Origin of the sequence: Streptomyces viridosporus T7A, assembly GCF_008704515.1 — a bacterium.
Lineage (GTDB): Bacteria > Actinomycetota > Actinomycetes > Streptomycetales > Streptomycetaceae > Streptomyces > Streptomyces viridosporus.
Map to the genome: position 1 here is coordinate 3,883,383 of NZ_CP023700.1, position 111,315 is coordinate 3,994,697.

At 72.9% G+C, this 111,315-nt stretch carries 109 protein-coding genes, 1 tRNA gene, 2 pseudogenes and 1 riboswitch (2 of these 113 running past the window's edge); of the genes and pseudogenes, 55 read left to right on the forward strand and 57 right to left on the reverse strand.

The genetic code is table 11. The features are described from left to right. Positions 1–572: the 5' portion of a hypothetical protein gene (locus tag CP969_RS17845; RefSeq protein ID WP_016825742.1), read on the reverse strand. Its footprint begins 415 nt before the window's first position; only the first 572 of its 987 coding nucleotides appear in the window; its start codon is at positions 570–572; its stop codon lies beyond the left edge, outside the window. An 88-nt stretch (positions 573–660) separates the two neighbouring features. On the opposite strand from CP969_RS17845, the gene CP969_RS17850 reads away from it, so the two are divergent. Both CP969_RS17850 and CP969_RS17855 read left to right on the forward strand, forming a co-directional pair. Continuing rightward, positions 661–1,338, forward strand: a complete 678-nt coding sequence (locus tag CP969_RS17850) for a GDSL-type esterase/lipase family protein (RefSeq protein ID WP_016825741.1) — start codon at positions 661–663, stop codon at positions 1,336–1,338. A 184-nt stretch (positions 1,339–1,522) separates the two neighbouring features. Beyond that, the gene (locus CP969_RS17855) at positions 1,523–2,515 is read left to right on the forward strand and encodes an aldo/keto reductase (protein ID WP_004986653.1); all 993 of its coding nucleotides are present in this window, start codon (positions 1,523–1,525) and stop codon (positions 2,513–2,515) included. Between the two features lie 131 nt (positions 2,516–2,646). Here CP969_RS17855 and thpR read toward each other — a convergent pair whose 3' ends face one another. The 3 genes from thpR to CP969_RS17870 all read right to left on the reverse strand — a co-directional run bounded on the left by thpR (position 2,647) and on the right by CP969_RS17870 (position 5,197). After that, positions 2,647–3,219 carry an RNA 2',3'-cyclic phosphodiesterase gene (gene thpR / locus CP969_RS17860; protein WP_016825739.1) on the reverse strand — a complete coding sequence of 191 codons (573 nt, stop codon included), beginning with the start codon at positions 3,217–3,219 and terminating at the stop codon, positions 2,647–2,649. 136 nt (positions 3,220–3,355) lie between these two features. After that, positions 3,356–4,720: an MFS transporter gene (locus CP969_RS17865; protein WP_004986646.1), complete on the reverse strand. Its 1,365-nt coding sequence runs from the start codon at positions 4,718–4,720 to the stop codon at positions 3,356–3,358. A gap of 39 nt (positions 4,721–4,759) precedes the next feature. Continuing rightward, complete coding sequence (locus CP969_RS17870) at positions 4,760–5,197, reverse strand: MarR family winged helix-turn-helix transcriptional regulator (protein ID WP_004986645.1); 438 nt, start codon at positions 5,195–5,197, stop codon at positions 4,760–4,762. A gap of 195 nt (positions 5,198–5,392) precedes the next feature. Between CP969_RS17870 and CP969_RS17875 the strand changes: the two genes are divergently transcribed. After that, positions 5,393–5,575, forward strand: a complete 183-nt coding sequence (locus CP969_RS17875; protein WP_004986644.1) for a ribbon-helix-helix protein, CopG family — start codon at positions 5,393–5,395, stop codon at positions 5,573–5,575. A gap of 71 nt (positions 5,576–5,646) precedes the next feature. Here the strand turns inward: CP969_RS17875 and CP969_RS17880 are convergent, their stop codons facing one another. Next, positions 5,647–7,098 (reverse strand): NCS2 family permease, encoded by a 1,452-nt coding sequence (locus CP969_RS17880; protein ID WP_016825736.1) that lies wholly within the window; start codon positions 7,096–7,098, stop codon positions 5,647–5,649. A gap of 180 nt (positions 7,099–7,278) precedes the next feature. Here CP969_RS17880 and CP969_RS17885 point away from each other — a divergent pair, with 180 nt between their 5' ends. Further along, complete coding sequence (locus CP969_RS17885; RefSeq protein WP_063744518.1) at positions 7,279–7,581, forward strand: DUF2530 domain-containing protein; 303 nt, start codon at positions 7,279–7,281, stop codon at positions 7,579–7,581. Positions 7,582–7,766: 185 nt separating this feature from the next. Next, complete coding sequence (locus tag CP969_RS17890; protein WP_016825735.1) at positions 7,767–10,160, forward strand: HAD-IC family P-type ATPase; 2,394 nt, start codon at positions 7,767–7,769, stop codon at positions 10,158–10,160. Positions 10,161–10,208: 48 nt separating this feature from the next. Here the strand turns inward: CP969_RS17890 and CP969_RS17895 are convergent, their stop codons facing one another. Then, complete coding sequence (locus tag CP969_RS17895) at positions 10,209–10,886, reverse strand: macro domain-containing protein (protein ID WP_016825734.1); 678 nt, start codon at positions 10,884–10,886, stop codon at positions 10,209–10,211. Positions 10,887–11,074: 188 nt separating this feature from the next. Here CP969_RS17895 and CP969_RS17900 point away from each other — a divergent pair, with 188 nt between their 5' ends. Further along, the gene (locus CP969_RS17900) at positions 11,075–12,688 is read left to right on the forward strand and encodes an ADP-ribosyltransferase domain-containing protein (RefSeq protein ID WP_016825733.1); all 1,614 of its coding nucleotides are present in this window, start codon (positions 11,075–11,077) and stop codon (positions 12,686–12,688) included. 90 nt (positions 12,689–12,778) lie between these two features. Here the strand turns inward: CP969_RS17900 and CP969_RS17905 are convergent, their stop codons facing one another. From CP969_RS17905 to CP969_RS17915, 3 genes are all read right to left on the reverse strand, one after another. Further along, positions 12,779–13,537 carry a hypothetical protein gene (locus CP969_RS17905; protein ID WP_026085087.1) on the reverse strand — a complete coding sequence of 253 codons (759 nt, stop codon included), beginning with the start codon at positions 13,535–13,537 and terminating at the stop codon, positions 12,779–12,781. A gap of 166 nt (positions 13,538–13,703) precedes the next feature. Then, entirely contained in the window at positions 13,704–16,835 is a 3,132-nt protein-coding gene (locus tag CP969_RS17910; protein ID WP_016825731.1) for a sacsin N-terminal ATP-binding-like domain-containing protein, read from the reverse strand. A 350-nt stretch (positions 16,836–17,185) separates the two neighbouring features. Further along, on the reverse strand, positions 17,186–17,965 hold the full coding sequence (locus tag CP969_RS17915; protein WP_016825729.1) for a hypothetical protein: 780 nt from the start codon (positions 17,963–17,965) through the stop codon (positions 17,186–17,188). A 590-nt stretch (positions 17,966–18,555) separates the two neighbouring features. Here CP969_RS17915 and CP969_RS17925 point away from each other — a divergent pair. Both CP969_RS17925 and CP969_RS17930 read left to right on the forward strand, forming a co-directional pair. Next, entirely contained in the window at positions 18,556–19,815 is a 1,260-nt protein-coding gene (locus tag CP969_RS17925; protein WP_171817494.1) for an SLC13 family permease, read from the forward strand. A gap of 451 nt (positions 19,816–20,266) precedes the next feature. After that, positions 20,267–20,872 carry a M23 family metallopeptidase gene (locus CP969_RS17930; protein WP_016825727.1) on the forward strand — a complete coding sequence of 202 codons (606 nt, stop codon included), beginning with the start codon at positions 20,267–20,269 and terminating at the stop codon, positions 20,870–20,872. 112 nt (positions 20,873–20,984) lie between these two features. Here the strand turns inward: CP969_RS17930 and CP969_RS17935 are convergent, their stop codons facing one another. Further along, complete coding sequence (locus CP969_RS17935) at positions 20,985–21,194, reverse strand: DUF397 domain-containing protein (RefSeq protein WP_004986631.1); 210 nt, start codon at positions 21,192–21,194, stop codon at positions 20,985–20,987. Next, the gene (locus tag CP969_RS17940; protein WP_026085085.1) at positions 21,191–22,066 is read right to left on the reverse strand and encodes a helix-turn-helix domain-containing protein; all 876 of its coding nucleotides are present in this window, start codon (positions 22,064–22,066) and stop codon (positions 21,191–21,193) included. Before CP969_RS17940 ends, CP969_RS17935 begins: the two co-directional genes overlap by 4 nt. Positions 22,067–22,614: 548 nt before the next feature. Here CP969_RS17940 and CP969_RS17945 point away from each other — a divergent pair. The 3 genes from CP969_RS17945 (at position 22,615) to CP969_RS17955 (ending at position 24,594) form a co-directional block, all read left to right on the forward strand. Further along, positions 22,615–23,247: a hypothetical protein gene (locus tag CP969_RS17945; RefSeq protein WP_016825725.1), complete on the forward strand. Its 633-nt coding sequence runs from the start codon at positions 22,615–22,617 to the stop codon at positions 23,245–23,247. A gap of 158 nt (positions 23,248–23,405) precedes the next feature. Next, a complete protein-coding gene (locus CP969_RS17950; protein ID WP_016825724.1) occupies positions 23,406–23,834 on the forward strand; it encodes a DUF4440 domain-containing protein in 429 nt (142 codons plus the stop codon). A gap of 91 nt (positions 23,835–23,925) precedes the next feature. Next, positions 23,926–24,594, forward strand: a complete 669-nt coding sequence (locus tag CP969_RS17955) for a histidine phosphatase family protein (RefSeq protein ID WP_004986627.1) — start codon at positions 23,926–23,928, stop codon at positions 24,592–24,594. Positions 24,595–24,706: 112 nt separating this feature from the next. On the opposite strand, the gene CP969_RS17960 is transcribed toward CP969_RS17955, so the two are convergent. Continuing rightward, a complete protein-coding gene (locus CP969_RS17960) occupies positions 24,707–25,633 on the reverse strand; it encodes a DUF3027 domain-containing protein (protein WP_004986626.1) in 927 nt (308 codons plus the stop codon). Between the two features lie 350 nt (positions 25,634–25,983). Here CP969_RS17960 and CP969_RS17965 point away from each other — a divergent pair, with 350 nt between their 5' ends. The 4 genes from CP969_RS17965 to CP969_RS17980 all read left to right on the forward strand — a co-directional run bounded on the left by CP969_RS17965 (position 25,984) and on the right by CP969_RS17980 (position 29,557). Continuing rightward, the gene (locus CP969_RS17965) at positions 25,984–27,426 is read left to right on the forward strand and encodes an MFS transporter (protein ID WP_026085084.1); all 1,443 of its coding nucleotides are present in this window, start codon (positions 25,984–25,986) and stop codon (positions 27,424–27,426) included. A gap of 64 nt (positions 27,427–27,490) precedes the next feature. Next, on the forward strand, positions 27,491–27,994 hold the full coding sequence (locus tag CP969_RS17970) for a hypothetical protein (protein ID WP_016825721.1): 504 nt from the start codon (positions 27,491–27,493) through the stop codon (positions 27,992–27,994). Then, positions 27,958–28,713, forward strand: a complete 756-nt coding sequence (locus CP969_RS17975) for a futalosine hydrolase (protein WP_016825720.1) — start codon at positions 27,958–27,960, stop codon at positions 28,711–28,713. Before CP969_RS17970 ends, CP969_RS17975 begins: the two co-directional genes overlap by 37 nt. Then, the gene (locus tag CP969_RS17980; protein WP_004986622.1) at positions 28,703–29,557 is read left to right on the forward strand and encodes a 1,4-dihydroxy-6-naphthoate synthase; all 855 of its coding nucleotides are present in this window, start codon (positions 28,703–28,705) and stop codon (positions 29,555–29,557) included. The genes CP969_RS17975 and CP969_RS17980 overlap by 11 nt, the downstream gene beginning before the upstream one ends. A 29-nt stretch (positions 29,558–29,586) precedes the next feature. Here the strand turns inward: CP969_RS17980 and CP969_RS34450 are convergent, their stop codons facing one another. Next, positions 29,587–29,970 (reverse strand): cold-shock protein, encoded by a 384-nt coding sequence (locus CP969_RS34450; protein ID WP_004986619.1) that lies wholly within the window; start codon positions 29,968–29,970, stop codon positions 29,587–29,589. A 165-nt stretch (positions 29,971–30,135) separates the two neighbouring features. Between CP969_RS34450 and CP969_RS17990 the strand changes: the two genes are divergently transcribed. Beyond that, positions 30,136–30,384 carry a hypothetical protein gene (locus tag CP969_RS17990; protein ID WP_016825719.1) on the forward strand — a complete coding sequence of 83 codons (249 nt, stop codon included), beginning with the start codon at positions 30,136–30,138 and terminating at the stop codon, positions 30,382–30,384. Here CP969_RS17990 and CP969_RS17995 read toward each other — a convergent pair. Continuing rightward, on the reverse strand, positions 30,363–31,085 hold the full coding sequence (locus CP969_RS17995; RefSeq protein ID WP_016825718.1) for an HAD family hydrolase: 723 nt from the start codon (positions 31,083–31,085) through the stop codon (positions 30,363–30,365). The two genes, CP969_RS17990 and CP969_RS17995, sit on opposite strands and share 22 nt — an antisense overlap. 281 nt (positions 31,086–31,366) lie before the next feature. Beyond that, positions 31,367–32,395 carry a hypothetical protein gene (locus tag CP969_RS18000; protein WP_016825717.1) on the reverse strand — a complete coding sequence of 343 codons (1,029 nt, stop codon included), beginning with the start codon at positions 32,393–32,395 and terminating at the stop codon, positions 31,367–31,369. 131 nt (positions 32,396–32,526) lie between these two features. On the opposite strand from CP969_RS18000, the gene CP969_RS18005 reads away from it, so the two are divergent. Then, a complete protein-coding gene (locus CP969_RS18005; protein ID WP_016825716.1) occupies positions 32,527–35,127 on the forward strand; it encodes a helicase C-terminal domain-containing protein in 2,601 nt (866 codons plus the stop codon). A gap of 617 nt (positions 35,128–35,744) precedes the next feature. Further along, positions 35,745–37,388: a DNA repair helicase XPB gene (locus CP969_RS18015; RefSeq protein WP_016825715.1), complete on the forward strand. Its 1,644-nt coding sequence runs from the start codon at positions 35,745–35,747 to the stop codon at positions 37,386–37,388. Between the two features lie 47 nt (positions 37,389–37,435). On the opposite strand, the gene CP969_RS18020 is transcribed toward CP969_RS18015, so the two are convergent. The 3 genes from CP969_RS18020 to CP969_RS18030 form a co-directional block, all read right to left on the reverse strand. Continuing rightward, entirely contained in the window at positions 37,436–37,804 is a 369-nt protein-coding gene (locus CP969_RS18020) for a hypothetical protein (protein ID WP_016825714.1), read from the reverse strand. Positions 37,805–37,938: 134 nt separating this feature from the next. Further along, positions 37,939–38,127, reverse strand: coding sequence for a hypothetical protein (locus tag CP969_RS18025; protein WP_016825713.1), 189 nt, complete (start codon positions 38,125–38,127; stop codon positions 37,939–37,941). A 172-nt stretch (positions 38,128–38,299) separates the two neighbouring features. Continuing rightward, a complete protein-coding gene (locus tag CP969_RS18030; RefSeq protein ID WP_016825712.1) occupies positions 38,300–39,184 on the reverse strand; it encodes an aldo/keto reductase family oxidoreductase in 885 nt (294 codons plus the stop codon). A 93-nt stretch (positions 39,185–39,277) separates the two neighbouring features. Between CP969_RS18030 and CP969_RS18035 the strand changes: the two genes are divergently transcribed. Beyond that, positions 39,278–40,168: a helix-turn-helix domain-containing protein gene (locus tag CP969_RS18035; RefSeq protein ID WP_016825711.1), complete on the forward strand. Its 891-nt coding sequence runs from the start codon at positions 39,278–39,280 to the stop codon at positions 40,166–40,168. A 230-nt stretch (positions 40,169–40,398) separates the two neighbouring features. Then, on the forward strand, positions 40,399–42,489 hold the full coding sequence (locus CP969_RS18040) for a HelD family protein (RefSeq protein ID WP_016825710.1): 2,091 nt from the start codon (positions 40,399–40,401) through the stop codon (positions 42,487–42,489). Between the two features lie 108 nt (positions 42,490–42,597). Here CP969_RS18040 and CP969_RS18045 read toward each other — a convergent pair whose 3' ends face one another. Both CP969_RS18045 and CP969_RS18050 read right to left on the reverse strand, forming a co-directional pair. Further along, positions 42,598–43,305: a copper homeostasis protein CutC gene (locus CP969_RS18045; RefSeq protein WP_016825709.1), complete on the reverse strand. Its 708-nt coding sequence runs from the start codon at positions 43,303–43,305 to the stop codon at positions 42,598–42,600. Positions 43,306–43,451: 146 nt separating this feature from the next. Continuing rightward, positions 43,452–44,132, reverse strand: coding sequence for a maleylpyruvate isomerase family mycothiol-dependent enzyme (locus CP969_RS18050; protein WP_026085081.1), 681 nt, complete (start codon positions 44,130–44,132; stop codon positions 43,452–43,454). Between the two features lie 87 nt (positions 44,133–44,219). On the opposite strand from CP969_RS18050, the gene CP969_RS18055 reads away from it, so the two are divergent. Continuing rightward, entirely contained in the window at positions 44,220–45,128 is a 909-nt protein-coding gene (locus tag CP969_RS18055; protein WP_026085080.1) for an alpha/beta fold hydrolase, read from the forward strand. 27 nt (positions 45,129–45,155) lie between these two features. Further along, positions 45,156–46,079 carry a Vgb family protein gene (locus CP969_RS18060; RefSeq protein WP_016825706.1) on the forward strand — a complete coding sequence of 308 codons (924 nt, stop codon included), beginning with the start codon at positions 45,156–45,158 and terminating at the stop codon, positions 46,077–46,079. Positions 46,080–46,111: 32 nt separating this feature from the next. On the opposite strand, the gene CP969_RS18065 is transcribed toward CP969_RS18060, so the two are convergent. The 3 genes from CP969_RS18065 to CP969_RS18075 form a co-directional block, all read right to left on the reverse strand. After that, complete coding sequence (locus CP969_RS18065; protein WP_016825705.1) at positions 46,112–46,993, reverse strand: alpha/beta hydrolase; 882 nt, start codon at positions 46,991–46,993, stop codon at positions 46,112–46,114. A gap of 300 nt (positions 46,994–47,293) precedes the next feature. After that, positions 47,294–47,497 carry a DUF397 domain-containing protein gene (locus tag CP969_RS18070; RefSeq protein ID WP_016825704.1) on the reverse strand — a complete coding sequence of 68 codons (204 nt, stop codon included), beginning with the start codon at positions 47,495–47,497 and terminating at the stop codon, positions 47,294–47,296. After that, entirely contained in the window at positions 47,494–48,339 is an 846-nt protein-coding gene (locus CP969_RS18075; RefSeq protein WP_016825703.1) for a helix-turn-helix domain-containing protein, read from the reverse strand. Before CP969_RS18075 ends, CP969_RS18070 begins: the two co-directional genes overlap by 4 nt. A 109-nt stretch (positions 48,340–48,448) precedes the next feature. Between CP969_RS18075 and CP969_RS18080 the strand changes: the two genes are divergently transcribed. Together CP969_RS18080 and CP969_RS18085 are read left to right on the forward strand one after the other, a co-directional pair. Continuing rightward, positions 48,449–48,913, forward strand: a complete 465-nt coding sequence (locus CP969_RS18080; RefSeq protein WP_016825702.1) for an ATP-binding protein — start codon at positions 48,449–48,451, stop codon at positions 48,911–48,913. 33 nt (positions 48,914–48,946) lie between these two features. Beyond that, positions 48,947–49,612 (forward strand): HD domain-containing protein, encoded by a 666-nt coding sequence (locus tag CP969_RS18085; protein ID WP_016825701.1) that lies wholly within the window; start codon positions 48,947–48,949, stop codon positions 49,610–49,612. A 93-nt stretch (positions 49,613–49,705) separates the two neighbouring features. Here CP969_RS18085 and CP969_RS18090 read toward each other — a convergent pair whose 3' ends face one another. Together CP969_RS18090 and CP969_RS18095 are read right to left on the reverse strand one after the other, a co-directional pair. Next, positions 49,706–50,464, reverse strand: coding sequence for an SDR family NAD(P)-dependent oxidoreductase (locus tag CP969_RS18090; RefSeq protein WP_016825700.1), 759 nt, complete (start codon positions 50,462–50,464; stop codon positions 49,706–49,708). 281 nt (positions 50,465–50,745) lie between these two features. Continuing rightward, on the reverse strand, positions 50,746–51,330 hold the full coding sequence (locus CP969_RS18095) for a TetR/AcrR family transcriptional regulator (RefSeq protein ID WP_016825699.1): 585 nt from the start codon (positions 51,328–51,330) through the stop codon (positions 50,746–50,748). Positions 51,331–51,516: 186 nt separating this feature from the next. Here CP969_RS18095 and CP969_RS18100 point away from each other — a divergent pair, with 186 nt between their 5' ends. Then, positions 51,517–52,578, forward strand: a complete 1,062-nt coding sequence (locus tag CP969_RS18100) for a GNAT family N-acetyltransferase (RefSeq protein WP_016825698.1) — start codon at positions 51,517–51,519, stop codon at positions 52,576–52,578. Here the strand turns inward: CP969_RS18100 and CP969_RS18105 are convergent. Both CP969_RS18105 and CP969_RS18110 read right to left on the reverse strand, forming a co-directional pair. Beyond that, positions 52,560–52,838, reverse strand: a complete 279-nt coding sequence (locus CP969_RS18105; protein WP_004986589.1) for a DUF4031 domain-containing protein — start codon at positions 52,836–52,838, stop codon at positions 52,560–52,562. The genes CP969_RS18100 and CP969_RS18105 overlap by 19 nt on opposite strands. After that, positions 52,835–53,242: a hypothetical protein gene (locus tag CP969_RS18110; protein WP_004986588.1), complete on the reverse strand. Its 408-nt coding sequence runs from the start codon at positions 53,240–53,242 to the stop codon at positions 52,835–52,837. Before CP969_RS18110 ends, CP969_RS18105 begins: the two co-directional genes overlap by 4 nt. Before the next feature lie 56 nt (positions 53,243–53,298). On the opposite strand from CP969_RS18110, the gene CP969_RS18115 reads away from it, so the two are divergent. Together CP969_RS18115 and murQ are read left to right on the forward strand one after the other, a co-directional pair. Continuing rightward, a complete protein-coding gene (locus CP969_RS18115; protein ID WP_004986587.1) occupies positions 53,299–54,240 on the forward strand; it encodes a MurR/RpiR family transcriptional regulator in 942 nt (313 codons plus the stop codon). 146 nt (positions 54,241–54,386) lie between these two features. Beyond that, positions 54,387–55,328: an N-acetylmuramic acid 6-phosphate etherase gene (murQ, locus tag CP969_RS18120; protein WP_004986586.1), complete on the forward strand. Its 942-nt coding sequence runs from the start codon at positions 54,387–54,389 to the stop codon at positions 55,326–55,328. Here the strand turns inward: murQ and CP969_RS18125 are convergent. Beyond that, complete coding sequence (locus CP969_RS18125; RefSeq protein ID WP_016825696.1) at positions 55,325–55,864, reverse strand: hypothetical protein; 540 nt, start codon at positions 55,862–55,864, stop codon at positions 55,325–55,327. The two genes, murQ and CP969_RS18125, sit on opposite strands and share 4 nt — an antisense overlap. A gap of 308 nt (positions 55,865–56,172) precedes the next feature. On the opposite strand from CP969_RS18125, the gene CP969_RS18130 reads away from it, so the two are divergent. Continuing rightward, positions 56,173–56,742, forward strand: coding sequence for a hypothetical protein (locus tag CP969_RS18130; RefSeq protein WP_004986583.1), 570 nt, complete (start codon positions 56,173–56,175; stop codon positions 56,740–56,742). Between the two features lie 87 nt (positions 56,743–56,829). Here the strand turns inward: CP969_RS18130 and CP969_RS18135 are convergent, their stop codons facing one another. Both CP969_RS18135 and CP969_RS18140 read right to left on the reverse strand, forming a co-directional pair. After that, the gene (locus CP969_RS18135; RefSeq protein ID WP_016825695.1) at positions 56,830–58,314 is read right to left on the reverse strand and encodes an MFS transporter; all 1,485 of its coding nucleotides are present in this window, start codon (positions 58,312–58,314) and stop codon (positions 56,830–56,832) included. A gap of 124 nt (positions 58,315–58,438) precedes the next feature. After that, a complete protein-coding gene (locus tag CP969_RS18140; protein ID WP_016825694.1) occupies positions 58,439–59,569 on the reverse strand; it encodes an NADH:flavin oxidoreductase in 1,131 nt (376 codons plus the stop codon). Positions 59,570–59,735: 166 nt separating this feature from the next. Between CP969_RS18140 and CP969_RS18145 the strand changes: the two genes are divergently transcribed. Next, positions 59,736–60,179 carry a hypothetical protein gene (locus CP969_RS18145; protein WP_016825693.1) on the forward strand — a complete coding sequence of 148 codons (444 nt, stop codon included), beginning with the start codon at positions 59,736–59,738 and terminating at the stop codon, positions 60,177–60,179. Positions 60,180–60,275: 96 nt separating this feature from the next. Here the strand turns inward: CP969_RS18145 and groL are convergent, their stop codons facing one another. The 4 genes from groL to thrC form a co-directional block, all read right to left on the reverse strand. Next, on the reverse strand, positions 60,276–61,898 hold the full coding sequence (gene groL / locus CP969_RS18150) for a chaperonin GroEL (protein WP_004986575.1): 1,623 nt from the start codon (positions 61,896–61,898) through the stop codon (positions 60,276–60,278). Between the two features lie 335 nt (positions 61,899–62,233). Beyond that, positions 62,234–62,437: a cold-shock protein gene (locus CP969_RS18155; protein WP_004986573.1), complete on the reverse strand. Its 204-nt coding sequence runs from the start codon at positions 62,435–62,437 to the stop codon at positions 62,234–62,236. A gap of 430 nt (positions 62,438–62,867) precedes the next feature. Then, a complete protein-coding gene (locus tag CP969_RS18160; protein WP_004986571.1) occupies positions 62,868–63,143 on the reverse strand; it encodes a MoaD/ThiS family protein in 276 nt (91 codons plus the stop codon). Continuing rightward, positions 63,140–64,447: a threonine synthase gene (gene thrC, locus CP969_RS18165; RefSeq protein ID WP_016825690.1), complete on the reverse strand. Its 1,308-nt coding sequence runs from the start codon at positions 64,445–64,447 to the stop codon at positions 63,140–63,142. The genes CP969_RS18160 and thrC overlap by 4 nt, the downstream gene beginning before the upstream one ends. Before the next feature lie 18 nt (positions 64,448–64,465). Continuing rightward, positions 64,466–64,635, reverse strand: a riboswitch (SAM riboswitch). A gap of 136 nt (positions 64,636–64,771) precedes the next feature. Between thrC and CP969_RS18170 the strand changes: the two genes are divergently transcribed. Further along, the gene (locus CP969_RS18170) at positions 64,772–65,716 is read left to right on the forward strand and encodes a glucosyl-3-phosphoglycerate synthase (RefSeq protein ID WP_016825688.1); all 945 of its coding nucleotides are present in this window, start codon (positions 64,772–64,774) and stop codon (positions 65,714–65,716) included. 70 nt (positions 65,717–65,786) lie between these two features. Here CP969_RS18170 and CP969_RS18175 read toward each other — a convergent pair whose 3' ends face one another. Further along, entirely contained in the window at positions 65,787–66,473 is a 687-nt protein-coding gene (locus tag CP969_RS18175; protein ID WP_026085078.1) for a hypothetical protein, read from the reverse strand. Between the two features lie 146 nt (positions 66,474–66,619). Between CP969_RS18175 and CP969_RS18180 the strand changes: the two genes are divergently transcribed. Together CP969_RS18180 and otsB are read left to right on the forward strand one after the other, a co-directional pair. Beyond that, positions 66,620–68,044 (forward strand): alpha,alpha-trehalose-phosphate synthase (UDP-forming), encoded by a 1,425-nt coding sequence (locus CP969_RS18180; protein ID WP_171817493.1) that lies wholly within the window; start codon positions 66,620–66,622, stop codon positions 68,042–68,044. A 65-nt stretch (positions 68,045–68,109) separates the two neighbouring features. Continuing rightward, on the forward strand, positions 68,110–69,024 hold the full coding sequence (otsB, locus tag CP969_RS18185) for a trehalose-phosphatase (protein WP_016825685.1): 915 nt from the start codon (positions 68,110–68,112) through the stop codon (positions 69,022–69,024). Between the two features lie 294 nt (positions 69,025–69,318). On the opposite strand, the gene CP969_RS18190 is transcribed toward otsB, so the two are convergent. Together CP969_RS18190 and CP969_RS18195 are read right to left on the reverse strand one after the other, a co-directional pair. Then, positions 69,319–69,552, reverse strand: coding sequence for a DUF3263 domain-containing protein (locus tag CP969_RS18190; protein WP_016825684.1), 234 nt, complete (start codon positions 69,550–69,552; stop codon positions 69,319–69,321). Between the two features lie 46 nt (positions 69,553–69,598). Next, positions 69,599–70,906 (reverse strand): extracellular solute-binding protein, encoded by a 1,308-nt coding sequence (locus CP969_RS18195; protein WP_099156160.1) that lies wholly within the window; start codon positions 70,904–70,906, stop codon positions 69,599–69,601. A gap of 114 nt (positions 70,907–71,020) precedes the next feature. Here CP969_RS18195 and CP969_RS18200 point away from each other — a divergent pair, with 114 nt between their 5' ends. The 3 genes from CP969_RS18200 (at position 71,021) to CP969_RS18210 (ending at position 74,137) form a co-directional block, all read left to right on the forward strand. Further along, positions 71,021–71,941: an ROK family protein gene (locus CP969_RS18200; protein WP_051044521.1), complete on the forward strand. Its 921-nt coding sequence runs from the start codon at positions 71,021–71,023 to the stop codon at positions 71,939–71,941. Further along, on the forward strand, positions 71,941–73,089 hold the full coding sequence (gene nagA / locus CP969_RS18205; RefSeq protein ID WP_004986551.1) for an N-acetylglucosamine-6-phosphate deacetylase: 1,149 nt from the start codon (positions 71,941–71,943) through the stop codon (positions 73,087–73,089). Before CP969_RS18200 ends, nagA begins: the two co-directional genes overlap by 1 nt. Positions 73,090–73,207: 118 nt before the next feature. Further along, entirely contained in the window at positions 73,208–74,137 is a 930-nt protein-coding gene (locus tag CP969_RS18210; RefSeq protein WP_004986549.1) for a 1-phosphofructokinase family hexose kinase, read from the forward strand. 19 nt (positions 74,138–74,156) lie between these two features. Here CP969_RS18210 and CP969_RS18215 read toward each other — a convergent pair whose 3' ends face one another. Then, the gene (locus CP969_RS18215) at positions 74,157–75,095 is read right to left on the reverse strand and encodes a carbohydrate-binding protein (RefSeq protein ID WP_016825681.1); all 939 of its coding nucleotides are present in this window, start codon (positions 75,093–75,095) and stop codon (positions 74,157–74,159) included. 175 nt (positions 75,096–75,270) lie between these two features. Then, complete coding sequence (gene cdgB, locus CP969_RS18220) at positions 75,271–76,965, reverse strand: diguanylate cyclase CdgB (protein ID WP_016825680.1); 1,695 nt, start codon at positions 76,963–76,965, stop codon at positions 75,271–75,273. Between the two features lie 324 nt (positions 76,966–77,289). Between cdgB and CP969_RS18225 the strand changes: the two genes are divergently transcribed. Together CP969_RS18225 and CP969_RS18230 are read left to right on the forward strand one after the other, a co-directional pair. Next, positions 77,290–77,874 (forward strand): flavin reductase family protein, encoded by a 585-nt coding sequence (locus CP969_RS18225; RefSeq protein ID WP_004986543.1) that lies wholly within the window; start codon positions 77,290–77,292, stop codon positions 77,872–77,874. A gap of 78 nt (positions 77,875–77,952) precedes the next feature. Beyond that, positions 77,953–78,423 carry a GNAT family N-acetyltransferase gene (locus tag CP969_RS18230; protein ID WP_016825678.1) on the forward strand — a complete coding sequence of 157 codons (471 nt, stop codon included), beginning with the start codon at positions 77,953–77,955 and terminating at the stop codon, positions 78,421–78,423. A gap of 60 nt (positions 78,424–78,483) precedes the next feature. Here the strand turns inward: CP969_RS18230 and arfB are convergent, their stop codons facing one another. Further along, positions 78,484–78,921, reverse strand: a complete 438-nt coding sequence (arfB, locus tag CP969_RS18235) for an alternative ribosome rescue aminoacyl-tRNA hydrolase ArfB (protein ID WP_026085076.1) — start codon at positions 78,919–78,921, stop codon at positions 78,484–78,486. Positions 78,922–79,072: 151 nt separating this feature from the next. On the opposite strand from arfB, the gene CP969_RS18240 reads away from it, so the two are divergent. Beyond that, the gene (locus CP969_RS18240; RefSeq protein WP_004986538.1) at positions 79,073–79,648 is read left to right on the forward strand and encodes a TerD family protein; all 576 of its coding nucleotides are present in this window, start codon (positions 79,073–79,075) and stop codon (positions 79,646–79,648) included. A gap of 141 nt (positions 79,649–79,789) precedes the next feature. Here CP969_RS18240 and CP969_RS18245 read toward each other — a convergent pair whose 3' ends face one another. Beyond that, positions 79,790–81,181 carry a M1 family metallopeptidase gene (locus CP969_RS18245; RefSeq protein WP_051044519.1) on the reverse strand — a complete coding sequence of 464 codons (1,392 nt, stop codon included), beginning with the start codon at positions 81,179–81,181 and terminating at the stop codon, positions 79,790–79,792. 221 nt (positions 81,182–81,402) lie between these two features. Between CP969_RS18245 and CP969_RS18255 the strand changes: the two genes are divergently transcribed. Then, on the forward strand, positions 81,403–81,903 hold the full coding sequence (locus CP969_RS18255) for a hypothetical protein (RefSeq protein WP_004986532.1): 501 nt from the start codon (positions 81,403–81,405) through the stop codon (positions 81,901–81,903). Between the two features lie 149 nt (positions 81,904–82,052). Here CP969_RS18255 and CP969_RS18260 read toward each other — a convergent pair whose 3' ends face one another. Beyond that, positions 82,053–82,730, reverse strand: coding sequence for a pentapeptide repeat-containing protein (locus tag CP969_RS18260; RefSeq protein ID WP_016825676.1), 678 nt, complete (start codon positions 82,728–82,730; stop codon positions 82,053–82,055). Between the two features lie 7 nt (positions 82,731–82,737). On the opposite strand from CP969_RS18260, the gene CP969_RS18265 reads away from it, so the two are divergent. The 3 genes from CP969_RS18265 to CP969_RS18275 all read left to right on the forward strand — a co-directional run bounded on the left by CP969_RS18265 (position 82,738) and on the right by CP969_RS18275 (position 85,999). Further along, a complete protein-coding gene (locus CP969_RS18265; RefSeq protein ID WP_354000976.1) occupies positions 82,738–84,033 on the forward strand; it encodes an FAD-dependent oxidoreductase in 1,296 nt (431 codons plus the stop codon). Between the two features lie 61 nt (positions 84,034–84,094). Next, complete coding sequence (locus CP969_RS18270) at positions 84,095–85,069, forward strand: zinc-binding dehydrogenase (protein WP_004986527.1); 975 nt, start codon at positions 84,095–84,097, stop codon at positions 85,067–85,069. A 33-nt stretch (positions 85,070–85,102) separates the two neighbouring features. Beyond that, on the forward strand, positions 85,103–85,999 hold the full coding sequence (locus CP969_RS18275; RefSeq protein ID WP_016825675.1) for an aminoglycoside phosphotransferase family protein: 897 nt from the start codon (positions 85,103–85,105) through the stop codon (positions 85,997–85,999). A 54-nt stretch (positions 86,000–86,053) separates the two neighbouring features. Here the strand turns inward: CP969_RS18275 and CP969_RS18280 are convergent. After that, positions 86,054–86,127 (reverse strand) — tRNA-Thr (locus CP969_RS18280). Between the two features lie 85 nt (positions 86,128–86,212). Beyond that, entirely contained in the window at positions 86,213–86,626 is a 414-nt protein-coding gene (locus tag CP969_RS18285; protein WP_016825674.1) for a DUF3224 domain-containing protein, read from the reverse strand. A 93-nt stretch (positions 86,627–86,719) separates the two neighbouring features. Here CP969_RS18285 and CP969_RS18290 point away from each other — a divergent pair, with 93 nt between their 5' ends. The 4 genes from CP969_RS18290 to CP969_RS18305 all read left to right on the forward strand — a co-directional run bounded on the left by CP969_RS18290 (position 86,720) and on the right by CP969_RS18305 (position 90,582). After that, on the forward strand, positions 86,720–87,691 hold the full coding sequence (locus tag CP969_RS18290; RefSeq protein ID WP_026085074.1) for a helix-turn-helix transcriptional regulator: 972 nt from the start codon (positions 86,720–86,722) through the stop codon (positions 87,689–87,691). 231 nt (positions 87,692–87,922) lie between these two features. Further along, complete coding sequence (locus tag CP969_RS18295; RefSeq protein WP_004986521.1) at positions 87,923–89,011, forward strand: ABC transporter ATP-binding protein; 1,089 nt, start codon at positions 87,923–87,925, stop codon at positions 89,009–89,011. Positions 89,012–89,231: 220 nt separating this feature from the next. Continuing rightward, on the forward strand, positions 89,232–89,687 hold the full coding sequence (locus tag CP969_RS18300; protein ID WP_004986519.1) for a hypothetical protein: 456 nt from the start codon (positions 89,232–89,234) through the stop codon (positions 89,685–89,687). A gap of 163 nt (positions 89,688–89,850) precedes the next feature. After that, positions 89,851–90,582, forward strand: coding sequence for a nucleotidyltransferase family protein (locus CP969_RS18305; RefSeq protein WP_004986517.1), 732 nt, complete (start codon positions 89,851–89,853; stop codon positions 90,580–90,582). Between the two features lie 103 nt (positions 90,583–90,685). Here the strand turns inward: CP969_RS18305 and CP969_RS18310 are convergent, their stop codons facing one another. The 6 genes from CP969_RS18310 to CP969_RS18340 all read right to left on the reverse strand — a co-directional run bounded on the left by CP969_RS18310 (position 90,686) and on the right by CP969_RS18340 (position 97,328). After that, the gene (locus tag CP969_RS18310; protein ID WP_078495389.1) at positions 90,686–92,392 is read right to left on the reverse strand and encodes a DoxX family membrane protein; all 1,707 of its coding nucleotides are present in this window, start codon (positions 92,390–92,392) and stop codon (positions 90,686–90,688) included. A 146-nt stretch (positions 92,393–92,538) separates the two neighbouring features. Further along, on the reverse strand, positions 92,539–93,480 hold the full coding sequence (gene rlmB, locus CP969_RS18315; protein WP_004986515.1) for a 23S rRNA (guanosine(2251)-2'-O)-methyltransferase RlmB: 942 nt from the start codon (positions 93,478–93,480) through the stop codon (positions 92,539–92,541). 127 nt (positions 93,481–93,607) lie between these two features. Beyond that, positions 93,608–95,008, reverse strand: coding sequence for a cysteine--tRNA ligase (gene cysS, locus CP969_RS18320; RefSeq protein ID WP_016825671.1), 1,401 nt, complete (start codon positions 95,006–95,008; stop codon positions 93,608–93,610). A 234-nt stretch (positions 95,009–95,242) separates the two neighbouring features. Then, positions 95,243–95,740, reverse strand: a complete 498-nt coding sequence (gene ispF / locus CP969_RS18325) for a 2-C-methyl-D-erythritol 2,4-cyclodiphosphate synthase (protein WP_004986513.1) — start codon at positions 95,738–95,740, stop codon at positions 95,243–95,245. Next, on the reverse strand, positions 95,730–96,506 hold the full coding sequence (ispD, locus tag CP969_RS18330; protein WP_026085073.1) for a 2-C-methyl-D-erythritol 4-phosphate cytidylyltransferase: 777 nt from the start codon (positions 96,504–96,506) through the stop codon (positions 95,730–95,732). Before ispD ends, ispF begins: the two co-directional genes overlap by 11 nt. A 339-nt stretch (positions 96,507–96,845) precedes the next feature. Further along, positions 96,846–97,328: a CarD family transcriptional regulator gene (locus CP969_RS18340; protein WP_003953493.1), complete on the reverse strand. Its 483-nt coding sequence runs from the start codon at positions 97,326–97,328 to the stop codon at positions 96,846–96,848. 838 nt (positions 97,329–98,166) lie between these two features. Here CP969_RS18340 and CP969_RS18350 point away from each other — a divergent pair. Next, on the forward strand, positions 98,167–98,823 hold the full coding sequence (locus tag CP969_RS18350; RefSeq protein WP_016825668.1) for a copper chaperone PCu(A)C domain-containing protein: 657 nt from the start codon (positions 98,167–98,169) through the stop codon (positions 98,821–98,823). Positions 98,824–98,997: 174 nt separating this feature from the next. Here the strand turns inward: CP969_RS18350 and CP969_RS18355 are convergent, their stop codons facing one another. Further along, the gene (locus CP969_RS18355; protein WP_016825667.1) at positions 98,998–99,678 is read right to left on the reverse strand and encodes a two-component system response regulator PhoP; all 681 of its coding nucleotides are present in this window, start codon (positions 99,676–99,678) and stop codon (positions 98,998–99,000) included. Beyond that, complete coding sequence (locus tag CP969_RS18360; protein ID WP_016825666.1) at positions 99,675–100,979, reverse strand: two-component system sensor histidine kinase PhoR; 1,305 nt, start codon at positions 100,977–100,979, stop codon at positions 99,675–99,677. The genes CP969_RS18355 and CP969_RS18360 overlap by 4 nt, the downstream gene beginning before the upstream one ends. A 269-nt stretch (positions 100,980–101,248) precedes the next feature. On the opposite strand from CP969_RS18360, the gene phoU reads away from it, so the two are divergent. After that, positions 101,249–101,950, forward strand: coding sequence for a phosphate signaling complex protein PhoU (gene phoU / locus CP969_RS18365; protein WP_004986507.1), 702 nt, complete (start codon positions 101,249–101,251; stop codon positions 101,948–101,950). A 118-nt stretch (positions 101,951–102,068) separates the two neighbouring features. Next, a complete protein-coding gene (locus CP969_RS33260) occupies positions 102,069–102,224 on the forward strand; it encodes a hypothetical protein (RefSeq protein WP_016825665.1) in 156 nt (51 codons plus the stop codon). A gap of 163 nt (positions 102,225–102,387) precedes the next feature. Here CP969_RS33260 and CP969_RS18370 read toward each other — a convergent pair whose 3' ends face one another. Further along, positions 102,388–103,779 carry an MDR family MFS transporter gene (locus tag CP969_RS18370; protein ID WP_016825664.1) on the reverse strand — a complete coding sequence of 464 codons (1,392 nt, stop codon included), beginning with the start codon at positions 103,777–103,779 and terminating at the stop codon, positions 102,388–102,390. 149 nt (positions 103,780–103,928) lie between these two features. On the opposite strand from CP969_RS18370, the gene CP969_RS18375 reads away from it, so the two are divergent. Continuing rightward, positions 103,929–104,690, forward strand: a complete 762-nt coding sequence (locus CP969_RS18375) for a phosphoglyceromutase (protein ID WP_004986504.1) — start codon at positions 103,929–103,931, stop codon at positions 104,688–104,690. 756 nt (positions 104,691–105,446) lie between these two features. Here CP969_RS18375 and CP969_RS18385 read toward each other — a convergent pair. Continuing rightward, positions 105,447–106,164 (reverse strand): annotated as a pseudogene (locus CP969_RS18385) (hypothetical protein). 18 nt (positions 106,165–106,182) lie between these two features. Beyond that, a pseudogene (locus CP969_RS33875) lies at positions 106,183–106,284 on the reverse strand (helix-turn-helix transcriptional regulator); the annotation flags it as partial. Between the two features lie 237 nt (positions 106,285–106,521). On the opposite strand from CP969_RS33875, the gene CP969_RS18395 reads away from it, so the two are divergent. The 4 genes from CP969_RS18395 (at position 106,522) to CP969_RS18410 (ending at position 108,952) form a co-directional block, all read left to right on the forward strand. Then, the gene (locus CP969_RS18395; protein WP_026085072.1) at positions 106,522–107,115 is read left to right on the forward strand and encodes a DUF4291 domain-containing protein; all 594 of its coding nucleotides are present in this window, start codon (positions 106,522–106,524) and stop codon (positions 107,113–107,115) included. A 199-nt stretch (positions 107,116–107,314) separates the two neighbouring features. Further along, a complete protein-coding gene (locus CP969_RS18400; protein WP_223887084.1) occupies positions 107,315–107,506 on the forward strand; it encodes a hypothetical protein in 192 nt (63 codons plus the stop codon). Between the two features lie 246 nt (positions 107,507–107,752). Next, positions 107,753–108,031, forward strand: a complete 279-nt coding sequence (locus tag CP969_RS18405; RefSeq protein ID WP_039831068.1) for a ScoMcrA-related endonuclease — start codon at positions 107,753–107,755, stop codon at positions 108,029–108,031. Positions 108,032–108,601: 570 nt separating this feature from the next. Further along, a complete protein-coding gene (locus CP969_RS18410; RefSeq protein WP_016825659.1) occupies positions 108,602–108,952 on the forward strand; it encodes an Imm10 family immunity protein in 351 nt (116 codons plus the stop codon). 336 nt (positions 108,953–109,288) lie between these two features. Here the strand turns inward: CP969_RS18410 and CP969_RS18415 are convergent, their stop codons facing one another. Beyond that, complete coding sequence (locus tag CP969_RS18415; RefSeq protein WP_050793895.1) at positions 109,289–109,765, reverse strand: SLATT domain-containing protein; 477 nt, start codon at positions 109,763–109,765, stop codon at positions 109,289–109,291. Between the two features lie 200 nt (positions 109,766–109,965). Here CP969_RS18415 and CP969_RS18420 point away from each other — a divergent pair, with 200 nt between their 5' ends. Continuing rightward, a complete protein-coding gene (locus tag CP969_RS18420) occupies positions 109,966–110,394 on the forward strand; it encodes a VOC family protein (RefSeq protein ID WP_026085070.1) in 429 nt (142 codons plus the stop codon). Between the two features lie 126 nt (positions 110,395–110,520). Here CP969_RS18420 and CP969_RS18425 read toward each other — a convergent pair whose 3' ends face one another. After that, positions 110,521–111,315: the 3' portion of an FG-GAP and VCBS repeat-containing protein gene (locus CP969_RS18425; protein WP_016825656.1), read on the reverse strand. Its footprint extends 663 nt past the window's final position; the window shows 795 of its 1,458 coding nt (coding positions 664–1,458); the start codon falls outside the window, past its right edge — the gene reads right to left on this strand; it ends in the stop codon at positions 110,521–110,523.

Genomic DNA, 111,315 nt, shown 5'->3' on the forward strand with positions numbered 1-111,315 from the left:
AAGACGTTGCGCCCCGAGGCGGAGAGCTCGGCGGGCCCCTCGTACAGGTGCCCGCCCTCCTCCTTCTTGTCGATGATGTAGACCCGCCCGGTCTTCGGGTGGACCACGAGCGACTCGGCGTCCCGCGCCCCGTCGGAGTACGTCACGACGTACTGCGTGGCCCGCACGGTCTGGTCCCGGAGCTCCTTCGGCTCGGGCAGCTCGTAGATCCACACGTACGGCCAGGTGCCCCCGAGGTTGTCCCCGATGTCCCCGACGAAGATCCTGTTCCCGGGCCCGACGGAGACGGCCTCGACGTCCCGGGGCGCGCCGATGCCGGTGAGGGTGAGACGGGCCACGGTCTCGCCGGTCGCGCCGTCGACGGCGTAGAGGTGGGGGCCGTCGTCGCTGTCGTTGTGGGTCCAGTAGACGCCGGGGTGGAGGCGGGAGGCGGCGAGTCCGCTGGACTCGGTGATGCGCGGGTCCTCGATCGTGAACCCGTCGTTGCCGGCGTCGCCGTCGGCCGCCGAGGCGGGTGCGGCGAACGCACCCACGAGAAGGGCCGCGGCGAGGAGGGCGAAGGGTCGGCGCATGCCCCAAGACTGCCATCCCCCGGGGCACTTCACGGCGGGTGTCCGGTCTCACATCGCGGCGGCCGGACCGATCGTCCATGATGATCGGGTGCTCAGGTTCATGCCCGTCGGTGACTCGATGACGATCGGGAGCGCGGGTGAACACACCTGGCGCTACCGGCTGTGGCGGCACCTGTGCACGGCGTACGGCGGCCCGTTCACGTTCGTCGGCCCGCGCGAGACCCTGCACGACCCGGCGGCGGACGCCCCCACCTCGTACGCCTACGCCGACCCCGACTTCCCCCGCGCCCACCTGGCCGGCTGGGGCGAGGGCTGGCACCACATGGTCCCGCTCATCGGCGAGGCGGTCCGCACGCACCGGGCGGACGTGCTGCTGGTGTCGCTGGGCCTGATCGACCTGGGCTTCTACACCAACGCGGAGCAGACCGCGGACAACGTCCGGGCCTTCGTCGCCGAGGCGAGGGCGGCCGATCCCCGCGTGCGGGCGGTCCTGCTGCCGGTGATCCCCAACATCCGGGCGGAGGCGGAACCGGCGTTCGCCGCGCAGGTCACCCGCTTCAACGACCTGCTGGCCAAGACGGTCGTGGACCTGGACGAACCGTCCTCCTCCCTCCTGCTGGCCACCCCCTCCCCCTCGTACGACATCCACACCGACACCTACGACGGCACCCACCCCAACGCGAGCGGCGAACACAAGATCGCGGCGGCCTTCGCGCAGGCGCTGTGGCGGGGATGGGACCTGGGCGGACCGTACGAGGCGGCGTAGTCGCCGGGAGGTCCGGCACATGCGCCCCGCCCCGTGCCCTGCTCGCCGTGCCCTGCTCCCCGTGCGGATCGTTCCGACCCCGCCCTCACGCCGTTTCGGCCTCGCCCCCACGACGGACGACTTCCCCGCGACCGATCATCGCCCCCTTGCCTGGAGCGCACTCCACGTCGTTGGCTTGACCGATATGAAGTACACGCAGCTCGGACGCACAGGACTCAAGGTCAGCCGGCTCGTCCTCGGCACGATGAACTTCGGTCCGCAGACCGACGAGGCCGACAGCCACACCATCATGGACGCGGCGCTGGACGCCGGCATCAACTTCTTCGACACCGCCAACGTCTACGGGTGGGGTGAGAACAAGGGCCGCACCGAGAAAATCATCGGAAGCTGGTTCGCGAAGGGCGGCGACCGCCGGGACAAGGTCGTGCTCGCCACCAAGGTGTACGGGAACATGGGCCTGGACGGCGAGCCGTGGCCCAACCACGACAAGCTCTCCGCGGTCAACATCCGGCGGGCGGTGGAGGCCAGCCTGAAGCGCCTCAGGACCGACTACATCGACCTCTACCAGTTCCACCACGTCGACCGGAACACTCCCTTCGAGGAGATCTGGCAGGCCATCGACGTGCTCGTGCAGCAGGGCAAGATCCTCTACGTCGGGTCCAGCAACTTCCCCGGCTACAAGATCGCCCAGGCCAACGAGATCGCGGCCCGGCGCGGCGGCACCATCGGGCTGGTCAGCGAGCAGTGCCTCTACAACCTCGCCGAGCGCCGCGCCGAGATGGAGGTCATCCCGGCCGCTCAGGAGTACGGCCTCGGGGTCATCCCCTGGTCGCCGCTGCACGGCGGACTGCTCGGCGGCGTTCTCAAGAAGGAGGTCCAGGGCGGGCGCCGCGCCTCCGGGCGGGCCGCCGACACGCTCGCCGACCCCGCCGGCCGCGCGCAGATCCAGGCGTACGAGGACCTGCTCGACAAGCACGGCGTCGAACCCGGCGAGGCGGCCCTGGCCTGGCTGCTCACCCGGCCCGGAGTGACCGGCCCGATCGTCGGCCCGCGCACCGCGCAGCAGCTCCACAGCGCGCTGCGGGCGGTCGAGCTGGAGCTGAGCGAGGAGCTGCTGACCTCGCTGGACGAGATCTTCCCGGGCCCGGGACCGTCACCGGAGGCCTTCGCCTGGTGAGCCGGGCACAGTGAGGGGGGCGGCGGCGGCGCTACCTGCCGAGCGCCGCCGCCAGCGCCACCACCGCGAACATCAGCACGAGCACACCGGCCATGATCCGGTTACGGGTCTTCGGGTCCACGCCCCCGAGCCTAACCGGCCGCCCCGAGCGGTCTGCGCGCGACCGCCTCGTAGCGGGGCTGCTCGCCCGGCACACCCGACCTCGGCAGGTTGCTGCGCACCAGCGCCAGCTCGCCCACGGTCCAGGTACGGCCGCGGAACCCGTGCAGGGCGTCCAGGTACGGCCGCGTGTCGACGCCGTCCCGGCTGCGGGCCAGCGTCAGGTGGGCCTTGTAGCGCCGGTGCTCCCCCATCGGCACGCCCGCCCTGCGCGCCGCCGCCTCGGCGCGGTCGGCCAGCAGGCGCAGGGTGCGCAGGTCACCGTCCGCGCCGGTCCACAGGGCCCTGCCGTGCCCGAACTGACCGCCCCCGCACAACGCCAGCCCGAACGGCTCGGTGTGGGAGGCGGCCCACTCCAGGCGGGCGGTCAGCTCGGGCACGAGCGCGTCGTCGACCTCGCCGTAGAAGGCGAGCGTGAGGTGCCAGCCGGGGCGGCCGGTCCAGCGCAGGCCGTCCGCGCCGGGCAGCTCCTTCAGCCGGGCGACCTCGGCGGCGAGCTCGCGGATGACGTCCTCGGGCGGCAGCACGGCGGCGAAGAGTCTCATGCGTCCAGTCTGACCGGGACACCCGTCGGTCTCGTGCTCGAGACCGACGGGTTCCCCCGCGACTGGACCGGGACCGGACCGGGACCGGACCGGGAGCGGACCGGGACCGAACCGCGGCTGAACCGCCCGGCGCCCGCTACACCGCCGGGACCAGCGCCTTCTGCCGCTCCCGGGGCACGAACCGCACCTGCGGGTGGCCGTTGCGCCAGCCGACCGAGAGGCGGAGCCCGCCGACCCTGGCCAGGATCAGGCCGATCACGGCCGCGGCGGCCATCGCGATCGCGCCGCCCACCGCCAGGCCGACCCGGGCGCCGTAGGTGTCGGTGACCCAGCCGACGATGGGGGCGCCGACGGGCGCGCCGCCGAGGAAGACCATCATGTACAGGGCCATCACACGGCCCCGCACGGCCGGGTCGGTGGACATCTGGATGCTGGTGTTGGTGGTGACGTTGACCGTCATGGCGAACAGGCCGATGGGCACCATGAGCAGGGCGAACATCCACAGGGTCGGTGCCCCGGCGGCCACGATCTCCAGTGCGCCGAAGGCCAGCGCGGCCAGGACGAGCAGCCGCAGCCGCGCCGTGCCGCGCCGGGCGGCGAGCAGCGCGCCGATCAGGGAGCCGACCGCCATCAGGGTGTTGAACATGCTGTAGGCGCCCGCGCCCCCGTGGAAGACGTCGTCGGCGAAGGCCGAGAGGTAGACGGGGAAGTTGAAGGCGAAGGTGCCGATGAAGCCGATCAGGACGATCGGCCAGAGCAGGTCGGGGCGCCCGGCGACGTAGCGCAGGCCCTCCCGAAGCTGGCCCTTGCCGCGCGGGGCGCGCTCGACGGTGTGCAGTTCCCGGGCCCGCATCATCAGCAGGCCGGTGAGCGGCGCGACGAAGGACAGGCCGTTGAGCAGGAACGCCCAGCCCGTGCCGACGCCGGTGATCAGCAGGCCCGCGACGGCGGGGCCGACCAGGCGGGCGGACTGGAAGTTCGCGGAGTTCAGGCTGACCGCGTTCTGCAGGTGGCCGGGGCCGACCAGCTCGGAGACGAAGGACTGGCGGGCCGGGTTGTCGACGACGGTCGCGAGACCGAGGGCGAAGGCGGCGACGTAGATGTGCCAGACCTCGACCCGGTCGGTCAGGGTGAGGGCGGCGAGCGCCAGGGAGGTGAGCGCCATCGCGGTCTGGGTGACGAGCAGCGTGGGCCGCTTGCGCAGACGGTCGACGAGGACGCCGCCGTACAGGCCGAACAGCAGCATCGGCAGGAACTGCAGGGCGGTGGTGATGCCGACGGCGGCGGCGGAGCCGGTGAGGCTGAGCACCAGCCAGTCCTGGGCGATGCGCTGCATCCAGGTGCCGATGTTGGAGACCACCTGGCCGAGGAAGAACAGGCGGTAGTTCCTGACCCTCAGCGAGGAGAACATCGAGGACGTGCGACGGGGGGTGTCGGGAGCGGTCGGGGTGTCGTGGGGATTAGGTGCGGGGGCGGAAGCTGCTCCGGATCCCGTACTCAAAGGGTTTCGCCTCCTGTTGCTGCTACTGCTTTCGCTTGCTCAGACGTGCGCGAGCTTCTCCAGTACGGGGGCGGCGGCGCGGAGCTTCGCCCACTCGTCCTCGTCGAGTCCCTCGGCCAGCGAGGCCAGGAACGCGTTCCGCTTGCGACGGCTCTCCTCGAGCATGGCCTCGGCCTGCTCGGTCTGCGTCACGACCTTCTGTCGTCGGTCGTCGGGGTGCGGCTCCAGCCTGACCAGCCCCTTGGACTCCAGCAGGGCCACGATGCGGGTCATCGAGGGCGGCTGGACGTGCTCCTTGCGGGCGAGCTCACCCGGGGTGGCCCGACCGCAGCGGGCCAAGGTGCCGAGCACCGACATCTCGGTGGGGCTGAGCGACTCGTCGACGCGCTGGTGCTTGAGCCGACGGGACAGCCGCATCACGGCGGATCGAAGGGCGTTCACGGCGACCGCGTCGTCGCCCTGGCTGAAGTCCGGCATGTTCGTTAGCGTAACTCATTACTCTCGCTAAAGAGCACTCGGAACGGGCCGCGCGTCCGTGAGTCCGGCCACTCCCCCCGGGATCACCCGGACGAGGCCACTCGGGCGGGATTACTCAGGCGGGATCACCCATACGAGTGATCATTCCGCGGAATGTGTTCCATCGCACCGAAGGATGCGGCAACGCTCGTGGTCATGGGGACCGAGGTGCTCAGCCTGCGCATGGACCACGAGCTGCTGGAGCGGCTCCGCCACCATGCCGCCAAACGCGGCATGAGCGTCCAGGACTACGTCGTCCGGACGCTCATGCGCGATGACTTCGACCAGCGGTTCCAGGCCGCCGTCGAGGAGACGGAGAAGTTCTACGGCGTCACCTGAACCGGCTCGACCCGGCACCGAGCGGGTCGGGCCGGGTCGGGTCGGGTCGGGTCCGGGGACGCCGGGGCGGCTCAGGTCAGGCCCAGCGCCGGCATCAGGTAGTAGAAGGCGAAGACCGCCGACACCGCGTACATCGCCGCCGGGACCTCCCGGCCGCGCCCGGCCGCCAGGCGCAGCACCACGAAGGTGATGAAGCCCATGCCGATGCCGTTGGTGATCGAGTAGGTGAACGGCATCATCACCATCGTCACGAAGGCCGGGACGGCGATCGTGTAGTCCGCCCAGTCGATCTCCTTGATCGAGCCCGCCAGGATCAGGAAGCCCACCGCGAGCAGCGCCGGGGTGGCCGCCTGGGACGGGACCATCGTGGCGACGGGCGTGAGGAACAGCGCCAGCGCGAACAGCGCGCCGGTGACGACGTTGGCGAAGCCGGTGCGCGCGCCCTCACCGACGCCGGCCGTGGACTCCACGAAGGCGGTGGTGGCCGAGGCGGAGCTGGCACCGCCCGCCGCGACCGCGACGCCGTCGATGAACAGGACCTTGTTGACGCCGGGCATCTGGCCCTCGCCGTCGGTCAGCTTCGCCTCGTCCGAGACGCCCATGATCGTGCCCATCGCGTCGAAGAAGCACGACAGCAGCACGGTGAAGACGAACAGGAGGCCGGTCAGCACACCGACCTTGGCGAAGCCGCCGAACAGGCTCGCCTCGCCGATCAGGCCGAAGTCGGGGGTGGAGACCGGGTTGCCGGGCCACTTCGGGGTCGTCAGGCCCCAGGAGGGGATGTCCGCCACGGCTTCGATGATCATCGCGACGACCGTCATGGTGACGATCGAGATGAGGATCGCGCCGGGCACCTTGCGCACGATCAGCGCCAGCGTGAGCAGCGCGCCGAGGATGAAGACCAGGACCGGCCAGCCGGTGAGGTGGCCGCCCACGCCGAGCTGGATCGGGACGGTGGTCTGGGCGACGTCCGGCATGCGGGTGACGAAACCGGAGTCGACCAGGCCGATCAGCATGATGAACAGGCCGATACCGATGGCGATGGCCTTGCGCAGGCCGTACGGGACGGCGTTCATCACGCGCTCGCGCAGACCGGTGGCGACCAGGAGCATGACCACGAAGCCGGCCAGCACCACCATGCCCATGGCGTCCGGCCACGACATGCGCGGCGCGAGCTGGAGGGCGACGACCGAGTTCACCCCCAGGCCCGCGGCCAGGGCGATCGGGACGTTGCCGATGACCCCCATGAGCAGCGTGGTGAACGCCGCCGTCAGGGCGGTCGCGGTGACCAGCTGACCGTTGTCGAGCTGGTTGCCGTACATGTCCTTCGCGCTGCCCAGGATGATCGGGTTCAGCACGATGATGTAGGCCATCGCGAAGAAGGTGGCGAAACCGCCGCGGATCTCGCGGGCCAGCGTGCTGCCGCGCTCGGAGATCTTGAAGTAGCGGTCGAGGGCGCCGAGCGCGGGCCCGGATCCCGGCTGCTCGGGAGTGGGGGCCTTGGCGGGGGCCGACGTGGACATGCGAGACCTCATCACCGGCGGGCTTTCCCCGAAGCCCTCTGGCGTTTCCTACGAATGAAAGCGGTCAGAAACAAACGGTTTCAGTATGAACATATGACGACCGTTGCGCTATCTCCGCGCGTAGATTCGCGTGCCCCATGCGATGCACCTCACTTGGGCCGCTCCTCGTAAGCTGTCCGTATGGCCGGGCTTTTTTCGGGATCCCCCAAGCACGAGGCGCCGGAGCCCCTGGAGGGCCCCGTGGTCGCCACCATCGTCGGCGGCACGATCGCCTGGTTCGTCCTCTTCCTGGTGCAGCTGCCGTTCTACGGCTGGTTCGACGACCACGGCCACACCTGGTGGCTGTGGACGTGCCTGGCCGGCGGCGGGCTCGGATTCATCGGCATCTGGTACGTCCGCAGGCGGGACGCCGCGATCAAGCGCGCGCAGGCCGAACGGGACGGGCGGCCGGCCGACCACGCCCCCGCGCCGACGGCCGACTGACGCGCACCGCCGAGCGGCTCACCGCCGGGGACGGGCCGCCCGGACACGAACCCCCGAGGACGGCCGCCGAGGGGATGCGACCGCGTACGACCGCGTACGACCGGGGCACCACGGCCGTCCTCCCCAGGTCGGATCTTCCGTGCGGGTGCGGGTGATCCGGCGGAACCGCACGTACCGTCGGAGGCATGACGCATCTCGACGCGGGCGCCCGGATCGATGCCGCGCGCCCGGCCACGCTCACCTCACCGGCGACCGGGCTGACCTCGGCGGAGGTCGCCGAACGGGTGGCGCGCGGGCAGGTCAACGACGTGCCGGTGCGCAGCAGCCGGTCCCTGCTCGAGATCGTCCGCGCGAACGTCTTCACCCGGTTCAACGCGATCATCGGCGTGCTCTGGGTGATCATGTTGGTCGTCGCGCCCATCCAGGACAGCCTGTTCGGCTTCGTGATCCTCGCCAACACCGGCATCGGCATCATCCAGGAGTGGCGGGCGAAGAAGACCCTCGACTCCCTCGCGCTGATCGGCGAGGTGCGGCCCACGGTGCGGCGGGACGGGGTGGCCGCGGAGATCGGCACCTCCGAGATCGTGCTGGACGACCTGATCGAGATCGGACCGGGCGACAAGGTCGTCGTCGACGGGCTGTGCGTCGAGGCGGACGGGATGGAGATCGACGAGTCGCTGCTCACCGGTGAGGCCGATCCCGTGGTGAAGCAGTCGGGGGACCCGCTCCTGTCCGGCAGCTTCGTGGTCGCGGGCGGCGGTTCGTTCCAGGCGACCAAGGTGGGGCGCGAGGCGTACGCCGCCCAGCTCGCCGAGGAGGCGTCCCGTTTCACGCTGGTCCACTCCGAACTGCGCTCCGGCATCTCCACGATCCTCAAGTACGTGACGTGGATGATGGTCCCGACCGCGATCGGGCTGGTCATCAGCCAGCTGGTCGTCAAGGAGAACGAGCTGAAGGGCTCCGTCGCCCGCACGGTCGGCGGCATCGTGCCGATGGTCCCCGAAGGGCTGGTGCTGCTCACCTCGGTCGCCTTCGCGATCGGCGTGATCCGGCTGGGGCGCAAGCAGTGCCTGGTGCAGGAGCTGCCCGCCATCGAGGGGCTGGCCCGCGTCGACACGGTCTGCCTGGACAAGACCGGCACCCTCACCGAGGGCGGCATGGACGTCACCGAGCTGCGGGTGCTCGGCGACGGCGACGGGACCTACGTCCGCACGGTGCTCGGCGCGCTCGGCGCGTCCGACCCGCGGCCGAACGCCTCCCTCCAGGCGGTCGTCGACGCCTGTCCCGCCCCCGGGGACTGGCGCTGCACCGAGTCCCTGCCCTTCTCCTCGGCCCGCAAGTACAGCGGCGCCACCCTCACCGAGGGCGACGGGCGGAGCGGCACCTGGCTGCTCGGGGCGCCCGACGTGCTCCTGGCCGACGACGACCCGGCGCTGGACGAGACCGTCCGGCTGAACGAGCAGGGGCTGCGGGTGCTGCTGCTGGCCCGCGCCGAGCGCGAGCTGGACGACCCCGAGGTCGCCCGGGGCGTCCGGCCGGCCGCGCTGGTGGTGCTGGAGCAGCGGCTGCGGCCGGACGCGGCCGACACCCTGCGCTACTTCGCCGAGCAGAACGTCCGCGCCAAGGTCATCTCCGGCGACAACGCGGTGTCGGTCGGGGCGGTCGCCGCCAAGCTCGGGCTGGAGGGGGCGGCGGTGGACGCGCGCCGGCTGCCCGCCGACCCGGGCGGCATGGCCGGGGCGCTGGATGAGGGGACGGTGTTCGGGCGGGTCACCCCGCAGCAGAAGCGGACCATGGTGGGCGCGCTCCAGTCGCACGGCCACACGGTCGCGATGACCGGCGACGGGGTGAACGACGTGCTGGCGCTGAAGGACGCCGACATCGGGGTCGCGATGGGCTCCGGCTCGGAGGCCACCCGGGCGGTGGCGCAGATCGTGCTGCTGAACAACAGCTTCGCCACGCTGCCGTCGGTGGTGGCGGAGGGGCGGCGGGTGATCGGCAACATCACCCGGGTCGCGACGCTGTTCCTGGTGAAGACCGTCTACTCGGTGCTGCTGGCGGTGCTGGTGGTGTGCTGGCAGGTGGAGTACCCGTTCCTGCCGCGCCACCTGACCCTGCTGTCCACGCTCACCATCGGCGTCCCGGCGTTCTTCCTGGCCCTCGCCCCCAACAAGGAACGGGCACGGCCGCACTTCGTGCGCCGGGTCATGCGGTACGCGATCCCGGGCGGGGTGCTGGCCGCGCTGGCGACCTTCACGACGTACCTCCTCGCCCGGCACCACTACAGCGGCGGGGGCGCGCTGGAGGCCGAGACGAGCGCGGCGACGCTGACGCTGTTCCTGATCTCGATCTGGGTGCTGGCGATCATCGCCCGGCCCTACACCTGGTGGCGCGTCGGGCTGGTGGCGGCGATGGGGGCGGCGTTCCTGGTGGTGCTGGTCGTGCCGTGGCTCCAGGAGTTCTTCGCGCTGAAGCTGGTCGGCATGACGATGCCGTGGATTGCGGTCGGCGTCGCGGTGGTGGCGGCGGCCGTCCTGGAGTTCCTGTGGAGGTGGGTGGACCGCCGCTTCCCGGCCTAGGACCGTCCGCGGCTCCCTCCCGCGGCGGGAGGGGGCCGGGAGCCCCCGTCAGCGGCGCGTGGCGCCGCGCCGGGGCGGCGTGATGCGGACCCGCTTCTCCGCGGGCGCGCTCTCGAGGTCGTCGAGCTGCGCGAGGATCGTGCCGCGCAGGTCGTCGTAGTCCTCGAAGGAGTGGTCCTGGAAGAGGGTGTGGCCCGTCCACATCAGGTTGGCGCACACCCGCGCCGGCACCCGGCCGGTTCGGGCGCCCATGCCGACCAGCGCCACCGAGCGGATGGTGCCCGGCTCCCGCTTGTTCTGCTGGTGGATCGCCTGGAACGCGGCGGCGCAGGCCAGGGCCACGTTCAGGGTCTCGCTGACGTTCTGCGACGACGTCCGCATCGTCGGCGTCGAGATCAGGAACCTCGGCCTGACCGCCCCGGACGGGACGCACACCGCGCTGCCCACCGGCAGCTCTCCCCCGAACCGGTCGCGGATCGCCCGCTGCACCTTCAGCTGGATGCCCGCGCCGAGGTACCGCTTGATGACCGCGTCGACCCCGCCGTCCATCCGGCCCCGGGAGTTGGTGGGACTGACCCAGGCGTCGACGTCCTCGTCGAGGATCGACCCCCGGCGGATCTCGACCCCGGGGGTGTCCGCGAAGGCCGCCCGCCACGCCTCCACCACCGCACTGTTGATGTCGGTCAGCACCACCCTGAGCGGCGACTGCGCACGGTCCACGGTCATGGCCCCCTCCGATCGGGAACGATCACTCAACTGGCCGGGACGCTACCGCGCCCCACTGACAGCGCCTCCCGCGCCGGCCGGCGCCCCGCGGACCGGGCGGGGAGTGTCAGTGGGCCGGTCTAGCGTCGTGGGCACTTCGTCAGCCAGTGCTGCCAGCAGCGCAGTTCGACCCTCCGGAGCCCTCCGCCATGAGCGACGCCCACACCTCTGCCGCACCCGACCCGAACGACCCGCTGGGCCTCACGGAGCTGTTCGAGGGCGGCGGTGAACCGTGGCTCCCGCTGCTGCGGCCGGTCATCGAGGCGCAGCCGGACGCGGCCGCGTTCATCGGTCCGGGCCGCGGCCCGGAGGTCGTCCCCGTCCGCGAACTGACCTTCCAGGCGCTCAAGCCCCACGCGCCGCACCGGTGGAAGGTCGTCGTCTTCGGCCAGAACCCGTACCCGCGGCCGGAGAGCGCCACCGGCATCGCCATGTTCGACAACACCTTCCACGACTGGAAGGACAGCCAGTTCGGCAGGGTCGTCAGCATCCGCTGCATCATCAAGGCGGCGGCGATGTGGAAGTACGGCATCCCCAAGAAGACCCCGATAGCCGACGTCCGCGCGCTGCTGAGGGAGCAGGACACCGTCCAGCCCCCGGAGTGGTTCCAGGCGATGCTCACCCAGGGCGTGCTGCTGCTGAACGCGGCGCTGACGGCCAGCGGCGACGGGTCGATCGGCACCGACCGGCACACCAGGTTCTGGCGGCCGGTCGCCGAGCGGATCGTCGAGGAGATCCTCAGGGCCAAGCAGGACGCCGACGAGGAGGACCGCGGGGTCGTCTTCGCGTGGTGGGGGGCGCACGCGCGCAGCCTGAAGCAGGTCGTCCTGCGGCTCCAGAAGAAGTACCCCGGGGTCGAGGTCCGGCACATCGACCACGCCAACCCCGCGGCGCAGGGCGACGTCTTCTGCGACGGCGACCCCTTCGGGACGGTGAACGAGGCCCTCGCGTCGCTGGGCGCCGACGAGATCGACTGGCTGCCGAGCACCGGCTGGAACGATCCCGCGGCGGGGACCGGCGGGGCCGGTGACGTCGCCGACCGCATGGGCACGTTCATCGCGTCCACCATGGAGCTGCACCAGCTCTACCTCGACCGGCTCTCCGGCGTCCGGGACGAAGGGCTCGTCCTTCCCGCGATCACGGGGGTCTTCGACACCCCGCTCATGGACTTCCGCGAGGCCGTCGCCCCGGTCGCGGCACTGCTGCGCGGGCTGGACCGGCACGTCGACCGGTCGTACGAGTTCGGCAAGCGGCGGGCGGACGAGGCGCCCGGCGGCCTGTCCGCCGACGCGGTCGCCGCCCTCCACCTCTACACCTGCGAGTCCGCGTTCTACCGGGAGATCAACGCCGTGCTGCGCTCCCCGGACCGGACCCGGCTCGTCCCCTACCTGCCGTACCTGCGGCTGCTGTTCTCGGCGGTGTCGCGGCTGCCCGTGCGGACCGATCCGCTGTGGCGCGGGGTGTCGCTGGACCTGCGGGCGCAGTACCCGCTCGGCCGGACCGTGACCTGGTGGGGCGTGTCCTCGTGCACGTCCGAGCTCGGTGTGGCCAAGGCGTTCCTCGGCAGCCGCGGCAAGCGGACGCTGTTCGAGGTGGTCCCCGCCCGGGCGGTGGGCATCCGCGACTTCTCCGCGTTCACCGGGGAGGAGGAGTTCGTCCTCCTGCCGGGCACCCGGCTGAAGGTGACGGACGTCGTGGCCGGGCGCGGCGGCCTGTGCACCGTGAGGCTGACGGAGCTGGAGGAGGGGCCCCTGGTGTCCTGACCGCCGGGCACCGGCGCCCGTGAGCGCGCGGGGACGGGCCGCGGGATGCGGCGGCCCGTCCCGGCGCGCGACGGTCGTCGTTACCTCACGTCACTTCACGTCGACGAAGTCACCGGTGGCGTTGACCGCCGGGGTGGTCGTGGTGCCCGCGAAGGAGTAGCGGAAGTAGCCGTCGGCGGAGGCCTTGACGGTGGTCTTCAGGTTGCCCTTCGAGTCGGTCTTGATGGTCTTGAGGGTGGTGTAGGTGCTGGAGTTCTTCTTGCGGAACTGCAGCTTCACGGACTGGCCGGTGTAACCGGCGTACTTGCCGGTCTCCCAGTTCGCGCGGGACAGCTTGCCCGTGACCGTGATGGTCTTGCCCTTCTTCACCGGCTCGGGGGAGGCGTTGACGGTCAGCTGGGAGGCGCGCTGGAACTTGAAGGAGCCCGCCTTCTCCCTCCACACGAAGTCGTCGTCCTTGGCGTCGATCCAGGCGTCGACGTACCAGGTACCGGCGTTGGTGTTGTAGAGGTAGTCGACCTTCGGGTCCACCAGTACCGAGGCGGTGCAGGTGGAGGTGGTGGAGCTGGTCGCCTTGCAGCTGGGCTTGCCGGTCGTGAAGTACCCGTGGTCGGGGCCCTTCAGCACGAACGGCTCGGCACCCTGGATGCCCGAATCGTCCTTGGCCGTCACGCTGACCTTGATGGTCTTCGGGCTGGAGGTGCCCACGGACACCTTGTTGTCGCCGTCGACGACGACCTTGGTGATCGTGGTGTCGCCGTACCCGCCGTCCGCCTGCGCGACCGGGGCGGCGAGGGCGGTGAGGGCCAGGGCGCCGGAGACGGCGGCCACGGTGGCTCGAATACGCATGCGTTCCCCAGGTGGAGGAAGGGGCCCCGGCTCTGGTCGTCCCCAACGGCTCGTCGTCGGCACGGGGCCCAAGTGATCGTGGAGTCTGTTGACTCGCAGGATCAGATCCACCACTCGGGCGAATAGTTGTACGCGAGGTGAAGAATTCGTGCGGAAGTCGCCGGGTTCAGTCGAACCAGCGGTCCCGCGCCAGCTCCTCCGTCCGTGACGGGCCCTCCAGCAGCGCCGCGACCTCGAAGCGGCGCGGCCACTGGCCGGCCGCCCAGGCGAGTCCGGCGGCGACGCCCTCCAGGGTGGCCGCGTGCAGCACACCGTCGTCGGTCAGCCGCCAGTCGATCTCCACCCCGTCCACGACGAGTTCCTCGTGTTCGACGTACGAGGACGGGGTGCGCGGTCCGAGCAGCACCCGCACCGGCTCGGGCACGTCGTGCTCCGTGCCCTCGGAGTCGACCCGTCCGGTGACGGACTCGCTCAGCCTGCGCACCTGGAACAGCTCCGCCAGGTCGGCGGCGCGCGACGGCCGGACGGGCAGCAGCGCCACGCCCCCGGTGAACGGCAGCAGGTCCGGCGAGTCGACGACCACCGCGTCGGCGGCGTCCACCACCTCCACCCGGCCGTCGAGCACCGCGCGCACCTCGTCCGGCAGGGTCACCTGTTCCGGGTCCAGCTCGGCCAGCGCCCCGTACAGCGCGTGCAGCTGGGCCGCCGTGACCTCGCGGTCGGGGTCGGCGAGGCGGTCGAGGAGTTCGGCGGCGCCCCCCGGTTCGTCGAGCAGGGCGGACACCGACGTCCGCACGCCGAGCGCGTGCAGCACCTGCTCGTCGTCGAAGCCGGTCGCGTCGGCCTCGTCGTACAGGCCGCGCAGCAGCGGGTCGCCGCCGGCGACGCGCAGTCCGGCCGGGCGGCGGCCGTCGAGCACCGGGTGGCCGCGCAGCCACCAGGCGGTGTAGGGGCGGACGACCTCGTGGGTGCCGTCGTGCAGCAGGATCCGCACCGGCTGGGTGAGGGCGTCGCGCAGCGGCGGCCGGGCGAGCAGGGCGAGGGCCTCGGGCCACCGGTCGTCGTCCACCAGGTCCAGGTCGCGCACGGCGACGATCTCGGTGGCGACCGGCGGCACCGGACTGTCGGGGAAGCGGTCCAGGACGTCCTCGCACCACACGTCCACGGCGTCCAGCAGTCCCGCGTCGTCGGGCTCGGGGAAGTCCCCCTCGCGGGGCTCGAGTTCGTCCGGGTCGAGGACCACGTCGGTGGCGCGGACCAGCGCGAAGTCCACCAGCACCCCGCAGGCGGCCAGCGGCTGCTCGCCCCACTTCCCGGCCAGCTCGGCGTCCACGGCGGCGAGCTCCCCCTCGCGCATCACGCGGGCGAACGGGCCGCCGGGGAAGACGAGTTCGCAGGCCGGGGAGAGTTCGCCGTCCTCGTCGGGCAGGGCGAGGGCGCCCAGCCAGGGCTCGTCACCGGGTTCGAGTCCGGCGTCGCGCGCCAGCCCGAGCACGATGTCGGCGAGTTCCTCGGCCTCGGGGGCGTCCTCCTCCCAGTTCACCCCGCCCTCGTCGTCGAGGGACGCCGCGACGGCGGCCCGCACCTGCGGGGTGGTGAGCACCGCGCGCGGGGTCGCCGGGAGGGCGCCGAGCTTCTCCAGGAGGGGGTGGGCGGCGTCCGGGTGGGCGACCTTGAGCCCGAGCCGGGCCAGCACCTCGGGGTCGGTCCGGGCGGCCTCCGCGCCGGGCAGCAGCACCTGGCGGGGCCCGATCGTGGTCCGGCCGTCGGCCAGCGGCACCGGCAGCCCGGACAGCCGGTCCGGGTCGACGCCCGCGAGGCTCTCGTACAGCCGCCGCCACCAGTCGGGCGCCTTCTCCAGTCCCGCGAGCCGGTCGATCGCGTCCGCGAGCGGCAGGCGGGTGACGCCGAGGGTGCGCAGCTCGGCACGGCGCTCCAGCCCGGCGGGCAGGAGGGTCGGCAGCACCTCGGCCAGCACCCGCACGGTGTCCGCGCCCGCGCCCTCGACGACCTCGGCGTCCCGGGGCCGCAGGGACTCGGGCAGGCCGGAGTCGTCGTCCCGCTCGCGCGGCCCGGCGGCGGGCGGCAGGAAGGAGGTGCGCGGCAGCCGGTCGAGGACCGCCTGGCGCAGCGCGCCGTCCAGCTCGCCCTTGCCGAGCGGGCCGGGCACGAGGTCGATGATCCCGGCGTTCACCGGGCGCCACTCGGCGAGGAGTCCGGCGTAGGCGTCCGCCGCGCGCTGCACCAGGAAGTCGGTGAGCGGGCCGGGGGCGACGTGCCGGCGGGTGGAGTCCAGCGGGAAGGAGGCGATGAGCAGGGCGGGGACGCCGAGGGGCTCGTCGCTCGGGGTGGGGGCGTGCAGGACGGGGCTGGTACGGGGCCGGGCGGGGGTGCCGTCGGTGTCGACGGGGACGGCCCAGGTGACCGACCAGTGGGGCCGCAGCCGCTCCTCCACCGGGCGGTCGGCGAGCAGGTCGGGGGTGAGCGGCCCGTGCGCGGCGGCGGTGCGCCAGCGGGTGGTGCCCTCGGAGGAGTCCTCGACGACGGTGAGGGTGCCCTCGGTCCGGCGGCTCAGGGTGCGGGGCGCGTTGTCGCCGATCTCGACGACGACCTCCTCCAGGCCGGGCAGGGCGAGCAGCAGGGCGTCGTCGACGGCGCGCAGCAGCCGCTCGGCGAGGTCGGCGGCGGCCGCGTCGCGCAGGGGCAGGATGACGGCCGTGTCGTACGGGACGGGGGCGGTGCCCTCGGCGGCGAAGGGCAGGCGCAGCAGCGGGACGTGCCCGTCGCGGCGGCGGATCTCGTCCCCCAGGCCGGGGCTGTTCCGGGCGGTGTCGTCCGCGAGCTCGCGGGCCTCGGCCAGCGACCAGCGCACCCCGCCGTGCCGGCCGACGACGGCGGGCTCGTCGGTGACGGCGAGGACGGCGGCGAACCCGACGCCGAACCGGCCCACGGACCGCTCCGGCGCGTCCCGCTTGGCGGAGGCGCGCAGGGTGGACAGCGACTCCACCCCGGCCGCGTCCAGCGGCGCACCGGTGTTCGCGGCGACGAGGACGCCGTCGCGCAGGGTGAGCCTCAGCCGCCCCGGCACCTCCGCGCGGGCGGCGGCGTCGGCGGCGTTCTGGGCGAGTTCGACGACGAGGCGGTCCCGGTAGCCGCCGAGGACGAGGTCCTCCTCGGCGTTGGCGTCCTCCCGGAACCGGGCGGGGCTGGTGGCCCAGGCGTCCAGGACGCCGCGCCGCAGACGCGCCGTACCGAACGGGTCGGCCCCCTCGGCGGCGGGCCGCACGTACTTGCTCACGTTGACTCTCCTCATCGGCCCTCATCAGCCCTCATCGGCGTGAGACCGAAGGTACCCCTCCGCCCGAAGCACGTGCGCACCGTCCCGTACGGGGCCGGGCGTCTCCTCCGCCGGAAAGGCACGGCTGCTCCGCTGCTTCGTCGGGCCGGACGACACCCCGTACCGCCCCGTGGTCATCACCGGCCGTGAGGCACCGCGGAACAATCCGCCGGCCTCCGCCGTCCGGGAAGCGACCCGGTCGGTCAGCGGGAAACCGCAGTGTGCGTGGGAAGCAGGGCTTGGAGGCCGTCTCGTCCGGCGAGTCTGCGGGAGCGGATGAGGGCGCGGGCGGCGATGTCGGCCGCACCCGCTCAGCCGGACGAAGTGTTCCGTGGCGCCTCGCGTGCTTCGGTGAGGGCTCGCCGCCTGAGGCTGCCCCCGAACAACTGCATCGTGGTGGCGGCCAGGACGTCATCCCTGCCGATGGTCCGCCTGTCCCCCCTGCGGGTGGACAGGGCCCGGAGGGAATCCTCGAGGAACGGGGGTGGGGCCGGTTCGCCCGGCATCACCAGGGTGACCGTACCGAAACGTTTGACCCCGCCCTCGCGGACGACCATGGCCGCGTCCCGGGCGAGGTCCGTCAGGAACACGCTCGCGATTCCGTCCAGGTCGCGGACCATCGCGGGGACGGCCGTCGCCCCTCGGCTCCGCAGCAGCTTCTTGACCCCGGCCTCGAACCTGTGGGCGCCGACCACAGCACTCGGTCTGCGGGACCTGCTGCGCTTACGAGAAGGCACGACGACCCCCTCGGCGTCGTACAGGACACCGGTCAGGCCTCGGAACGTCGGGCTGTGGTCGTACCACTTGCTCCCCACCTCGAGCTCGACGTTCCGGTCGATCGCCGAGAGAAGGTCCCCGGGAACCAGCTTCTTGCGGGCCTCCTCCGCCGCCGCTCTCCTCGCGCCGTCGATGATCTCCGTCAGCACTGTCCGCGTCACCGACGCGGCGGCCCACGCGGCCGACCGAGAGACGTGCATCGGGGTCACGTCCCTGAACACCGCTTTGACGAGAGAAGGCTTGAACGGCGAGGCATCTATGACCGAGGCGGTCTCGGGACCGCTGCGCTCAGGGCGTGCGGGCTGTGTGGTCATCGGAAGGAACGCTCCCTGCTGTCGGAGTCATCAGAGGCCCCCACTTCACCACGCAGACCCGCCCTCTTCCCCGTCCTCCGTCGCCCCGACGGCCCGAAGGACGCCGACGGCACCTGCGGCCAGGCACAACCCGACGTGGCCACGAACGCGATCGCGGCCGGCACCTCCCGGTCACCGCACCGACGCCGGCCACCCCCTGAGGCCGCGACGGCGCCTCCGGTACCACCCGCCGGAGCAACTCCCCCACCTTGTCCGGCACCAATCGCTCCCTCATCCCCACCAGGACCCGCAGAATGCCGAGTCGACCGAACGAGTCGACCGAACGAGATGACTTCTTGCCCAGGCTCCGTCAGGGCCCGGCCACGGCCCGTGCAGAAGCCGCACACGGCAGCAGGACAGAAGCGGCCGAGGCCTTACGACTTGGTTCGCGACACCGCTGCCGGCAGTCGATCGCCGCTTCGTCCAGGAGCCGGCCGTGACAGGGCGTTCATGCGGTGGCGGTGAGCTTTTCCGCGGTGGTCACCGATCTGGTGACGGTCGATCGTGTCCGGTCGGCCGGGGCGGTGCGCGGATCTCGCCTGCCCGCAGCGATGATCGTTGCCGTGCTGCTGGAGTCCCTGTCCGTCGCCGCGCTGGTCGTGGTGCTGGTGTGCGCCGTCGTCCGTCCCTTCCGCTGGCCCGAGGCGGCCTTCGCCGTGCCCGCGGCCGGTGTCGTGATCGCGACCGGTGCGATCTCCCTGGAGACCGTGCGGGGGGAGGCCGCCCGGCTCGGGCCGGTGATCTGGTTCCTCGCCGCCGTGCTGGTGCTCGCCCGGCTCTGCGCCGACGAGGGGCTCTTCCACGCCTGCGGGACCTGGATGGCGCGCTGGGCCCGCCGCCGGCCGCGCCGGCTGCTGGGCGCGGTCTTCGCCCTCGCCTCGACGATCACCGCCGTGCTCAGCCTGGACGCCACCGTGGTCCTGCTGACACCGGTGGTGTTCGCCACCGCCACCCGCATGGGCACCCGGCCCCGCCCCCACGTCTACGCCGGTGCGCACCTGTCGAACACGGCGTCCCTGCTGCTGCCGGTGTCGAACCTGACCAACCTGCTCGCGTTCGCCGCCACCGGGCTGACCTTCACCCGCTTCGCGCTGCTGATGACCCTGCCGTGGCTGGTGGCCGTCGCCGTCGAGTACGCCGTCTTCCGCCGCTTCTTCGCCGCCGACCTCGACGCGCCCGTCACGGGGGCGGAGGCGGAGGAGCCCGTGGAGATGCCGCTGTTCGCGCTGGTGACCGTGGGCGCCACGCTGGCCGGGTTCGCCGTGGCGTCCGCGCTCGGCATCGACCCGGCGTGGGCCGCGACGGCCGGCGCGGCCGTGCTGGCCGTCCGTGCCCTGGCACGCCGGCACACCACTCCCGCCGCGCTGGTGCGCGCCGCCGACCCGCCGTTCCTCGCTTTCGTCCTCGCCCTCGGCGTGGTGGTGCGGGCCGTGCTGGACCACGGCCTCGAGGACGCCCTCGGGGCCGTCCTGCCCGACGGCGCCACGCTCCCCGCCCTGCTGGGCACCGCCGCGCTCGCCGCGCTGCTCGCGAACCTGATCAACAACCTGCCGGCCGTCCTCGCCCTCGCCCCCCTGGCCGCGCCGTCCGGTCCCGGCGCGGTCCTGGCCGTCCTGCTGGGCGTCAACATCGGCCCGAACCTCACCTACGCCGGGTCCCTGGCCACCCTGCTGTGGCGGCGCATCGTCCACCACCACGAGCACGACGTCCGGTTGAAGGAGTTCACCCTCCTCGGCCTGCTCACCGTCCCCGCCGCGCTGCTGGCGTCGACCGTCGCGCTGTGGGTGTCGCTGGAGCTGCTGGGCCCCTGAGGCTCCCGTGCCCCTCGCCGCCCGCCGCCTCCTGCCCGAGGCGGACGTCGTCACCCTCCCGGACGCCTCTCCCCCACTCCCTCCCCACCGAGCGGGTCGGCGGACGAGGAGCGGACGGAGACGCGCGCCACATTCGTGAAACGTCCGAACCGGTCTCCCCGTGACAAGCCACACAGGACGAATGTCCGGTACTAGCCGAAATAGTGGGAAACCACTTGAAACCAAAACGGACATTTACGGCGAAGGCTTGACCGATCGGCTTGAAATGGGGGCTTCCGCCCGGTTGGCACCCTCCGTCAAGAGACGTACGTCTCACTCCTGACGTACGAAGTTTCGTCGTAGGTCACACCTTTGCGGCTTTTGCGCGGCTCGGGCTACCAAGGAACGGCCACCGCGGCACGGACCCGTTCCGCCGGTGGTTTTCCTCTGCTCCCTCCCCCATGAGGTTTCGATGTCCCAGCGCGTCACGTCCCGTTTCCCCCGTACGTCCCTGATCCGCAACCGTGCGGCCGTGCTGGCCGCCGGCCTGGGCGCCTCGGTCGTGCTGGGAGCCGGGGTCGCGGTCGCCGCCGCCGACACCACGGCCGCGTCCGGTGCCGCCACCGCCGTCCAGACCCAGGCCGCTCAGGCCGCGGCCAAGAAGCAGGCCTCCTGGGTCGACCCGGTGAAGAACTACCAGCTCACCGCGAGCTTCGCCCAGAACGGCGGCATGTGGGCCTCCAAGCACAGCGGCCAGGACTACGCCGTGCCCACCGGCACCCCGGTCCACGCCACCCACGGCGGCACCGTCGTCAAGGCCGGCCCCAACGGCGCCGGCGACGGCCCCGCCTACGGCAACGCCGTCGTGATCAACCACGGCAACGGCGTGTACTCCCAGTACGCCCACCTGTCGCAGGTCAACGTCAAGGTCGGCCAGATCGTCAAGACCGACCAGAAGATCGCCCTGTCCGGCAACACCGGCAACTCCAGCGGCCCGCACCTGCACTTCGAGATCCGCACCACCCCGAACTACGGCTCGGCGATCAACCCGATGCAGTTCCTGAACTCCCACCGCTGACACACCTGGGCCGCCGACACCCCACCCGGGGAACCGGCACCCGCATGAACGCCCGAGGCCCCGATGGCACCCGCCACCGGGGCTCGCGCACGTCCCGGACCGGGCGGCGCCCTCAGCTCCCGGACGCGTACGGCACGAAGCGCGCCCACGCGTCCGGGGCGAAGGCGAGGCGGGGGCCTTCGACGTCCTTGGAGTCACGGACGTGGACAGTGCCGGGGGTGAGGGCGAGTTCGACGCAGGAGTTGCCGTCGGGACCGTCACTGTGACTGCTCTTGAACCACGCCGGTTCGGAACCATCCCCGGCAGAAGCCTTGCGGATCATGTCTCTCCAAGCACTCGCTCGACGAAGGCCAGCGACTCCCGAGGGGTGAGAGCCTGCGCTCGGATCGTCCCATACCGCAGTTCGAGGATCCGCAGTTGCTTCGGATCGAAAGTCGGTCGGCCGTTGAAGGCACCGTCGGAACGGCCTGCCGCCGTGCCGTCGGCGAACTTCAGCACCTCGATCCTGCCGTTCAGCCCGGGGTGGGCCCCCGCGCTCGTCGGCATCACCTGAAAAGTGACGTTACGCAACTGGGCCGTCCGCAAGAGGTGTTCGAGCTGCTGGCGCCACACCATTGTGCCTCCGACTCGTCGGCGGAGCGTCGTCTCTTCCAGGACGAAGCTGAGGGCCGGGGCCGGGGAACGCTCGAAGATCGCCCTGCGTGCCATGCGAGCCGCGACCAGACGCTCCACCTCCTCCTCCGAGTACGGCGGCTGCCACGCCTCGAACAGGGCACGCGCATGTTCCGGTGTCTGCAACAAGCCGTGAATGCTGAGCCCCACGTACACCCCGAGCTCGACCGCCTTGGCCTCCAACTCGGCCAACGCCCGCACGCTCCTTGGATACCGGACCCTCTTCACGTCCTCCCAGGCCGCCGAAATGAGGCCGCCCGCGCCCAGGACCTCGTCGGCCTTGTCCAGAAACTCCCGGCGGGGGATCCGCTTGCCGCCCTCGATCTTGTAGACGAGGTCCTCGCCGTAGCCGACCGCCCTGCCGAAGTCGGCAACCCGCATCCCCACCGCCTCGCGGCGCAGCCTCAGTTGCCGCCCGACGGTCGTGATGACCGCCACGCCCCACTCGTCGTCCGGGTCCACCTCCCACCCCGGCTCGTCCGCCTCGCTCCTGAGCTGTCCCGTCTCCACCCCGACCGCCATGCCGCGCCCCTCCGTCGAACCGTCCGTGATGTGCACCAGCGGCCTGCCCGTACGGCCCGTCGGCACCGTCACGACAGCACCGGACAACGTCCGGACAGTGACCGTACGCATGCGCTGAGTCACTTCTCACGGTACGCACACGCCGCCACGCTGAGTGACGTGAACCGGAAAATCGCCGACCCTCGCGCTTCACGCCACCGGAACCCGATTCCTCAAGTTCCGGTGCGGTCGGCGCCTTTCCCAAGGAACGCGAAAGGGAAATGACCCCCCACCGAACCCACCCTTTCCCGCCCGGGACCTGCGCTCACTCGGGCGGGTGAACATCACCGCTCGGCCGGCTTTTCGGGTGCCCCGCGGCTTTACGCTCAGCGCACACCACCGCAGAAAAGACTTCGGCCCCCGCCGGGACTGGCATCCCAGTGCGAGGGCCTGACCACCAAGGAAGACGAGACCTTCCCGATGGATACGCAAAACCCTAGCGCGCCCCCACGTGCCCGGTCAGCCCTTGACGGCAACCGACCCCCTCCCGGGCGAACCGGCGCTCTCCTGTGCGCCCCTCCTCCGCCCACCCCTCGGGCGCCACGCACGAGAACACCCGCCACACCACCCGCTTCACGGTGATCGGCAACCACCTCACCCAGCACCGGGAACCCTCCCTCCTGGCGATCGGACCGGCCTGCCACCTCCAGCCCCTCCCCACCGGCGCCCCGGCCGACGTCAAGACCCTCGCCGCCCGCTTCCCGGAGGGCCCGACCCGGATCGCCGCCGCCCTGCGCCCCCTGGTCGCCGGACCGCACAACATGCCGGTGATCACCGATCCGGAGGAGGCCCGCGCCGACCTGGTCCCGGCCAGTCTGGCGGCCATCACACACGCCGCCGAACCGGTCGTCGAATTCACCGCACAGGGCCTGGGCAACCGCCCGGCCAAGCACCTCTGGAGGAACCTGGTGGCCGTGGACCTCTCCTTCTACAAGTCCTACATCTCCGAAGAAATCCGCGACGAAGGCCGCGCCCAGCGAGGCGCCGAAGACGTCCTGCTCGTCCTCGAACAACGCGGCCTCGACGTCTCCGACGACGTCCGCAGGCGCGTCACGGACTGCACCGACCCCGAACTCCTCCGCCGCTGGCTCGCCCGCGCCGTCACCGCACCGAAGGCCGAAGAGATCTTCGAGGACGAGTGACCGGACCCACTTCCCCTGCCGTGACTCAGGTCACGCAGGGGACCCGTTAATCAAGTTTTACCAGTATGCCGAAGAGGTATACCTTCTCCCGTGCGGCCAGCTAGACAAAATTGACTAGTCGCGGTTCCCGTTCCGTTCCGTCCTTCGAAGGAGCCCACATGACCTTCCTCCCCGACACCGGATACACCCCCACCCCCGAGGACCGCGCGAGCCTGGACGCCTGGTTCGCGGAGTACGACGCGGCGAGCGGCCGGCGGGACGTCGAGCGCATGGCGGACATGGCGGTGTTCCCGCTCAACCTCGTCAGCGACGACTCCTCGGGCGACGGCCGGTCGGCGCAGTGGGACCGGGAGCGGTTCGTCGCGACCATGACCCGGGTGATGGGCGAGGGGGACCAGGACATCACCTTCGAGTCCACCCGGACCCCGGTGTTCCTGTCCCCCTCGATGGCCGTGGTCTTCACCGACTCGACCATGACCGCGGACGGTCACTCCCAGCGGCTCCGGTACGCCGACATCCTGGTCAGGCGGGAGGGGAAGTGGGCGTTCCAGACCATGATCCAGGGCGGCTGGGGGGACAACCTGTAGCACCGGCCGGCGACCACCCGCCGCCGTGGCGGGCACCGCCGAGTGGCAGAGTGGGAGGACGTCATCAGCTATCCGGGAGGTAGACCCTTACATGCGTCTGCTGCTCATCCGCCACGGCCAGACCCCCTCCAACCTCAAGCACCTCCTGGACACCGCGGAACCGGGCCCCGGGCTGACGCCCTTGGGAGAGCAGCAGGCAGCCGCCCTGCCGGAGGCGCTGGCGGCGGAGGAGATCGACGTCCTCTACGCGTCGACGCTGGTGCGCACCCAGCTCACCGCCGCGCCGCTGGCCGACGCGAGGGGGCTGGAGGTCCGGATCCGGGACGGGATCCGGGAGATCTCCGCCGGCGATCTGGAGATGCGCGGCGACGACGAGGCCGTCCGGACGTACCTCACCACCGCCTTCGCCTGGTCGGCGGGGGACACCGGGCTGCGCATGCCGGGTGGGGAGAACGGCGTGGAGGCCCTCGAGCGCTTCGACGCCGTCGTCGACGAGGCCGCCGGGACCGGGGCCCGGACGGTGGCGATGGTCAGTCACGGCGCCGCGATCCGCATGTGGGTGGCCGCCCGGGCGGAGAACGTCGACGTGTCGTACGCCGCCGACCACGCGCTGCGGAACACCGGTGTCGTCGTCCTCGCCGGCTCCCCCGACCGGGGCTGGCGGGCGCTCCACTGGGAGGGCCGCCCCCTCGGGCCCGAGAGCGGCGTCCCCGAGACCGACGGCCCCGCCGGCGAAGCGGTCGGCACGGTCGACCGCTGAGCGGGCCCCCGGGACGTTCCCGGCGGCCCTCGCCGGGACGGAGCCCGTCGGCGGGGACGTCCTGCGCCGTGCTCGTCGGCCGCCGGGGCCCCCGTGACCGTCCGAGCGTGCCCTACGAGTGCCCCAGGTCCGCCGACGCCTCGTCCTCGGTCGCCGGCACCGATCCCGAGTCCGACGCCGGACGCAGCGGGAACGGGTCGACACGGGTCTCGTCGATCACCGGCGGGGCGGGCTGCGGCGGCCTGGGCATGACCGCTGCCTCGGAGTGGCCGCCGCAGCCGTACGCCAGGGAGACCACGCGGCCGTCGGCCGGGGAGAACTCGTTGGCGCACACCCCGAAGGCCTGGCCCAGGGAGCCGCCGATGGGGACGAGGAAGCCGCAGCTGACGCAGGAGGCGGGGGCCGCCTGGGCCATCGGGGTCTTGGCGCCGAACGCCTCGTCCCAGCGGTCGGCGGCGGTGTGCAGGCCGTACCGGGACAGCACCCGGGCGCGGCGCATGCCGAGTTCCTCGGCGACGGCCGCGATGGAGCCGCGCGAGGGGGCGGTGGCCAGGTGGGCCGGGGTGCCCTCGGTGACCTCGGCGTCCTCGGCCTCCACCAGCTCGGCCATCTCCCCGGACACCGCGGAGTTCGGCGGCGGTTCCTCCTCGCCGGAGAAGCCGGGCTCCAGGCGCAGGTCCTCGGCGTCGGTGGGCAGCAGGTCGCCGGGGCCCATGTCGCCGGGGCGCAGCCGCTCGCTCCACGGCACCCACTCCGGCGCGAGCACGGCGTCGGGGCCGGGCAGCAGGACCGCCTCGTCGACGGTGACGATCCTGGCGCGGGAGGCGCGGGCGACGGTGACGGCCCAGCGCCAGCCGCGGTAGCCGAGCTCCCTGCACTCGAAGAAGTGCGTGACCACGCGGTCGCCCTCGGAGACCATCCCCTGGTGCTCCCCGACCACCCCGGGCGCGGCGACCTCCTCGGCTGCGGCGCGGGCGAGGTCGACGGCCTCGGCGCACAGACGATCGGGGGTGCGGCTTCGCGTTGTCGCTGCGCTCACAGGTATCGCTTCTCTCCTACGCCGTCTCACGAGTGCGCCACTCCCAGCGCGAGGGCGGACGGAGCGGACCGGGGGACCGCGTCGACGTCCGCGCCGGATCGTGCTCGGGCGCGCCTCCATCCATTCTGCGGGATGGCTGAGATACGCACGCTACCTGTTCGCGTGCGCTGGGCCTACACCGACGGTTGTTCCGGTGTCCCGCGCGCCGGTTTCCCGGGCCGCGGCGCACCGCGCGGAGCCGCCCCGGAACGCCGTGCACCGGGGCCGATCGGACGGACGGCCGCATCCGGGACGCCGTCCACGGCGACGTCAGGGCACTACGCACCGGGGTCTCGGGGCACTATGACGTCGTGGCTACCGCGAGGACACCCCAGGACGCCACCGGGACCGGTGGGTCCAAAAGGGTCAAGGGGGTCAGGGAAAGCGGCCGACGCGCCGGGACGGGCCGGGCGGACGGCCGCCTCCGCGCGTTCGGCCGGGCCCTGCGCTTCCCGGTGACCGGCACCGCACGCGGCATCCGCCGGGTGACCCACGCGCACGGCGCCGGGGAGTCCGGGCTCGGCAAGCTGATCGAACTGCACGGGGTGAACGGCGCCGGCGACGTCATGATCACGGTCGCCCTCGCGTCCACCGTCTTCTTCTCGGTGCCGACCGACGAGGCCCGCGGCCGGGTCGCGCTCTACCTCGCCGTCACCATGGCGCCGTTCACCCTCCTCGCCCCGGTGATCGGCCCGCTCCTGGACCGCGTCCCGCACGGCCGCCGCGCCGCGATGGCCGGTGCGATGCTCGCGCGGGCGCTGCTCGCCCTGGTGCTGTCCGGCGCGGTCGTCACCGGCAGCATCCAGCTGTACCCGGCCGCGCTCGGCGTGCTCGTCGCGTCCAAGGCGTACGGGGTGGTCAGAAGCGCGGTCGTGCCCCGGCTGCTGCCGCCCACCTTCTCCCTGGTGAAGGCGAACTCGCGGGTCACGCTCGGCGGGCTGCTGGCGACCGGGATCGCCGCGCCGATCGGCGCGGGGCTGCAGCAGATCGGTCCCCGCTGGCCGCTGTACGGCGCCTTCGTCCTCTTCGTCACGGGGATGTTCCTGTCCTTCCGGCTGCCGCCCGGGGTGGACTCCGCCAAGGGCGAGGACGTCGCGCTGCTCGCCGCCGACGAGCGGCACCTGCACGGGCCGTACCGCAAGGCGGCCCAGCGTCCCGGACTGCGCACGGTCGGCCCGGCCGTCACCCACGCGCTGGGCGCCAACGCCTCCATCCGCTGCCTGTCCGGCTTCCTGATCTTCTTCCTCGCGTTCCTGCTGCGCGAGCACCCGATGACCGGGCAGAGCGCCGCGGTGTCCCTCGGCATCGTGGGCGTGGCGGCGGGCACGGGCAACGCGCTCGGTACGGCGGTCGGGGCCTGGCTCAGGTCCCGCGCCCCGGAGATCATCATCGTCACGGTGGTGGCCTGCGTGCTGGGCGCGACGATCGCGGCCGCGGTGTTCTTCGGCGCGGTCCTGGTGGCGTGCCTGGCCGCGATCGCCGGGTTCGCGCAGGCCCTGGCCAAGCTGTCGCTGGACGCGCTGATCCAGCGGGACGTGCCCGAGCTGGTGCGGACGTCGGCGTTCGCGCGGTCCGAGACGCTGCTGCAGATGGCCTGGGTGCTGGGCGGGGCGATCGGCATCGTGATGCCGCTGATCGGCCCGCTGGGGCTCGCGGTGGGCGCGGCGATCGTCGCCGCGGGCTGGCTGACCACCGTCCGCGGGCTGGTCGTCTCCGCCCGGCACGGGAGCACGGGGCGGGCGCGGGTGGCGTAACGCTCCGGCCACGCCGCACCCCCGCGTGGGAGGGCGGCCGGGTCCGCCCGATAGCCTTTCGCCCATGACCACGTTGCTCCGCGGCGCAGCCGCCCAGAGTCACCGCGCCGTGCGACGCCGCCGTGTCGTCGCCACCGTAGGCGCCGTATCCGCCGGACTGCTCGTCCTGTCCGCGTGCGACAAGCCGACGGCGATGGCCACGATCACCGTGGGCAGCTCCTCGGTGAGCTCCGAGGCCACCTGCGGCGGCGAGGGCAAGGCCCTGAAGGCCTCCAACCTGACCGCGTGCCTGAAGGACAAGGACATCAAGGAGATCTCGGTCGACCCCGAGGAGACCGTGCGCTTCGGCGTCGACCCGGAGATCGCCGACAACGGCTGGACCATCCTGATGAACGGCCGGCCGCTGACCGACTCCAGCACCAAGACCTACCGCACCATCCCGGGCAGCGTGTTCTTCAACACCCAGTACGGCGCCCAGGGCAACTCCACCCTGGTGTCGGTCCAGGAGGGCGAGAACGGGGCCACGGGTCTGTGGTCCTTCCGGCTGAAGAAGGACGACGGCTCCTGACCCGCTCGGCGCCGCGCGTCCTCGTCGCCACCGCGGTCCCCGTCGAACGGGACGCGGTGGCGCAGGCGTTCCCCGGTCCTCCGCTCGAGGTGCCGCTGCCCGGCGCGACCCTGCTGCGCACCCCCACCGGCCCCGACGTCCTCGCCGCCGGTGTCGGGCCCGCCCTCGCCGCCGCCTCCACCGCCGCCGCCCTCACCGCGGCCGCCCTCGGCGACGCCCCCTACCGCCTCGTCGTCAGCGCCGGGATCGCCGGCGGCTTCCCGCCCGAGGCGCCCCTCGGCTCCCTCGTCGTCGCCGACGAGATCACCGCGGCCGACCTGGGCGCGGAGACCGCCGACGGGTTCCTGCCGGTCACCGACCTCGGCTTCGGCACCGTCACCCACCGCCCGCCGGCCGCCCTGGTCCGCGACGCCGCCGCCGCGGCCGGCGCGCTCACCGGCACCGTGCTCACCGTGTCGACGGTGACCGGGACCGCCGCCCGCGCCGCCGCGCTGCGCGCCCGCCACCCCCGCGCCCTCGCCGAGGCCATGGAGGGCTTCGGGGTCGCCGAGGCCGCCGCCGCGCACGGGGTGCCCGTGCTGGAGGTGCGGGCGGTGTCGAACCCCGTCGGCCCGCGCGACCGCGGCGCCTGGCGCATCGGCGACGCCCTGAGCGCCCTCACCGAGGGCTTCGGGAAGCTCGCACCCGTCCTGGAGAGTTGGAACCGGCATGACAGTTGAGCAGCAGCGCCTGCGGATCGCGTACTCCCCCTGCCCGAACGACACCTTCGTCTTCGACGCCCTCGCCCACGGCCGCGTCCCCGGCGCGCCCGACCTCGACGTCGCCTTCGCCGACATCGACGTCACCAACGGCATGGCCGAGCGCGGCGAGCTCGACGTGCTGAAGGTGTCGTACGCGGTGCTGCCGTACGTCCTGGACGACTACGCCCTGCTGCCCTGCGGGGGCGCGCTGGGGCGGGGCTGCGGGCCGCTGGTGCTGACGCGGGAGGAAGGGCTGGACCTCGCGGGACGCACGGTCGCCGTGCCGAGCGAGAGGTCGACGGCGTACCTGCTGTTCCGGCTCTGGGCGGCGGACGTCGTGCCGGGCGGTGTCGGGAAGATCGTGGTGATGCCGTTCCACGAGATCATGCCGGCCGTGCGGGACGGGAAGGTCGACGCGGGACTCGTCATCCACGAGGCGCGCTTCACCTATCAGGACTACGGGCTGCACCGGCTCGCCGACATGGGCGAGCACTGGGAGCGCACCACCGGGCTGCCGATCCCGCTGGGCGCGATCATCGCCCGGCGGTCGCTGGGCGCCGGGACGCTGACGCGGCTCGCCGACGCGATCCGCACGTCCGTGCGGGCGGCCTGGGACGATCCCGAGGCGTCGCGCCCGTACGTCCTGGAGCACGCCCAGGAGATGGACCCGGCCGTCGCCGACCAGCACATCGGGCTGTACGTCAACGAGTTCACCGCCGACCTCGGCGAGGACGGCTACGCGGCGGTGCGGGGACTGCTCACCCGTGCGGCGGCCGAGGGGCTGGTGCCGCCCCTCGGCCCGGACGCGCTGCGGTTCCCGTAGAAGACCCGCCGGACGGGTCCCCGGCCGCCTCAGACGTCCAGCTGGTCGGCGACCGCGCGGAGCAGGCCGGCGATCTTCTTGCCGGCGGCGCGGTCGGGGTAGCGGCCCCGCTCCAGCTGCGGGGTGATGTTCTCCAGGAGCGTCGTCAGGTCCTGGACGATGGAGGCCAGCTCGTCCGGCTTCTTGCGCTGGGCCGCCGCGACCGACGGGGTCGGGTCGAGGAGGGTCAGGGAGAGCGCCTGGTCGCCGCGCTGTCCGGCGACCACGCCGAACTCCACGCGCTGTCCCGGCTTGAGCGCCTCGACTCCGGCGGGGAGGACCGAGGAATGGACGAAGACGTCACCGCCGTCGTCGCGGGAGAGAAAGCCGAAGCCCTTCTCACTGTTGAACCACTTGACCTTGCCGGTGGGCACGTCTGTCCTCGTCCTCGTACTCGTCGGGAAAGCTGCTTGGTGAAACGGCTCTTGATAGCACTCGGGCGGGCCGTGGTGACCCGCCGTGTCCAAGGCTAATGGTCTTCGGGCCGGAGACAAGACGTCACCCGGTTGTTCCTTCGCGCTGGGAACTACCCTGGTCCGGTGCGTGACAAAACCCAAGCGAATTCCGCCGCGCCCGGTGACGGCCTGGTCCGTGCCGGTGCTCTCGTCTTCTTCGTCGGCGCCGTGGCCACTCTGGTCACGGTGGCCCCGCTGTTCCTCGGAACGACGCCTTTCCCGACGTACATGTTCGTATTGAGCATGCTCATGGGCGTCGGATTCCTGATGGCCGGTGCCGGTGTCCTGCGCTCGGTCGCGGCGGGACGCCGTCAGGCGCGGGCCGGAAGGTAGTCCGGGCCGGAGCCGGACCGGTCCGTGCGGTGGTCCGAGAACCACCGCGGGAATTCCGTCAGATCGGCGAGGACGACGTCCGCGCCGGCCTCGCGCAGTTCCGCGGGAGCGCACGGACCGGTGGCGACCGCGACCGCCAGCGCGCCGGCGGTCCGCGCGCCGCGCACGTCACCCACATGGTCGCCGACGTAGACGGTCGCGCCGTGCTCGCGCAGCGCGAGCGCCTTCTGCTCGGCCCACAGGTCGCCGATCACGGCGTCCGGCTCGATGCCGAGGTGGGCCAGGTGCAGCTCGGCGTTGGGCTCGTACTTGGCGGTGACGACGAGGGCGCGCCCGCCCGCCTCCCGTACCGCGGCGATCGCCTCGCGGGCGCCGGGCAGGGCGGGCGTGGCGGCGACGGCGTACGTCGGGTACATCGCGCGGTACAGGTCCGCCGCCTCCTCGATCCGCTCCGCCGGGAACCAGTGGGCCAGCTCGTCCACGAGCGGCGGCCCCAGCCGGGTGACCGCCAGATCGGCGTCGATGTGCGTCCCGGTCCGCTCGGCGAGCGCCCGGTAGCAGGCACGGATCCCGGGCCGGGAGTCGATGAGCGTCATGTCGAGGTCGAACCCGACGGTGGGCCCGGAGAGGGACTCGGACGGGGAACCGGAGAGGGACTCGGACGGGGGCGGCTGCGACGGGAGCGGGGTCGTGGAGGCCATGGGGCCATTGTGCCTGCCTGATACAACCATCGGGCGGTCGCCCGTCGCGGCGCCCGTCGCGGCACTCCTCGGGCCGGCGCCCGGTCCGTGCTGGTCGACCGGGCTGCTCGACCGGTCCGCACCGCTCGACGGCCCGCGCCGATCGACCGGTCGTCGGCTCCCGGACGGATGCGGCCCCGGGGCACCGGGGCGGGGCGGCGCCGGGGGACGGCGGGGCACGGCCGCGCGGGCGGAGAGGGCGCGGGGGCGTGCCGGGACGGCCGCCGTACCGACGGTCCGGGCTACCGCCGGCGCTGGGAGCGCCAGACCAGGAACAGCGCCGAGGCGAGGGCCGCGCCCCGGACCACCCAGGGCCAGGTCTCGGTGACGGCGTCACTCATGTGGCCCTCGGGGACGGGGGCGCCCCAGCGGCCCTCGGTCCTGCCCCAGAGCCAGACGGCGCCGGCCGCGACCGCGAGGCCGGGGAGGACGACGACCGCCCCCTTCACCTCCGCCGGGGTCAGGCGGCGGGAGGCGTAGGCGAGGAGCCAGCCGAGGATCAGGGCGAACCAGTTGCCGAGCGCGGCGCCCGCGACCAGCAGGCCCGCGGCGAGCAGGAGCAGGGGGTTGTTCCAGCCGCCGGAGGGCAGGCGCGGCAGGCGGCGCCGGGCGGGGGCGTCGGCCTCGGGCGCCGCACCCGTCCCGGGGGCACCGGGGTCGCCGGGGCCCTCCGGGTCCTTCGGCGCCTCCTTCACCGGCGGGGGCTTGAGCAGCTCCGGGATCTCGACGCCGCCCACGAAGCCGGGCACCGCGTCGCCGACTCCGAAGGGACCGTCGTCCACCCGCCACCAGTCGGGCTGGGTGGTGCTGTCCCCGAGTTCGTCCGTGCCGGCCCGGTGCGGCGGGGACGGTGCCCCGGAGGGGGCCGCTCCCTGCTTCTCGGCCGGGCGGGGGCGCGGGACCACCCGGCGCAGGACGCCCTTCGGGCGGCCCCCGGCACCGTCGTGCCCGTCGGCCGGTGCGCGGTCCCGCTGGGCGGGGACGGCGGCGGGCGGCTCGGGGGTGCGCGCGTCGGCGCCGGAGGTACCGGCGGTACCGGCGGTGTCGTCCGCGGCCGCCGTGACGACCTCGTCCGGACTGCCCAGGCGGGAGATGATGCGGCGGACGGCGGCGGGGGAGTCCACCACCGTCTTCGCGCGGCGCCGGTCGATCTCGTCGCGCAGTCCGGCGACCAGGCGCATGCGGACCGCCGACGGAAGCTGCCGCTGCTGCGCCACGTCGCCGACGCGGCTCAGGTACTCGTAGACGACCTGGTCACTCTCGATACCCACGAAGTCCCCTCGGGGGCGGATGCGTTGGGGCTCCCCGTCGCACGACGGTACCGCCGACCGTACCGTGAGTCCGGCGGGCCGTCCCAACTCCGCGCCCCGCACCGGCGCCCCCACCCGCTACCGTGAAGCCGATGAGCACCGAGGAGAAGCCCGCGGCGGCCCCCCGATCCCTCGCGGAGGCCCTCCGGGGACGGGACGACGCCTCCCTGGCCGCGCTCCTGCGCAGCCGACCGGACCTCATCACGCCCGTGCCCACCGACCTCACCCAGCTCGCCACCCGGGCCGGTACCCGCGCCTCGGTCGTCCGGGCGCTGGAGCGGCTGGACCGGTTCGCGCTGCAGACGGCCCAGGCGCTGGCCGTGGCGGCGGACCCGGCGACGTACGAGGAACTGCTCGGGCTGCTGGCGGGCGACGACGGCGACCCGGCGGTCGCCGCCGCGCTGCCGCACACCCTGGGCACCCTGCGCGAACAGGCCCTGGTGTGGGGCGGCGACGACCGGCTGCGGCTGGTCCGCACCGCCCGTGAGCTGCTGTCTCCGTCGCCGCAGCACCCCTCGCCCACGGGGCTCGGCCCCTCGGTGCAGGAGGCCGCCTCCGGGATGTCACCGGGGCGGATCCAGGAGATCGTGACGGCGGCGGGGCTGCCGTCCACGCACGACTCCGTCTCCGCCGTCGCCTCCCTCACCGCCCTGTTCCGCGACCGGACGCGGATGGCCGCGCTGCTCGACGAGGCACCGCACGAGTCCGTGGAGGTGCTGGACCGGCTGGTGTGGGGCCCGCCGTACGGGCAGGTCACCGCCGATCCCGCGCCCCGGCTGCGCTGGCTGCTGGACCGGGGGCTGCTGCTGCCGACGGCGCCCGGGACGGTCGTCCTGCCGCGCGAGGTCGCCCTGCACCTGCGGGGCGGGCGCGTGCACCGCGTGCCGGAGCCGGTGCCGCCGCCCGTCGGAGCCGCCGCCACCCACCACCCCCAGGTCGTGGACGCGACGGCGGCCGGGCAGGCGTACACGGCGCTGGCGACCGTCGAGGAGCTGCTGAAGGACTGGGACGAGGGCGGCCCGGCGGTGCTGCGGGCCGGCGGGCTGAGCGTGCGGGACCTGAAGCGGACCGCCGTCGCCCTGGACCTGCCCGAGCCGGTGGCCGCGTTCTGGGTGGAACTCGCCTACGCGGCCGGACTGCTGGCCTCCGACGGGGAGGCGGACGAGCGGTACGCGGCGACCCCGGCGTACGACGAGTGGCGCGAGCGGCCCGCCGCCGAGCGCTGGGCGCGGCTGGCGACGGCGTGGCTGGCGGCGACCCGGACGGCCGGGCTGGTCGGCGGGCGGGACGCGAAGGACCGCCCGCTGTCGGCGCTGGGGCCGGGGCTGGACCGGTCGGCGGCACCCGAGGTGCGGCACCGGGTGCTGACGCTGCTGGCCGGGTTGCCGCAGGGGGCCGCACCGGTTCCCGAGACGGTGTCGGCCCGGCTGCGGTGGGAGCGTCCGCCGCGCGGCGGGCGGGGCGGCCCGGCGGGCTCCCCGGCGGAGAGCGACCGGAGCGCGGCGGGCTCCCCGGCGAAGGGCGACGGGGACGATCTGCGGTCGCGGCTCGCCCGGTGGACGCTCGACGAGGCCGAGAGGCTGGGGATCACCGGACGCGGTGCCCTGTCCGCGCACGGGCGCGCCCTGCTCGGGGCGCCCGCGCCCCGGCGTCCGGAGGCGGAACCGGAGGGGCCGGGCGACAAGCTGCCCGTCCACCACCGGCCCGCTCCGCCGCCGCCCCCGCTCTCCCCCGCCGAGCAGACCGCCGCCGCGGCCGACGCCGCCCGCCTGCTCGCGCCGCTGCTGCCCGAACCGCTGGACCACGTGCTCCTCCAGGCCGACCTGACGGCGGTGGCACCGGGCCCCCTGCAACGGCCGCTCGCCGACCTGCTGGGGGTGCTGGCGGACGTGGAGTCGAAGGGGGGCGCGACCGTCTACCGGTTCACGCCCGGCTCGGTGCGCCGCGCCCTCGACGCCGGGCGGACCGCCGCCGACCTGCACGCCTTCCTCGCCGCGCACTCCCGTACGCCGGTGCCGCAGCCGCTCACGTACCTCATCGACGACGTGGCCCGCCGACACGGGCAGCTGCGGGTGGGCGCCGCCTCGGCGTACGTGCGCTGCGACGACGACACCCTGCTGGGCGAGATCCTCGCCGACCGGCGGGCCGCCGGGCTGGGGCTGCGCCGGCTCGCGCCGACCGTGCTGGCCGCGCGGACCGATCCGGCCGGTCTGCTGGAGGGGCTGCGCGCGATGGGGTTCGCGCCGGCCGCGGAGTCCGCCGAGGGCGATGTCCTGATCACGCGCGCCGACGCCCGCCGCACCCCGCCGCGCTCGGCGCCCGAGCCGGTGCCGGACGGGCCGCCGGTGCCCGACGACACCCTGCTCACGGCCGCGATCCGGGCCGTGCGCGCCGGTGACCTCGCCTCCACCGTCCCGCACCGGGCGCCCGCCGGGGACCGGGCCACGGGCGGCGGGCTGCCGCGCACCGGGGCCGCCGAGACCCTCGCCACCCTGCAGGCCGCCGTCCTCACCGGTGAGGCGCTGTGGATCGGCTACGTCAACGCCGAGGGCGCGGCGAGCCAGCGCGTGATTGCCCCGGTCCGGGTCGAGGGCGGCTTCGTCACGGCGTACGACCACACCGCCGACGAGGTCCGCACGTATCCGCTGCACCGGATCACGGGGGTCGCGGAACTGGCGGACGACGCGGACTGACCCCGCCCCTCGGGCCTCCTCCCGGCCCCCCTCGGGCCTCCTTTCGGCCCCCTGGGCCTTCTTTCGGGTGTACGGCGCGTTCCATGCACGCCACGCCGGGCTTTTCCCTCGGCCGGGCGAGGTTGCGGGCCCCCGCGCATCGCGCCGCGCGGCGCGGGGCAGCCACCGGGTGTCCTGAACGGGCCCGGAAGACCGCCGAAGCCCGTTCCGCGCAACAGAAAGGAAGTCTCCATGCGTGCCGTTCGTCGTGCCGCCGCCGTTCTGGCGTCCACCGTCGTGCTGCTCGGAGCGTTCACCGCCGAGGCCGCCGCGATCGGTATCGACCTGGGCGGGGGCGTGACCTTCTGACACGTTCCGCGGTCTGACACTCTCCGTTTCTCGTGTTGCGCGGGCCGGTCCCCGTCCCCGGGGCCGGCCCGCTCCCGTTCCCGTCGGCCGGGAAGGTCCCCGTCGACCGGGGATGGGCCGGGGAAGGGAGGGACCCTGGTGAACAACCTCACGCCGCCCGTGCCGAAGGAGGCCGGTCCGCCCGGGGCGCCGGGCGCGGGCCGTCGGGCAGACTGGACGTTTGGCCGTGCAGTGCCCGTGCCGAGCCCGTCGCAGAAAGGCAGCCGCGCGTGAATGGTCCGCTCATCGTCCAGTCCGACAAGACCCTGCTCCTCGAGGTCGACCACGAGCAGGCCGACGACTGCCGTCGCGCCATCGCGCCGTTCGCCGAGCTGGAGCGGGCCCCCGAGCACATCCACACCTACCGGGTGACCCCGCTCGGCCTGTGGAACGCGCGGGCGGCCGGGCACGACGCCGAGCAGGTCGTCGACGCGCTGGTGCAGTACAGCCGCTACCCGGTGCCGCACGCGCTGCTGGTGGACATCGCCGACACGATGGACCGCTACGGCCGGCTCAGCCTGGTCAAGCACCCGGCGCACGGGCTCGTCCTCACCAGCACCGACCGGCCGGTGCTGGAGGAGGTGCTGCGCTCGAAGCGGATCGCCCCGCTCGTCGGCGCCCGGATCGACCCGGACACCGTCGCCGTGCACCCCTCGGAGCGCGGCCAGATCAAGCAGGTGCTGCTGAAGCTGGGCTGGCCCGCCGAGGACCTCGCCGGGTACGTGGACGGCGAGGCGCACCCGATCGAGCTGCGCGAGGACGGCTGGGCGCTCAGGCCGTACCAGAAGCAGGCCGTGGAGAACTTCTGGCACGGCGGCTCCGGTGTGGTCGTCCTCCCCTGCGGCGCGGGCAAGACGCTGGTCGGCGCCGGTTCGATGGCGCAGGCGCAGTCCACCACGCTGATCCTGGTCACCAACACCGTCTCGGCCCGGCAGTGGAAGCACGAGCTGGTGAAGCGGACCTCGCTGACCGAGGACGAGATCGGCGAGTACAGCGGGACGAGGAAGGAGATCCGCCCCGTCACCATCGCCACCTACCAGGTGCTGACGACCCGGCGGAAGGGCGTCTACCCCCACCTGGAGCTGTTCGACTCCCGGGACTGGGGCCTGATCGTCTACGACGAGGTGCACCTGCTGCCCGCCCCCGTCTTCAAGTTCACGGCGGACCTGCAGGCCCGGCGGCGGCTCGGGCTGACCGCGACGCTGGTGCGCGAGGACGGCCGCGAGTCGGACGTGTTCTCGCTGATCGGACCGAAGCGGTTCGACGCGCCGTGGAAGGAGATCGAGGCGCAGGGCTACATCGCGCCCGCCGACTGCGTGGAGGTCCGGGTCAACCTCACCGACTCCGAGCGGCTGGCGTACGCCACCGCCGAGACGGAGGAGAAGTACCGGTTCTGTGCGACGACCGCGACCAAGCGGAAGGTGACGGAGGCGATCGTCCGGCGCTTCGCCGGCCAGCAGATCCTCGTCATCGGGCAGTACATCGACCAGCTCGACGAGCTGGGCGAGCACCTGGACGCACCGGTGATCAAGGGCGAGACGTCGAACGCCCAGCGGGAGAAGCTGTTCGAGGCCTTCCGGCAAGGCGAGATCAGCGTGCTGGTGGTGTCCAAGGTCGCGAACTTCTCGGTCGACCTGCCGGAGGCGACGGTGGCCGTCCAGGTGTCGGGCACCTTCGGGTCGCGGCAGGAGGAGGCCCAGCGGCTCGGCCGGGTGCTGCGGCCGAAGGCCGACGGGCACCAGGCCCACTTCTACTCCGTGGTCGCCCGGGACACCATCGACCAGGACTTCGCGGCGCACCGCCAGCGGTTCCTGGCGGAGCAGGGGTACGCGTACCGGATCGTGGACGCGGACGAGATCCTCGCCGAGAGCTGAGCGGGCGCCCCGCGCCCGCCGCGGGTCTCCCCCGCGTGCCCCGTGGTTCACCCCGGGGGGAGCGTGAACACCAGCACCAGGACGAGCACCGGGGGGAGCAGCGAGAGGCCGGCCAGCCAGATGCGCGGGACCGACCAGCGGTGGGTCCGCGGAAGCAGCCAGGCGGCGAGCCAGGCGCCCGCCGTGAGGGGGCCGCCGAGGACCAGGGTGCCGTGGACCAGGGCCAGGGAGGTCGTCAGCGCCGGCGAGCAGTCGTCGGGACCGCAACTGTCGGTCGCCATGGGGGACAGTCCGGCGAACAGCAGCGCCGCCGGTCCCAGGACCGACAGCAGCGCGGTCGCGACGGCGGGCACCACCCGGGCGCGGGGGTCCCGGTCGGCCGGGTGCGGCGGGGCGTCGAGGGAGCGGGGATCCATACGGCCAGTGAAGCGGCCCGGCGGCGGCCGACGCACCGGCGCGGGTACTCAGCCCGGTACGCGTGCGCGTACTCAGTCCGTACGGTCCGGGTCCTACGGGCGGGGTCCCCGCGGGCAGGGCAGGGGCGGGGCCGTCACCTGCGGCGGACGCCCGCCTCCTCGCCGTACTCGCCGAGGACGATCACGTCGAAGGCGGCGCCGAGGAACACCCTCACGGCGTGCAGGGCGTCGCCGAGGCGGTGCGGGTGGGCGCCGCCCCGGACCGGTGTGGCGCCGGTCGGCCGGGCCGGCGGCGGGGCGGGGTGGAGGATCGCTGCGCTCATGCCTCCAGGGTGACCCTTCGGGCATACGGCAGACATCGGTCCAAGGGCCCAATCCGCCCGGCCCCCGCGTACGCCTCGGGAGTGATCCGGTCCCCCTCGGGCGGGACGGGATGTCCCCTAGGGGTGCCGGGACCCGCTCGAGGCGCCGAGGGCCGCGACCGGCGCGCCGGGCTCAGCGGCCGATCGTGTCGAGTGCGGCGAGGTCCTCCCCGGACAGGGTGAGGCCCGCGCCGGCGATGTTCTCCCGCAGGTGCGCCACCGACGAGGTCCCGGGGATCAGCAGGATGTTGGGGGACCGCTGCAGCAGCCAGGCGAGGGCGACCGACATCGGGCGGACGCCGTGCCGGGCGGCCACGGCCGAGAGCGTCGAGGACTGCAGGGGGCTGAAGCCGCCGAGGGGGAAGTACGGCACGTAGGCGATGCCCTGCTCGGCGAGCCGGTCGACGAGGTCGTCGTCCTGGCGGTGGGCGAGGTTGTACAGGTTCTGCACGCAGACGAACGGGGCGATGGCCTGCGCCTCGGCGATCTGGTCGGCGGTCGCGTTGCTCAGGCCGAGGTGGCGGATCAGTCCCTGCTGCTGGAGCTCGACGAGGGTCCCGTACGCCTCGGCGAGCGAGCCCGGCCGGGGCCCCGTGGCGTCGCCGAGCCGCAGGTCGACCAGGTCCAGCGTCTCGACGCCGAGGTTCTCCAGGTTGTCGTGGACGGCCCGGCGCAGGTCGTCCGGCTCCCGGGCCGGGGGCCAGCCGCCCTGCTCGTCCCGGACCGCCCCGACCTTGGTGGCGATGTGCAGCGAGTCGGGGTAGGGGTGCAGCGCCTCGCGGATCAGCAGGTTGGTGACGTGCGGCCCGTAGGCGTCGGCGGTGTCGATGTGGGTGATGCCCAGGCGCACGGCCTCGCGCAGCACCGCGAGGGCGCCGTCGTGATCGGCCGGCGGCCCCATCACGCCCGGTCCCGCCAGTTGCATGGCCCCGTATCCGAACCGGGTGACGGTCAGGTCGCCCATCGTCCAGGTGCCGCCGGGGAGGGAGGTCGTCGGAGTGTTCAGGGAAGTGCTCATGCCTCCACCGTCCACGCCGGCGGGCGGCCTGCCCAGGTCCCCGCCGATCCTGGGAGTGACAGGGCCAGGGACGAAGCGCCCCGCGCGCCTACGATGGAACGCATGTCTGAGGAGAACCGGCTCGGTGACTACCTCCGGGCGCGCCGGGAGCTGGTGACGCCCGCGGACCTGGGGCTGCCGGCCCACGGGACACGCCGGGTGCCGGGGCTGCGCCGGGAGGAGGTGGCCATGCTCGCCGGCATCAGTTCCGACTACTACCTGCGGCTGGAGCAAGGCCGCGACCGCAACCCGTCGGCGCAGGTCCTCGACGCGCTCGCCCGGGTGCTCCGGCTCGACGACACCGCCACGGCCTACCTCCACCTGCTCGCCGCGCCGCGGCCCCGCACCACCCGCCGCCGGCCGCGGCGGCCGTCCGTTCCACCGGCCACGGCGCAGCTCCTGGACGTGATCGGGCTGCCGGCGTTCGTGACGGACCGGACCCTCGACGTGATCGCGGCCAACCCGCTCGCCACCGCGCTGGTCCCGAGCGTGCGGGTGGGGGAGAACCGGCTCCGCTCGTTCTTCCTCGACCCCGCCGAGCAGGCCCTGCACGCGGACTGGACCCGCACGGCGGCCCAGTGCGTCGCCGTCTTCCGCCGGCGGCTCGGCTCCGACGTCGACGACCCGCGGATCGTCCGGCTCGTCGGTGAACTGTCCCTGGCGAGCGCCGAGTTCCGGCAGGTGTGGGCCCGCCACGACGTGCGGCCGGTCGTCGACAAGCCGATCCGGATGAACCACCCCCAGGTCGGCGAGCTGAGCCTCACCCTGTCCAAGCTGGACGTCGACGGCCCCGACGGCCTGATGCTCGCGCTCTACCACGCCGCGCCGGGCACCGAGGACGCCGAGCGGCTCGCCCTGCTCGCCTCGCTGACCACGGAACCGGTGCGGCGGCCGACCGACGCCCCCGGCACGCGGACGGCGGACGGTTCACCCCGTACGACCTGACCGGGACCAGCACCGGTACGGCTGCGGACGCGCCCGCCGCCCCCGACCCGCGCGGCGGACGCGGCGGACGCGGAAACCGTTTGGACCGCACCGGCCGAGCGCCCTAGAATCTCCGCCCTTGCCCGCCTCCGTCCATGCGCGTCACGCGCGTCATGCGCGGAGCGCCGCCGCCCGGACGGAAACCGGCCGGTATCCCGCAGCCACCCCAGCAGGTTCCCGGAGGCACCCCTGTGTCCGCGCCCACGTCCGCAGACAAACCCGTCGAGCCCGTCGAGCCCGCCGAGCCCGGGGCCGACCACGACCCCCTCTCCCGCGAGCGCGCCCATCTCGCCGCGTCCCGCGCCGCCCTGCGCGCGATGCGCGAGGACGTCGAGTCCCTCGACATCAGCGACGTCACCGCGAACTGGGTCAACGCGGCCGTGCTCGAACGCCAGATCGAGGAGCGCGTCAAGGCGCTGGCCGACCTCAGCGACACCCCGCTGTTCTTCGGCCGGCTCGACTACCTGCACGCGCCGGGGTCGGAACAGGCGGAGGGGGCCGAGGGCGAGCAGTTCTACATCGGACGCCGCCACGTGCACGACGCGGACGGCGACCCGATGGTGATCGACTGGCGCGCGCCGGTCTCGCAGCCGTTCTACCGGGCATCCAGGAAGGACCCCCTGGACGTCGCGCTGCGCCGCCGCTTCGGCTACACCGGCGGGGCCCTCACCGCGTACGAGGACGAGCACCTCTCGGACCCGTCCGCGGCGGACACCGCCGGCAAGCTGCTCCAGCAGGAGATCGAGCGTCCGCGCGTCGGCCCGATGCGGGACATCGTCGCCACGATCCAGCCGGAGCAGGACGAGATCGTACGGGCCGGGCTGGCGGGCAGCGTGTGCGTGCAGGGAGGGCCCGGGACCGGGAAGACCGCCGTCGGTCTGCACCGGGTGGCCTACCTGCTGTACGCCCACCGCGAGCGGCTGGCCCGCACCGGCACGCTGGTCGTCGGGCCGAACCGGTCCTTCCTGCACTACATCGAGCAGGTGCTGCCCGCGCTGGGCGAGCTGACGGTGGCGCAGGCCACCGTGGACGACCTGGTGGCGCACGTGGAGGTGCGCGGGACGGACGACGCGGCGGCCGCGGTCGTCAAGGGCGACGCCCGGATGGCCGAGGTGCTGCGGAGGGCCCTCTACTCCCACGTCACGCTGCCCACCGAGCCGGTCGTGGTGGTGCGCGGCGCACGCCGCTGGCGGGTTCCGGCGTACGAACTGGAGGACATCGTCAGGCAGTTGCTGGAGCGCGACATCCGCTACGGCGCCGCCCGCGAGGCGCTGCCGCAGCGCATCGCGCACACGGTGCTGGTGCAGATGGAGCGGGCCGGGGAGGCGCCGGACGACCGGGTGCAGGACGCGGTGGCGCGCAACAGCGCGGTGAAGGCGGCGGTGAAGGCGATCTGGCCGGCCGTCGACCCGGCGAAGCTGGTGCTGCGGCTGCTGGGCGACGCGGAGTTCCTGGCCGAGCACGCGGAAGGGCTGCTCGACGAGGAGGAGCGGAAGGCGATCCTGTGGGCGAAGCCGGCCCGGTCGGTGAAGTCGGCGAAGTTCTCGCCCGCGGACGCGGTGCTGATCGACGAGGCGGCCGATCTGATCCGGCGCACGCACTCGCTCGGGCACGTGGTGCTCGACGAGGCGCAGGACCTGTCCCCCATGCAGTACCGGGCGGTGGGCCGGCGCTGCACCACCGGGTCGGCGACCGTCCTCGGCGACCTGGCGCAGGGCACGACGCCGTGGGCGACGCGGAGCTGGGAGGAGGCGCTGGCGCACCTGGGCAAGCGGGACGCGGTGGTCGAGGAGCTGACGGCCGGTTTCCGCGTCCCGACGGACGTCATCGCGTACGCCTCCCGGCTGCTCCCGCACATCGCGCCGGGGCTGACCCCGGTGGCGTCGATCCGGGAGAACCCGGGCTTCTTCGAGGTCCGCCGGGTCGAGGGGGCCGGCGACGCGGTGGCCGCCTGCCGCGAACTGCTGCGCCACGAGGGCTCGGTCGGCCTGATCGCCGCGGACGCCCGGATCCCGGAGCTGGCCGGGGAGCTGGCGGCGGCCGGGATCACCTCGGTCGGCCCCGGCGAGGAGACGACGCACGACACCCGGCTGACCCTGGTCCCGGCGTCGCTGGCGAAGGGCCTGGAGTACGACTACGTGGTCCTGGACGAGCCCCGGGCCGTGGTCGACGGCGAACCCGACGAACGCACCGGCCTGCGCCGCCTGTACGTGACCCTGACCCGGGCGGTCTCCGGCCTGATCGTGACGCACACGGCCCCGCTGCCGGAGCAGTTGGGCTGACCCGGCCCGCCCCGCCACCGGACACCGGCGGGCCTCCGCACCCGGTCACCGGTCGCTCGTACCCGGTCGCCGGTCGCGGCCGGCGGCCGGGCCCGTCACCGCCGGTGGTCAGTCCCCGGTCCCGACGCCGTCCACCGTCCGGCGCCACCGTGCGACGGCCTCCGCCGAGACGGGCCCGTCCCAGCCGTCCGGCCGGGCCGCCCCGCCGATGTGGAAGCCGTCGATGCCGGCCTCCAGCAGTGCGGGCACGTGCTCCAGGCGCAGGCCGCCGCCGACCAGCAACTGCTGCTCGTACCCCGGCTCCCCGCGCCGGCCCGACTCGGCGAGCAGCGTCGGCAGCCCGTCGTCGACGTCGGCCGGGGAGCCCGCCGTGAGGTAGGTGTCGAGGCCGGGCAGGCCGTCGAGCTGTTTGCGCAGGGCGTCCCGGTCGGCGGCGCGGTCGATCGCGCGGTGGAAGGTCCACCGGCAGCCGTCCAGTGCGCCGACGACCCGCTCGACCGCGTCGAGGTCCACCCCGCCGTCCGCGGTGAGGAACCCGAGCACGAACTCCTCGGCCCCGGCCTCGCGCATCGCGCACGCGGCGCCCACCAGCCGGTCGACGTCGCCCGCCGCGAACCCGTCCGACAGCCGCAGCATCACCCGCAGCGGGAGGTCGACGGCCCCGCGGATCCCGGCGACGGTCCCGGCCGACGGGGTGAGCCCGTCGGCCGTCATGTCGGTGACCAGCTCGAGGCGGTCCGCACCTCCCGCCTGGGCGGCGACCGCGTCCTCGACGTCGAGGGCGATCACCTCCAGGACAGCGCGCTGCTTGCTCATGGGGCCCCATTCATCGGCGTGCGCCGGCGGTCACCGGCATCGGACGGCGGCTACAGGTCTAGTCCAATCCAAGCCTACGCCCGCGTGCCGGGGGTCCGCTGCCCGATGGCCGCACGAGGTGCCCGCGGCCGCGCAGGACGACCGCTTCAGTCCCCGAAGATGTTCAGTTCCGCCGCCTCCGCCCCGGCCAGCTCGTACGACGCCCCCTCCACCGGCCGCCCCGCGTACAGCCGCACCAGGGTCGGCCCGTCCCCGATGTAGCGCGCCGGGGGCCGCTCCCCCGAGGCGTCGCCCAGCCGCAGCGGTTCGTCGGCGTCGTCGAGGTCGGCGTGCAGCGGCAGGTGTCCCCGGGCGGACGTGACCTGGGCCAGCAGGGCGAGCGCGTAGGGCAGTCCGGCACCGGCGTACGCGCCCGGCTCCCCGAACGCCTCGCGCACGTCCCCGGCGTGCACCCACTCGCCCAGCGCGACGGCGTCCAGCGGCCCGCCCGCCTTCGCGATCACCGGCCCGGCCCCGGTCATCCCGCGCTCCAGCTCGTCGAGGACCCGGGCGTTCGTCCAGCCGGCCCGCTCGGCGATGTCCCGGTCGTTGGAGGCGGGCGAGAACACGCCCTTCTCGAACCGGCGCTCCACCACCCGGGTGAGCGCGGCCGAGCAGTGCGCCAGCACGTCCCGCACCGTCCAGCCCGGACAGGCCACCACCGGTCGCGCGAAGTCCTCCTCCGCCCTGCCCCGCAGCAGCGGGATCAGCGCGTCCCGCTCGACGGCCAGCAGCCGCCCGGGGAGTTCGGGGTCTCGTACGTTCCGCACATCAGCAGGAGTCGTCATGCGGGCCACGCTAGTGCGGGGCCCCGGCGCGTGTCCGGAGGAAGAAAGCAGTTGCGCACCCCGACCTCTCCCGGCCAGGGTGCGGTGATGGCCGGTACAGAGATCGAACTCCCCGTTCCCGACGGGGTGGTGTCGGGCATCGACTTCGGCGGTCACGGGGAGGGCGTGCTGCTCGTCCACGGCAGCGGGCACAACGCCGCGGTCTGGGCCGATGTGGCGGTCCGTCTGGTGCGGGACTGCCGTCCGGTCGCCGTCGACCTGCGGGGCCACGGGCGGACCCGGCTCTCCTCCACCGGCCCGGAGCAGTACTGGCGGGACATCGGCGGCGTCGTGGCGGCGCTGTCCTGGGACCGCCCCGTGCTGGTGGGCCACTCCACCGGCGGATACGCGGTGACCGCGGCCGCCGCGGCGGGCGTGGTGGAACCGGCCGCCCTCTGCGTCGTGGACGGCGTGGTGCTCGACGACCGGGACACCTCGCTCGCCGAGCACGCGTCCCTGCGGACCGCGGAGCGGGCGGACCACCTCCGGACGCTGTTCCGCTACGGCTGGGAAGCCACCGACCAGCAGATGCGCGCCTACGTCGAGCAGTGCGTGCGGGAGGCCGGGGAGGATCGGCTCAACGCCGGGGCGCGCCCCGGGCTGGTCGAGGAGGTCACGCGGCGCTCCTTCCTCCGCCGGGGCGACGGGTGGGTACGGCGGCCGACCCTCGAGGAGATCGTGACGGTCGGTGACGTGGTGCCCGGTGCGGCGGTCTTCCCGAGCGTCGACGTGTACGACCGTCTCCCCTGCCCGATGACCGTCGTCCTGGCCGACCACGGCTTCTACGCCTCGCGGCGCGACGAGGTGCGTGCCGTCGTCGACGCCGCCCCCGGCCGCCGACTGGTCGACGTCGCCTCGCACCACAACGTCCCCATGACCCGTCCCGCCGAGCTCGCCGCGATCATCCTCGACCTGGTGCGGAACCGGGCCGAGCCGCCGGCCGGGAAGCCCGATTGACCCCTGTCCCCCTCACAAGGAGCCGTCGTGTCCCGTTCCCCTGCCCCGGCCGTCCGGGAGATCCGTGTGACGGACGAGAAGGCCGGGCCCTACGGCATCACGGCCGGACCCGACGGTGCCCTGTGGCTCACCCTCGTGGGCAGCGGCCGCATCGCGCGCCTCACCCTCGACGGCGAGTTCCGGGAGTACCCCCTGGACTCCCCCGCCTGCCGCCCCACGGTCATCGCCCCCGGACCGGACGGGGCCCTGTGGTTCACCCGCTACCAGGACCACCGGATCGGCCGCATCACCACCGACGGCGCAGTGGACTCCTTCCCCCTGCCGACGCCCGGCAGCGGGCCCTTCGGCATCACCTCGGGCCCGGACGGCGCGGTGTGGTTCACGGAGATGAACACCGACCGCGTCGGCCGCATCACCGGCGAGGGAGAGGTCACCGAGTTCGTCCTCCCGGTCACGGGCGGCTTTCCCTCGGCGATCACCACCGGCCCGGACGGGGCCCTGTGGTTCACCCTCAACCAGGCGAACGCGATCGGCCGCATCACCACCGACGGCGACACCGCCGTCCACCCCCTGCCCACCCCGGACGCCGGGCCCGTGGGCATCACCGGTGACGGCACGGCCCTGTGGTTCGTCGAGATCGCGGCGGGACAGATCGGCAGGATCTCGGTGGACGGCGGGATCAGGGAGTTCCCGCTCCCCGACCGCACGGCCGGACCGCACGCCATCGTCGCGGCCTCCACCGGGGACTGCTGGTTCACCGCATGGGGAGCCGGCCGCGTGGGTCACATCACCGGGGACGGCGAAATCACCGAGTACGACCTGCCGTCACCGTCGTCCGAGCCCCACGGCATCACCCTGGGCCCCGACGGTGCCCTCTGGGTGGCCCTCGAGGCGGGAGGCGTCGCGCGGGTGGAACCGGAGAGGCGCCAGCCGGACCCGGCAGGGGCGTGAGGGCACCCGTTCCGAAGCGGCTCCGGCTCAGATCACGAGCGGACGGACGGGGCCGGGAGCGTGGCGAGTTCTCCGAGGAGCCGGGCCGCCGGTGCCGGGTCGACCAGCCACTTCAGGTGGCTGCCCGGGAGCGTGCGGACGTCGTACGGGTTGTCCGGCGTCAGCGCGTCGCCCTCGCGGATCAGCCGGTCCTGCATGGCCGGCGGCATGCTCGCGTCGTCGGCCAGGCGGACGAAGGTCTTCGGGACGCGGCCCCAGGTCGCGGCCTGCGCCCGGTCGGCGGAGGTGCCGACGTCCAGGTTCTCGTCGGGCTGGAAGGTGTTCAGGAAGGTCAGGAACTCCTCGTCGGTGGCGTCGGCGAGGAAGGCCGCCTTGAACGCCGCCAGGGCGTCCGGGTCCGCGGTGCGGAAGTTGACGCGGAGCAGGCCGAGTTCGGCGGGGTTCCCGGCCGCCGCCAGCCCCAGGGAGGCGGCGTCGACCGTGGCCATCTCCGGCTCGGCGTAGTAGTCGCCGACGTCGAGCGCGACCGGGCACCAGGCCGCGACGTAGACGATGCGGTCGATCAGGTCCGGCCGCGCGTTGGCCGCGGCCGTGGCCGTGACGCCGCCGCGGCTGTGGGCGACGAGGATCACGGGGCCGTTCCGCTTGGCCCGCTCCAGGACCCCGATCAGGTGCGCGGCGTTGTCGGCGAGCGTGACGCCCTTGATCGCGCCGGGCGCGGTGGCGAGGCCCTCGGGGTCCTGCGGCGCCTGGTAGGCACGGGTGTAGGTCGCCCCGAAGCCGTGGCCGGGCAGGTCGACGGCGACCGAACGGTGCCCGAGGAGGCCGAGTTCGGCCTGGAGCGGCGCGAAGGAGAAGGAGTTCGCGAAGGCCCCGTGGACCAGGACGAACGTCGGGTGCACCTGGCTGCTCACTTCTTCCGGTCTCCTTCGGGTCGGCGGCCCGCGCGTCGCGGTCGATCGGGAACCCGCGAGGACGGCGTGCGGACGGGTGTTCGCGTTCCGGCGGTTCACACTACCCAGCGGAAGATCACCCGCACTACCCGTAATCAGCCCTTCCGCTTGTGCGCGCCACCCCGCTCGCGGCCACCTTCCCGGAAAGCACTCGGGCCGCCCCCGAAGGAGCGGCCCCAGGACCTGGTGCGGCCCTGTGCACCGTGTTCTGTTCGCTACCGCCGAGGCTGCCAGGACCGGCGGCAGCGGATCAGATCGCCGTCAACGAGTGCGGCAGGCATGCGCGACGAAGGCGGACCAGGTGCCGGGGGTCACCGCGAAGGAGCCCCGACCGGTGTCCTTGGAGTCGCGGACGTGGACGGAGGCGGGGAGGGCGGCGACCTCGACGCAGTCGCCGCCGGCCCCGCCGCTGTAACTGGACTTGAACCAATTGAGCGACTGGCCCTTGGACTGCTCGCTTGTCATGAGTCTCCTTGCAACAGCTTCTCGATGCGGCGCAGGGACTCCTCCGGGGCCAGCGCCTGGGCCCGGATGATTCCATACCGCGCCGCGATGCCACGGACGATTTCCCTATCGGTGATCACCCGACCGCTTCCCTGGCTCTCCAAGTAGGCCACCGGCTCTCCTCCTTCCGGCACCATCAACGTGAACGGACCGTCCACACAAGCGTGGTCGGTCGCCTCGGTCGGCATCACCTGAATCTCTACGTTCGGGTTCTGGCCGGTGAGGAGCAAGTGCTCAAGTTGGCCCCGCAGCACTTCAAAGCCGCCGATGGGCCGCTGGAGGACGGCCTCCTCCAGGACAAAGCTGAGTACGGGCGCGGGCTCACGGCTGAAGAGCTTGTGCCGTGCGAGCCGTGCCGACACCATCTGGTCGATCTCCGCCTCGTTCCGGCGCGGACGCCACACCGTGAACATCGTTCTGGCGTAGTCCTCGGTCTGCAGCATCCCCGGCACGATCAGTGGCGCGTACTGGTGGAACTCGATCGCGGTTTCCTCGATGCGCGCAGCATCCCGGAAGAAGGCGGGGTACCGCGTGAGTGCCACGGCCTGCTTCATCGCGAGCAGGACTCCGTCCGCCTCGAGCAACGTGTCCAGTTTCTCGATGGTGTCCGGCCGGGCGACACGCCGTCCCTGCTCGATCGCAGCGATCTGCGCCTCGCTGTATCCGAGGAGCGGGCCGAGAGCGGCCTGGGTCAGGCCGGCTCGTTCCCGGAAGAGCTTGATCTGCCTGCCGAAGCACCGCAGAAGCTCGTCGGCGGAATCCCGGCCGCGCTCCGCGACCGCCTGTTCCGGAACCTGCACCATGGGCCACCTCTGTCCCTGCCCCGACAGACACGTTGAGCATCCTTACAGCAGCACTGTGTAAGGGCGTAGTTGCTGGTCACCGTACGTGCGTCACACGAGGCTCACCCTCATGACGACCGAAACTCCCCCCAACGAGTACAGCGGCCGGCCCGCAGCCCACGCCGAGGAGTTCTCGATGTGCTTCACCTCCACCCCGCGCGGCGTCCGCCTGGCCCGGCGGCTCGCTTCCCACCGTCTGGACGCCTGGGGCTTCCCGTACGCGTCCGAGGTGAACGGGACCGTGACGCTCGTCGTGGCCGAACTCGCCGCCAACGCGGTGATCCACGGTCGTGTCCCGGGCCGCGACTTCCGTCTGGACCTGACCCTGTCCGCCGCCCGCGACCTCGTCCGCGTCGAGGTCACCGACACCCGGGACGACCGTCCGCTCCCGGCCCGGCCCCGCCTCCCCCAGGACCCCGGGGCGGAGACGGGCCGCGGTCTCTGGCTGGTGTCCTGCCTGGTGAGCCGGATGTGCGTCGCGCCGCGCGAGGACGGTGGCCCCGGAAAGACCGTGCGGGCCGAGCTGGCCCTGTGACCCGTCGGGATGTGCACCGGGAACAATGGCCGTATGGCCGATACCGACGCCTTGCGTGCCCGCTTCGTCCGTGCCCTGGAAGGGGCCCGGGCCCCCGGGGGCGGTCCCGACCCCGTGCTCTACGCCGAGGACCTCCTCGCCCGCTGGCAGGAACCGCAGCGGCGCTACCACACGCTCGCCCACCTCACCGCGGTCCTGGACCACGTCGACACGCTGGCGGAGTACGCGGACGACCCGGACGTCGTGCGGCTCGCCGCCTGGTTCCACGACGCCGTGTACCTGCCGGACCGCTCCGAGAACGAGGAGCGGTCGGCCCGGCTGGCCGAGCGGGCGCTGCCCGAGGCCGGGGTTCCGGAGGCGAAGGCGGCCGAGGTGGCCCGGCTGGTCCGGCTCACCGTCACGCACGACCCGGACGACGACGACCGCGACGGCCAGGTGCTGTGCGACGCCGACCTGGCGGTCCTGGCCTCGCCGCCGTCGGCGTACGCCGCCTACACCGCCGCCGTCCGCGAGGAGTACCACTTCGTGCCGGCCGACGCCTTCCGCGAGGGCCGCACCACCGTGCTGCGTGAACTCCTCGCCGCACGACGCCTGTTCCGCACCCCGTACGGGCAGGAGCACTGGGAGGCCACGGCCCGCTACAACATGCGCGGCGAGCTGGAGATGCTGTCGACCGCGCCCGCTCCGCCCGCCCCGTGACCCGAGCCGGAGATGCGCCATCGGTCCGGCGTGAGCCGTCCGGATCCGGCCACGGCGGGCGCTCCCCGGCACAGCGCCCCGGTGGGCGGACCGTCAGGCGGACGATCCGCTGTCGACGACCAGATCGGTCCCGACCACCGCGCCCGCCGCGGGGGAGGCGAGGTAGAGCACCGCGGCCGCCACTTCCTCGGCCTCCGCGACCCGGCCGAGCGGGTTCTCCGTCTTCATCCGCTCGGCGCGGTCGGCCTCGGTCTCCCCGGGCCGCAGCGACATGGGAGCGGCGGCGGCGCCCGGGCTGACCGCGTTGATGCGGATGCCCTGGTGGACGTGGTCGAGAGCGGCGGCGCGGGTCAGCGCGGAGACCGCCGCCTTCGAGGTGATGTAGGCGGCGACGTTCGGAACCCGCAGGTGCGCGCCCAGGTTGGAGGAGATGTTGACGATGACGCCGCCGCCGTTCTCCTTCATGTGCGCGATCTCGTGCTTCATCGCCAGCCAGACGCCGGTGACGTTGGTCCGCAGCACCGCGTCCCAGTCCTCCTCGCTCACCTCGCCGGCGGGTACCGTCCCGCGGAGTATCCCGGCGTTGTTGACCGCGATGTCCAGTCCGCCGAAGCGGTCGACGCACGCGCGCACGAGGTCCCGGAGCCGACCGGAGTCGGTGACGTCGGCGGTGACGGCGGCGGCCGTGCCGCCGGCCGCCTCGATGAGGCCGGTGGTCTCCTCCAGGGCGGCCGCGGTGCGTCCCGCGACGACCACGGACGCGCCCTCGGCGGCGAAGGCGAGCGCGATCGCACGGCCGAGGCCGGAGCCGGCACCGGTGACGAGGACGGTCCTGCCCGTGAAGCGGTTCATCTCGGTGACTCCTTCGAGGGGTGGGCCACTTGGTGGGGTTGGTGGAGCGGTCTGCCGGGTGCGGTGGTGCGGAAGGGCGGCGGTGCGGGCGAGGGCGGCCGGCGCCGCCGAGGTGAGGACGGGCGCGGCCCGGACATCCCGAGGAGGACGAAGGCGCACCGCTGCCGTGCACCGGGAACGCGGGCGGCATTCGCGGGCGTCACACTCCCCCCTTTATTGGACCGATCGATCCAGTATGCGGACATGCGAGAGGAGGCTCGGCGCCTCCGTTCGCGTGCGCGTCAGTCCAGCAGGGCCAGCGCCTGCTCGGCCGCGTCCCGCACCCGGGCGGGGTCGTCCGACGCCTTGCCGACGACCCGCACGCCCTGCAGCAGGACGAGCAGCATGCGGGCCAGCGCGCGCGGATCGCGGTCCCCGGGCAGCTCGCCCTGGGCCCGGGCCCGCAGGAGCGCGGAGTGCAGCAAGGTCTCGAGGTGCCCCCAACTGCTCTCGACCCGGCGGGCCGCCGCGGGGTCGTGCGGGGCCAGTTCGGCCGCCGTGTTGGTGACGAAGCAGCCGTTCAGCCGCCCCTCGGAGGAGGCGGCCTCCGCCGCGAAGCGGCGCACCACCGCCCGTACCGCGGGCAGCGCGGGCCCCGGCTGGGACAGCTCGGCGAGGAGGAGCGGGTCGCGCGTCCCGGTGTACCGGTCCATGGCCTTCAGGTACAGCTCGTGCTTGCTGCCGAAGGTCGCGTAGAGGCTCGCCCGGCCGATGCCGAGGTGCTCGACGAGGTCGCTCATCGACGTCGCCTCGTAGCCGCGCCGCCAGAACAGCTCGAGGGCCGACTGCAGCGCGGCGTCAGGATCGAATTCCTTGGTCCTGGCCACACCAAGGACCGTAGGTTTTCTGGAACGATCTGTCAAATAAGGTCCGTTCGGCAGTCCGACTCGCTCCGGCCCCGCGGCGAGCGGAACCCACGGCGAGCGGGACCCACGGCGAGCAGGAAAAGCCATCGACCGCGCCCGCACCGCCCGCCTAGCCTGCCCGTCATGCGTGCTGCGGGAGCGGAACAGGTGGAGGAGGCCGTCGCGGACTGCGTGGCGATCCTGGGAGCGTTCGTCGACCGGGACTGGGAAGGGGTGCGGGCCGGGCGGCTGGAGTGGAGCTGCCGGGAGGCGGCGGTGCACATCGCGAACGACCTCATCGCGTACGCGGGGCGGCTCGCCGGACGTGCGCGGGACGCGCGCATCCCCTTCACGATCACCCTCGACGGCACCGGCGACGGCCCGGCCCCCGCCGACAACACCGGTGTCCTGGAGACGATCAAGGCGACCGGCGCCCTGCTCGCCGCCGCCGTCCGCACCACCCCGCGCGCGGTCCGCGCCTTCCACCCCTACCCCTTCCGGCACGCGAACCGCGAGGGTTTCGCCGCGATGGGCGTGGCCGAAGTCCTGCTGCACACGCACGACATCGCCGAGGGCCTGGGCGTGCCGTACGAACCGCCCGCCGAACTGGCGTCCTTCGTCCTCACCCGGATCTTCCCGCGGGTCCGCCCCGGTCCCACCCCGTGGCGGACCCTGCTGTGGGCCACCGGCCGCGGCGACCTGCCGGACCGGGAGCCCGTCACCGAGTGGCACTGGAGCAACAACCCGGTGCTCGGGACCGAGCGGCTCACCCTGGAGGGGGTCACCCCCGCGGCCGCCGCCGCTCTGTCCGTGGGCGCGGACGGCGGGTTCGACTGGCTCGGCCCGGGCCCCGCCGACGGCACCCGGGAGGGCGCCGGGATCGCGGTCAAGCAGTACGAGGACGGGGTCTTCCACCCGGAGTGGGCCATGTACGTACTGGTCCGGCGCGAGGACGACCGCGCGGTGGGCGCGATGGGATTCCACGGGCCCCCGGACGGGGACGGCCGGGTGGAGGTCGGCTACGACCTCGTCGAGGACGCCCGCGGCCGGGGCTACGCGACCGAGGCCCTGCGCGCGCTGGCCGCCTGGGCCCTCCGGCAGGACGGCGTGCGGACCGTGACCGCGGTCGTCGACCGGGAGAACGTGCCCTCGCAGAACGTCGTCACCCGCGCCGGGTTCACCCGCGCGTCCGGGGACGACGCCCCGTACGTCTACGAACTGCGCGGCTGAACCGCGCCCTTCCGGCGCCGCAGCCCCGCCCCGTGCAGCAGCCGCACCACCTCGCGGCTGTCCACCTCGACCGCCCCGGCGCGCACGGCGTCGGCGTACCGGTGCCGGGGGAGGTCGTAGTGGTCGCGTTCGAAGGCGCGGCGGGGGACGCCCAGGCGGTCGGCGAAGGCGTGCAGTTCGGCATAGGAGACGTCGCTGATCAGATGGGACCACATCCGGCCGTGACCCGGCCAGGTGGGCGGGTCGATGTACACCGTCACGACGAGGCCGCTCCGCCCCCGGCCCCGCCCAGCTCGCCCACCGCCGCGACCTTCACGCCCGCCTTGTGGCACACCCAGTGCGGGTCGGGGCCGAGTTCGGGTTCGACGTCCAGCGCGTGCGGGTCGCCGGAGCCGCACACCGGGCACAGCGGCCAGCGGCCGTAGCGCTCCAGCAGGGCGTCCTGGACGTCCTGGGCGACCAGTCCGGCGATGAACTCGACGCCTTCCGGCCACTGTTGGACCCACCAGCGGCGCTGGGCGACGGACTCCTCGACCAGGGAGACCACGTCCGCGTCGGCGACCTCGCGTGCGACCAGGTCGGCGAGCACGAGGGCGCGAGCCGCGTGCAACGCCTGCTCCAAGGGGTTGACGGGGTTGACCCGGGGGCCGCCGTGGGGGTTCATGCTCCTATTGTGCGCACTCTTGACCGCACCACCGAGCCGAAAATATCTTTCATGGTGTGACCCGGCCTGTGAAGGAAATTTTCGCGAGCGGGCGCGGTCCGGGCGAGCCCGGTACCCCGCCGCCCGCGCCCGCCGCCCTGGCGGCCAAGGTGCGCACGCTGGCTCCGTCGATGACCCGTTCCATGCAGCGGGTCGCCGAGGCCGTCGCCGACGACCCGGCCGGCTGCGCGGCCCTCACGGTCACCGGACTCGCCGAGCTCACCGGCACCAGCGAGGCCACCGTCGTGCGCACCGCCCGGCTGCTCGGCTACCCGGGCTACCGCGACCTGCGCCTGGCGCTGGCCGGCCTCGCCGCCCAGCAGCAGTCGGGCCGCGCCCCGGCCATCACCACCGACATCGCGGTGGACGACCCCATCGCCGACGTCGTCGCCAAGCTCGCCTACGACGAGCAGCAGACCCTCGCCGACACCGCGGCCGGCCTGGACACCGTCCAGCTCGGCGCGGCCGTGGCCGCCTTGGCCGCCGCCCGCCGCACCGACGTGTACGGCGTCGGCGCGTCGGGACTGGTGGCCCAGGACCTCACCCAGAAACTCCTGCGCATAGGACTGATGGCGCACGCCCACAGCGACCCCCACCTCGCCGTCACCAACGCGGTGCAACTGCGCGCGGGGGACGTGGCGATCGCCATCACGCACTCCGGGTCGACCGGGGACGTCATCGAACCGCTCCGGGTGGCGTTCGACCACGGGGCGACGACGGTGGCGGTCACCGGCCGGCCCGACAGCCCCGTCACGCAGTACGCCGACCACGTCCTGACCACGTCCACGGCCCGCGAGAGCGAGCTGCGTCCGGCCGCGATGTCCTCCCGGACCAGTCAACTGCTGGTGGTGGACTGCCTGTTCGTGGGTGTCGCCCAGCGCACCTACGAGTCGGCGGCCCCGGCGCTGTCGGCCTCGTACGAGGCACTGGCGCACCGGCACCGGAGCGTCGCGCGGTAGACGCGGCACCGGCACACGGGGCGCGGGCGCGGCACGGGGGAGGCGGCGGCCGTGGAAAGCTGGAGGACGCGGGAGCGCGGCCGGTCGCGCCCGGCGGCGGAACCGCACATCGAGACGCCGGACCGACCGACCGGAGAGAACGTTCCATGACCCACACGCCCGAGTCCTCCGCCCTCCGTGCCGAGCTGGCGGCCCTGACCACCGAGGCGTTCCGCCCGGAACTGGCGGACATCGACCGGCTGCCCACCCTCGACATCGCCCGGCTGATGAACGGCGAGGACGCCACCGTGGCCGGTGCCGTGGCCGAGCGGCTGCCCGAGATCGCCGCCGCGATCGACGCCGTCGCCGACCGGATGGCCCGGGGCGGCCGGCTGGTCTACGCGGGCGCGGGCACCGCGGGCCGTCTCGGCGTCCTGGACGCCTCGGAGTGCCCGCCCACCTTCAACACCGACCCGGCGCGGGTCGTCGGCCTGATCGCGGGCGGCCCCGACGCGATGGTCACCTCGGTCGAGGGCGCCGAGGACTCCCGGGACCTGGCCGCGTCCGACCTGGCCGCGCTGGCGCTGACCGCCGACGACACGGTGGTCGGCGTCTCCGCCTCCGGCCGCACCCCCTACGCCGTCGGCGCCGTCGCCTACGCCCGGGCGCGCGGCGCGCTGACCGTGGGCCTGGCCTGCAACCCGGGCAGCGCGCTGGCGGCGGCGGCCGAGCACGGCATCGAGGTGGTCGTCGGCCCGGAACTGCTCACCGGCTCCACCCGCCTCAAGGCCGGCACGGCCCAGAAGCTGGTCCTCAACATGCTGTCGACGATCACGATGATCCGGCTGGGCAAGACGTACGGGAACCTGATGGTCGACCTGCGCGCCTCCAACGACAAGCTCCGCGCCCGCTCCCACCGCATCGTCGCCCTCGCGACCGGAGCGGAGGACGACGCCGTCGCCCGCGCCCTGGCCGCCACGGACGGCGAGGTGAAGCACGCGATCCTGGTCCTGCTGGCCGACGTGGACGGCCCGACGGCCGCCCGCCTGCTGAAGGAGTCCGGCGGCCACCTGCGCGCGGCACTGGCCGAGGCGGGCGGCCCGGCCTAGCGGCCCGGGGGCCCCTCGGCGACCGGGCCGGTGCGGCCGTCCAGGATCAGGGTGAGGCCGCACAGGCCGCCGACCAGCCAGCTCGTCACCGTCCACGTCTCCCGGCCGAGGCCCAGGGCCGCGACGAAGGCGAGGACCGATGCCGTGAGCACGAGCGCGGCGGCACGCCGCGGACCGGTGCCGGTGTCCCACGCACGGCGCAACGGGCCGGAGCGCCGCCACATCCTCCACAGGACGACACCGGCGACGAGTGCCTGCCCCACGACGGCCCAGGCGGGCAACGGGGGCAGCCCGTCCGGCCCCGCCTCGCCGCGCCACAGCTCCAGGAGCCCGCCGACCAGGACGAACGGGCCGATCAGGGCGAACACCCCCGCCAGGACGCGGAAGAAGCCGACGCCCAAGACCGGCGCACCGCCGCCGCCGAACGGCACGGCCGCGTGGGACAGCTCGTGGAAGCGGCGGGCCGCCCCCCGGAAATCCGTCGCGACGATCCAGCCGAAGGCGGTCGCGAACACCCCCCAGGCCACCGAGAACATCGCGCCACTCCCCTCGCCGGACGTCCGCCCCGTCCGGTGCCGGAACCGGACGCGCCCGAGGACGGTAACCGGAGGTCACCGGCATTCGCCATGCCGGATCCCGGCAGCGTCCGCAGGCGTCGGATGCCGGAGGGCGGACGCGACGCGAGGCCGCATCCGCACCCCGCCCGTACCCCGCCGTCGCCGCGGGCCGCCGTGGTCGGCCGCTCCGCGGGACGACGCCCGTACCCCGCGAGCGCCCGGTGCCCGTGGATGACCGCCGGCCGTGCGCACTGGGATACTGGAGCCACCCGACCCGGAGACGAACCATGAACCACGCGCAGCTCACCGCCCTGGGCCGCGCTCTTCGTGTCCTCGGCGAGCACGGCGAGGCGCTCGGCGCCGACACCCCGGACGCCGAGCTGCACGAGGTGAAGGCGGACCTGCGGCGGGCCCTCGATCTGCTGGAGGAGGGCGTCACCACGGCCGCGCCCAGCACGCGCTGCCCCGAGCACCCCACCGGCCCGGTCGACCAGAGCGCCCCCGACCTGTGCCTGCTGTGCGAGACCCGGCGCCGCGCCGCCCGCCGCGCCGAGTTCAACGGGCCGCCCCCGCCGCCGGGGGCCACCGAGCCGGTCCCCTCCCGGTACGGGGTCCGCGGTGACCGTCCCCAGCCGCAGCAGCGCTGGCTGCCGGAGCTGTGGAACGGCCAGGCCTGGCAGCTGTGCGGCACCCCGCGCCGGGACCGGCGCGAGGCCGAGCTGTACATCGCGGCGCAGCGGCGCGGGCCCCGGCCCGCCATGGCGTACCGGATCGTGCACGAGTTCACCGACTACGAGGTGCTGCGCGTGTGGGGCACGCCGGTCAGGACCGACATCGAGCCCATGGGCAACTTCTAGCCCGGGACCGGCAGGTTCCGGCCGGCACGCCGCACGGCCGCCGCCCCGGAACCCCGGGACGGCGGCCGTGGGACGCGGTGGCCGGTCCTACGCCCTGGAGGACGCCGCGGCCTCCGCGGGCGCGTCCCCGGCGACGGCGGACGCGGTCGCCGCCGCGGCGCGCCGGCGCGGGATGAGGGCGGCGACGGCGAAGCCGAGGAGCGCCGCTCCGGCCCCGAGCGCCAGGACCGTGCGGAAGCCGCTCTCGGAGGGCAGCGCGTACGGACCGAAGCGCGTGGTCATCTGGGCCAGGACGACACCGGCGACGGCGCTGGCGACGGACGTGCCGATGGACCGCATGAGGGTGTTGAGGCTGTTGGCGGCGCCCGTCTCGGAGGCGGGCACGGCGCCCATGATCAGCGCGGGCATCGCACCGTAGGTGAAGCCGATGCCGGCACCGATGACGCAGGACGCCAGCACGAAGTGCCAGACCTGGTCCATCAGCAGGACGTTCAGGCCGTAGCCGGCGGCCACGATCAGGGCGCCGATCATCAGCGTCACCTTCGGGCCCTTGGCGCGGGAGACCAGCGCGGACACCGGGGCCAGCGCCATCATCACCAGGCCGGACGGCGCCATGACCAGACCGGCGGCCAGCAGCGACCGGCCCAGGCCGTAGCCGGTCTCCTCGGGGAGCTGCAGCAGCTGCGGGATGACCAGGGACATCGAGAACATCGAGAAGCCGATCGCCACCGAGGCGAGGTTGGTGACCAGCACCTGGGGACGGGCCGTGCTGCGCAGGTCCACCAGCGGCTGGTCGATGCGCAGCTCGAAGAAGCCCCAGGCCAGCAGGATGACCACGGCCGCCGCGAACAGGCCGAGGGTGGTGCCGCTCGACCAGCCCCAGTCGCCGCCCTTGGAGATCGCCAGCAGCAGGCAGATCAGGCCGGCCGCCATTCCGGCCGCGCCGGCCAGGTCGAACCGGCCGCCGGTGCGCACCTTCGACTCCGGCACCACGGACACCACCGCGACCAGCGCGACGACGCCCAGCGCGGCCGAGGTCCAGAACAGCGCGTGCCAGTCGAAGTTGTCGGCGATGAGCGCGGCGGCGGGCAGACCGAGGGCGCCGCCGACCCCGAGCGAGGCGCTGATCATCGCGGTCGCCGAGCCCAGCCGCTCCTCGGGCAGCTCGTCGCGCAGGATGCTGATGCCGAGCGGGATCACCCCGGACGACAGGCCCTGCAGGGCCCGGCCGACGATCATCGGGACCAGGGAGTCGCTCAGTCCGGCGACCACCGAGCCGGTCACCAGCATGGCGATGCTGAACAGCAGCATGCGGCGCTTGCCGTACATGTCGCCGAGGCGGCCCATGACCGGGGTGGCGACGGCCGCGGCGAGCAGGGTGGCGGTGACGGCCCAGGCGGTGTCCGCCGCCGAGGCGTTCAGGTACCGCGGCAGCTTCCCCACGATCGGGATCACCAGGGTCTGCATCAGCGAGACCACGATGCCGCTGAAGGCCAGCACGGCCACCACGGCGCCGGGTCGGGGCGGCGCGGGGGTGCCGGTCGCGGCGGGTCGGGCGGGTGCGTCGGACATGGGGGATGTCTCCGGAGGATCGGAACCACTTGTCTCGGGCAACTTTATTCAGATTGCTTGACTTAAGCAAATTAATACCGCGTGACGTGCGCCCGTACGGACGCACGCGACGCGGCCCGGCGGCTCAGCTCAGGAACGTGAGCGCCGAGGCGTCGTAGGACCTGAGCTCGCCGAAGCGGCCTTCGAGCACCTTGGCCGCCCAGTGCGGGTCCTGGAGCAGGGCCCGGCCCACGGCCACGATGTCGAACTCGTCCCGCTCCATCCGGTCGAGCAGGTTGTCGAGGCTGCTCACACCGGCCCCCTCCCCCCGGAACGTCCTGGTGAAGTCGCCGTCGTCGAGGCCGACCGACCCGACGGTGAGGGCGGGCCTGCCGGTCAGCTTCCTCGTCCAGCCGGCCAGGTTGAGGTCGGCGCCCTCGAACTCGGGGAGCCAGTAGCGGCGCGTGGAGGCGTGGAAGGCGTCGACGCCGGCCGCGGCGAGCGGGGCGAGGACGGCCTCCAGCTCCTGCGGGGTCTCGGCGAGGCGGGCGCCGTAGGCGTCCTGCTTCCACTGCGAGTAGCGGAAGACGACCGGGAAGCCGGGGGACACGGCCTCCCGCACGGCGGCGACGACCTCCGCCGCGAACTTCGTCCGGGCCACCGGGTCGCCGCCGTAGGCGTCGGTACGGCGGTTGGTGCCGGCCCACAGGAACTGGTCGATGAGGTAGCCGTGGGCGCCGTGCAGCTCCACGCCGTCGAAGCCGATCCGCTCGGCCGCGGCGGCGGCCTCCGCGAAGGCGCCGATCACCTCGTCGATGTCCCGCCGGGTCATGGCCCTGCCGCCCTCGGTGCCGTCGGTCCGTAGCCCGGACGGTCCGAGGACCGGGGCGTCCGGGAACGGCGGCTCCCCCGGCCGGCGCACCGTGCCGATGTGCCACAGCTGCGGCATGATCGTGCCCCCGGCCGCGTGCACCGCCTCGGCGACCTTCGCCCAGCCCGCGAGCTGCTCCTCCCCGTGGAACCGCGGCACCCGGTCGCTCTGCCCGGCGGAGGGGTGACCGACGTACGTCCCCTCGGTGACGATCAGTCCGACACCGGCGGCCGCCCGGCGGGAGTAGTACGACACGACGTCCTCCCCCGGGACGCCGCCCGGCGAGAACTGCCGGGTCATCGGCGCCATGGCGATGCGGTTCGGGACGGTCAGGCCGTTGATCACGGCCGGGCGGGAAAGGACCCGGGCCGCGCGGGAGGCCGCTTCGGAAACGGTGACGGTCACTGGGACTCCTCAGGGAGATACCGGTCAGTATGTGCACACGCATGAAATCCGTGCCGTACGGGCAACCGGCCCGCCCGCCGCGGGCATTCCCATTCCCCGGCCCCGGTGACGTGCGTCACACCGGGTCGTGACCTGCCGTCAACCGCCCTCGCACAGAATGAGGTTCATGGGAGAGCCCGTGTTCATCAGAAGCAGGTGGGGAACGAACCGGTACGTCTACAACCCCCACAGCCCCGTCGGCCTGGCGCTGATCCTGCTCCCCTTCCTCGTCGCCGCGGGCGTGTTCCTCTGGCTCCACGACGACGGGGAGTGGAGCGACGACGAGCTGCGCACCGCCGTCCACGAGGCCGCCGCGCGCCTGGAGGCCGGCCCGCGCATCGTCGACGCGTCGCGGGGCCTCGCCCCGGCGATCGGCGACGCGATCGAACGGACCGGTGAGGGACCCTCGTTCGGGGCCCGGGTGAGCCGCGAGGGCCGCTCCGACCACTACACCGTCACCGGCGAGGGCACGGACGCCGCCTTCTGCCTGCGCGTCACCACCGTGCCGGTCGACGAGAGCTACGCGCACCTCACGGTGGACGTCACCGACGGCGCCTGCTCGCGCTACTGACGCCACCGGCCCGGAAACGCCCGAGGGCGGCACCCCCCGGTGTACGGGGAGTGCCGCCCTCGGTCACGCGTCGGACGGTTCCGATCCTCGGGAGGATCAGAAGTCCATGTCACCGCCCGGCATGCCGCCGCCGGCCGGGGCCGCGGCCTTCTCCGGCTTGTCGGCGATGACGGCCTCGGTGGTGAGGAACAGCGCGGCGATCGACGCGGCGTTCTGCAGCGCGGAACGCGTCACCTTGGCCGGGTCGATGATGCCTTCCTTGACCAGGTCGACGTAGTCGCCGGTCGCGGCGTTCAGGCCGTGGCCCGGGGTCAGGTTGCGCACCTTCTCCACCACGACGCCGCCCTCGAGGCCGGCGTTGACGGCGATCTGCTTCAGCGGGGCCTCCAGGGCGATGCGCACGGCGTTGGCACCGGTCGCCTCGTCACCCTCCAGCTCCAGCTTCTCGAAGACCTGGGAGGCCTGCAGCAGGGCCACGCCACCACCGGCGACGATGCCCTCCTCGACGGCCGCCTTGGCGTTGCGGACGGCGTCCTCGATGCGGTGCTTGCGCTCCTTGAGCTCCACCTCGGTGGCGGCACCGGCCTTGATGACCGCGACGCCGCCGGCGAGCTTCGCCAGGCGCTCCTGCAGCTTCTCGCGGTCGTAGTCGGAGTCGCTGTTCTCGATCTCGGCGCGGATCTGGTTCACACGGCCCTGGACCTGGTCGGTGGAGCCGGCGCCGTCGACGATGGTGGTCTCGTCCTTGGTGATGACGACCTTGCGGGCCTTGCCCAGGAGGTCGAGCGTGGCGTTCTCCAGCTTGAGGCCGACCTCCTCGGAGATGACCTCGCCGCCCGTGAGGATGGCGATGTCGCCGAGCATGGCCTTGCGGCGGTCGCCGAAGCCCGGGGCCTTGACGGCGACGGACTTGAAGGTGCCGCGGATCTTGTTGACGACCAGGGTCGACAGGGCCTCGCCCTCGACGTCCTCGGCGATGATCAGCAGCGGCTTGCCCGACTGCATGACCTTCTCCAGGAGCGGGAGCAGGTCCTTGACGTTGGAGACCTTGGAGTTCGCGATCAGGATGTACGGGTCGTCGAGGACGGCCTCCATACGCTCCATGTCGGTGGCGAAGTACGCCGAGATGTAGCCCTTGTCGAAGCGCATACCCTCGGTGAGCTCCAGCTCCAGACCGAAGGTCTGGGACTCCTCGACGGTGATGACGCCTTCCTTGCCGACCTTGTCCATGGCCTCGGCGATGAGCTCGCCGATCTGGGTGTCGGCGGCGGAGATGGAGGCCGTGGAGGCGATCTGCTCCTTGGTCTCGACGTCCTTCGCCTGCTCGAGCAGGGCGGCGGAAACGGCCTCGACGGCCTTCTCGATGCCGCGCTTCAGGGCCATCGGGTTGGCGCCGGCGGCCACGTTGCGCAGGCCTTCCTTGACCAGGGCCTGGGCGAGGACGGTCGCGGTGGTCGTACCGTCACCGGCGACGTCGTCCGTCTTCTTGGCGACTTCCTTGACCAGCTCGGCGCCGATCTTCTCGTACGGGTCCTCGAGCTCGATCTCCTTGGCGATGGAGACACCATCGTTGGTGATCGTGGGGGCGCCCCACTTCTTCTCGAGGACGACGTTGCGGCCCTTGGGGCCGAGCGTCACCTTGACGGCGTCCGCGAGCTGGTTCATGCCGCGCTCGAGGCCGCGCCGCGCCTCCTCGTCGAACGCGATGATCTTGGCCATGTGAAGTGGTCCCTCCAGGACTGGGGGTGATTCCTTCGGACCGCGCCCGCGCCCGCGACGGACGGCTCGCCGGCCTCGTGGTTCCTTGCCCCACCCGGCCTGCGGGCCTCACCGACCCGGTCCTTACGTTGTCACTCTCACCTTCAGAGTGCTAACGCAATGATTAGCACTCGCCCCTGTCGAGTGCAAGCGCCTCCGGCGATCGGGGGGTGCGCTCAGCCGCCCGCGAACACGGACGCGCCGCGCGCTCCCCGCCCCGGGGCACGGCGAAGGGCCCGCGCCCCGGGAGGCACGGGCCCTTCGTCAGCAGAAGATTCTTGCGGCTGGTAGCGCGTTCAGGCGGTGACGCGAACCATGTCGGCCTGCGGGCCTTTCTGGCCCTGCGAGATCTCGAACTCGACCCGCTGGCCCTCTTCCAGGGTGCGGTAGCCGTCCATCTGGATCGCGCTGTAGTGGACGAAAACATCCGCACCACCGTCGACCGCGATGAAGCCGTACCCCTTCTCCGCGTTGAACCACTTGACGGTGCCCTGAGCCATGCCTAACTCCCCTATTACTGGCCCTTGCACAGATCCGCACTTCGCGAACCCGGGTCAGACCTCACCCCCCAACGGTTGGGGGCGTGCGCCGGAACGCGTCGACCGCGGCTGAATGTATCTGCCCAACTGCCGTCTGCAACAGGTCAATCGGACGAGAAATCTGGACGCCCCCGGCCCGGAATGTGGCGAGAATTCACCTGATTACAGGGCAAGTCGGGCCATACATAGGGGGCGAATGCCGCAAAAGGGGCCCGCACTTTGGCTACTTCCAGTCGGGCGCACGGCAGAAATCAAAGGCTTCCGATCGAAGGATCGGGGGCGCGTTCCCCAACTCTACCGTGCTCAACCCCATGGAATGACCCCCTCCGCATCTCTCACGGAGGGGGCCGTGCGATGAACGCTCGGTAACCGGAATTACCGACGGTAATGATCAGCCGCCGGCGACCGCCGGAATGATGGAGACGCCCGCGCCGTCCGGAGTGGGAGTCCCGAGGCCCTGCTCGAAGCGCACGTCGTCGTCGTTGACGTAGACGTTGACGAAGCGGCGCAGCTTGCCCTGGTCGTCCAGGACCCGGGCGGCGATCCCGGTGTGGTTCTTCTCCAGGTCCTCGATGACCTCGGCGAGGGTCGCGCCCTCGGCGCTCACCTCGGTCCGGCCGCCGGTGTAGGTGCGCAGGATGGTCGGGATGCGAACGGTCACGCTCATGCGAGGCCTGCCTCTCGGAACGACTCCAGGTGGGGGCGGATGGTTGCGGTGAGCCCGGTGCCGGCCACCGCGTCCAGCGTCTTCAGACCGTCGCCGGTGTTGAGCACGACGGTGGTCAGGGCCGGGTCGAGCACGCCGTCGTCGATGAGCTTCCTCGTCACGCCGACCGTCACCCCGCCCGCCGTCTCGGCGAAGATGCCCTCGGTGCGGGCGAGCAGCTTGATGGCGTCCACGACCTGCTCGTCCGTCACGTCCTCCACCGCGCCGCCCGTGCGGCGTGCGATGTCCAGGACGTACGGGCCGTCGGCGGGGTTGCCGATGGCGAGCGACTTGGCGATGGTGTTCGGCTTCTGCGGGCGCACGACCTCGTGGCCCGCCTTGTAGGCGGCCGACACCGGCGAGCAGCCCTCGGCCTGCGCACCGAAGATCTTGTACGGCCGGTCCTCGACCAGCCCGAGCTCGATCAGCTCCCGCAGACCCTTGTCGATCTTCGTGAGCTGCGAGCCGGAGGCGATGGGGACGACGATCTGGTCGGGCAGCCGCCAGCCGAGCTGCTCGCAGATCTCGTACGCCAGGGTCTTGGAGCCCTCCGCGTAGTACGGCCGCAGGTTGACGTTGACGAAGCCCCAGCCCTCGCCGACCGGGTCGCCGATCAGCTCGGAGCAGAAGCGGTTCACGTCGTCGTAGTTGCCCTCGATGCCGACGAGCTCTCCGCCGTAGACGGCGGCCATGACGACCTTGCCCTGCTCCAGGTCGTGCGGGATGAACACGCAGGAGCGGAAGCCGGCCCGCGCGGCGGCGGCGCCGACGGCGCCGGCCAGGTTGCCGGTGGAGGAGCAGGACAGGGTGGTGAAGCCGAAGGCGCGGGCGGCCTCCAGGGCCTGGGCGACGACGCGGTCCTTGAAGGAGTGCGTCGGGTTGCCGGAGTCGTCCTTGACGTACAGGCCGCCGGTGACGCCGAGTTCACGGGCGAGGTTGTCGGCCTTGACCAGCGCGGTCCAGCCGGGGTTGAGGTTCGGCTTGGTCGCCACGTCCGCCGGGACGGGCAGCAGCGGCGCGTAGCGCCAGATGTTCGTGGGGCCCGCTTCGATCCTCTTGCGGAGTTCCTCGGTGTCGAGGGCCGAGAAGTCGTAGGCGACCTCCAGCGGGCCGAAACACTCCTCGCAGGCGAAGACCGGGCCGAGCGGCACGCGGTGACCGCATTCGCGGCAGGAGAGCGCGGCGGCGGGACCCAGGTCGACGGAGGCGGCACCGGCGGGAGAAGCGGCGGGATCGGTGGTGCTTGCGACAGTCTGCGCAGCCATGAGAGGCGAGGCCCTTTCTCCTCATCTTTCTCACGACGCATCTCGCCGTGAGACGGATTTGGCACCTTCCCTAGCCGGGAGCCTCGCGGGTGCGATCGGCTGTGCGCGCACAACGATCGACACGAGAACCGGCTGGAGGGTTGCCGGGGCTTCATCGGGCCGTGTCCCTCTGCCCCTCTGGATGAGCTGTATGTGGTTGTGAACACCGGTGACCCCGGCATGCGGCGGTCACCTGCGTTGTTCAAGACTGTAACCGACGTCCGGGACCCTTGAGATAGTCGTCCGAACCGCGAGATGGATCACAGAAGTGAGGAGCCGCCGACCGTGCTGGAAGAAGTCGAGCGCTGGCTGAGCGAACGCTCCTGGTCCGTGACCGACCGACCGCTGCACCAGGTCCTGGCGGCCAAACGCGCCACGGGCCGGACGGTGAGCGTGGTGCTGCCCGCGCTCAACGAGGAGGCCACGGTCGGCGACATCGTCGCGGTCATCCGGCGCGACCTGATGCTCCGGGCCCCCCTGGTCGACGAGGTCGTGGTGGTCGACTCGGGCTCGACCGACCGCACGGCCGAGGCGGCGGCGGCAGCGGGCGCGACCGTGGTGCACCGGGACGCGATCCTGCCCCGCATCCCGGCCGTGCCCGGCAAGGGCGAGGTGCTGTGGCGCTCCCTGCTCGTCACCCGCGGCGACATCGTCTGCTTCGTCGACGCCGACCTGCGCGAGTTCTCCTCCGACTTCGTCTCCGGCATCGTCGGCCCGCTGCTCACCGAACCCGGCGTGCAGCTGGTCAAGGCCATGTACGACCGCCCGCTCGGGACGGCGGCCGGCCAGGGCGGCCGGGTCACGGAGCTGATGGCCCGCCCGCTGCTCAACATGCACTGGCCGCAGCTGGCCGGCTTCGTGCAGCCCCTCGGCGGCGAGTACGCGGCCCGCCGCTCCCTGCTGGAACGGCTGCCCTTCCCCGTCGGCTACGGCGTGGAGCTCGGCATGCTGGTCGACGCCCTGCACCTGGTCGGCCTGGACGCCCTCGCCCAGGTCGACGTCGGTGTCCGCCTCCACCGCCACCAGGACGGCCAGGCCCTCGGCCGCATGGCCGCCACGATCTACCGCACCGCCCAGCTCCGGCTGGCCCGCGGCCATCTGGTCCGCCCCGCGCTCACCCAGTTCGAGCGGGCCGGGGGCGCCTTCGAGCCCCGCACCTACTCGGTGGACACCGAGGAACGGCCGCCCATGGCGGAGATCGCGGAGTACCGGGCGCGGAGGGTGGCCTGACCCTCCCTCCGGGGCCGGGGACGTCCCGCGTCGGCCGGGGACGTCCCGCGTCGGCCGGGGACGTCCCGGGTCAGCCGGGGACGCCGTCCGACCAGCGCCAGCGGCCGGCGGAGTCCTGAGCGCACGTCAGGTACTCGCCGCCGCGGCCGTGGGTGCTCAGGCCCCGGTGCGCGGCGGCGCAGAACTGGCCGTCGGCGTAGCAGTTGCCCGCGGGACTGGTCAGCTCGCAGACGCCCGTGCCGGTGCCCGTGCCGCCGGGGCCCTCCGTCCGCGCCGGCTTCGGGGTCGGGGTCGGCTTCGGGGTGTGCAGCAGGCGCCCGGCGCAGTCGCGGCCGTCCCGGGGGACGGTGAACGTCACGCCGTCGAAACCGTCGGTCTGCTCGCAGACCTTCTCCGTCGCGGCCCAGGTGGAGGCCGCCCGTCCGGTGCCCTGGAGCCGGACGGTGTGGTCGACGTCGGCCTTCTCGGCCGCGCGCACGGCCGTTCCGATGCTGCGGCCGGTGAAGTCCGGCAACGTGACGGGCGTCGGGGCCGGGGTGGGGGTGGCGGTCGGGCTCCCGGTGCCGTCGGACGCCTCGGGGGACGCCTCGGGGGACGCCTCGGGCGCGGAACCGGCGCTGCCCGGCGTGGCGGTGACCGCCGCGGGCCGTCCGTCCGCCTCCGTGCCGCCGTCCGCGTCGCCGCAGCCGGCCAAGGTCAGTGCGAAGGCCCCGACCAGCGCCGCCGCACCGACGGATCCGCGCATGCGTATGCGCATGGCGCCCACCCCCCCGAAAAGTTGAAATGCGCACCACACATCCTCAGGTCGTTCACAGCTTCCGCACAAGAGGTGTGGCCCACATCGCCTCCGAGGTGACGCACCGGGACGTTTGAGGCTTCCGGGACCGGGCTAGGTTGAGGCGTATGGCTTCCACGCAGGCTGCTCAGGGTGCTCAGGTGCTGGTCGCGTCGAATCGCGGTCCCGTTTCGTACACGGTGGACGAGGACGGTTCGCTGCGGGCCAGAAGGGGTGGCGGCGGGCTGGTGTCCGGACTGTCGGCGATCGGCCCGGACGCGGGGGCGCTGTGGGTGTGCTCGGCGCTGTCCGACGGCGACCGCGAGGCCGTGCGGCGCGGGGTCGGCGAGGACGGCGTGCGGATGCTGGACGTCCCGGCGGACGTGCACGCCGACGCGTACAACGGGATCGCCAACTCGGTGCTGTGGTTCGTGCACCACATGCTGTACCAGACCCCGCTGGAGCCGGTCTTCGACGCGGAGTTCCGGCGGCAGTGGGCGTCCTACGAGACGTACAACCGCGCCTTCGCCGAGGCGCTGGCCGAGGAGGCGGCGCCGGGGGCGGCGGTGCTGGTGCAGGACTACCACCTGACGCTGGTCCCCGGGATGCTCCGCGAGCTCCGCCCCGACCTGCGGATCGGCCACTTCTCGCACACGCCGTGGGCGCCGCCGGAGTACTTCCGGATGCTGCCCGACGACATCGCCGGGCAGGTGCTGCGCGGGATGCTGGGCGCCGACCGGCTGGGCTTCCTCACCCACCGCTGGGCGGACGCGTTCACCGCGTGCTGCGAGCGGTTCGTGGGCGGCCTCGGGGACACCCGGATCGGCGTGCACGGGCTGGGGGCCGACGCGGACTTCCTGCGCGCCCGGTCCCACGAGGCGGACGTGAAGGAACGGATGGCCGCGCTGCGGGAGGAGATCGGCGCGGCTCCCGACGGCGGTGCGCGCAAAGCGATCGTCCGGGTCGACCGGACCGAGCTGTCGAAGAACATCGTGCGCGGTCTGCTGGCGTACCGGCAGCTGCTGGAGGACCACCCCGAGTGGCGCGAGCGGGTCGTGCACGTCGCCTTCGCCTACCCCTCCCGGCAGGACCTCGCCGTGTACCGCGACTACACCGCCGAGGTGCAGCGGGTCGCCGCGGAGATCAACGAGCGGTACGGGACGCCGGGCTGGCGGCCGGTCGCGCTGCACGTCAAGGACGACTTCGCGCGCTCGCTGGCCGCGTACCGGCTGGCGGACGTGGCCCTGGTCAACCCCGTCCGCGACGGCATGAACCTGGTCGCCAAGGAGATGCCGGTCGTCTCCGACGCGGGCTGCGCGCTGGTGCTGTCGCGGGAGGCGGGCGCCCACGAGGAGCTGGGCGAGGACGCGATCACCGTCAACCCGTACGACGTCGTCGACACGGCGCGCGCCCTGCACGAGGCCCTGACCATGGGTCCGGCGGAGCGGACCGAGCGCAGCAAGCGCCTGGCCGCGGCGGCGACCGCGCTGCCGCCGGCCCAGTGGTTCCTGGACCAGCTGAACGAGCTGCGGGACGGGACGGCGTCCGGCTGAACCGGATCGCCGACATGGCCGGTCACACAGGCGTACGGGCGCCGGGACGTGGATAGGTTGGCGACATGGGCAGCCATACGGATTCCACGGACCCCCACGCGCAGGAGCCGAAGGCCACGGGCCCGGACACCACGGACCCCGGTGCCGCCGACGGCCTGCCGACGCCTGCCACCCGGGCCGGGCGGGAAGGGCTGGAGGCACTTCTCGCGCGGCCGGAGAGTGCGCTGATCGGCCTGGACTTCGACGGGACGCTCGCGCCGATCGTGCCCGACCCGGAGCAGGCCCGCGCGCACCCCGACACGGTGCCCGCGCTCGCCGCGCTCGCCCCGAAGGTGGCGGCCGTCGCGGTCGTCACCGGACGGCCACCCGGAGTGGCCGTGCGGCACGGCGGCTTCGCGGGCGTGCCCGGTCTGGAGCACCTGGTCGTCCTCGGCCACTACGGGGCCGAGCGCTGGGACGCGGCGACCGGCACGGTCACCGCGCCCGCCCCGCACCCCGGTGTCGCCGCCGTCCGCGCGGAACTGCCGGGGCTGCTCGACCGGGTCGGCGCGTGGCAGGGCACCTGGATCGAGGAGAAGGGCCGGGCGGTGGCCGTCCACACCCGCAGGGCCGCCGACCCCCAGGCTGCCTTCGAGGCGCTGCGCGAGCCGCTGACCGACCTCGCCACCCGGCACGGCCTGATCGTCGAGCCCGGCCGCATGGTCCTGGAGCTGCGTCCGCCCGGCATGGACAAGGGCGTCGCCCTGATGGAGTACGCCCGCGAGATCGGCGCCCGGTCGGTCCTGTACGCCGGTGACGACCTGGGCGACCTGCCCGCCTACGCCACCGTCGACAAGCTCCGCTCCGACGGCGTCCCCGGCCTGCTGGTGTGCAGCGGCAGCGACGAGGTCACCGAGCTGAGGGAACGCTCGGACCTGGTGGTCGACGGTCCGGCGGGGGTCGTGCAACTGCTCCGGACCCTGGCGGCACGCATCGGCTGACCGGACACCGGCCGACCGGCACGGCCCGGCCGGGCAGGGACGGCCGGCCGGCGCCGGACGTGGACCGCTGCGGGCAGGCCCCCGGAGCCGCGGCCCGCAGCGGGACGGCCGGTACGGGCGGCGTGCGGGACGGCCGGCCCCGGGCCGCGTCGGGAAAGCCGGGAAGGGCGCCCGCCGGACGGGCGCCGCGCGCACGCACCGCCGGAGGCGGGCCGCCGGGGCCGGCCCGGTGGCCGGACCGCGGGTCAGCGCCGGGCGCCGCCGGAAGGCCGGGCGCCACCGCAAGGCCCGCCGTCAGCGCTGCGCGCGGCGGGCCTCCCGGACGCGGCGCAGGCGGTTGACCGTCACCGGGTCGTGGGCCAGGGCGCGCGGGTCGTCGAGCAGGGCGTTGAGGAGCTGGTAGTAGCGCACCGGGGCCAGGCCCAGTTCCTCGCGTATCGCCCGTTCCTTCGCGCCGGGGCCGGAAAAGCCACGGCGCTCCAGCGCGAGGATGTCCTGTTCGCGCCGCTGCAGCCGTTCCTCGTCCATGCCCCGCACGGTAGCCCCCGGCACCGACAGCCGGGCCCCGCGGGGCCTACTCCGCGCTCTCCGCCCGCACGGCCGTCGCCTGGAGCCCGCCCAGGACGCCCGCCGGGCTGCCGCCCGGGGCGACCGCCTTGCCGATCTGCCGCTTGATCTCCGCGCTGACCGCCGCCCAGGAGGTGGTGCCGACCGGGTAGTGCTCCGAGGTCGGCAGCTGGTCCAGGAAGGGCTTGAGGTGCTTGTCCCGCGCGGACCCGCTCATCGTCCGGGACGCGGAGTTGGTGACCGGCAGCAGGTCGTACTCGCGGGAGAAGTCGAGCACGTTCTTCTCGCTGTAGACGAAGTCGAGGAAGTCGCCGATCTCGTCGCGGTGGCCGTTCTCCTTGAAGGCCATCATCCAGTCGGCGACGCCGAGCGTGGGCCGGCTGTCGCCGTCGGCCGTCGGCGTCGGCACCATGCCGAAGTCCACGCCCTTCTTCTCGGCCATCTCCATCAGCGTGGGATGGCCGTTGAGCATGCCGACGTCACCGGCGGCGAACGCGGCGAACGCGTCGGCCCGGTCGAGCTTGCCGGGGGCGACCGGGCCGGTCAGGCCCTTGCCGACCAGCTCGTTCTTCAGCCAGTTGAACGTCTCGACGTTCTCCGCGGAGTCGAGGGCGTACGTGCCCATCATGTCGGTGTAGCCGCCCTCGCCGCTGAGCAGCCACTGCATGGTCTCGGCCTGTGCCTCCTCCTTGCCCAGCGGCAGCGCGTAGGGGTACTTCACGCCCTCGGCATCGAGCACCTCGGCGTTCGCGGCGAGCTCGTCCCAGGTCGTCGGCGGGGTGAGGTCGGCCTCGGCGAACAGCTTCTTGTTGTAGAACAGCACGCGCGTGGAGGAGGCGAAGGGCATGCCGTACTGGATGCCGTTGACCTGGCCCGCCGTGGCGAGCTGGGTGAGGAAGTCCGCCTGCACGGGGATGGAGAGCAGGTCGTCCGCCTTGTAGAGCATGTCGTCGGCCGCGTAGTCGGCGTACGCGCCGATCTGCGCCAGGTCCGGCGGGTCGCCCGCGTCGACCATCTCCCTGACCTTGCGGTCGACGTCGGTCCAGGAGTGGACGCGGACGTCGATCTTCACGCCGGGGTGGTCGGCCTCGTAGCGCTCGACCAGGTCGGCCCAGTACTTCTTGGAACTGGTGGCCGCGCTGTTGCCGTAGTCGGCCGCGACCAGTCTCAGGGTCACGTCGGAGGAACCGTCGCCGCCGCATCCGCCGAGGACTCCCGTCAGTCCCAGTGCGGACACCACCGCGATCGCCCTTGTCCTGACCCGCCGCTGCACTCTTCCCGCCCCAAACCGGCGCCTCGCGCCGTCCGACAACATTCCGATAATCGGAACAAGGTCTACACCACGCAAGTGGACTAGACCTCTCCCGGGTCCCCGGGCCACACTGTCCCCGTGAGACATGTCATCGCCCTCGACGTGGGCGGCACCGGGATGAAGGCCGCCCTGGTCGGGGCGGACGGCACGCTGCTGCACCGGGCCCGCCGGTCCACCGGCCGCGAACGCGGCCCGGACTCCGTGGTCGCGGACATCCTCGACTTCGCCGCCGACCTGCGCGCCCACGGCATCGAGCACTACGGCGAACCCGCCCGCGCCGCCGGCGTCGCCGTCCCCGGGATCATCGACGAGGCGGAGGGCGTCGCCGTCTACTCGGCCAACCTCGGCTGGCGCGACGTCCCGCTGCGCGCACGGCTCACCGAACGGCTCGGCGTCCCCGTCGCCCTCGGCCACGACGTGCGCGCCGGCGGGCTCGCCGAGGGCCGGATCGGAGCGGGCCGGGGCACCGACCGGTTCCTGTTCGTGCCGCTGGGCACCGGCATCGCGGGCGCCATCGGCATCGACGGCCGGGTGGAGGCGGGCGCGCACGGCTTCGCGGGCGAGATCGGCCACATCGTCGTACGGCCCGGGGGCGCCCCCTGCCCGTGCGGTCAGCGCGGCTGCCTGGAACGGTTCGCGTCCGCGTCGGCGGTGAGCGAGGCGTGGGCGGCGGCCTGCGGCGACCCCGGTGCGGACGCGGCCGACTGCGCCGAGGCCGTCGCGGCCGGGGACGCCCGGGCCCGCGCGGTGTGGCAGGAGGCGGTGGACGCGCTGGCCGACGGGCTGGTCACCGCGCTCACCCTGCTGGATCCGCGCACGCTGATCATCGGTGGCGGGCTGGCCGAGGCGGGGGAAACGTTGTTCACACCACTGCGGGAGGCCGTCCGGCGGCGGGTCACCTTCCAGAAGCTGCCGTCCCTGGTCCCCGCGGCGCTCGGGGACACCGCCGGATGCCTGGGCGCGGGACTCCTCGCCTGGGATCTCCTCGAAACCGCCGGTTCCCCGGCCCCTTCAGCCCCCTCGGAGGTAACCGCCTGATGGCCCCCACCAAGGTTCTCACCGGTGCCCGGGTGGTCCTGCCCACCGGCACCGTGGACGACGGCCGCGTGATCGTCGACGGCACGCGGATCGCCGCTGGGGGGTCGCCCGGGAACGCCGAGGTGATCGACCTCTCCGGCCACTGGCTGCTCCCCGGCTTCGTCGACCTCCACAACCACGGCGGCGGGGGGGCGTCCTTCACCTCCGGGACGGTCGACGACGTCCTGCGGGGCATCCGCACCCACCGGCTGCACGGCACCACCACCCTGGTCGCCTCCACCGTCACCGGCGACATGGACTTCCTCTCCCGGCGCGCCGGCCTGCTGTCCGAGCTGGCCGAGCAGGGCGAGATCGCGGGCATCCACTTCGAGGGGCCGTTCATCTCCCCGTGCCGCAAGGGCGCGCACTCCGAGCGGCTGCTGCGCGACCCCGACCCGGCGGAGGTCCGCAAGCTCCTCGACGCGGCGCGCGGGCACGCGAAGATGGTCACGCTCGCCACCGAGCTGCCGGGCGGCATCGACTCCGTACGCCTGCTGGCCGAGCACGGCGTGATCGCGGCCGTCGGCCACACGGACGCCACCTACGAGCAGACCGTGCAGGCCATCGAGGCCGGCGCCACGGTCGCCACCCACCTCTTCAACGCGATGCCGCCCCTCGGCCACCGCGCCCCCGGCCCCATCACGGCCCTGCTGGAGGACGAGCGGGTCACGGTCGAGCTGATCAACGACGGCACGCACCTGCATCCGGCCGCGCTGCAACTGGCGTTCCACCACGCGGGCGCCGGGCGGGTCGCGTTCATCACGGACGCGATGGACGCGGCCGGCTTCGGCGACGGCCGCTACATGCTCGGCCCGCTGGAGGTGGAGGTCGCGGACGGCGTGGCCCGGCTGGTGGAGGGCGGCTCCATCGCGGGCTCGACGCTCACCCTGGACCGCGCCCTCCAGCGGGCGGTCACGGTCGACGGGCTGCCGGTGGAGGACGCGGTCGCGGCCCTGTCCGCGAACCCGGCGCGGCTGCTGGGCATGGACGACCGGATCGGCTCCCTGGAGCCCGGGAAGGACGCCGACCTGGTGGTCCTGGACGCGGACTTCGCCCTCAAGGGCGTGATGCGCCGGGGTGAATGGGTGGTCGATCCCCAACCGGCCTGATTCGTCCCGCAGTCGGAGGAGGGCGGCCGGTCCCGGGGGTGGGCCGGCCGCCGTCTCTTTGGCATGATCGTGCCCCCGGAGCGCACCGCGGACGCAGGCAAAAGGGGAGGTCGGCACGGTGATCCTCACGGTCACGCTGAACACCGCTCTCGACATCACCTATCGCGTGCCGTCCCTGCGGCCGCACGCCTCCCACCGGGTCTCCGAGGTGACGGAGCGCCCCGGCGGCAAGGGGGTCAACGTGGCCCGGGTGCTCGCGGCGCTCGGCCACGAGGTGACGGTCACCGGTTTCGCGGGCGGCACCACGGGCCGGATCCTGCGGGACCGGCTCACCGGGACCCCGGGCGTGCGGGACGCGCTGGTCCCGGTGTCCGGCACCACCCGGCGCACCATCGCCGTGGTCGACGAGCGCTCCGGGGGGACCACCCAGCTCAACGAGCCCGGCCCGACGATCGGCCCCGCCGAGTGGTCCGCCTTCCAGGAGGCGTACGGGGACCTGCTGGCCTCGGCCTCGGCGGTGGCCCTGTGCGGCAGCCTGCCCCCGGGCGTCCCGGTCGGCGCCTACGCCTCACTGGCCCGCATCGCCCGGGCGGCCGGGGTGCCGGTCCTGCTGGACACCAGCGGGGCGGCGCTGCGCCGCGGGGTCGCCGGGCGCCCCGACGTCCTCAAGCCGAACGCCGAGGAACTGGCCGAGCTCACCGGCTCCCACGAGCCGCTGCGCGCCACCCAGGACGCCCGCCGCCGCGGCGCCGGCACGGTGGTCGCCTCCCTGGGCCCGGAGGGCGTCCTCGCGGTGACCCCCGAGGGCCGCTGGCGCGCCACCCCGCCGGCCCACCTGCACGGCAACCCCACGGGCGCCGGCGACTCCCTGGTCGCGGGCCTGCTCGCGGGCCTGGTGGAACACCTGCCGTGGCCGGACCGCCTGACCCGCGCGGTCGCCCTGTCGGCGGCGACGGTGCTGTCCCCGGCGGCCGGCGAGTTCGACCGGGCGGCCTACGAGGACCTGCTGGGCCGGGTCGCGGTGACGGCGGAGGCGAGCGCGGCCTGAGGCCGGCCCGCCGGCCGTGCTACTTGGTGACCTGGCCTTCCTTCAGCCAGAGCTGGTCCAGCAGGACGTTGCACTTGTCGCCGTCGTTGCAGGAGACCGAGATCGTGTTGGTGCCCTTGTTGAGGGTGGGCCAGGCGTAGGTCTTGGTCCAGCCCTTGGAGAAGTCGCCGTCCTCGGCGCGGGCCCAGTTGTCCATGTTCAGCTTGTTGCCGAACTCCTTGCCGTTGACGGTGAGCGTCATCGACTGGGGCTCGTCGGTGGTGCTGTAGCGGACGAAGACGGTGTAGGCGCCGTCCTTCGGGATGTCGTCGACGGTCCAGGTGACCGAGGCGCCCGGCTGGTTGAGGTTGGCCACGTAGATGCCGCCGTCGGACTGCGCGCCCTCGACGTCCGACGCGAGGGAGGCCGTTCCGCCCAGGCGGAGCGCCTTCGCGTCGATCGTCGGCAGCTCGGCCTTCTCCTCCTGCTCGCCGGCGCTGCTGCTCGCCGTCGGGCTCGGCTCGCTGGTCTGGGACTGGGTCGGAGTGCCGTCCGCCTGGTCGTCGCCGCCCTTGTCCTCGTCGTCACCGCTGATCATGGCCACGCCGATGCCGATCACGACCGCGGCGACCACCGCGATCGCGCCGATGAGCAGGACCTTGGTGTTCGGGCCGCGGCCCCGGCCGCCGTGACCGCCGCGGCCCGGCTGCGGCGACTGGGCGGTGGCGCCGGGCAGCGTCTCCGGGGCGGCGTAGTGCGCGTTCGGCTGGCCGTAGACGCCCTGCTGCGGCGGTGCCTGGGGAGCGGACCCCTGCTGGCCGTACTGACGGGTCCCGACCGGCCGCACCCGGTTGACCGAGTTCGGGTAGCCGTAGCCCCCGGACGGCGGCTGGGCTCCGTTGGCCTGGCCGTCGGCGTAGAGGTAGCCGAACGGGTCGTCGTCCTCGGGCGTGCTCGCGCCGTTGTTGCCGGGCGTCATCCCTTGGTGCTCCTAGGTGCGGATCGGATGCGGTACGAGTGTGAGCAGGGCGAGCCTACCTTCCCCCCACCCCGGATTCACTCGAACGGGGGGTCCCGCACCGGGTGGTCCGAACCGGTGAGACGGCCCGCATCCTTCCCTTGACCTGCGGTTCACCCCGCATGCGACCCGCCGTTCACCCCGCACGCCTGTGCTGTTTGGGACGAGATCGTTTCTCGACGTACATCCGCTCGTCGGCGGACTTCAGCACCTCGTCCGCCGTCATGCCGCAGTGGGCCCACCCGATGCCGAAACTGGCCCCGACGCGCACGGCCCGGCCCTCGGCCCGGATGGGCTGGATGATCTCGTTGCGCAGCCGTACGGCGAGGTCCTGGGCGTCGGCCCGGCCGAGCCCGTCGGCGAGGATCACGAACTCGTCGCCGCCGAGCCGGGCGACGGTGTCGCCGTCGCGGACGCCGTTGCCGAGCCGGCGGGCGACCTCGATGAGCACCGCGTCACCCGCGTTGTGCCCGAACCGGTCGTTGATCGACTTGAAGCCGTCGAGGTCGCAGAAGAGCACCGCGAGCCCCTTGGAGCCGTCGTCGGACTCCTCGGTGGGGGCGATGGTGTGCACGTGGTGGTCGTACGCGTCGGCGCCGGGCGGGAAGTCGAAGTCGTGGCCGCGGTCGAAGACGGGCGGGCCCTGGGCGGCGTCCTGGGAGCCGTAGGAGTCGAAGGAGTCGAAGGACTCGTAGGGGGCCAGGGAGTCGACGGCGGCGGGCACGCCCTGCGGCGGCTGCCGGCACAGCCGGGCGGAGAGCCGGGCGCGCAGTTCGGCGGAGTTCGGCAGGCCGGTGAGGGAGTCGTGGGAGGCGCGGTGGGCGAGCTGGAGCTCGCGGCGCTTGCGCTCCTCGATGTCCTCGACGTGGGTGAGCAGGAAGCGGGGCCCGTCGGCGGCGTCGGCGACCACGGAGTTGCGCAGGGACACCCAGACGTAGCTGCCGTCGCGGCGGCCCAGGCGCAGCTCGGCGCGCCCGCCCTCGGCGGAGGTGCGGAGCAGGGTGCCTATGTCCTCGGGGTGGACGAGGTCGGAGAAGGCGTAGCGGCGCATCGCGGAGGCGGGACGGCCGAGCAGCCGGCACAGGGCGTCGTTGGTGCGCAGGATCCGGCCGTGCTGGTCACCGCCCATCTCGGCGATGGCCATGCCGGAGGGGGCGTACTCGAAGGCCTGCCGGAAGCTTTCCTCGCTGGCGCGCAGCGCCTGCTGCTCGCGCTCCAGGCGGACCAGGGCGCGCTGCATGTTGGCACGTAGACGCGCGTTGCTGATGGCGATGGCGGCCTGGAAGGCGTACATCTGGAGCGCCTCGCGGCCCCAGGCGCCGGGCCGGCGGCCGTTGCGCGGGCGGTCCACGGAGAGCACCCCGAGCAGTTCGCCGGAGGTGCCGCCGCCCTGCGGGCCGGGTGCGTACATCGGGGCGAAGAGGCGGTCGGAGGGGTGCCACTCGTCCTCGAAGCGGGGCGCGGGCCCGTCGGTGTACCACTGCGGGACGTCGTCGTCGTCGAGGACCCAGCCCTCGGTGTGGGGGATGAAGATCAGGTCGCCCCAGCGCTCGCCCATGGTCAGGCGGCGCTCCCAGGACTCGCGCGAGCCGACCCGGCCGGTGATGAGGGCCTCGGCGGCGGGGTTGCCGGCGAAGGCGGCGACGACCAGGTCGCCGTCGGCGCGTACGAGGTTGACGCAGGCCAGCTCGTACGCGAGGGCGTTCACGACGCCGTCGGCGACGGTCTGCAACGTGTCCGCCAGGCTGCGTGCCGTGTTCAACGCGGCCATGACCTCGTGCAGTTGTCGCAGGGACGCAAGACGGACGTAGGGTTCCGAGTCGGTCTCCATCCTCGCCCTCCCCCCGAGACCTCGGAGTGAATCAAGGGTTGTCTTCGGCGCCTTTCCCGATGGTGCCCCGGCAGCTTCCCGCCACTGAATCACAGCGCGCTGCTCACTCGGTACACAGGGTCAACAATTCCCGTCCCTTGTGACTCAAGTCACAGCCAAACGTGAACAATTACGCGGCCTTTCCAGAGTTTTCCGTGCATACGCCGAACGCGTCCTTCACGGCGGTTGCGCACGGTTCGCGCACGGGTCGGCCGCTGGTCCTAGGTCCTCGCTCGGGCCGGGGCCCGATGCGGCGGGTGTGAAGCGGAGATTAGCGTTTCCGGTGTGCCGAACACTCCAGCCACCCCCTCCGCGATCACCTCCGTGCCCGCCGCCCGGCATGCTGAGGGGGTGAGCAACGACGAGTTCCGCGCCGCCATGTCCCGGCTGGCCTCCGGTGTGGTCCTGGTGACCGCGCAGGAGCCGCCGCTGGACCCGGACGACCCCCGGGCGCCGGCCGGCGAGGACGCCGGCATGACGGCGACCGCGTTCCTGTCGGTCTCCCTGGACCCGCCGCTGGTGCTGGTCAGCCTGCGCGAGGGCTCCCGCATGGACGACCTGCTCGACGAACAGCCCCTGTGGGCGGTGTCCGTGCTGTCCGAGAGCCAGCGGCACATCGCGGGCCGCTTCGCGATGAAGGGCCGCCTCAGCGACCGCCTCCTCTTCGAGGACATCCCGTACGTCCGGGGCGAGTACACCGGGGCGCCGCTGGTGGGCGGTGCGCTGGCGACCCTGGAGTGCCGCACCGAGCAGCGGGTGACCGCCGGGGACCACACCCTGGTGATCGGCCGCGTCCTGACGGCCCGGCTGCCGAGCGCGGGCGGGGAACCGCTGATGTATTTCCGCGGCCGTTACCGGCAGTTGGGCTGAACGCCGACCGCCGGCGCCCGCTTTTCCGGACGTGAAATCCCTTTTGCCGAACGGGATTTCCGACCCTAGGGTGCCCGAATGACGACGACCGCGCCCCGCCTGGAAGAGGTCACCGCCGAAAACCTCGACGCCGCCCTCGGCGTACGGGTCCGCCCCGACCAGGAACACGCGGTCGCGCCGGTGGTGAAGTCCCTCGCCGAGGCCTACGTCCACCCCGGCACCGCCTGGCCCCGGCTGATCGTGGACGGCGACCGCGCGGTCGGCTTCCTGATGGCCTTCTTCGACCTCGACTGGCACGACGACGGCGGCAGCGTCGTCCGCTCCGGTCTGTGGCGGCTAAACATCGCCGCCGGCGAGCAGGGCAAGGGGTACGGCCGCTTCGCCGTGGAGTCGGTGGCCGCCGAGATCCGCCGCCGCGGCGGCAAGGAGCTCCACGTCACCTGGCACCCCGGCCCGTCCGGCCCGGAGGGCTTCTACCTGGGCCTGGGCTTCCGCAGGAACGGTGAGGTCGTCGGGGGCGAGACGGTGGGCGTGCTGGAGCTGGGGTGACCACCCGCCGGGACCGCCCGGGCCCCGGGGCGCCCGGGCGTTCCGCACCGGCCGGTCCGGTCAGCCCCAGTCGCGCGCGGAGCGCCCCCGCTTGGTCTCCGAGCGGCGCTTCTTCTCCCGCAGCCGGCGCTCGTTGATGCCGCGCGGGACACGGGTCGGCCTGCGGGGCCGGGGCGGCGGCGCGGTGGCCTCGGCGAGCAGGGCCGCCAGACGCACGGCGGCGGCCTCGCGGTTGCGCCACTGGGAGCGGTGCTCGGAGGCGCGGACGGTGACGACGCCCCCGACCAGCCGCCCGGCCAGCCGCTCGAGCGCCCGCTGCTTCCACACCTCGGGCAGCGCCTCCGTCCGGGCGAGGTCGAACCGGAGTTCGACCTGTGAGTCGCTGGTGTTCACGTGCTGCCCGCCGGGCCCCGAGGAGCGCGAGAAACGCCACATGAGCTCGGCCTCGGGCAGGGAGACGGAGCCGCGGACGGGATAGGGACCGGACATACCCTCCATGTTCCCGCCCCTGACCGGTCCACGTCACCCGAATAAGTCGCGTAAAGAAAGTAAAGGGACCCGGAACCCCGCGCCCCCCTCTCCGCGTTCAAGGGGATGGCTGTAGCTTCAGCTTCTGGCCGTACGCACACGAGGGAAGGGACTCCCAACAATGGCTGTAAGCCTGTCCAAGGGTGGCAACGTCTCGCTCACCAAGGAGGCTCCGGGCCTGACCGCCGTCACCGTGGGCCTCGGCTGGGACGTCCGCACCACCACCGGCACGGACTTCGACCTCGACGCGTCGGCCATCGCGGTCAACGCCCAGGGCAGGGTCTACTCGGACGCCCACTTCGTGTTCTTCAACAACAAGCAGACCCCGGACAACTCCATCGTCCACACCGGCGACAACCGCACGGGTGAGGGCGCCGGCGACGACGAGGCGATCAACGTCAACCTGGCCGCGCTCCCGGCCGACATCGACAAGATCGTCTTCCCGGTGTCGATCTACGACGCCGAGAACCGCAGCCAGAACTTCGGCCAGGTGCGCAACGCCTACATCCGCATCGTCAACCAGGCCGGCGGCGCCGAGATCGCCCGCTACGACCTGTCGGAGGACGCGGCCACCGAGACCGCCATGGTCTTCGGCGAGCTGTACCGCAACGGCGCGGAGTGGAAGTTCCGCGCGGTCGGCCAGGGCTACGCCTCGGGCCTGGTCGGTATCGCCCAGGACTTCGGCGTGAACGTCTGACGGACGCCCCGTCCGGGCCCCCGCGGAAGCGGGGGCCCGGACCGCCTCCAGCCGCCGGGGTGGTGCGCTCGCCCGTCGTCGTCGACGCGGGGCGCGGGGCGCCCCCGGCCGGACAGGGCGGACGCGGACGGCGGCGGGGTGTCAGGGCCGCCGCGGCTTCCCCTCCCCGTACAGCCAGTCCGCCCAGATCCCCCCGAAGTCCTTCCGAGGGGCCGACTCCTCCACGTACGCCGTGAAGTCGTCGGTGTCCGCGTTGCCGTGGCGGTACTTCTCCGCCCAGCCCTTCAGGAGGGCGCGGAACGGGCCGTCGCCGACCGTCTGCCGGATCTTGTGCAGGACCATCGCGCCGCGCTGGTAGACGGGGACGCCGGAGATGTGCGCCGCGTCGGGCGGCCGGGCCGGCGGGAACGACCAGAGCTCCTCGTCCGACCCCGCCTCGTCGAAGTAGGTGCCCGCGTACAGCGCGTCGAAGGTCCGCTGCGCGGTGTCCCCGCCGTGCTCCTCCTCCCACAGCCACGTCGCGTACGTCGCGAAGCCCTCGTTGAGCCACATGTCCCGCCACGTCTTCGGGGTCACGGAGTCGCCGTACCACTGGTGGGCGATCTCGTGGACCAGCAGCTCGGTGGAGGGGGCCCCGGGGAAGACGGGGCGGTTCTGGGTCTCCAGGGCGTACCCGGCGTCCCCGGGGCGTTCCACGATCGCGCCCGTGGAGGAGAAGGGGTACGGGCCGAAGGTCCGCTCGCCCCACTCCACGACCTCGCCGAGCCGTGCCAGGACCGCGCGGCTCGCCTTGGCCTGGTCCGGGTCGACCGCCGTGTACACGGGCAGACCGCCGGCGGTCGTGGTGCGCTCGACGTCGTACCTGCCGAGGGCGAGCGTGGCGAGGTAGCTCGCCATCGGCTCGGTGGTGCGCCAGCGGTACGTCGTACGGTCCCCCTTCGTCTCCTCACCGGCCGGCTCCCCGTTGGACACCGCCCGCAGCCCCTTCGGCACGGTCACCGCGAGGGTGTAGGTCGCCTTGTCGGAGGGGTGGTGGTTGCCGGGGAACCACGCCATCGACCCCGTGGGCTGCCCCAGGGCCAGCGCGCCGTCGGCGGTGCGCAGCCAGCCCTCCTCGGAGCCGTCCGGGTCGGTGACGGTCACGGGGGCGCCGGAGTAGCGGACGGTGACGCGGAAGCGCGCGCCGCGGTCGATCCCCTCGCGCGGGCGGACCGTCAGTTCCTGGCCGTCGCGGTACCGGCGCGCGCTCACGCCGTCGACGGTGACCTTCCCGACGTCCAGGCCCTTGAGGTCGAGGTTCAGCGCGGAGAGGTCCCGGGTCGCCCGGGCGGTGAGCGTCGCGGTGCCGGTCAGGTGGTGGGTGCCGGGGTCGTAGGCGAGGTCGAGGGCGTAGTGGGTGACGTCGTAGCCGCCGTTGCCCGCCTTCGGGAAGTACGGGTCGCGGACACCGCTCGTGCCGGGAGCGCCGCCGACGACGCCGCCACCGCCGCACGCGGTCGCCGTCACCGCCGTGACGACGGTGAGCAGGGCCAGGGAGGCCGCGGTGGTCGCGGTGGTCGCGGTGGTCGCGGTGGTCGCGGTGGTCGCGGTGGTCGCGGTGGTCGCGGTGGGGGGACGGTGCCGCCGGGAGCGGCGGAGGCGAGGGGAGCGGTGGAGGCGGTGGGGGCGCACGCCGTGATCCTAGGGAGGCGCGGCGCCGTCTCCGGCCAGGCACCCGTGCGGGCGAACCCGCCGTGTCGTGACACCATCGCTCCGTGCTCGACATCGGCTACGCCCTCTCCCACCGCTTCCCCGACCCGCCGCAGACCGACTACCGCCGCGCGGACGTCCACGCCCTGCGCCACGACCTGTTCTGCGGCGACGTCTACCTCGCCGACACCGAGTCGGACCGCGAGGTGTCCACAGCCTGGGGATGGGTGCCGGTGCTCGACTTCGCCTGGGCGCTGTGCGACATCGTGGAGCGCGTCGACCGGGACCCGGCGGGCTCCAGGGCCTCCCGTCCCCAGCGGGCCGAGCTGGACTTCACCGAGTCCACCGACCGCCTGCTCTTCGAGCGCCGCTTCGGCTGGGTGGACATCGAGGCGGAGTGGCTGCCGGCCGCCGAGCCCCCGCTGACCTTCTCCCACGCCGAACTCCGCCGCGAGGCCCGCGACTTCCTGCACGACCTGATCGCCGACCTGATCGACATGCACGAGGACCTCGGCGAGAACCCGGCCATCTGGACCCTCCAGGCCCGCTATCCCCGCCTGCCGTGACCCGGGATCCCCGCCCGGCATGATCCGGGATCCCCGCCCGGCGTGACCCGGGAGCGCGTGCGCCGCCCCCGCCGCCCGCTCGTTCCTCCCCCGCTCCCCCGCTCGTTCTTCCTCCCGCTCCCCCGCTCACTCCTCCGTCCGCCCCCCGCTCATCCCTCCACCCGGATCCCCGACGCCGCCGCGAGCACCGGCGCCAGGTCCAGCAGCTGCGCCGTGCTGATCACCGCTCCCGCCAGCCGGTCCACGCCCCGCGCGATCTCCAGCGGCACGGCCCCGCGCAGGTCCACGTCCACCAGCGTGGCGCCGGTGAGGTCCGCCCCCTTCAGCGCGCAGTCCACGAACTCCACCCGCTCCAGCCGGGCCCCGCCGAAGTCCGGCTCGACCAGGACGCAGCCCTCGAACACCACGTCCTTGAGCCGGGCCGAGCGCAGGTTCAGGAAGTCGATCTTGCCGCCCCGGATCAGCACCCGCTCCAGCACCGCCCCGTGCAGTTGCGTCCCCCCGAGCCGCGCGTCGGTCACCTCCACGTCCCGCAGGGTGGCCTCGGCCAGGTTCGTGCCCACTCCCCGGACGCCGGCGAGGACCGAGTCCAGCACCCGCGCCCGGGACAGCCGCGTCCCGTCCAGCGCGCACCCCGTCAGCGCGCAGTCCATGAAGCGCGCCCCCGCGCCGTTCTCCCCGGTGAGGTCCGTCTCGCGGAACTCCAGTCCGTCGTAGTCCCCGTCCGGCTCCAGTCCGCCTCCCTCGAACCGCTCCAGGGCGGGCAGCCCCGGCTCGGGCCGCCGCGCCCTCTTCGCTCCCGTACCGCCCGCCGCTCTCCTCGCCATGCCCCTCATGCTGCACCCCGCCACTGACAACCCTCCCGGCCTGCGCGAACCCCGCGCATGTCACATCCCGGGGCCCTCGACGGGTCGTAACGACGGACATCGAAAGCGACCCGAGCAAGCCCGAGCAAGGGAGACCCCAGCCATGCACCGCATCACCGTCGTCGGCGGCGGATTCGCCGGACTCACCGCGGCCGTCGCCGCCGCCGAGGCAGGCGCCGAGGTCACCGTCCACGAGGCCCACCACACCCTCGGCGGCCGGGCCCGCACCGCCGAGGGCCCGTACCGGACGAACGAGGGGCCGCACGCCCTCTACAACGGCGGCCCGCACTGGTCCTGGCTCCGCCGGCGCGGCCTCATCGGACCGCTCGCCCCGCTCCCGCCCCTGGAGGTCGCCCGGATGCGGCTGCGCCACCGGGGCGCGCTGCGCCGCACCCCGCCCCTCTCGATGCTGAAGCTGCTGCTCCGCGGCGGCGCGCAGGCGCCCGTCGACACCGACTTCCTCACCTGGGCCACCGGAATCGCCGGCGAGGAGGCCGCGCGGGCCGCCGCGCACTACTCCGCGGTCGCGCTGTTCCACCACGACCCGGGCTCCCTGTCCGCCGCGTTCGTCCAGGAACGCCTGCGCCGCGCCACCAAGCTGCCCCCGGAGGCGCGCTACCCGCGCGGCGGCTGGGGCGGGCTCGTCGACCGGATGGCCGCCCGCGCCCGGAACCTGGGCGTGCGGATGGAGACCCTGTCCCGCGTCGACACCCTGCCCACCGACACCCCGGTCGTCGTCGCCACCTCCCTCGCCGCCGCCCGCCGCCTCCTCGGCGACCCCTCGCTGACCTGGCCGAGCGGCCGCACCGTCCTCGTCGACCTCGCCGTGCGCACCCGGCGCGGGGACGCGTTCGTCGTGTCCGACCTGGACGCGCCGGGCTGGCTGGAGCGGTTCACCGCCCAGGACCGCACCCTCGCCCCGGCCGGCGAGCAACTGATCCAGGGTCAGATCCCCATCGCGCCGCACGAGTCCAGGGCCGACGGCGTCGCGCGCGCCGAGGAACTGCTGGACCTGGGCTTCGACGGCTGGCGCGAACGGGTCACCTGGCGGCGGGCGGCGGTGGCGAACGGGCGGACCGGCGCCGTCGACCTGCCCGGGAGCAGCTGGCGCGACCGGCCCGCCGTCGACCGCGGCGACGGCGTCTACCTCGCCGGCGACCAGGTCGCCGCGCCCGGTGTGCTCTCGGAGGTGTCCTTCAACAGCGCCCTGACGGCCGTCTCCCTCGCCCTGGGCCGGCACAGGCTTGACCTCGAGCATGCTTGAGGTTGCACCGTGGGGGCCACAGCGAGCGGAACCACCCGACCGGCACCCACGGGAGACCCCTATGCACGCCATCCGCCTGCACGCCTTCGGTCCGGCCGAGAACCTCCTCCACGAGGAGGTCGAGGATCCGCGGCCGGGCCCGGGGCAGGTCCGCATCGCCGTCCGGGCGGCCGGCGTCCATCTGCTGGACACGGCCCTGCGGCAGGGCCTGCGGGGTCCCGCGCCGGCCCCGGCCGCCCTGCCGACCGTTCCCGGCCGCGAGGTCGCCGGGGTCGTCGACGCCCTCGGCGAGGGCACCCCCGCCCACTGGCTCGGCCGGCGGGTCGTCGCCCACCTCGGCTTCGCCCCCGGGGGCTATGCGGAGCTGGCCGTCACCGACGCCGGCCGGCTGCACGAGGTCCCGGAGCGCCTGGACTTCGCCGCGGCCGTCGCCATGATCGGCACGGGGCGCACGGCGATGGGCATCGTGCAGTTCGCCGAGCCCGGCCCCGGCGACGTGGTCGTCGTCCCCGCCGCGGCCGGCGGCCTCGGCACCCTCCTCGTGCAGTACGCCAGGAACGCCGGCGCCACCGTCATCGGCCTGGCCGGCGGCCCCGCGAAGACGGCCAGGGTGGAGGCCGGCGGCGCCGACCTCGCCGTCGACTACACGGCCCCGGACTGGCCCGCACGGCTCGACGCCCACCGGGGCAAGGTCACCCTGGTGTACGACGGCGTGGGCGGGGACGTCGCCCGCACGGTCGTGGACCTCCTCGCCCCCGGCGGCCGGCACCTCGTCTTCGGCTGGTCGGCCCAGGGCCTCGCCGACGACAGCCCGTACCTCGTCGAGGGCGTCTCCACGAACGTCCTCGGTCCCGAGATGATGCGCAGGGCCGGTGGGGACGACCCCGTCCGCACGCTCGAACTGCGCGCCCTCGCCGAGGCCGCCGAAGGCCGGCTCGTCCCCGCCGTCCACCGCTTCCCCCTCGCCGAGGCCGCCGCCGCCCACCGCGCCCTGGAGAACCGGGGCACGACCGGAAAGGTCGTCCTCGAACCGTGAACCAGGGTGCCCCGCCCGCCGCACACGACTACCGTGCGGAAGGTGATCGACATTCCCGAGGAACTCGCCGTATTCCAGGAGAAGTTCAACAAGGAGGCGGGCCGGGCCTTCATCGCCGCCCTGCCGGACCTGGCCGCCTCCTTCCTCGACCGCTGGGACCTGCGCGTCACCGGGACGCCCCTGCACGGCATGAGCGCCCTGGTCCTCCCGGTCGACCGCGCGGACGGCACACCGGCGATGCTGAAGCTCCAGCTCCGCGACCAGGAGACCGACGGCGAACCGGTCGCGCTGCGCCTGTGGGACGGCGACGGGGCGGTCCGCCTGCTGGACCACGACGAGCCCACCGGCGTCATGCTCCTGGAACGCCTCGACGCCTCCCGCATGCTCGCGCACCGACCAGACGTCCACGAGACCGTCCTGGTGATCGCCCGCCTCCTCGCCCACCTCCACGCCACCCCCGCCCCCGCGGGCATGCGCCGCCTCGGCGACATGGCCCACGCCATGCTCGAGCGCACCCCCCGGGCCCTGGACCGCATCCCGGACCCGGCCGCCCGCCGGGTCGTCGCCGACTGTGCGGCCGCCGTGCGGGAGGTCGCCGACGAGCCCGGCGACCGCCTCCTGCACTGGGACCTGCACGACGAGAACGTCCTGGCCTCGGACCGCGCCCCCTGGCTCGCCATCGACCCCAAGCCCCTGGCCGGCGACCCCGGGTTCGACCTCTGGCCCGCCCTGGACAACCGCTTCGACGCCGACGACATCGGCTGGCGCTTCGACGCCATGACCGACGTCCTCGGCCTGGACCGCGAGCGGGCGCGCGCGTGGACGTACGGGAGGGTGCTGCAGAACTGCCTGTGGGAGATCGAGGACGGCCGCCCCCTGGAGGACCGCGACCTGGAGATCGCCCGCCGCCTGCGCCGCCACGGGGCATGAAGACCCGGGTCATGAAGGACCCGGGCCGGGAAGGCCCGGCCCGGGTTCCACCGGAGCCCCCTGTCGGATTCGAACCGACGACCTACGCATTACAAGTGCGTTGCTCTGGCCATCTGAGCTAAGGAGGCATCGCGCGGCGCGCGCGAGGGCGGCTCCACTGTACACAGAGCCGCTTTCGCGGGGCCACGCATGTGCGGGAGGAGGCCCGTCCGTTCACTCCAGCCCGTACGCGAAGGTGTACGGCACCTTCGTCTCCCCGTGCCGGTAGGTGAACCCGCCCGTGCCGCGCAGCCCCGTCAGTTCCCCGGTGCCCGAGCCCTCGACGACCTCGAAGGAGCAGTGCACGGTGCCGTCCTGCGCGAAGTGCCCGCGCTCCTCCAGCACGAAGGTCCCCTCCCGCCCGTCGACGCGGCCGACGACGAGTTCCATCCCCGCGAAGGTGCCGGTCGTCCCGGTCAGGTAGGCGATCGTGTAGTCGCAGGTCGTGGCCCCGGACTCGATGCCGCCCGAGAACGCGTTGGTGACCGTGGCGTGCGCGAGCCGGGGGCTGTCGCCCTCGGGGGTGACGGGGCTCTCCTTCCAGTCGGCGAAGGTGAAGTGGCCGGTGGTGGTCCGGGTGGTGGGCATGGGTGTCCCCTTCTGGTGCGGGTCCGGCTGATGCGTCCACCCTTCCGCCCGTACCTGACACCTCCTGTCAGGTACGTGGGGAGAATGGGCCCCATGCGTGCCGACCGGCTCCTCTCCCTGCTCCTGCTGCTGCAGAACCGCGGCCGGATGACCGCCTCCGAACTTGCGGCGGAACTGGAGGTGTCGGTGCGCACCGTCTACCGGGACATCGAGGCGCTCGGCGCGTCCGGGGTACCGGTCCGGGCGGAGCGCGGACCGGAGGGCGGCTACCGCCTGGTGGAGGGGTACCGCACACGGCTGACCGGACTGACCGACGCGGAGGCCGGTTCACTGTTCCTGGCCGGGCTGCCGGGACCGGCCGGGGAACTGGGCCTGGGTGCCGTCCTGGCGAGCGCCCAGCTGAAGGTGGAGGCCGCCCTCCCGGGCGGCCCGGCCGGACAGGCGCGGCGGGTGCGCGAGCGGTTCCACCTGGACGCGCCGGCCTGGTTCCGGGACGCCGACCCCGTGCCGCACCTGGAGTCCGTCGCGCGGGCGGTGTGGCAGCAGCGGGTGCTGCGCACCCACTACCGGCGCTGGCGCGGCGAGGTGCACCGCGAGGTGTGCCCGCTGGGTCTCGTGTTGAAGGGCGGCATCTGGTACCTGGTGGCGCTGGCGCAGGACGCCGTGCGCACCTACCGGGTGTCGCGCTTCCGGACGGTGGAGGAGACGGGCGAGGAGTTCACCCGTCCGGCCGGCTTCGACCTGGCCGCGTACTGGACGGAGTCCTCCCGGCGCATGGAGGCGGCGCGGCACCAGGGCACCGCCCGACTGCGGCTCTCCCCGCGCGGGCGGAAGCTGCTGCCGATGCAGTTCGGGGCGGCGGGGACCCGGGCGCTCGCAAAGGCGGGGCCGCCGGACGACGAGGGGTGGGTCGAGGTGGAGCTGTCCGTCGAGTCGGAGGCGGTCGCGACCGGCGACCTGCTCCGGCTGGGCGTCGAGGCGGAGGTGCTCGGTCCGGAGGAGTTGCGGCGGGCGGTCGCGGCGGCCGTGGCGGTGCTGGCGGACCGGTACGCGACCGACCGGTGACCCCGCGCCGGGCCGAACGGGCCCCGTCCGCTACGGAGCCGTCCCCTCGGCGCTCGAAAGTTTCCGCGGAATTCACAACCCGGGAGGTGCTGACAGACCAGGTGAACGCCAGGTACCGTCCTGTGCCAGTTCACCCCTGTGGACTACACCACAACGGAACACCCGTAGTGGCACCACCTTCCTACTCGGATCGTCCGGCACGTTCCTGCCGGTAGAAGGGGACCATTCACCATGGCCACTGTCACGTTCGACAAGGCGACCCGGATCTACCCGGGTTCCACCAAGCCCGCCGTCGACGCCCTCGACATCGAGATCGCGGACGGCGAGTTCCTCGTCCTGGTCGGCCCGTCCGGCTGCGGCAAGTCCACCTCGCTCCGGATGCTCGCGGGGCTCGAGGACGTCAACGGCGGCGCCATCCGCATCGGTGACCGCGACGTCACGCACCTGCCGCCCAAGGACCGGGACATCGCCATGGTGTTCCAGAACTACGCGCTCTACCCGCACATGACGGTCGCCGACAACATGGGCTTCGCGCTCAAGATCGCCGGCGTCAACAAGGCGGAGATCCGGCAGAAGGTCGAGGAGGCCGCGAAGATCCTCGACCTGACCGAGTACCTGGACCGCAAGCCGAAGGCGCTCTCCGGCGGTCAGCGCCAGCGTGTCGCCATGGGCCGCGCCATCGTGCGCGAGCCGCAGGTGTTCCTCATGGACGAGCCGCTGTCCAACCTGGACGCCAAGCTCCGCGTGTCCACCCGCACGCAGATCGCCTCGCTCCAGCGCCGCCTGGGCATCACCACCGTCTACGTCACCCACGACCAGGTCGAGGCGCTCACCATGGGCGACCGGGTCGCGGTCCTCAAGGACGGTCTGCTCCAGCAGGTCGACACCCCGCGCAACATGTACGACAAGCCCGCGAACCTCTTCGTCGCCGGCTTCATCGGCTCCCCGGCCATGAACCTGATCGAGGTCCCGATCACCGACGGCGGGGTGAAGTTCGGCAACTCGGTGGTGCCGGTCCAGCGGGACGCGCTGGCCTCCGCCACCGACAAGACCGTCACGGTCGGCGTCCGCCCCGAGCACTTCGACGTGGCCGGTGCCGACTCCGACCTGGGCGTCGAGGTCACCGTCAACGTCGTGGAGGAGCTGGGCTCCGACGCGTTCGTCTACGGCACCGCGCAGATCGGCGGCGAGGCCAAGGACGTGGTGGTCCGCGTCGGCGGCCGCGAGGTCCCGGAGAAGGGCAGCCAGCTGCACGTCGTGCCGCGGGCGGGCGAGACCCACGTGTTCTCGACCTCCACCGGCGCGCGCCTCTCCGACTGAGGCACCGGACGAAACGTACGGCTCCGGGTGATTCACCCGAGATGATGAAGAGGGGCCCCGCAGGTCGCTGCGGGGCCCCTCTCCTTGTCGACAAATACCCCGGCACAAGGGACATTTCGATCGGGGTGCGTCAACACGCACCTCGAAACCCTCCACCCCCTGTCCCTCGAACCGGTGACGGAAGGTTTCCGCCCGACTACCTGCCGCTACCCTCACACGCGTGAAGCACTCCACGAACCCTCAGACGCGACGCGGCGGGGGCCCCGCCCTCCGGATCGGCCGCACCCTCGCCTTCGTCCTGCCCGTCGTCCTGGTGCTCTCCGGGACCCTCGCGGTCGCGCGAGTCAACTGGTCGGGATCCCCCTCGAGCCCGGTGCTCACCGCCGCGGACGCCTCCGCCCCCGGCGCCTCCTCGCGCGCCGCCGCCCGCGCACCGCAGGACGTGCTGCGCGACGCGCTGCTGGTCGAACTGCAGGAGGAGGACCCGGGCGTCGCGCTCACCCACCTCCAGCAGGCCGTCGACGAGCGCCCGTCGCTGGCGAAGCACTGCGCCTCCATCGCCCGCTCCCTCGGCAAGGCCGCGGTCCGGGCGTACGGCCCCACCAAGGCCCAGTCCTACGCCCGCCCGGTCTGCGACACCTCCTTCGCGTCGGGGGTCGTCACCGCCCACCGCTGAGCGCACCGCCCGCCGCCGGGCACACGACCCGCACCGGCCGTGCCGCGCCGCGCCGGTGCGGAGGAGGCGTCACCGGCCGCACCGCGCCGGTGCGGTGGAGGCACCGCCGGTCACCGGGCCACCGGCCCCGACCGTTCGCGGGGCGCCACGTACAGTTCCGCCCATGACCGATCCGAGCGCCGCGTCCCGTCCCGTTCAAGCCGTCGTCCTGGCCGGCGGCCAAGGCTCCCGGCTTCGTCCGTACACCGACGACCGGCCCAAGCCGATGGTCGAGATCCCCGGTACGGGGACCCCGATCATCGGCCATCAGCTCTCCTGGCTCGCCGAGGAGGGCGTGACGGACGTGGTGGTCTCCTGCGGCCACCTCGCCGAGGTCCTGCAGGAGTGGCTGGAGACCGCCGACCTGCCCGTCTCCGTCACCACCGCCGTCGAGACGGAACCCCTCGGCCGCGGCGGCGGCCTGAAGCACGCCGCCGCGCACCTCCCGTACCCGGACCGCCCCTGGTACGCCACCAACGGCGACATCTGGACCCGTTTCTCGTTGCGCGACATGGCGGACTTCCACACCGAGCGGGACGCCGTCGCGACCCTCGCGCTGGCCCGTCCGCGCATCCCGTGGGGCGCGGTGCGGACGGACGGTTTCGGCCACATCACCGACTTCATCGAGGCCCCGCCGTCGACCTTCGAGATCAACGCGGGTGTGTACGTCTTCTCCCCCGGGTTCGCCGACCTGCTCCCGGAGCGCGGCGACCACGAGCGCACCACGTTCCCGCACCTGGCGCGCGAGCGCCGGCTGGCCGGTTTCCCGATCCCCCAGGGCTCCTACTGGCGGGCGATCGACACCGCGAAGGACCTGACGGAGGCGGCGAAGGAACTGGCGGCGCAGCGCCGCTGACCCGTCCTCACCGGCCCGGCCACCGCCTTCCTCACCGGCGACGGCGAAGGGGTCCCGCACCTCGCCGGTGCGGGACCCCTTCGCCGTGTGCGGGCGGGCGTCCCTATCCCAGGAGGCCGCCCACGAGACCCCGCCTCTCGGAGGAGGAGCCGCCGCTGCCGCCGCCGTCCCCGCTCGGGGCGCCGCTGCCGCTGCCGCCGGTGGTGCTGCCGCCCGAGGTCGGGCCGGAGCTGGTGCTCGGGGCCTGGTCGATCGGGGAGGACTGCTGGGGCGGCGTCTGCCCGGTGCTGCCCCGGGTCTGGCTGGGGGCACCGGTGGTGGCTCCGGTGCCCTGGGTCGCGCCGGGGCTGGTGGCTCCGGCGGACGGACCGGTCGAGCCGGACGTCGTGGCGCTCTGGCTGGGGGTGGTGGGGGCCGACGGGACGCGCTTCTCCGGTGACTCCCCGGGCTTCTGCGGGAGCGGGGAGCCGGGGAGTTCGTTGCGCGGGGCCTCTCCGGGGCCCGGGACGACCACGCGGTCGGCGTCGCGGACGGCACCGCCGAGCAGCGAGCCGACGAGCAGGGTGAGCCCGCAGACGAGGGTGGTGACGAGGGCGCCGCGGCGCAGGACGTGGCGGCGCAGGTCCCAGATGTCGGCGCGGGGGCCGAGCCGGCGCCAGGCACCGCCCGCGAGGCGGCCGTCGACGGAGTAGACGGGGGCGCCCGCGATGATCAGCGGGGACCAGGCGGCGAGGTAGATGATGTCGGGCGTCTCGTAGGCGGGGACGCTCTTCCAGCTGACGGTGACCAGCAGCGCCGCCGAGAGCAGCGCGCCGACCGCGGCCGCCACCCGCTGCCAGCAGCCGAGGACGGTCAGGACGCCGACGACGACTTGGAGGAAGGCGATGGCCAGGCCGGAGCCGACGGGGTGCTCCAGGGCGAACTGGCGCAGCGGCTCGGCGACTTCCCAGGGGTGCAGGGTGTTCAGCCACTTGACCATGGAGCCGCGCCTGCCGCCCTCGAAGTAGAGGGGGTCGCAGAGCTTGCCCATGCCGGCGTAGACGGAGATGCCGCCGAGGAAGACCCGCAGCGGGAGCAGGACGACGCCGAGGTTCATCCGGCGCCCGGGGTAGTAGGCGTGCCGGGCCGGGTCGTCGGCGTGCCGCCTGCCGCGCCGGCCGGTGTCCTCGCCCGGGAGCGTGGAGTGGGCGCCGGTGTCCTCGAACGCGTCGTCGTACGCGGAGTGACCGTAGCCGTGGCCGTCGTGGGCGAAGCCGTCGTAGGCGGGTTCGTCGTAGGCGCTGCCGACCGTGCGCAGGGGAGGCAGCAGGGGACCGTCGCCGGGCCTGCGCGGGGCGCCGACGAACGGGGTCCTGAGGGGCTGGGTGGCCGGACCGTCGTCGTGGTCGTCGTAACCGGTGCCGGGGCGGGGGATGACCCGGGTGCCGGTCCCGGTGTCGCCGAGCGGTTCGTCGGTGTGCCGGACGCCCTCGCGCCGCACGGCCTGCAGGAGCCGGTGGGCGCCGGTGTCGTCGGGGGCGGACCGGCCGCTCCAGACGACGGGACGGCGGCGGGGCGCGGCCCGGCCCGCCGCACCCATGGTGGTGACGACGGGGATGCGGGCGGTGTCCTCGGCGCCCGGGTACCGTGCGATCCGCGGCGACCGGGCGTACCGCGTCGAAGCTCCCAGCTGCACGCGGAAGCTGGCGTGATTGACGATGACCTGCGCCGGATCGCTCGGCACCTTCACCATGCTCAGCGCGGGAGCGTCGTCGAGTCCCGACGAGCGGTCCCCCGTGGGTGTGCGGGGTGTTCTGGTGTCCACACTCATCTAACCGAGTGACGTGGTGTTAGGACACTGCCTTGACCCGCCGGATGTGTCCGGACCGCGTCAAGCTGGCCCGGACCGTCCGGAACGCCCCCTGTGGGTGACGATGTCGCACACCCGTTCAGGCACCTCGCTCGTCCCCGGTGGCGTCAGCCCCGGCGCCGGGCCGCCTCGTACAGGACGATGCCCGCCGCCACGCCGGCGTTGAGCGACTCCGCGCCGCCCGGCATCGGGATCCGCACCCGGAAGTCGCACGTCTCGCCGACCAGTCGGGACAGCCCCTTGCCCTCACTGCCGACGACGATGACGACCGGGCCCTCGAGCGCGTCCAGCTCGCCGATCTCGGCCTCCCCGTCGGCGGCCAGGCCGACGACCACGATCCCGGCCTTCTTGTACGCCTCCAGGGCGCGCGTGAGGTTGGTGGCGCGGGCGACGGGCGTACGGGCGGCCGTCCCCGCGGACGTCTTCCACGCACCGGCGGTCATGCCGGCGGCGCGCCGCTCGGGCACGACGACGCCGTGGCCGCCGAAGGCGGAGACGGAGCGGACGACGGCGCCGAGGTTGCGCGGGTCGGTGACGCCGTCGAGGGCGACGATCAGCGGGTCCTCGTCCTCGTCGTGGGCGCCCGCGACCAGGTCCTCGGGGTGGGCGTACTCGTACGGCGGGACCTGGAGGACCAGGCCCTGGTGGTTCAGGCCGTTCGTCATGCGGTCGAGTTCGGGGCGGGGCGCCTCCATGAGGTTGATCCCGCCGCGCTCGGCCGCGAGCTGGAGCGCCTCGCGCACCCGCTCGTCGTTGTCGATGAACTGCTGGACGTACAGCGTGGAGGCGGGCACGCCCTCGCGCAGCGCCTCGACGACGGGGTTGCGCCCGACGACGAGTTCGGAGCTCGAGCGTCCCCCGCCGCGCCGCTGCTGCGGGCGGCCCTGGGCGCGGCGCGCCCTGGCCTGGGCGGCGCGCTGCTTGGCGTGGCCCTTGCGCATCTCGGCGGGCGGCGTCGGCCCCTTGCCTTCGAGGCCCCGGCGCCGCTGGCCGCCACTGCCGACCTGCGCGCCCTTCTTGCCGGACATGCGGCGGTTGTTCGCGGCCATGAGGTATCCGTCTTCCGTGAAGTGGTGGGTGTGTGCGTCGCGTCTGTGGATGTGTCCGTGCGGTGTGCCGCCCGGCGCCCCGGGCGGCACGGCCGATCGGGGGAGCCGCGGGGCTCCCCGTGGTCGCTCAGCGCGGGCCGAGGTTCCAGCGCGGCCCCTGCGGGCTGTCCTCGATGACCAGGCCGGCCTGGCCCAGCCGGTCGCGGATGGCGTCCGCGGTGGCCCAGTCCTTGCGGGCCCGGGCGGCCTCGCGCTGGTCGAGGACGAGGCGCACCAGGCTGTCGACCACCCCGTGCAGGTCCTCGCCCCGGTCGCCCTCGCCGGCCCAGTGCGGGTCGAGGGGGTCGAGCCCGAGGACGCCCAGCATGGCGCGGACCTCGGTGAGGCGGGCCACGGCGGCCTCCTTGTCGTCGGCGGCCAGCGCGCTGTTGCCCTGCCGGACGGTGGTGTGCACCACCGCCAGCGCCTGCGGCACGCCCAGGTCGTCGTCCATGGCCTCGGCGAAGGCGGGCGGCACCTCGGCGGACGGCTCCACCGGACCGCCGGCGAGTTCCACGGTGCGCTGCACGAAGCCCTCGATGCGCGCGAACGCGGACTCGGCCTCGCGCAGGGCCTCCTCGCTGTACTCGATCATCGAGCGGTAGTGCGGGGTGCCGAGGTAGTAGCGCAGCACGATGGGCCGCCACCGCTTGACCATCTCGCCGACGAGCACCGAGTTGCCGAGCGACTTCGACATCTTCTCGCCGCTCATGGTGACCCAGGCGTTGTGCACCCAGTAGCGGGCGAACTCGTCGCCGTAGGCCTTGGCCTGGGCGATCTCGTTCTCGTGGTGCGGGAAGACCAGGTCGAGGCCGCCGCCGTGGATGTCGAAGACGGTGCCGAGGTACTTGTGCGCCATCGCCGAGCACTCCAGGTGCCAGCCCGGGCGCCCGCGGCCCCACGGCGTCTCCCAGCTCGGCTCGCCGGGCTTGGCCGCCTTCCACATGGCGAAGTCGCGCGGGTCGCGCTTGCCGGTCTCGCCCTCGCCGGAGGGCTGGAGGAGGTTCTCCAGCTCCTGGTTGGACAGCTTCAGGTAGTCCGGGAACGAGGTGACGGCGAAGTAGACGTTGCCGTCGGCCTCGTAGGCGTGGCCGCGCTCGATGAGGCCGCGCATCATCTCGACCATCTCGGTGATGTGGCCGGTGGCGCGCGGCTCGTAGGTGGGGGGCAGGCAGCCGAGGGCGTGGTAGCCGTCGGTGAAGGCGCGCTCGTTCTCGTAGCCGATGGACCACCAGGGGCGGCCCTGCTCGGCGGACTTGGCGATGATCTTGTCGTCGATGTCGGTGACGTTGCGGATGAACGTCACCTCCAGGCCGCGGTACGCGAACCAGCGGCGCATGATGTCGAAGTTCAGCCCCGAGCGGATGTGCCCGATGTGCGGTGCCGCCTGCACGGTGGCACCGCACAGGTAGATCGAGACACAACCCGGCCGGAGCGGGATGAAGTCACGGATCTGCCGGGCGCTGGTGTCGTACAGGCGAATAGTCACCCCTCCAGGGTAGTCGGCACCGGGGTGTGCCCGGCGCCTTCCGGGGGTTTGGCGCGTACGGGTCGCCGCACACGGCCCGCGGACCGCCGGGACACGGGTGGCGGACCGGGCCCGCCGGCCCGCCGCCGACGGGCCGGTGGCAGGGCGAAGGCGGGGTGGCGCGGGGTGGTCGTGCCGGGGCCGCGTCGTCGCGCGGCCCGGCGGTCCCGCGTCCCTCCGGGGCCGCCGGACCGCTCAGCCCGTGCGGACGACCAGGGCCGTCGCCACCGCCATGAGCCCCTCTCCCCGGCCGGGGAAGCCGAGCCCGTCCGTCGTGGCCCCCGACACCGACACCGGCGCCCCGGCGGCCTCCGACAGGATCTTCTGGGCCTCCTCCCGGCGCTTGCCGATCTTCGGCCGGGGGCCGACGACCTGCACCGCGACGTTGCCGATCCGGAATCCGGCCTCCCGCACGATCCGCGCGGCCTCGGTCAGCAGCGTCACCCCGGACGCCCCGGACCACTCGGGCCGCCCGGTGCCGAAGTGCTGCCCCAGGTCGCCGAGCCCGGCGGCGGAGAACAGCGCGTTGCAGGCGGCGTGCGCGACGACGTCCGCGTCGGAGTGCCCGGCCAGCCCCGGGCCCTCGCCCTCCCACTTCAGGCCGGCGCACCACAGCTCCCGGCCGTCCTCGAAGGCGTGGATGTCGGTGCCGATGCCCACCTGCGGGAGCACCGGGAGCGCCTCAGAAGCCATCGTTGAGCCTCCTGCGGGCCAGGACCGCCTCCGCGAGGACCAGGTCGAGGGGGCGGGTGACCTTGAAGGCCTCCTCGTGGCCGGGGACGGTGACGACGGTCGGGCCGAGCTGCTCGACCATGCTCGCGTCGTCGGTGACGTCGTCCGTCACCGTCTCGTGCGCGCGCACCAGGGTGGCCCGGTCGAAGCCCTGCGGGGTCTGCACCGCGCGCAGCAGGGACCGGTCCGGGGTGGCGACCACGCGCTCGGGCCCGCCCGGTGCGCCGGCCGACTCGACCTGCTTGACGGTGTCGGCGAGCGGCAGCACGGGGACGACGGCGACGGCGCCGTCGCGGACGGCCTCGATGACGGCGTCCACGGTGTCCACGGGGACGAGCGGACGGGCCGCGTCGTGCACCAGGACGATGTCGTAGCCGGGCGGCAGCGCCTCCAGGCCGAGCCGCACGGACTCCTGGCGGCTCCCGCCGCCGGGGACGACCAGGAAGTCGGTGCGCTCGGGCAGGGCGTGCGCGTCGAGCAGCGTCCTGACCTCGGCGGCGCCGTCGGGCGGGGCCACGACGACGACCAGGGAGACGGCGCGGGAGGCGGCCATCGCGCGGATCGCGTGGATGAGCATGGGGGTGCCGCCGAGCGCCCGGAGTGCCTTGGGGACGCCCGGTCCGAGGCGCACGCCGCGGCCGGCGGCCGGGATCACGGCCGCCGTCCGGGCGGTCGCACGACCGGGTGCGGGGGTCGAGGGGGGCGGGGGGAGCGGATCGTCAGACATCGGTTCCTGTCAGGTTTGTGTGCTCGGCCTACCTGGGTATGGCCTGGGCGTACCCCCGCTCCCGAAGCGGGGGCAGTGCCGGGCGCGACGCCTCGACCAGCCCCTTCCGTGACTCTGGTCGGGCCGGCCGCCCGGGGCCCGGCACACCAGGGGCGGGGACGTGAGTGATGACACATTCCCCGGCGCGGCGCAAGTGCGACGCGGGCACCACGGTGCACGGAGTCCGGGTACGCACATGCCGCAGCGCCCGGCGACATCCAGGACGTCATCGGGCACCGCGGCATTTCGATGCGCTGAGCAGTGCGCTGAGCAGTGCTGAGCGAGAGGTGCTCCGCCTTCTCAGGAGGCGAGAACCTCGTCGAGCAGGGCCTCGGCCTTGTCCTCGTTGGTGTTCTCCGCGAGGGCGAGTTCGCTGACCAGAATCTGGCGCGCCTTGGCGAGCATGCGCTTCTCGCCGGCGGAGAGTCCACGCTCGCGCTCACGACGCCACAGGTCACGCACGACTTCCGCGACCTTGATGACATCGCCCGAGGCGAGCTTCTCCAGGTTTGCCTTGTAACGACGGGACCAGTTCGTGGGCTCCTCGGCATACGGCGCGCGCAGCACCTCGAAGACCCGGTCCAGCCCGTCCTGACCGACCACATCACGCACGCCGACGAACTCCGCATTGTCCGCTGGCACACGTACCGTCAGGTCACCCTGGGCGACCTTCAGCACCAAGTAGGTCTTGTCCACGCCTTTGATCTGGCGAGTTTCGATTGCCTCGATCAGCGCGGCCCCGTGATGGGGATAGACCACGGTGTCGCCAACCTTGAACGTCATGTGACAGGTACCCCTTCCGTGGCTATCCAGGGTAACACGGATACGGCGTGTTCTGAATGGCGTTTTCGCAGGTCAGGGCCATTCTCGGGGCTTGACAACAGCAACGGGGACGTGCTGCGGACGCCGAGCGGAAGCAGGTATTCGCAGGTGGGAGCGGCTCTCCGGGGCAAGTGAAACACGCACGTCACAGGCATCCGAAGGCCTGCACGAGCGGCCGAACATCCCCATATGTCCGGTTCCGAGTGCTCGACTTCCGCTACTCCGTTCGGTGAGCGGAGCCGGGTTCCGGTCGAATCCGGAATTGATCACACGGCGTGAGGACGAGCGGCGCGGTGATCAATTCCGAGGCCGTCCGCGCATTCCTTCACGGGAAATGCACGGCGCCCGGGACGGCTATCGCGACGTGCGAGGACGGCTATGGCGAAGGCGCCCGCGTGACGCGCCCGGCCCGCTTATGGGAATGGCCGAGGGCACCGGGCCGAAAGTGGCCCCTGAGTCATGTGGGTCACATGGGTCATAGGAGTCATGAGTGACGGATGAACGACGGACGGGCGACGGGCGCGTGCCGACCGGGTCCGTGAAGCACGGGTTCACGAACCGGGTTCACGAGCCGGTTCACGGCCCGGGTATCCGGGACGCACGAGCCCGTGCGCCACCGGACCGCCGCCGATGCGGTGACGCCGCCCGGGAGGAAAGCCGCCTTCCCGGGGAACGGGGTGTGCCTTGGGGAGGGTCGGGTGCGGTCGCTCGGGGGCGGCTCGGTAACCTAAGGCCGCTGACAGATCATTTAAGGCGGCTTTACGGCCGCCAACGCTCGAGTCAAGGAGTTGCCGCCGCCGTGAGCAGCAGCCTTCGACGCGGCGCCCTCGCCGCCGCCGCCATCGCGTTCTCGATCGCCTCGCTCTCCGCGTGTGCGGCCGGCAACAACGCCCAGACCCTGCAGATCAAGCCGGACAACGCGTCCACCACCGTCGGCGACATCAAGGTCCAGAACGCCGTGGTCGTCACCCAGCCCGACCTCGAGTCGACGGGCCCGGCCGTCGTCGCCGCCACGCTGTTCAACGAGGGCCGCACCGACCAGACCCTTGAGTCGATCACCCTCCCCGGCACCGGCAAGAGCGTCCAGCTCACCCCCGCCGAGGGCGGCAGCCTGACCGTCCCGGCCGGCGGTTCGCTCATCATCGGCGGCGAGGGCAACGCCTCCGCCGTCCTGCCGAGCAGCCGCGAGGCCGTCCAGGACGGCAACGCGCAGGAGGTCACCTTCACCTTCAGCAAGACCGGTGACGTGAGCCTGCGCGCGTTCGTCTACCCGGCCGAGAACTTCTTCAGCAGCTGGGGCCCGACCGAGATCCCGGCCGCGCCGGGCGCCTCGTCGCAGCCGTCGGCGGAGTCCTCCGACGAGCCGGCCGACGAGGGCGACGGGGCGACGGAGTCCGGGGCCCCGTCGGGCACCCCGACCGATGCCGCCTCGGCGAGCCAGCAGGCCGGCGACTGACCGGTCGCACGACGCACAGCACACGTGAAGGGCGGGCCCCCGCGCGGGGGCCCGCCCTTCACCGTGCCGGGACGCTCTCCGCGTCTTCTACGGTCCCGCAGTTCGCGGGCTTGCGGGTCTGCGGTCCTTGCGGCTCTCCTGCGGCTTCTGCGACTCCTACGGCTTTTACGCCTTCTACGGCTCGAACTTGTAGCCGAGACCGCGCACCGTCACCAGGTACCGCGGGGCGCCCGGGTCCGGCTCGATCTTGGCGCGCAGCCGCTTGACGTGGACGTCGAGCGTCTTGGTGTCGCCGACGTAGTCGGCGCCCCAGACCCGGTCGATGAGCTGCATGCGCGTCAGCACCCGGCCGGCGTTGCGCAGCAGCATCTCCAGCAGGTCGAACTCCTTCAGCGGCAGGTCGACCTTGGTGCCGCCCACGGTGACCACGTGCCGGTCGACGTCCATCCGCACCGGGCCGGCCTCCAGGGCCGCGGGGGCGGCCTCCTCCGGCTCGCCGCGGCGGCGCAGCACCGCGCGGATGCGGGCGACCAGCTCGCGCGAGGAGAACGGCTTGGTGACGTAGTCGTCGGCCCCTATCTCCAGGCCGACCACCTTGTCGATCTCGCTGTCCTTGGCGGTCACCATGATGACGGGGACATTGGAACGGCCGCGCAGCTGGCGGCACACCTCGGTGCCCGGCAGTCCGGGCAGCATCAGGTCGAGGAGGACGAGGTCGGCGCCGTTGCGCTCGAACTCGTCGAGTCCGTCGGGCCCGGTGGTCGCGACGGCGACCTCGAAGCCCTCCTTGCGGAGCATGTACGACAGGGCGTCGGAGAAGGACTCCTCGTCCTCGACGACGAGCACTCGGGTCACGGAAGGACCTCCGGGGAGGGAAGCGTTTCGTACGCGGATGGATCGGAAGAGTGGGGGGATGAGGGGTGCGATGAGGAGGGGGATCCTCCGGCCTCGCGGTCGAGGCCGGCGGACTCGTCCCGGTGGGACGTCTGACGGGTGCGGTCGCGGGCCGCTCCGGCCTCCGGCAGCCGCAGGGTGAAGGTGGAGCCCTGGCCCTCGGCGCTCCACACCGTGACCTCCCCGCCGTGCGAGGCGGCCACGTGCTTCACGATCGCGAGGCCCAGGCCCGTACCGCCGGTGGCACGGGAGCGGGCCGGGTCGACCCGGTAGAAGCGCTCGAAGACGCGCTCCTTGTCCTTCTCCGAGATGCCGATGCCCTGGTCGGTCACGGCGATCTCGAGCATGTCCCCGCCGGGCTGGGCGACCCTGCGGGCCGCGATGCCCACGCGGGTGCGGGCGGGCGAGTAGTTGACGGCGTTCTCGACGAGGTTGCCGAGCGCGGCGGCGAGCTGGCCGCGGTTGCCCCACACGTACAGGTCGGCGGTGCCGCCGGTGGCCATGGTGATCTCCTTGGTGCCGGCCGCGTGCCGGCACCGGTCGATGGCCTCGGCGACCAGTTCGTCCACGCGGACGGGTTCGGCGTCCTCGAGGGGGTCGTCGTTCTGCACCCGGGAGAGGTCGATGAGCTCCTGCACCAGGTTGGTGAGCCGGGTGGCCTCGATCTGCATGCGTCCGGCGAAGCGCTCCACGGCCTCCGGGTCGTCGGAGGCGTCCATGACGGCCTCGGAGAGCAGCGAGAGGGCGCCGACGGGGGTCTTGAGCTCGTGGCTGACGTTGGCGACGAAGTCGCGTCGCACCGCCTCGATGCGGCGGGCCTCGGTGAGGTCCTCGACGAGCAGCAGCACGAGCCGCGAGCCGAGCGGCGCCACCCGCGCGGAGACCGCGAGGGCCTCGCCGCGTCCGGTGCCCCGGCGGGGCAGGTCCAGCTCGACCTGCCGTATCTCGCCGTCCCGCCGGGTGTCGCGGGCCATCTGCAGCATCGGCTCCACGGCGAGCTTGCCGCCCCGGACCAGCCCGAGCGCGTACGCGGCGGAGCTGGCCTTGACCACGCCGTCGGCCTCGTCCAGGACGACGGCGGAGGAGCGCAGCACGGACAGGACGGTGTCGACCCCCGGCGGCAGGACCGGATCGGTGTGCAGGGAGGTGCGCGGGGGACGCCGTTGTTCGCGTTCGCTGAAGCGGAACGCCAGCATGGCGATGACACCGGTGAGCACCCCGGCGATCGCTGCCACTGCGGCGACCGCCGCGTTCACGTCCATGCGTCCAGGTTAGGCATGGCGCGGGCGGTGCCCACAGCCGTCGGAGGGCGAGCTCGAACACTCGTCGCCCAGAGTTCACCTTGGAGCCAGGGATGGTTCATGTGGGGTGACGGAACCGGACGCGTAAGGGACGGAACGTGGGAGCGTGGGGTTCGACCGTCGGCCGTGCGGGGTGCGCGATCGACGGTCCCGCGACGGGGCACCCGGCCCCGGACCTCGCAGGAGCCCAAGCCCCTGAACCCCTGTACAGACGCATGAGAGGAACCCTGATGCGGGACGCGTACCACGAGGAACTGGATTCGATCGGCGACGGTCTGGTGGAGATGGCCCGGCTGGTCGGGTCGGCGATCGGGCGCGCCACGACGGCCATCCTCGACGCCGATCTGAAGCTGGCGGAGAACGTGATCGAGGCCGACCAGAAGGTCGACGAACTCCAGCACGACCTGGAGGCCCGGGCCATAGCCCTGCTGGCGCGCCAGCAGCCGGTCGCCACCGACCTGCGCATCGTCGTCACCTCGCTGCGCATGTCGGCCGACCTGGAGCGCTCCGGCGACCTCGCGCAGCACGTGGCGAAGCTCGCCCGGCTGCGCTACCCGGCGCGCGCGGTCCCGCGCGACCTGCACGCCACGATCCTGGAGATGGGCCAGCTCGCGCAGCGCCTGATGGCGAAGGCGGCCGAGGTGATCATCACCAAGGACGTCGACCTGGCGCTCCAGCTGGAGCAGGACGACGACGCGATGGACCTGCTGCACCGCACGCTCTTCCAGCACCTGATGGACGACCGCTGGAAGCACGGCATCGAGACGGCCGTCGACGTGACCCTGCTGGGCCGCTACTACGAGCGCTTCGCCGACCACGCGGTCTCGGTCGCCAAGCGGGTCGTCTACCTGGTCACCGGAGAGCACGCGGACGAGATCCAGGCGGAGCTCCAGTCGGAGATCCAGACCGTGCCGGGGACGGAGGGGGCCTGACCTGGCCGGTGGTGCGCGGGGGGATCGGCCGGGGCGCTCCTGAGCCTCAGTGCGCCGTTGATGCGCCCGGTGGGGCGGGCGTCCAATGGGCACAGGCACCAGCCTCGAGGAGGGACCCATGGCCGAATCCCCCGGCACGTCGACCGACCCCACGCAGGAGCGCGAGACCGAGCAGCCCGCCGAGATCAGGAACCTGCCGCTGATCGCCGCGTGCGGCTGCGGCTCGGGCTGCGGGTGCGGGTGCCAGTCGGGCGGCCCCTGCCAATGCGGCTGACGCCGCGCGCACGCGAACCCGCATCATCCGCCGAAACCCGTTACAACCTGATATAACGCGGTACAACCCAGTACGGACGGAAGGCCCGGTGACCCTGACCGCCGGGCCTTCCGTCTGTCGGTGGTTGCTCCTGCCGGCGGCTCCCTCTGCCGGTGGTTCCCTCTCAGGAAGCGCCGACCTCCGGCTTCCCTTCGAGGGCCCCGACCGACCCGCCCGGCACCTGTCCGCCCGGCGTCTTCCCGGTCGGCCTCTCCTCATCCGGCCTCTCCCCGCCGGGCGCCTTCCCGGTCTGCGTCTTCCCGGTCGCCGTCTTCCCGGTCGGAACCGCCTCCTCGGTCGCCACCGTCGCCTCGGCCGACAGCCGTCGCATCAGCACGGCGTAGCCGACTCCGGCCCCCGTACCAATGACGGCGCACAGGCCCCACAGCCACTCGGCCCCGAACCGGTCGATCACGGCGCCCGACATCAGCGGGGCGACGAGCGCGGCGACGGCCCAGGACATGGTGTACATCCCCTGGTAGCGCCCGCGTCCGTGCACCGGGGAGAGCCGGACCACGAGACCGGTCTGGGTGGGCGCGTTGACGATCTCGGCGAGGGTCCACACGCAGACCGTGAGGGCGAAGACGCCGACCGACCCGGCGAAGGCGGTGAGGCCGAAGCCGTACCCGGCGAGCAGCGAGGAGATCACCAGCAGCCGCCCGGGGTCCCGGTGCTCGATGAACCGGGTGACCGGGATCTGCAGCACGACGATGAGCACGCCGTTGACCGCGATGGCCAGGCCGTAGTCGGCCGGGGTGAACCCCGCCGCGCCCATCGCGACGGGCAGACCGACCGAGCCCTGCTGGAAGATCACCGCGACCAGGAAGGACAACCCGACGACCCCCATGAACCGCCCGTCGCGCAGCACCGTCCCCAGCCCCACGGACTCCTCCCGCGCCTGCTCCGCGCTGCTCCGCACGGGCTTCGACTCGGGCAGCTTCACGAAGACGACGACGGCGCACACCATCGTCATCACGGCCTCGATGAGGAACCCGGCGAGGTAGCTGTACTCGGCGATGAACCCGGCGGCCATGGAGGAGACGGCGAAGCCGAGGTTGATGGCCCAGTAGTTGAGGGAGAAGGCGCGGATGCGGTCCTCGGGCCGCACGATGTCCGCCATCATCGCCTGGACGGCGGGCCGGGAGGCGTTGGAGGCCATGCCGACGAGGAAGGCGACGCCGGCGATGGCGACGGGGTCGTGCACGAACCCGAGCAGCGCGACGGACACCGCCGTCGACGCCTGCGCGACCAGCAGTGTGGGCCGCCGTCCGAGCCGGTCGGTCATCACCCCGGCGCCCAGCGACGAGATCACCCCGCCGAGGCCGTGCAGGGCGGCGACGAGACCGGCGTAGGTGGCGGAGTAGCCGCGGTCGAGGGTCAGGTAGAGCGCCATGAAGGTGGCGACGAAGGCGCCGAGCCGGTTGACCAGGGTGCTGGTCCACAGCCACCAGAACGCCGGGGGCAGCCCGGAGACGGTCTGGCGGACCGCGTGTCTCGCACGGGCTACGGATGACATGGGACCCCCCGGATGTAAGTGGCTGGAAAGGCAAGCAGACCTTACGGAGGGTTCGTGTCCGGGGGCCACTCGATTAACAGATCCCGTCAACCGTCCGACCGGCGGGCGCCCCGCGCAGCAAGGACGGGCCTTCGATTACGCTCGGGCACATGGCCGACGCACCGTACAAGCTGATCCTCCTCCGCCACGGCGAGAGCGAGTGGAACGAGAAGAACCTGTTCACCGGCTGGGTGGACGTCAACCTCACTCCGAAGGGCGAGAAGGAGGCGACGCGCGGCGGCGAGCTGATCAAGGAAGCCGGCCTGCTGCCCGACGTGCTCCACACGTCCCTCCAGAAGCGCGCGATCCGCACCGCGCAGCTCGCGCTGGAGGCCGCCGACCGCCTGTGGATCCCGGTCAGCCGCAGCTGGCGCCTCAACGAGCGTCACTACGGTGCCCTCCAGGGCAAGGACAAGGCGCAGACCCTCGCGGAGTTCGGCGAGGAGCAGTTCATGCTGTGGCGCCGCTCCTACGACACCCCGCCGCCCCCGCTCGACAACGACGCCGAGTACTCCCAGTTCTCCGACCCGCGCTACGCGACCCTCCCGCCGGAGCTGCGGCCGCAGACGGAGTGCCTGAAGGACGTCGTCGTCCGGATGCTCCCGTACTGGTTCGACTCGATCGTCCCCGACCTGCTGACCGGCCGCACGGTCCTGATCGCCGCCCACGGCAACAGCCTGCGCGCCCTGGTCAAGCACCTCGACGGCATCTCGGACGCGGACATCGCGGGCCTGAACATCCCGACGGGCATCCCCCTGTACTACGAGCTCGACGCCGACTTCAAGCCGGTCACCCCCGGCGGCAAGTACCTCGACCCGGAGGCGGCGGCCGCCGCGATCGAGGCGGTCAAGAACCAGGGCAAGAAGAAGTAAGCGCCCACGAACAAGCCCCCTACCTGCAGTTTCTCCGCCGGGAGGGGGCTTTTCGCTGCCTCTGGGCCGCCGCTGGGCTGTGTTCGGCTATGAGCGAGGCTTCGTGAGAATCTCGCCCTTCACCTGAAAGGCCACCAGGAACGCCGTCACGGCAGCGGCCGCCATCGGTGCTGGAGACCAGACACCGAGGACGCCGATCGCGCCGCCGATGAGGATGAACGGGAGCTCTCGGGGGGCCAGGTAGAGCGCGAGGCCAGGGCGTGACAACATGTCCTTCTCCAGTTGTGCGTTTCGGCGTCCTGCTACGGATCTTTCGCAATGCACCGACGGAGACGAGAGCCACCCCCTGCCCGGGGTGGCTCTCACCATTCGGCAGGCAGGACGCTACCCCCTTCTAAGGGGGCTTCACAAATGGCCTGCTAAGCGTCTTCCTTGGGTATCGTCCTGTCTCCCACTGGGGATGCGGGAGTCCTTCTTGGATGGTGCGGCTAGCTTCCTTCCATGGATGGAACAAGACCTTCCACGGATGGAACGTCTGCCCAGGTGAGCGGGCCGCTCCCTCGAAACGTTGCTCGGCAGCAACCGGCTCGGCAGTTGCTCCGGACGACGTACTCTCGATGACTTATCTATCTGCCACGAAAGATGGCTTATCTATCTGCCGTGAAAGATAGCTAGCGAGCCTGTTATTTTCTTCGCTGACAGCTATCACGGATACCGCTTCGCTAAATAGTGAAGCGGATTAGAAGCGGACTACGCCTAACCTGACCAGCTTTCGCTGTATATCTTGTGGACCGCTCTCCGGGTCCGCTCGCTACTGGTCGGCATCAAGTGTGCGTACACGCGGAGCGTCAGACCCGGATCGAGTGACCGAGGTACTCGGCGAGGGCCTTGATGTTCTCCCCCCGTGTCCAGGAGCACCGAGGCGTAGAAGTGGCGGAGGGCGTGCATGCCGTTCTCTCTGGACTCGACGTACGGCCGGCCCCGCTCCGGGCACGGGGATGACGCCGGCCGCAGCCAGCGCCGGTTTCCACGCCTCCTCGTTGAGTGACGTACGCCAGACGTGCCCGCCGCGCGGCCCGGTGCGGATGTGCGCCGGCTGGAAGGAGCCGAGCGGGCGCGAGCCGAAGTAGGGGAAGGTGTGCAACCGCAGTTGCGACTCCCTCGAGGCTTGGGTGTTCGGGTCGGCGCCCTGTGTGGCGACCCGGCGTTCGGCGTACTGCTGGAAGGTGATCCGGGCGGCGCGCGGGTCGATGTACCGCCCGCGCGCCATGTCCGCCTCGATGTGCGCCAGCCACTGATCAGCGAGCCGCTTCTGGCGGTCGGGGAAGTTCTTGGCCTTCTCCGTGCCGTCCGGGCCGACGTAGCGAGCGCGGTAGCGGAGACCGGACCCGCAACGCTCGGTTTTGACCTTGCGCGCCTTCCCGTCCGGGCCGGACTCGGTTCTGTACCAACGGCCTTGGACGTGCCCGGTCATCAGGCGGCAGTCCCTTCCCGCAGGGTCGTAGCGCAGGTGCCGGCCGACCCGGAAGCCACGGGGACCGGTGCGCTTGCGGCGCCGCTGGTAGACCGTCTCGACGCTGGGCAGGTCGAACATCGCCACCAGGTCGTCGTCAGGAGTCAGGTACCGCGACGGCGGACCGCGCGGCTCGGAGACCGCTTCCGCGACAGCGAGGCAAGGACGGGGAGCCGTCGCGCTCCGCACGACCTCACCGGCGCTCGGCTCGCCTCCGATGCCTCGGCTTGGTTCCACGACCTGCTACCGCTGACTCGGTGGCCTTTCGCCGCGGTAATTCGATGGTGCGTGCGAGGCGGTGTGTTCACCCTGGTCCATGTGACAGAACCCAAACACCGGATTCGAGCAGTGCACACGGACTCCACGGTCACCGTCTACCAGGCGTACGCGCCGGAGATCGGGCTGCCGGCCGCCCGGGAGGGCCGTTTCCCGGCGGTGTGGAAACGGAACCGGATGACATGGATCAAACCGTCGTTCCTGTGGATGATGTACCGCTGCGGCTGGGGCACCAAGGAAGGCCAGGGGACCGTTCTGGCCGTCGAGATCACCCGGGAAGGCTTCGAGTGGGCACTGGAGCACGCTTGCCTGTCCCACTATGAACAGGGGCTCCACGGCGACCGCGCCACGTGGAAGCGCCGGCTGAGGCGGGCTCCTGCCCGGGTGCAATGGGACCCCGAACGCGATCTGCGCCTTCAGCCGCTTCCCCACCGCTCGCTCCAGCTCGGCCTCACCGGTGAAGCCGCACGTCTCTACGCCGACGAGTGGATCGTCTCCATCACCGACGTCACGCCGCTCGCCCACGCCGTCCATGCCCAGGTACGGAGTGGAGACCTGGACATCGCCCGGCAACTCCTCCCCCGGGAACGTCCCTACCCCATGAACGACGAACTCCTGGCCCACCTGCACCAGTGAGCCGAGCCGGCCAAACGAGATGTCTCGCAAAGAGGCGACGCGGGCTTGAGACCTGCCGGGAGCACTGACGCGGCACGCGCCGAACCGGTCATGGTCCGGCGCGTTCGACGTGGGTGAGGACCGATACCGGGATTGCGGCGACGACCGCTTCGTGGCCGTCGGGACGCGGTACCGGTACGGCGGGTCCCCGAAGAACGCCTTGGCCCACTGTCGGGAGGCCGCCGGGGCGGACGGCTGGCGACCGAGCACCACGGCCGAGGGCGAGACGGGGTCCGGTTGTTTCACCGAGTCGATGGGCGGGACGACCGCCTACCTGGGCGTAGAGAGTCCGGACGACGGTCTGCTCCATGTGGAGATCGTCGCGGACCGCGCGGGTTCGCAGCGGTGCTGAGGAATTGACCGGCTCCGGCCCCGGTGCTCTACGGCGGAGCAGGGGCGAGGTCGGCCCGCAGCAGGCGCACATCGGTTGCGCGCCGACAGGCTCAGCCAACAGGGGGCCGCCGCACGTGAGGGACTTGGGTCATCACTTCCCGAAGAACTGATCGAGTGCCTCGCGCCCTTGTCCCGGTCCTTGGAACTTCCGGCCGAAGTCGTTCCACCGTCCGCGAGTGTCAGTGGCCGGCCGTACCCTACGGCCATGCACAAAGGAGCAATCACACGGGGGTCAGTGCTCAAGGCCATTGCCGAGCACGACGAGTTGGGCCGCGAGGCGTTCCTGGAGGCGTACCACTTCGGCAAGGCCCGTTCGTACGTTCTCGTGCACGAGGGGCGGGAGTACGACTCGAAGGCGATCGCCGGCGTGGCGCACAAGTGGGACCAAGGCCGCGCGCTGACTCCCGGTGAGTTCAGCGGCGGAAAGGACCACGCAGTCTCCTGGCTGCGGCGCCTCGGCTTCCAGGTCGAGGAGTTGAGCTAGTGGCTCACCTCCGCGCCATGGCGGAGGACGGGACAAGGCGCGTGGACGCGTGACGGCCGGCCCTGTGGACGTGGATCGGGACGCTGACACAGCTTGTCTCCCCACCTGTCACGCCGCACAGCAGCGAAGTACAGCAACCGCCGTGACCATCGGCGTCCGTCACGGCCTCCGGACAGCCACGTGAGCGGCCGGGCAGACCTCGGCAACCGCCCCGCGCCCGTGACTCGCATCCAGGGGCAGGTCGGCATCCACGCCCGACATCGACGACAACGGGTACGAACGGACGCCGCGGGACCCCTGCGGAGCACAGACAACCCCACGGCCCGGACCACCAGGACCGCGACCATCACGCGATCGAACCCCCCTGAAGCGGGTGTCGCGGGTTCGAACCCTGCCGGGGGTGCGGGGGAAGAGGCCACCTGCCGACGTCGGTAGGTGGCCTTGTGCGAGCAGTGAACCGCCTCGGGTGTTTGTCAGGGGTCTCTGCCAGAACACGTGCATGGCGTATGGCGTACAGGTTCACAGCGCAATTCGCCAGGGGGGGTCGATGATCCGGACCAGGAACCGTGCGTGCAGGCGGGGGTGGCCGAGTCCGACGACGAGGAGAGCTTCTCTCTGCACTTCATGTGCGGCTTCGAGGAGTCCGATGCGCAGGAGATGTCCCTGGGCATGGACACGTACTGCCTCGTCGCACCTGACCAGAGCGCTGCTTACGGCTGCGTACGCACGGTGGAGTTCGAACGGGACCTGTTGCGCGTGCCCCTGGATCCTGAGTCGTTGGATGACCTTGACCTGGAGGACCACGTCATCGAGGTCGTGCTCCAAGCGCCGGTGGAGGATGTGGCGCGCATGCGGGAAGTGCTGCCCCGGATCTTGGAGTACGGGCGACCGGATGCCCGACCGAGACTGACCATGGCGTAACGCCCATGGCCGTCACCCCGTGTCGTTGCGGCCGACCTCGGCGGTTGACACCAGCGGCGGTGAAACGGCCGCGGCCGGCCGAGGGCGCGCTGCTCACGGGCCGGCCCTCGTCACGCCGTCCTCGCTGCTCGGCGACGAGGCCCTGCTCGCCCAGCTCTGCAACGCCGTCCGTTCCTCCTCGTCGCCCAAGGGTGGGGTGAAGGAGGCGAACAGGGCCGCCGCGCCGCCCGGGAGCAGGAGTTGCAGGGCGCCGGGGATGCGCCGGCCCGGGGCGAGCAGAGCGTGCGGCCTCGGGCCGCGCCCCGCATGAGTACGCCTACGCAGCTGTCCGGAGGCTCAAGGGAGCGGCGGGCCACCCGGGGGCGGGCCGAGGGGCGGGGAGGTCTGGGTTCGTTGTTCGACCCACTGGCGGAGTTCGTCGTCGCCCACCCGCTCGACCGTGGCGAGGAGTTCCTGCCGGGCTCCTTCGTCGCGGTCGGCCGCGGGGAGGAGGCGGTAGCGGTTGACGGCTCGGCGGAGCGCCTCGTGCGACTGGGCCGCCAGGACGTAGCGGGGGCCGTGTCCGAACACCTGCCGGAAGCCGGTGAAGAACAGGGCCCCGCCGGCGATGAGGGCCGTCAGCCACGCCGGGGCGCCGAGCCCCGCCGCGACCACGGTGGAGGAGGCGGTGGCGAGGGCGCCCAGCTCGGTCAGGCGGTACCACCGTCGGGACGAGTTCCGCACCCGTTCGTAGAAGGCCAGTTCCCCCTGGGCCAGGGCCAGCACGGGGTCCGGGGCGTCCAGCCAGTCGGCATCGGGTATCCGTCGGCGCATGAGCACATGGTGTCCTCGGGAGGCCGCGCACGGAACACGTTTTGACCGGTTCCCGAGGCGGGGGCGCGGGACGGGGCTTGCGGGACCGGCACCTTCGTCCGGTGGGCCGCGGAGCACGCGGACGCCTTCAGGGCGTAGGTCCCCCGTCCGCCCCCGCCTGCCTCCGCCCGATCGGCCGCCGGTCACGGCACAGTGGGGGCATGGAGGAAGACGGCAGGAATCTTCTGGCCCGGGGACGCGTGGCGACCAGGCTGCCGGCCCGGGACCTGGAGCGGGCGCGGCGTTTCTACTCCGAGAAGCTCGGTCTGGACCCCGTCGACGAGCGGCCGGGCGGGCTGCTGTACCGGTGCGGCGACACGGAGTTCGCCGTGTTCCGGTCGGCGGGCGCCTCGTCCGGGACCTTCACGCAGATGGGGTGGCAGGTCGACGACATCGAAGCGGTCGTGGCGGAGCTGAGGCGGCGCGGCGTGGTGTTCGAGTCGGTCGACCTGCCGGGGTTCCGGACGGCGGAGGACGGGATCGCCGAGATCGAGGGGAACTACCCGAGCAAGGGCGCCCGCGGCGAACGCGCCGTCTGGTTCCGTGACAGCGAGGGGAACCTGCTGGGCATCGGCGAGCCCGTCGTGTGAACGGGTCCGCAGCGGGCGCGGGCCGTGCTCTCCTCCCTGTTCCCCTCCGTGCCCTGCCCGTGCTCCGCTCCCTGGAGCCGGAGCGGACCGCCTGCCGGATGCCGCGGGGCCGGCGGTCCCGGTCCGTCAGTACGGGAAGGGCCCTCCGAGGGTCTTGTACGACAGCTTGAGCGAGTTCACCGTGAACGACTTCGACCCGGTGCCGGTGGTGCCGGTCTTCGAACCCTTCAGCAGGTGGACCAGGCCCCAACGGGTGTTGTCCAACTGGTCGTTCGTGTCGACGACCAGGTCGGCGCGGCCGTCGCGGGTGTAGTCGGTGAGCTTGAGGCTCTGGCCGAAGCAGTCGTCGTTCTCGACCGCGCCCGTGATGCCGGAGGTGTTCTGGTGGTACGTCTTGGCCCCGGTGCCGGACAGGCCGCCCGCGCGGCCGAGCAGGACCGTGACCATGCCGCCCCGCCGCTTGCCCTCCAGGTCCTCGCCCGGAGCGCCGACGGCCAGGTCCGCGTACCCGTCCCCGTTGACGTCGCCGGCCGCGATGGCCGCGCCGAAGTGGTCCTCCTTCTCCGAGGCGCCGGGCACGCCCGCCGTGTCCTGCGTGAACTTCACCGGCTTGCGTGAGGCGTTCGGGCCGGAGGAACCGCCGTAGTGGACCGTGACGTAGCCGCGTTCTCCGTCCGGCCGCTCGTAGCCGCGGCCGATGGCGAGGTCGCCGTAGCTGTCCTTGTCGAAGTCGCCGATGGCGGTGACGGGGCCGCCGCCGATCTGGTGGCCGCCGTCGTCCGGTACGCGTATCTCGTGCGCGCGCCGGGCGAAGGAGCTGCCGCCGCGGTGGAAGAAGGCGCTCAGGTCGACGTCGTCACGGCCGTCCTGGAGGTCGTCGCCGAGGATGTACAGGTCGGTGGCGGTGCCCGCGTCGACCCG

Excerpts from the sequence above, each read along its gene's own strand:
- CP969_RS18370 (WP_016825664.1), bottom strand. The coding sequence starts at position 103,779 with ATGTCATCCGTAGCCCGTGCGAGACACGCGGTCCGCCAGACCGTCTCC.
- CP969_RS18045 (WP_016825709.1), bottom strand. The coding sequence starts at position 43,305 with ATGAGCAAGCAGCGCGCTGTCCTGGAGGTGATCGCCCTCGACGTCGAG.
- nagA (WP_004986551.1), top strand. The coding sequence starts at position 71,941 with ATGGCCCCCACCAAGGTTCTCACCGGTGCCCGGGTGGTCCTGCCCACC.
- CP969_RS18295 (WP_004986521.1), top strand. The coding sequence starts at position 87,923 with ATGGCCACTGTCACGTTCGACAAGGCGACCCGGATCTACCCGGGTTCC.
- CP969_RS18405 (WP_039831068.1), top strand. The coding sequence starts at position 107,753 with ATGCACAAAGGAGCAATCACACGGGGGTCAGTGCTCAAGGCCATTGCC.
- CP969_RS18310 (WP_078495389.1), bottom strand. The coding sequence starts at position 92,392 with ATGAGTGTGGACACCAGAACACCCCGCACACCCACGGGGGACCGCTCG.
- CP969_RS17915 (WP_016825729.1), bottom strand. The coding sequence starts at position 17,965 with ATGACCACACAGCCCGCACGCCCTGAGCGCAGCGGTCCCGAGACCGCC.
- CP969_RS18075 (WP_016825703.1), bottom strand. The coding sequence starts at position 48,339 with ATGGTGCAGGTTCCGGAACAGGCGGTCGCGGAGCGCGGCCGGGATTCC.
- CP969_RS18360 (WP_016825666.1), bottom strand. The coding sequence starts at position 100,979 with ATGGACGTGAACGCGGCGGTCGCCGCAGTGGCAGCGATCGCCGGGGTG.
- CP969_RS17935 (WP_004986631.1), bottom strand. The coding sequence starts at position 21,194 with ATGATCCGCAAGGCTTCTGCCGGGGATGGTTCCGAACCGGCGTGGTTC.
- CP969_RS18035 (WP_016825711.1), top strand. The coding sequence starts at position 39,278 with ATGGAACGCATGTCTGAGGAGAACCGGCTCGGTGACTACCTCCGGGCG.
- CP969_RS18055 (WP_026085080.1), top strand. The coding sequence starts at position 44,220 with ATGGCCGGTACAGAGATCGAACTCCCCGTTCCCGACGGGGTGGTGTCG.
- CP969_RS17895 (WP_016825734.1), bottom strand. The coding sequence starts at position 10,886 with ATGACCGTGGACCGTGCGCAGTCGCCGCTCAGGGTGGTGCTGACCGAC.
- CP969_RS18230 (WP_016825678.1), top strand. The coding sequence starts at position 77,953 with ATGACGACGACCGCGCCCCGCCTGGAAGAGGTCACCGCCGAAAACCTC.
- CP969_RS18415 (WP_050793895.1), bottom strand. The coding sequence starts at position 109,765 with ATGCGCCGACGGATACCCGATGCCGACTGGCTGGACGCCCCGGACCCC.
- CP969_RS18080 (WP_016825702.1), top strand. The coding sequence starts at position 48,449 with ATGACGACCGAAACTCCCCCCAACGAGTACAGCGGCCGGCCCGCAGCC.
- thrC (WP_016825690.1), bottom strand. The coding sequence starts at position 64,447 with ATGGCTGCGCAGACTGTCGCAAGCACCACCGATCCCGCCGCTTCTCCC.
- arfB (WP_026085076.1), bottom strand. The coding sequence starts at position 78,921 with ATGGAGGGTATGTCCGGTCCCTATCCCGTCCGCGGCTCCGTCTCCCTG.
- CP969_RS17855 (WP_004986653.1), top strand. The coding sequence starts at position 1,523 with ATGAAGTACACGCAGCTCGGACGCACAGGACTCAAGGTCAGCCGGCTC.
- CP969_RS18030 (WP_016825712.1), bottom strand. The coding sequence starts at position 39,184 with ATGAGCACTTCCCTGAACACTCCGACGACCTCCCTCCCCGGCGGCACC.
- CP969_RS18240 (WP_004986538.1), top strand. The coding sequence starts at position 79,073 with ATGGCTGTAAGCCTGTCCAAGGGTGGCAACGTCTCGCTCACCAAGGAG.
- CP969_RS18285 (WP_016825674.1), bottom strand. The coding sequence starts at position 86,626 with ATGCCCACCACCCGGACCACCACCGGCCACTTCACCTTCGCCGACTGG.
- CP969_RS18420 (WP_026085070.1), top strand. The coding sequence starts at position 109,966 with ATGGAGGAAGACGGCAGGAATCTTCTGGCCCGGGGACGCGTGGCGACC.
- CP969_RS18375 (WP_004986504.1), top strand. The coding sequence starts at position 103,929 with ATGGCCGACGCACCGTACAAGCTGATCCTCCTCCGCCACGGCGAGAGC.
- phoU (WP_004986507.1), top strand. The coding sequence starts at position 101,249 with ATGCGGGACGCGTACCACGAGGAACTGGATTCGATCGGCGACGGTCTG.
- CP969_RS18085 (WP_016825701.1), top strand. The coding sequence starts at position 48,947 with ATGGCCGATACCGACGCCTTGCGTGCCCGCTTCGTCCGTGCCCTGGAA.
- rlmB (WP_004986515.1), bottom strand. The coding sequence starts at position 93,480 with ATGGCCGCGAACAACCGCCGCATGTCCGGCAAGAAGGGCGCGCAGGTC.
- CP969_RS18190 (WP_016825684.1), bottom strand. The coding sequence starts at position 69,552 with ATGGACGAGGAACGGCTGCAGCGGCGCGAACAGGACATCCTCGCGCTG.
- CP969_RS18135 (WP_016825695.1), bottom strand. The coding sequence starts at position 58,314 with ATGTCCGACGCACCCGCCCGACCCGCCGCGACCGGCACCCCCGCGCCG.
- CP969_RS17870 (WP_004986645.1), bottom strand. The coding sequence starts at position 5,197 with ATGCCGGACTTCAGCCAGGGCGACGACGCGGTCGCCGTGAACGCCCTT.
- CP969_RS18260 (WP_016825676.1), bottom strand. The coding sequence starts at position 82,730 with ATGGCGAGGAGAGCGGCGGGCGGTACGGGAGCGAAGAGGGCGCGGCGG.
- CP969_RS18265 (WP_354000976.1), top strand. The coding sequence starts at position 82,738 with ATGCTGCACCCCGCCACTGACAACCCTCCCGGCCTGCGCGAACCCCGC.
- CP969_RS17885 (WP_063744518.1), top strand. The coding sequence starts at position 7,279 with ATGGCCGGGCTTTTTTCGGGATCCCCCAAGCACGAGGCGCCGGAGCCC.
- cdgB (WP_016825680.1), bottom strand. The coding sequence starts at position 76,965 with ATGGAGACCGACTCGGAACCCTACGTCCGTCTTGCGTCCCTGCGACAA.
- CP969_RS17905 (WP_026085087.1), bottom strand. The coding sequence starts at position 13,537 with ATGCGTATTCGAGCCACCGTGGCCGCCGTCTCCGGCGCCCTGGCCCTC.
- CP969_RS18340 (WP_003953493.1), bottom strand. The coding sequence starts at position 97,328 with ATGACGTTCAAGGTTGGCGACACCGTGGTCTATCCCCATCACGGGGCC.
- CP969_RS18175 (WP_026085078.1), bottom strand. The coding sequence starts at position 66,473 with ATGCGCATACGCATGCGCGGATCCGTCGGTGCGGCGGCGCTGGTCGGG.
- CP969_RS17925 (WP_171817494.1), top strand. The coding sequence starts at position 18,556 with ATGATCGTTGCCGTGCTGCTGGAGTCCCTGTCCGTCGCCGCGCTGGTC.
- CP969_RS18025 (WP_016825713.1), bottom strand. The coding sequence starts at position 38,127 with ATGAGCGCAGCGATCCTCCACCCCGCCCCGCCGCCGGCCCGGCCGACC.
- murQ (WP_004986586.1), top strand. The coding sequence starts at position 54,387 with ATGACCCACACGCCCGAGTCCTCCGCCCTCCGTGCCGAGCTGGCGGCC.
- CP969_RS18070 (WP_016825704.1), bottom strand. The coding sequence starts at position 47,497 with ATGACAAGCGAGCAGTCCAAGGGCCAGTCGCTCAATTGGTTCAAGTCC.
- CP969_RS17890 (WP_016825735.1), top strand. The coding sequence starts at position 7,767 with ATGACGCATCTCGACGCGGGCGCCCGGATCGATGCCGCGCGCCCGGCC.
- CP969_RS17940 (WP_026085085.1), bottom strand. The coding sequence starts at position 22,066 with ATGGCGGTCGGGGTGGAGACGGGACAGCTCAGGAGCGAGGCGGACGAG.
- CP969_RS18155 (WP_004986573.1), bottom strand. The coding sequence starts at position 62,437 with ATGGCTCAGGGCACCGTCAAGTGGTTCAACGCGGAGAAGGGGTACGGC.
- CP969_RS18110 (WP_004986588.1), bottom strand. The coding sequence starts at position 53,242 with ATGAACCCCCACGGCGGCCCCCGGGTCAACCCCGTCAACCCCTTGGAG.
- ispD (WP_026085073.1), bottom strand. The coding sequence starts at position 96,506 with ATGTCTGACGATCCGCTCCCCCCGCCCCCCTCGACCCCCGCACCCGGT.
- CP969_RS18160 (WP_004986571.1), bottom strand. The coding sequence starts at position 63,143 with ATGAGCGTGACCGTTCGCATCCCGACCATCCTGCGCACCTACACCGGC.
- CP969_RS18050 (WP_026085081.1), bottom strand. The coding sequence starts at position 44,132 with ATGACGACTCCTGCTGATGTGCGGAACGTACGAGACCCCGAACTCCCC.
- CP969_RS18305 (WP_004986517.1), top strand. The coding sequence starts at position 89,851 with ATGACCGATCCGAGCGCCGCGTCCCGTCCCGTTCAAGCCGTCGTCCTG.
- CP969_RS17950 (WP_016825724.1), top strand. The coding sequence starts at position 23,406 with ATGACCTTCCTCCCCGACACCGGATACACCCCCACCCCCGAGGACCGC.
- CP969_RS17880 (WP_016825736.1), bottom strand. The coding sequence starts at position 7,098 with ATGTCCACGTCGGCCCCCGCCAAGGCCCCCACTCCCGAGCAGCCGGGA.
- groL (WP_004986575.1), bottom strand. The coding sequence starts at position 61,898 with ATGGCCAAGATCATCGCGTTCGACGAGGAGGCGCGGCGCGGCCTCGAG.
- CP969_RS18130 (WP_004986583.1), top strand. The coding sequence starts at position 56,173 with ATGAACCACGCGCAGCTCACCGCCCTGGGCCGCGCTCTTCGTGTCCTC.
- CP969_RS18290 (WP_026085074.1), top strand. The coding sequence starts at position 86,720 with ATGCGTGCCGACCGGCTCCTCTCCCTGCTCCTGCTGCTGCAGAACCGC.
- CP969_RS17980 (WP_004986622.1), top strand. The coding sequence starts at position 28,703 with ATGACAGTTGAGCAGCAGCGCCTGCGGATCGCGTACTCCCCCTGCCCG.
- CP969_RS18200 (WP_051044521.1), top strand. The coding sequence starts at position 71,021 with ATGAAGGCCGCCCTGGTCGGGGCGGACGGCACGCTGCTGCACCGGGCC.
- otsB (WP_016825685.1), top strand. The coding sequence starts at position 68,110 with ATGGGCAGCCATACGGATTCCACGGACCCCCACGCGCAGGAGCCGAAG.
- CP969_RS17930 (WP_016825727.1), top strand. The coding sequence starts at position 20,267 with ATGTCCCAGCGCGTCACGTCCCGTTTCCCCCGTACGTCCCTGATCCGC.
- CP969_RS18145 (WP_016825693.1), top strand. The coding sequence starts at position 59,736 with ATGGGAGAGCCCGTGTTCATCAGAAGCAGGTGGGGAACGAACCGGTAC.
- CP969_RS17875 (WP_004986644.1), top strand. The coding sequence starts at position 5,393 with ATGGGGACCGAGGTGCTCAGCCTGCGCATGGACCACGAGCTGCTGGAG.
- CP969_RS18270 (WP_004986527.1), top strand. The coding sequence starts at position 84,095 with ATGCACGCCATCCGCCTGCACGCCTTCGGTCCGGCCGAGAACCTCCTC.
- CP969_RS18125 (WP_016825696.1), bottom strand. The coding sequence starts at position 55,864 with ATGTTCTCGGTGGCCTGGGGGGTGTTCGCGACCGCCTTCGGCTGGATC.
- ispF (WP_004986513.1), bottom strand. The coding sequence starts at position 95,740 with ATGGCTTCTGAGGCGCTCCCGGTGCTCCCGCAGGTGGGCATCGGCACC.
- thpR (WP_016825739.1), bottom strand. The coding sequence starts at position 3,219 with ATGAGACTCTTCGCCGCCGTGCTGCCGCCCGAGGACGTCATCCGCGAG.
- CP969_RS18005 (WP_016825716.1), top strand. The coding sequence starts at position 32,527 with ATGAGCACCGAGGAGAAGCCCGCGGCGGCCCCCCGATCCCTCGCGGAG.
- CP969_RS18020 (WP_016825714.1), bottom strand. The coding sequence starts at position 37,804 with ATGGATCCCCGCTCCCTCGACGCCCCGCCGCACCCGGCCGACCGGGAC.
- CP969_RS18215 (WP_016825681.1), bottom strand. The coding sequence starts at position 75,095 with ATGACGCCCGGCAACAACGGCGCGAGCACGCCCGAGGACGACGACCCG.
- CP969_RS18180 (WP_171817493.1), top strand. The coding sequence starts at position 66,620 with ATGGCTTCCACGCAGGCTGCTCAGGGTGCTCAGGTGCTGGTCGCGTCG.
- CP969_RS17955 (WP_004986627.1), top strand. The coding sequence starts at position 23,926 with ATGCGTCTGCTGCTCATCCGCCACGGCCAGACCCCCTCCAACCTCAAG.
- CP969_RS33260 (WP_016825665.1), top strand. The coding sequence starts at position 102,069 with ATGGCCGAATCCCCCGGCACGTCGACCGACCCCACGCAGGAGCGCGAG.
- CP969_RS17970 (WP_016825721.1), top strand. The coding sequence starts at position 27,491 with ATGACCACGTTGCTCCGCGGCGCAGCCGCCCAGAGTCACCGCGCCGTG.
- CP969_RS18090 (WP_016825700.1), bottom strand. The coding sequence starts at position 50,464 with ATGAACCGCTTCACGGGCAGGACCGTCCTCGTCACCGGTGCCGGCTCC.
- CP969_RS18195 (WP_099156160.1), bottom strand. The coding sequence starts at position 70,906 with ATGTTGTCGGACGGCGCGAGGCGCCGGTTTGGGGCGGGAAGAGTGCAG.
- CP969_RS17900 (WP_016825733.1), top strand. The coding sequence starts at position 11,075 with ATGAGCGACGCCCACACCTCTGCCGCACCCGACCCGAACGACCCGCTG.
- CP969_RS17995 (WP_016825718.1), bottom strand. The coding sequence starts at position 31,085 with ATGGCCTCCACGACCCCGCTCCCGTCGCAGCCGCCCCCGTCCGAGTCC.